The organism is Pseudoalteromonas sp. NZS127, from assembly GCF_015864805.1.
Taxonomy (GTDB): Bacteria; Pseudomonadota; Gammaproteobacteria; order Enterobacterales; family Alteromonadaceae; genus Pseudoalteromonas; species Pseudoalteromonas nigrifaciens.
The window spans coordinates 115,344-230,686 of the sequence record NZ_JADYWN010000004.1; the positions used below are offsets into that span (position 1 = coordinate 115,344).

Below are 115,343 nucleotides of genomic sequence, written 5' to 3' on the forward strand. Positions count from 1 at the left end.
TTTTATTACATGATATTAGCTCATACGATAATTCGGCTATTTCAGTAGATGTAGAAGATTTGGAGCCTGGGTATGATATTGGGGCGGGTTTAGTGGTGTTTTTCCCATCTTATCGCAGTGGGTATAGTGTAATGATTGGTACTGCTGCAAATATATCGGTTATTGCCACTTTACTAGATCAACAACAACAGCCGTTAGCATTACAAGTGGGTGTTGCTGTATGTTCAGATAATACTGAAAAACAACATAAGTTTTTTACCAATAAATCGGGTCGTTTTGCATTAACTGGGCTTACCCCTTGTAGCTATGAAGTGACATTAAATAATAGCGAAAAATCGCAATTTATTTTAGATGTAAAAGAAGGTGAGCAACTACAAAGAAAAGGAAAGATTTATGTACACTAAACAAACGGTTACCTTTATTAGCGGCTTAGCTTTATTACTTTTACCTTATATTAGCTACGCACAGTGTGATGCAAGGTTAAATAATATTGACCACTTATTTGATGACTTTGATCAGTACCATGCATTACAAAAAGTAGATGCAAAAAAGCAGCTGCGCATTAATGTAATAAATGACGAACAGTGCCAGCTACATATTATACTAACCAGTGAAAACCAAGCGCAGCTAAAAGGCGCTTTTCAAAGTATTGCTTATCAATTTCGCAGCGATACTCAGCAATTAGTCAGCTCATCAATTAGTCGTTTACAACTAGTAGAGTCAGCGGCTGAAGTTGAACTTTTGATCCCATCGGGTACACCGGTAAAGGCAGGGTTATACACAGATAGATTGCAAATAAAACTTTATGATCAAAATAATCAGCTGCTCGATGAGCGTCAACTTGACATTGAAACAGATATTGCCCCAAGAACCAGCCTGTCGGTGCTTGGTTATAATACTTTTGCAAATACCATTAACTTAGGAGAGTTAATACCTCTGCAAGAATACGCTATGTTACCTAGCCTGCAAGTAGTGACTAATTCAGATGTTCGGCTGCGCGTTAGCTCTGATAATAAAGGTAAGTTAGTGCACAGTATGTATCAGCAACAATATGCGATAGATTATAATTTAGATTTGGCGGGTAATTGGTTAGGATTGAGTCAAGATACAAATAAAACGTTTTCATACGCTGGGCAAACTGTGTTTTTATTGCCACTTAAAATACAGTTAGCTGACTTTAAAGAGCAAGCCGCTGGTGAGTATACAGATACTATAAGGTTTCAAATTAGCCCACTTAACTATTAACTTTGTTTAAGTTTTTTTGACACCATGCAAGTGCTTGCTGCTTATTTTTAACGGCGATTTTTTGATACACCTTATGTAAATGAACTCGCACAGTTGCTTCGCTGATAAACAGGCTATCGGCAATAGCACTGGAGTGCATTCCTGAAAACAGTAAGTTTAAAACTTTAATTTCTTTACAGGTAAGGTTATTCGACTGCAGTGTTGTTTGTTGCTCGCTAGCCAGCATTTGCCTCATCCAACAATCAGTAACTGCGCGAGGAAACCAAAGTTCTCCCTTATTAATCGCTTCTAACCCTTGGTGAAAAAGAGCTTCGTCTGTATTCGCATAAAATAAGCCTTTTAAATTAGGCCATTCTTTTAATGGAATAACATCACTGTCTTTAGGCACGTCAAAAATAACAAGCCCTTGGTGCTCATTTTTTAACATAAACTGATTAATTAGTTCATAGTTAGTGATAACGTTAAGTGCTTGATAATTTACCAGCAGTATATTGTATTGTGTCGCCACACAAAATAAAGAAGTATACCCGGAAGTATTTAAACACTTTATCTGTTTATTCGTTATATTTTCAATTGCCATAAATTTATTCCATATACTTAAGTATTAATACTATATTCCTAAGTTCAGTTAATATCAATGGTGGAATAATGTACAAATCGTTTGTTATTTAACTTAAATCGCTTGTTTAATTGTAGTATACGCAATAGGCTCTGTGGGTTTATTTACCTCTTCATTTTAATAATTTAAGGTGAATGGCGTTTTACTGAATAACTTTTAGCGAGGAGTTGCGGCGCAGCAGGGGTTTTTATTAATAAAATATTAGAAAATGATACATATCATCTTGTTTATATCATATAATTTACATCCAGAGGAAAGATGCTACAACGCATCTTTTTTTATGCCTACAATTTATATTTTATAAAAATATAACGCATAACAAAACCTATACCCTTTGGAGATTATTTTTGAAATTACGCAACCTCTCACCGTTAAGCTTAGCAATTATTGCTGCACTCACTACCTCAGTAAATGCAGAAGAAACCAAAACAACAGCAAAGCAAGACGCATTTGAAAAAATAGAAGTAACCGCTCGTAAACGTACAGAAAGCTTATTTGAGTCTCCAACCGCAATTACATCAATTGGTGCAAACCTCATTGATAAAGCCAATATGAGTAATTTAGAAGATATTGGTAAGTATGTACCTAATTTAAATATTACTCGTTATGGCGTGGGTAACTCTGCACATGCATCTGTGTTTATTCGCGGTATAGGCCTTCAAGATCATGTTATTACTACCGATCCTGGTGTTGGGGTTTACTTAGATGGTGTGTATTTAGGCCGTCAAATGGGGTCAAATTTATCGCTACCGAATGTTGAGCGTGTAGAAGTATTGCGTGGTCCTCAAGGTACTTTATATGGCCGTAATACTTTAGGTGGCGCGGTTAATGTAATAACCAAGCAACCAGGTGATGAAGGCATTTTAACAACGACTGCAAAAGTGGGTAGCCGCGGTCGTATAGCAGGCGATATTTACTTTAATAACGCATTAACTGATGACTTAAGTATGTCGGCAAGTGCGTCTTACAAGCAGCGTGATGGGGTGGGTACTGCAGTTAATTTAGCTAACCCAGAAAAAGAAATTGGTGAAGAGCAAGAGTTTAGTGGCCGTGTTGCATTTAAATACCAAGCAACTAGCGACCTTGCATTTACTTTTTCTTTAGATGGTGTTGATAACGAATCGGGCCAATCGCCTTATACAATTGAGCTTACCGCACCACTTGATCCAAATGATCAGAACAATGGCGATTTCCCATTATTAACACCAGACTTAATTCCGGCAAATCCAGATGATTTAGGCACAACCGTTGCGGGTATTGAATCAACTTCTTACTCAGGTTGGGGTACTTCATTTGCTGCTGATTGGGCAATTAACGACACTTATTCTAGTAAATTTATCTCAAGCTACCGTACCTCTGAATATGAAGGCGGCTTAGATGATGATGCATCAGCGCTTAATTTATCTGAGTTTCCAGAGCAAGGTGGTGCTGATCAATACTCATTTGAAGTTCAGTTAAACGCAACGTTTGACAACATGGACTTTGTATCTGGCTTATACTTCTTTAATGAAGATGGCTTTACCCGTTCAGAAGACTTTGTATTTAGCCCATACAATACGCCTGACAGTTTTGGCTTCTTCGAAATAAATCAAGAAACCAACTCTTATGCTGCTTACTTTAATGCCGGCTACGATTTAACCGACGATTTAAGCATTGGTGGTGGCCTGCGCTATTCAAAAGATAAAAAAGAAGCGAATGCAATTTTTCCATCTTTTGCCGAACGTAAATATGTATCTGCAGACTTTGATGCTGTGACGTGGGATATAAATGCTTCGTACCAGCTTAGTAATAATATGAATGTGTATGGTCAAGTTCAAAAAGGTTACCAAACAGGTGGCTTTCCACCGCGTCCATTTGGCGGGCCTGATCAGTTTTCATCATTTGATGAAACAAAAGCAATTAACTACGAAATTGGCTTAAAAGGCCAAGTACACGAAAATGTATCTATGATGTTGGCTGTATTTGTAACTGACTACACAGATTTAGCGCTGCCATTTTCAGACCCTACTTCGGGCGGTGGTTTTGTAACTATCGTTGAAAATGCTGGTCAATCAAAAGCGCAAGGTATTGAGCTTGAAACAACAGTAGCTATTACTGACGACTTTACTATTCGCAGTGCAGTGGGTTACTTAGATTCAGAAATTAGTGAAGTAGCAGCAGGCGTACAAGGAATTGGTAAAGGCGATTCGCCTGCATTAACACCACGCTGGACTGTGATGATTGCGCCTTCATATTTTATGGATTTAAATAACGGTGGCACTCTGGCTTTTAATGCAAACTACTCGTACCGCAGTGAAATGCAAGGTCAGTCAGTATTTAACTATAGCGAAACAATTGATTCTCGTGAGTTAGTTGGCTTTAATATTTCTTACACTAACCCGTACGGCGATATGGAAGTAACGCTATATGGTGAAAACGTATTAAACGAAGTGTACGATGTAGGACGCCTACAACAAACTGGTTTTGTTGGCGTTATGCGCAGTAATGACCGCAGTGAATTTGGTTTAAAGTTCAAAAAAGACTTCGAGCTGTAAACTAATTTAGCTAACGCATTTAAACAAAAAAGGTAAGCCGCGGCTTACCTTTTTTAATATTAGTAGGGCAAAATTAATCTTTGTTAAGATCTTTACGTGCTTGCTCAATTTCTTCGGCAATTTCACGTGCTTTTTGTTTGGTTTTTTCGGTTAGCTCGCCTGCCGTTTCTTTACTTTTTATCCACGCATCAACAGCAACTTCTTTGCCGTCATCGTACATATCTAAACCCATTGCTTTACTTTGCTGTAATAACTGATTTAGCGACTCGTCATGTTTAATTTCGTGAGTAGTTTCTTTTACTTTAGTCCACGCTTTATCTAGCTCTTGCTGTACTTGAGCACCGGTGTCTTTGGCGTCTTCTTTGATCTCTTTGGCATCTTCACACGCGGTTAATGTAAGTAAAGTACCTAATAATGCTAAACCTGCTAATTTATTCATGTGTAATTTTTCCATCGATATAAAATAATATTTAACACTATTATAAGTAACGAAAATGAACATACCCGTAACAAAACGATTAAATTTTAAATTAATGGATAAAAGTGATTGCCCTAAGCTGTTTAAATTGGCTCAATACTTGGGTGTAACTACGGTTTATTGAGCCCCGAGCATTAAGCTCGGGAGTTATTAGAATTAGCCTATTGCGGGTATTAATCCGGCCATTTGTAGGCCTTGGGCACTAATAATAGTTAAACCGCATAATGCTGCAATGGCTAAGCCAATATTACCGCTGCGTACTTTATAACCTGTGTTCTGTGTACTTTTACGTTGCTTATAAACCATAGCTACAGGTAAAAAAACGGCCAAAATCACTAAGGCAATCGCTGCGTAGCCAAGCGCCATAATAAACCCTTGCGGATAAAATATGGCAAAACCAAGAGGAGGTATAAAGGTAATTAATGCCGTTTTAATTCGATCCGCTTTTGTATCTGCTTTTTTGAAAGTGTCGGCAAAAAAGTCAAACAAGCCTAAACTTACACCCAAAAATGAAGTGGCCAATGCAAGATCAGCAAATAACTTAACGGCAGTGGCAACGTTTGGGTTGTGCGCTATGCTCGCCATGCTTTGTACAAAGCCACTTAAACCTTGGCTATTGAGCAAATCATTTTGATTCATAATACCCTGGCTTAATATTTGCCAAAAAATATAAATACCTAACGGTAGCGTTGCACCCGCTATCATTACTTTACGCAGTGTTTTTATTTCTAATCCTACGTATTTAACAATTGAAGGAATAGAGCCATGAAAACCAAATGAGGTAAATACCACCGGAATAGCCGAGAGTATTAAGCCTTGCTCTACTGGCATTTCAAGTAAATGTTGGCCATGTACATAAGGCGTTAACATATAAAACAGGCTGGCAAGTACCACTATTTTTATTGAAAACAGCACTCTATTAAATTTATCGACCTTACTGGTACCCAGAGTTACGACACCAGCAATTAAAACCGCCAGTAAAACAGAGGCCAATTGCGGTGCAATACTCACGTTAAACCCCGTGTTTATGCGATCTTGAAGTTGTGCGCCACCACCAGCAATATAAGCTGCACACAAAGCGTAAAATAAAAATATCACCGAAAAGTTAGCTACATATTGCCCACGTTTGCCAAGCCAAAGTTTAGCTAAGGTATTTAGCGTCGCATCGCGAGGAGCATATTGATGGAGCTCAAGCATTAGCAGTGCAGTGTAGGTCATTAATAACCAACAACCGACAATTAATGTCAGCGCAGTACTAAACCCTAGTCCGGCTGATGCAATTGGTAAGGCCAGCATACCTGCACCTATGGTAGTACCTGCAACAATTAACATGCTACCTATTGTTTTATTTTTAAGCACTTAATGATCCTGATCAATCTTGAGAGGTACGCAAGATATAACTAGTTAACCAAAACTTAAATAGTTTTGTTATAAAAGAAATAAAATAAAGTGTAATTATCTATTTACAACTGTAATTTAAATGCATCTTTTATTAATATTAACTATTTAAAAAGTGCTTTAAGCGTATAGTTTATTTGAAGTTTTTTGAGTTTTATTGTTAATGGCTAAGGAGCGGCATGTGCCAATTAAAGTATCGTACTTTATAATGGTTCTTATATGGTCAACCACACCATTAGGTATAGTGTGGAGCAGCGATACAGTATCGCCAACATTAGCGGTTTTATTACGTATGTTGGTAGGGCTTACTTTAGGTGCTGTAATTATAGCTATTACGCGTATTAGGGTGCCGTGGAATAAAAATGCCTGCTTACTTTATTTTTACTCTAGCATAGGTATTTTTGGTGGCATGTTACTTAGTTATATGGCGGCTAAAACAGTGCCCTCAGGCATTATTTCATTAATGTTTGGCTTAGCGCCTATTTTATCGGGCTTACTTGCCCAGCAACTCCTTAACGAGCCTAAGTTTAGTGTAATTAAGCTAATCGCACTTGCATGTGCCCTAATCGGATTATATTTTGTCAGCTATAACCAAATTAAGCACTCGCAAACTCAGGGGCTTGGTTTGTTATATGTGTTTATAGCGGTGTGTTTTTTTAGTTTAAGTGGAGTGATGATCAAGCGGGTTAAAATTGCTATTCATCCTATGGCAACTACATTTGGTGCTCTGGTGTTTGTAACACCTTTATTTTTTATTGCTTGGTTGCTGCTAGACGGTGAATTAAATATACAAAATTGGAGTGCTAAATCAATATGGGCTATTGGTTATTTAGGAGTATTTGGCTCATTGTTAGGAGCGCTGGCGTATTTTCATGTATTACAAAACTTAAATGCCAGTACTGTTGCACTTACCACGCTTATTACCCCAAGTTTTGCATTAGGGCTTGGCGCATGGCTTAATAATGAACCGCTTAGCAAGGAGCTTATTAGTGGTGCGGTTATTATTTTACTAAGCTTAGGTGTGTTTCAGTTTGGCGAGCAAATAGTTAATCGAAATAAGCAAAAAATATGATGTTAAAGCATCATATTTTCGCTATTTGAATTACTAATCTACGGTTTTTGTTGCGCCCTAAAATAGTATCGTTAGTGTCTACAAAACGTTTTTCACCTAACCCATCGGTATGCACTTTAGTTTCATCAACACCTAAACTAATCATATAATCTTTAATTGCTTTAGCGCGTGTTTTAGAAAGGTCTAGGTTATTCCATCGACCGCCATAGCTATCGGTATAAGACGCTATATTAATTGACTCAATACTTGGATCATTTTTTAAGTATTCAGCAATTTTATCTAAACGCTGCTGCGAAGATTTAGTTAATTTACTGCTGTTAGACTGATAGTTCATTACCGTAAACGAAATATCTTCAAAGCTATATGGCAATAATTCATCGCGGCATTGTAAAAAGGCCCAATAGGCTTGTTTAAAATTAACCCCCGACATGCCTACGGCAATTTTATCGGCACTATTTTGCCAGTCTTGATAATAAAAAGTAGGCTGATTACCTTTTTCAAGTTCGGTGAGCATTTCCCACGCGGTTTTATTACCCAGCTCGCCGTCAAACTTTTTAAGTAACTTCATGTCAGCTATATCGCGAACTGGCGTACCGGCTCGCCATGCTGGTGGCACTGCTTTTAAGCCCGCAATAGCATAATTATCAGGGCGAACAACCATATCTAAATTAAAAGTAAGGTCTTTGTTTTTACTTGCATTAACATTAAATATGGCTTCGCCATAATATGGAACTTCATGATTTAACTGGCATTGTAAACGAGTGGTTTTAACTACTTGCCAATTAGAGTTGTCTTGATCGGCAATGTATTGGCGCATAGCACCATAGCTGCTATAACTGCAAAGTGCGCTGGTAATACCAAGGCTAATAAATAACAACTTAAACTTCATCGGGAATTCTCCAGTAAATCAGTATTGCCAATAATTTGGCAAAATACCGTGTAATAGCACTTAATAGTAAACAATACTGAGTAAGCTCTAACTGTAAAGCAAATTGCATGCCTATAGTTTTAGCTGTAATTAATCAATAAATCCCCTAGCCGAAAGGCCCTCAATTTTGACATAATAGATGGCTTACACCTACAAACCAAGAAGACTATGGCAAATACTGAGCAAACACTTTTCGCAAAACGCTTTCGTGGCTTTTTTCCAGTGGTAATTGATGTTGAAACTGGCGGGTTTAATAAAGATACCGACGCTTTATTAGAAATTGCAGTATCTGTTTTAAAAATGGATGACGAAGGATTGCTTAGCATAGATCACACGGTGCACTTTCATGTAGAACCGTTTGCAGACGCTAACATTGAACAAGCGGCCATTGAGTTCAATGGTATTGATCCATTTTCAGCACTGCGCGGTGCCGTGCCTGAAGAGCATGCAATTAAAGAAATTTGCAAAGTTGTGCGCAAAGCGCAAAAAGCAGCCGGCTGCCAACGTTCAGTTGTGGTTGCGCATAATGCAGCATTCGATCATGGTTTTTTAAATGCAGCAATAGAGCGCAATAATATAAAGCGCACGCCGTTCCATCCATTTGTAAGTTTTGATACTACATCGTTAGCAGGGCTTGCTTTAGGGCAAACTGTACTTGCCAAAGCATGTAGAGCAGCGGGTATTGAATTTGATAATAGCCAAGCACACTCAGCACTTTACGATACAGAGCGTACCGCTGAGCTTTATTGTTTAATAGTGAATCGCTGGCAACAACTAGGCGGTTGGCCACTAGCGGCATTAGAAAACACCGATACTGAGTTACAAGTAGATGATAGTGATAGCGATGATGCTAAAACGTCTGAGTAATTTTACCTTCGCTTAGTTTGACTAAATGGGGCGGATAAATACGCGAAAACTGCTTAGTGTCTTTTGCTATTTTAAGCTCCACACCCGGATGCATTAAATCGTTAACTTTTAAGTGGCTGGTGGCCAATAGTTGCATTATTTTATGCTTAATAAGCTGTTTTTGACGTTGTAACTGGGCAGTACGTGTTTGTATATGCTGCTCGTTAAGTTTTATTTTATCTAAATATAGTTGACGTTGTGCCGGCGCTGGGATTTTGTTGGCCTTAATTCGCGCATTTTTTAGCACAGCAGATTTATCAGCAAGCAGCTTTTCAAAGTCAAAAATTTCAGTTTGCTTTTCTCTCAGTTCAAACCAATGTTGTGCTAAAAACACCTTGGTTTTAGTTCCTGCGGGCGCACCCAGCTCACCAGCTTCAAGACGCAGTGCATCTAATATATTACCGCCAATTATTTTACCGCGCGGATTGTTCGCTTTTCCTACTCTAATTAATCGCTTAGCGCGTAAATCACAATGTAAAGCCTGGCGTTCAATAAAGAGATCTTGCGCTGTTTCTATGTGGCAATACTGCGCATATCCAACGCAAATAGTCCGCTGAGCAATTATGTGGCAACTAAATGCTTCATCAACTTCGCGCTTTCGGCCAATGGCACCTAGCATAATGGTTACTGCACCTTTACTGTGTATTGTTCCTGATTCTACAAAGCCTAAAACAGTAATGTCGCCATTCGCTTTAACATGCATACCATCTTTAATATCACCACTAATAATTACGCTACCGGTAAAGTTAATATGGCCGGTGCTTACATCTACGTTATCAAAACATAACACGTCATCCACACGCATTCCACGGGGGAGGGCAACTGGTACGCCTTTGCAATCAGCTATTAATATATTTGGGTTATTAGGATCTATTTTGGTTCCCTCAAAGGGCTGCAATTGATGCTCTTTTCCGGGCTTTGCTAAAATAATATCGCCAAATACAGTATAACCATCTTCACCTAAAGTAGCCGCAACTCGCTGCATAAGTGGCGTGCCTGGTTTTACCGTAATAATTGCCCCTAAATTTTTCATATCAACTTTACCGCCTTCCTTAGCTTGCGGGCTAAGTACGCGATCTTGTGCGGTTGAACACAAACGTACAAATTTGGCGTCAAGGCCTTTTTTAGGGTTACGGCCATGCGCAATAATTGCAGAATATTCGCTTCCTGCTGGGTGCTCAAATTGCTGTCCTAAAAAGTTATCTAATGCTTGTGGGCTTATGCCCTTACTAATACCAGCATCAAAAAGTGCTTTTTGTGCGTCTTGCATTGATAGCAATACACCACCTTTTGCCGTTTTAATCGTTGCTTCGGCTACCATATTTTTGTCATCAATATTAATAGTAATAGCGGCATTAATTGCGTGTGCAACAATTAACGATTCGCTTTGGTAATTTTTACTTTGCGCAAATAACTTACTAATATTGACAGCTATAATCTCAAAGTCGCAATACTGAGATTGCTCTATCAATGTTATTAACTGTGTTGTTGTTGCTATAAAACCACTGTCTATAGGATGCTTTAATAAAGACAAGTACCCTGTTTGTTGATTAAATGAGAAAACCGACATTTATAAATTCCCTACGTAATATGCCTGTTATTATTTTATTTTTTATATAAAGATCAAAATTTGTTATTAAATAAATTTTAATCTCGTATTTGAGCACAAAGCAGAGAGAGTGTTAAGTAAATGTTATTGCTTACTCGGGTTGTTTGCATAGCTTTGCCTGTTTAATGCACAATAGTACTTAGTAAATAAAATAAAGCGTCGAAGGCCCTTGAGTATCAGCATGTTACTCGGTTATACTAGCCGTACGCTCTGAATGAGTTACTAATTCAGGGGCTGATTAGGATTCGACGGAATTCAAGAAGCCCAAGGTGCATGTCGAGGTGCGGTTTGCCTCGTTAAACAGCCGCAACCTAAAGTAATCGCAAACGACGATAACTACTCTCTAGCGGCTTAGGCCAGCTAGCGCTCCTTCTATGTATTCTTGTGGACTAGATTTTGGAGTGTCACCCTAACACCTGATCGCGATGGAAACCCTGGCCGGGGTTGAAGCGTTAAAACTAAGCGGCCTCGCCTTTATTTACCGTGTTTGTCCGGGACTTAAAGGTTAATTAAATGACAATACTAAGCATGTAGTACCGACGGTCGAGGCTTTTCGGACGGGGGTTCAAATCCCCCCAGCTCCACCAATATCGGTTTTTAGATTCGTTTGTCTAAAAACCCTAAAAAACCCGCAACGCTTGAGAAATCAAGCTTGCGGGTTTTTTTATGGCTAAAGGTTAATTAAGATCACAGACCCATTAAGCTATTCGCCAAAGTACCCACGAAGCAGGTAGCGCACTTCATTGAGTGATGATTTTTGATGCAGTAACCGAAGCTAAGCTTTTAAAAATGAAGGTTTAAATGAGGGGAGTAACTGAGAGTTTAAAACTGTCTGATGTAGATAAATTAATAATCAACCTTATTAGTAACTATCCTCATATTACAAACGCACAGTTAGTTGTCGCTAGCGAAACGTCGTTGAGCGCCATCTAAAGGCGAATAAAGGTTTTGAAAGAAGCAGAGTAATAGTAAGAATTGGGTATTGGCTCTAAAAAACCGGCAATTGTCAGATTAAATAAGTTATTTATACACAATTAATACGCTAATAATTTAGTGGCACTTCTATTCACGTAAAATAAATAAGTTCTTAAATTGAAAGTGTTTTAAATACTTGCCCGCTATTAATTTTCAAAGGCCAGTGCAGCCATGTTTTACGGCATACTTGCGCAAGTCACTTTATGATGAGCGGCGGAAATACTTTAGTACTGTAGCAGATACTTGGTCATGCAAAGATTGAGCAAACTATGGTTTACGCGCACTTTGCACCAAGTCATTTAGAAGATGCAATCAGATTAGGTCCAAGGTTTAATTGATAAATATATATTTTGAAACAAACCAATTACATTCTTCTTGACCACATATTTTTTGAGCACTATCTGCAGAATCTAACTGACTTTTAAAGGTTATGTAGTAAAGCTCATTTTTTTCAACAGTAACAAAATAGCTTAATATTCTTTCTGATGACTTTAAAGAAATAAACTTAGAAAGAGGACGTGACTTTTCTCCATCGCTTTTAGAACCTATAGATGAGTATACGATTGGTTTTATTTCTTTTTTCTTCATAACCATATGATCTTTAGCTTCAATATTATAAACCGTGAGTGGATACTCATCTAAATTAAAAATCAAACGCGACTTACCGCTATTTTTTATTTTTACTTCTATAATTAGACCTTGGGTGCCTTCTAAATTTGGCGAATGATAATCAATAACTTTATGGTCAATACTGATTATTGAGGCTTCAGTATTATCAATTGAAAGCTGCTTTTCAGTTATTTCTTGTTCTTTCAAATCAAGATTTCGATTTGCAGTTTCGACTTGCTGCAAAAGATTAAAACTAATTAAAACCCATAAGCCGCCCACTATAATTGCAAATGCGCTTATAATGTTATGGAATATTGTTGAAAAGTCAGATGGTTGGGTAGTGGCTAGGTCTCTTTTTTTATAAAAGTAAAAATAGCTAATACTAAGTAATAGTATAACTACAAGTATTAGCCCACCAAGACTCAGAGGAACTATATCAAAAAATGAAATTGGATCACTTTTACGCATAGTTAAACACCAATATCACCTTCATCAGATATTTCAGGGAAATCGTCATATCGATCATCGATTTCAGCAGAGGATACTTCATTATTTTCTATATTTTCTTCTTCATTTTCAATTATAGGAGAAAATGATGATTTTGTTAAAGGATTGGAAACTTCCACTCTATCAATGGAGAACTGACCTTTATTAGGTTTACTGATAAATGCTTCCAAATGGTCTTTATGTGATTCAAATGTTGTTGTTGTTTTAATGTGCTCGATGGCTTTCGTGAGTTCAGCCTGATTGCTAACTAGTATATAATTATCAGCTTGGTCTACGGGCGTAATAGCTTCCCCCATACAGCCTGTTATAAGAAAAGCAAAAGCGATTAGAGTAGCTCTATCACCTAGAATTTTACCCCATGAATGCCCAGGAGAAGTGAAAATACTTTTATTGGTAAGGGTAAACCTATCTTGACCACCAAACTGATAATAAAGATCGTGTAGTAGGTCTTCATCGAATGAGTTCTCATCAAGCTCTAGAATTGAAAAAAGTTCGAGCTTTTGAATTATTCGTTGAAATTCACTTAAATGAAACTGAGCAATATCACTAGTCTGATTTATTTCAGTAGTAAAGTGAAGCTCGTTATTTTCTATGTACAAACCATAAAGCCAATGTTTAAGAAGCTCTTTATGTACCTCTAAAGAAAATACTGTTTTTTGTGAACCTAAACTTTTTGAGATTGGTGTAGGTAAAGATGTTCTTAGTTTACGGCTTTCCCATTTAACCTTTCTTCTTAAAATTTGAGAACTGGAAGAATTTACTCTTTCACCAGTAGAAGGGTTTATAGAAAATAATGGTTCTGAATCTATATAAGCATCAGATATAATAGTACCTATAGATATTCTACTTTTAGATAATGTAAATACAGTATCACCAATTTTAAAGTCATTAATAAAGTGTCTTATTTGACCTAAGCGAGCTGATAATTGGCGAGGTTCTTCTGGGTTAGCACTTCTCGTATTTAGAAGAACAATTCGACGTTCCAATTCAGGAACATCATCTTCTGTAATTACGCCCTCTGAATCAAAGCCGATATTATCCATGTGACCCAAAGCGACACAACCAGAAGATATAAACTGGTGGTATGATATGGCTTTAGCCCCGGCTCTTACTACCCAGTATTGACAAGACGAGTCAATTTCAAAAAGGTTCATTCAAAATCCCTGTAATTATATTTTTAATATTTGGACAAAATCCTAATGTCCACATACTGCCCAATCTCAAAAGATTATACAAGACTTTAGAGGATACTATAAGAAACTAAGCTTATGATTTAAAAGTAAGTACTTGTTTTAATTAGTTACCTGTAGTAATCGAGGCTTTCGGACGCGAGCCCCCCAGTTCTGCCAATAATGACTTTTAATTTCGTTTTTTTATGGCTGTAATTTAAGGTGGCTTTTACAAGATTAATATTGTGATGGTGAACGAGTTGTCCATATTAGGTTTGCTAAAAACGATTGGAGGTACGGCAGGGTTAGTTATTAAATGTGAGCCAGCGTTTGGGCTGGCTCACGAGAGTGCAATAGCTTAAGTGCGGCTATTAACCGCTAACAAAAGGAAAGCTTAAATACAGCTGTATAATGAGTGCGTTGGTAATATCAATGAAGAATGCGCCCACTAAAGGTACTACTAAAAATGCCTGTGGTGAGGGGCCGTAACGAGATACTAAAGATTCCATATTTGCAACTGCGGTAGGCGTTGCGCCTAAACCAAAACCACAATGACCGCCCGCTATTATTGCGGCGTTGTAGTTTTTACCCATTACTCTAAAGGTAATAAAGTAAGCAAATAGCATTAGCATAACGGCTTGTACTAAAATCATAAATATCATTGGGCCGGCTAAGCTCAGCAGTTCCCATATTTTTAACGACATTAAAGCCATGGCTAAAAACATTGATAGCGCCATGGTGCCCCATAAGTCTATACAGGCGCGGCTTACCTTATAAATTTTAGAAAATTCAGTAAGGTTAGTAATAAAAACACCAAATAATAATGGGATTAAAAATGCTGGTAGAATAACGTCAATTGCTTTTAATGCGTCGTAGCCCATGCGGCCTAAGTACATACATAATAATATAACAAACAAGGTTTCCATCATTTTACGCGGTGTTACTAGGTCGTGATCATCTGGGTCGAAGGTAACTGTGTCATCGCGCTCTTCATGGTATGAAGTGTCTGCTTTTAAGTTGTATTTATTAATGAGGCGCCTGCTGACTGGGCCGCCAACTAAGCCACCAAGAATAAGCCCAAGCGTAGCGGCTGCCATTGCCAGTTCAAATACGCTGCTTTGCATACCATATTCATTAATAAACAAATCAGCGTACGTGGCACCACTACCATGGCCACCAGAGAGTGTTACAGAGCCGCCAATTAACCCCATTAAAGGCTCCATACCGGTTGCTACCGCAATAGATATACCTAAGGCATTTTGCACCAATAAATAAATTGTTGCGACGCCCAAAAACAGCGCGACTTTAGGGCCACCTTTAATTAATAAGCTAAAACTCGCACCCAAACCAACAGTGGTAAAAAACATGGTCATTAATGGGGTTTTAAAAGTCATATCGAATTGAAAGTTAATATCAAAGTAAACGTGCAGAATGGCCGCAATAATAGAAAAGGCAATACCACCCACAACGGGTTCAGGAATGTTGTTGTCTTTAAGAAAAGCAATTTTGCTATTGAGATAATAGCCTGCAAAAAGTATTAACAAAGAAACTAACAAGGTTTCTATAATAGAAATTTCAATATTCATAAGCGCATTTAACCTTTTTAATACGGTATATTTTTGTTTGCACATGAACCAAAGTTTGACCGTGAAGAGGTAATCAACAGATTAGCAGTTCAAAACTTTAGAGCGCCATAAGCAAAAGCAGTACCTTGCAACTTAGCAAATCATTAATAAAAAACAGGCAAAGTTTAATTTTGAGGGCAGGAGCTTAGCATATACCGGTTACCGATCAAGATGCATATTTTAAGTTTGTATACTATTTTGCAGCAAACACAGCCATAAAGTAATTCTTATTCATTAGTTTTAATGTGGTTGTATTTTTTTACAACAAACAAAGTTGGGTGTAATTGTTAAAAGTTGCACAGATAAAGGGACAGTTCATTTTTATTAGTTACGTGTTTGGGCTAATTTATAGCGGGTTATTAACTTTAAAATAGAATCTATAATTAATTGTTGTAAGCATATTTTTAACTTAATGCTGAGCTTTAATGTGCTGTGGCTTTACACAATGCTTATATTTTTTGAACGCAATTTAAACTATGCGTGTTATACCTAATGGTTATACAAAATCACTAAAATAAGCCTCAATATAAGGTGTTATTCACCCTAGAGCATAAATATGGATTTATTGGCTACAGAGTTTGTTACTCCCTGTATAGCGCTGTTACTTATTGTACTTGCAGGTTTTACATCTTTTGTATCTGCCGCGTTTGGTGCCGGTGGCGGGCTGATGTTATTAGTTGTTATGGCATCAATTATGCCAATGACGGTCGTGGTGCCAGTGCATGGCTTAGTACAATTAGGATCGAATGCAAATAGACTAGTGTTGAGCATTAAACATATAGATAAAAATATGTTTATTTACTTTACGCTTGGTGGGTTGGTTGGCGCTGGCATCTCTAGCACTGTAGTTAATGATATTCAGTTAGATGGTATGAAGTTGGCGGTTGCGGTATTTGTGGTTTATTTATTGTGGGGTAAAACGCCTAAATTTAAAAACGACTCAAAGCTGGGGCGTTTAGTTGCGGGTTTAATAACGGCATTTATTTCTATGTTTGTTGGCGCAAGTGGACCGCTAGTAGCGAGTTATTTGCATATTAATAATTATGACAAATTAAAGTTCACTGCAACGTTTTCTAGCATTATGACCCTACAGCATGTGTTAAAGGCGTTTGTTTATACTGTTATTGGGTTTAACTTTTGGCAATGGTTGCCATTGGTGATAGGTATGATAGCCAGTGGTGCGCTAGGCACTTGGTTAGGTATTTATTTACTTAAACGTATGCCTACAGCACGTTTTAAAACTATTTTTAAGGTTATATTAACACTTATGGCTTGCCAATTGGCTTGGCAAGGCATAAGTGAAATATTGCTATAAGCAGATTATTTTACCGCAGCTTTAATAGGGCTGTCGCCATCAAAAAGCTCAAAAATACAACTGCTATTACATTGGTTTTGCGCAATGTTAAATAAAACATGAGCAACGTTTTCTCGGCTTATTTTTGCATTTGAACGATCGCTTGGTCGTGTTGTGCTAATAAGCATTGATGCAGCTTCGTTGGTTAATGCACCCGGTCGTACAATGGTATAACTAAGGCCGCTATTTATTAGGTATCTGTCTGCCATGTGTTTAGCTACTAGGTAAGGTTTTAGATCACTTTGAATTGCATCAGGATCGTCAGCACCTAACGAGCTCACCATAATAAAGTGTTTAACACCGTGCTCTTTTGAAAAGTTAATTGCCTTAGTAGCAGCCCACAGATCAATTAATAAGGTTTTATCAGCACCTGTACCGCCGCCTGAGCCAGCAACAAATATAACTTGCTCACAGTCTTTTACTACGTCACTAAAATCGCTTTCTAAATCTTGTTCGATAATAGTTAAATGTACGCTATTTAAATCACTTAGTTTATTTTTATTGCGCACTAAAGCGATTACATTATGCTCATGCTGGAGTAATAACTCGGTAGTCATTTTACCAATTTGCCCGCTTGCGCCAATAATTAAGGTTTTACTCATCATTAACTCCTAAATTTGTTTGCTATTTCAGCTTACAGTAGATCGTGACTCGTTGGTATACCTTTCAAGTATAGCTAACTGATTAAATTTTATTACGAATTAAATCACGCACTATAAAACGAGCAGGGTGAATAGCTTGGCTTACACGCTCGCTGAGCGGGCGCGGCTCGTTGTTTAAACTGCTAATTAAGTGTTCACTGCAAAGTGGCGCACTGCATAAAGCACGTGCACCAAAGCCGGTGAAAATATGTAGCCCTTGTTGTTTTTTACTTAGGGCTTGGTACTGATAGCGTTTACCTAAACGTAAATTAGCAAAGGCAGTTAGGTAATCGCTTTGCTCTACCCACTCTCCTGCCATAGGTAAGTGATCAATAAAACTACAACGCACTGCGGCTTTTGCTGCGGTTATATTGCCTAAGCTAGTTGCAAAATTACAGTGGCCGTAAAAGTTGAGTAATTGCTCGCGATTACTAAGGTTGTCTTGCTCAGTTACTTGTCGGCTTTTGGTGTTTTTTTCAAACGTTGCACCCATACAATGATGATCTAAATAAGCGGGTGTAAAATAGCCTTTATGGCACAGCACCGTTTTTAGTTTAGTTGACTGCTCACTTGCCTGCACATGCGATACTTGCCCGCGTACACCAACGATTGGTAGTGCTTTAGTTTGTGCAAATGCATCGCTGTGCTCACCTGCACATATAATTACATCGCTAAAGGGGCCAAACTGTTTGCCGTTACTAAAAAGTAGCCAGCCGTTGCTGGTTTTTTTTAATTGTTCTATATGGCAGTTAAAAGTACTTTTATAAGGCGACAAACAATGGGCGGCGCTCAACATAGCATTAACTAGTTGTGGTGGGTTTACCCAGCCACCTTGTTCAAAATATACGCCAGAATAACCAGTAGTAACTCCGGCTATAGTATCTCCTTGCTCTGCGGTTACGTTACGCATTAATGTTTGTGGCCATAATTGCTGCTGGGCTAAATTTTCATGGCGATCAACGAGTGGCTGTTTTACTGCATGCTGCAATACACCGCACCAGCTATGATCAAAACTAAAGCCATCATTGAGTAACTGTTTATAAAGCCGTTTGGCATATAAAAAGCTATGCGCAAATAACTCGCTGTGTGGGGAGTTTTTTGCTTGTAAATGAGGGTATACCACCCCTTGCACGTTGTGCGATGCCCCCATAGCGGGTGCAGCATCTTGGCAAAATAATTGGCTGCTAATACCTCGCTTAGCTAGGCTGTATAAAATACAGCTGCTGGCAATACCACCACCAATTACCGCCACATTACTAAGCGGGCTTACATCGTGATTAAAATAACTTGGCGCCGATTGCGTATCGTTAGTGTGTTTTAATGTGCCAATTAGCATGCTACGTTTGTGCGCAAATCCTTTAACTTTTTGCATGGTAAAGCCTGCATCACTTAACCCACGACGAACAAAGCCGGCAGCGGTAAAGGTAGCAAGGGTGGCTCCTACTTTTGAAACGTTAACCATGGCATTAAACAGGCTTTGTTGCCACATGTCAGGGTTTTTACTCGGTGCAAAACCATCTAAAAACCAAGCATCTACTATACCTGAGCGCGGATAGCTCATTGTTTTAATCGATTCCAGTGCATCACCAAAATATAAATCGAGCACTATTGTCCCATTATTAAATTCAAGTCGATGGCAGCCTGCTAAATTAATGGGATACTGGCTGATAAGTTGCTCACTTAATAAATTAAGTTCAGGCCATGCTGTTAATATTTTGCTTAAGTCGCTTACACTTAATGGGTGTTTTTCAAAGGCAATAAAGTGTAGTCGCTTTACACCATAGTTTAGTTGCTTTTGAACTTGTTGGCGTGCAAGGTGGTCAGTAAAGTGCTGGCATGTATTTAAAAAGTTAAGGCCAGTACCAAAACCGGTTTCGGCTATAACGAAATGTGCTTGGTCATGGCTTTGTAACCGTGTATCTATATTGTTTTGCTGATAAAACACATAATAAGATTCAGCTAAGCCATTATCGTCAGAATAATAAATATCATCGAAGTCATTGGCAACAGGTGTGCCTTGGTGGTTAAAGTGAATGTTGGCGTTTTTTATCATGACCCATTTAATTTTAGAGATGAAATTTTTTAATTATTTTACGTGTTTTCTTTGAAATAGTCTGGCGTTATTTATAAGCTAGCAGTTCAGAGTACAAGTGTACGCTAGAAAGCTGACCACTTAGATGATTAAATTCGCGTAAAATAGAACGCAATTAAGTATTAAGCTAAGGGAATTACCCATGAGAAGAGCCGTAATTACAGGTATCGGTGTTGTATCAAGTATTGGTAACAACAAAGAAGAAGTATTAGAATCGTTAAAAACAGGCCGTAGTGGCATTGCGTTTAACCAAGAATTTGCCGATTACAAGCTACGTAGCAACGTGTCGGGCAAAATTGATATTGACGTTAAAGAACATGTTGACCGCAAAGCAATGCGTTTTATGGGTGATGCTGCTGCCTATTCTTATATTTCAATGACGCAAGCGATTGCAGACTCAGGTTTATCTGACGAGCAAGTGTCAAACGAGCGTACGGGTATTATAGTTGGTTCTGGTGGTGGTTCATCTAAATGGCAAGTAGAAGCGGCTGATATTTTACGCGAAAAAGGCGTAAAGCGTGTAGGTCCTTATATGGTGCCACGTACTATGGCAAGCACCACGTCTGCATGTTTAGCAACACCGTTTAAAATTAAAGGTGTTAACTACTCTATTAGTTCTGCATGTGCTACATCAGCGCACTGTATTGGTAATGCAGTAGAACAAATTCAACTTGGCAAGCAAGATGTTGTTTTTGCTGGTGGTGGTGAAGAGCTGCACTGGACTTTAGCAATGGAATTTGACGCTATGGGCGCACTTTCTACTAAGTACAACGAAACACCAGAAAAAGCATCGCGTACGTACGATGCAAACCGCGATGGTTTTGTTATATCTGGTGGTGGCGGTATTGTTGTGGTTGAAGAGCTTGAACATGCTCTTGCTCGTGGCGCACATATTTACGCAGAAATTGTTGGCTATGGTGCAACGTCTGATGGTTACGACATGGTTGCTCCTTCAGGCGAAGGTGCTGCACGCTGTATGCGCCAAGCTATGCAAGACGTAGAAAGTATTGATTATTTAAATACGCATGGCACATCTACTCCAGTGGGCGATGTTAAAGAGCTTGGCGCTATTCAAGACGTATTTGGTGGTAATTCACCAATGATCAGCGCAACTAAAGCAATGACAGGCCATGCCCTAGGTGCGGCGGGTGTTCACGAGGCTATTTTCTCTTTATTAATGCTAGAGCATGGCTTTGTTGCACCATCAATTAATATTGATGAATTAGACGAGCAAGCTGCAGGCCTTGATATTGTTACTGAACGTCGTGATGTTGAGTTAAATACTGTAATGTCGAACAGCTTTGGCTTTGGTGGTACAAATGCCACGTTAGTTATGAGTAAATATAAAGGTTAATTAGTTTCTTACTAAATACCCAAAGCCGAGCATTGCTCGGCTTTTTAGTTTGTGCAAAGCCTAGGTTGTTCGTTACAATAGCGACCCTTAATTGCCAAACGGACTCTGTATGAAAATTCTTGCCGATCAGAATATGCCTTTAGTTGAGCAGTACTTTGCAGACATTGGTGAAGTTGAGCGTTTTGATGGGCGACAATTAACAGCCGATCAACTAATAGACGTAGATGTGCTGCTTACTCGCTCAGTCACTCAGGTTAATAATGAGCTTTTAGCACACGCTAACAAACTAAGCTTTGTTGGCACCGCAACAATTGGTGTTGATCATATTGATACGCAATTATTAAATGATAAAAATATTGCCTTTAGTAGCGCGCCAGGCTGCAACGCAATTGCGGTAGCCGAGTATGTAATAAGCAGTTTATATGCCTTAAGCCAAGAAAACGCCCGCCCACTTAATAATCAAACAATAGGTATAGTTGGCGTAGGCAGTATTGGCAGTTGTTTGGCGCAAAAATTACAAGCGCTGAATTTAACTGTACTTTTATGTGATCCAATAAAACATGCGCAAGGCTTATTAAACGAGCACGTAGCACTTGATCAATTACTTGCGCAGTCAGATATTGTAACTTTTCATGTTCCGCTTATAAAAAGTGGCGAGCATAAAACGCTACATATGATGGATAAAGCCAGATTAAAAGCGCTCAAACCCGGGCTTACGTTAATTAATGCAAGCCGTGGTGATGTGATTGACAATCAAGCATTATTAGAAGTGATGCAAGCGGGTGCCGATTTAGATTTAGTGCTTGATGTATGGGAAAACGAACCCACTATTTTAACTGAGCTACTAGAGCATGTGCGCTATGCAAGCGTTCACATTGCAGGGCACACCCTTGAAGGGAAAGCCCGTGGTACACAAATATTGTATCAAAAGTTTTGTGAACTCAAAGGGATAGAAGCAACAAAGTCGCTCGACGAGTTTTTACCCGTGCCTGCAATTACGCAAGCTACATTAGGACAAAGTTTTAATGAAGCTGATATTGCGCGTTTGGTGCATTTAATTTACGACGTACGCCGTGATGACGGTATTTTACTGCGTGATTTAGCGAATAACGGTTTTGATAGTTTACGTAAAAACTACCCTGTAAGACGAGAATTTAGCACTTTAATAATACAAGGTGATAGCTCGCAGCTAGCCGCTTTAGCCCAGCTTGGGTTTACTGTTGCAAACTAATTTAACTAGCGATGTTGTTTTAATATCGCTTAAAGAGGAATAAATATGTCGCAAAAATATAACGTTGTGGTACTTGGTGCTACAGGTTTAGTTGGTCGTCAAATCATTGAAACATTAGCAGATCGTAAATTTCCAGTGGATCAACTTTTTTTACTTGCTAGCAGCCGCAGCGCAGGCGAAGACATTAAGTTTTGTGGTGAGACCATTGAAGTACTAGATGTTGAAGGCTTTGACTTTAGCCAAGCGCACATAGGCTTCTTCTCTGCTGGTGATAGTGTGTCAGAGCAGTACGCGCCAATTGCTGCAGATGCTGGTTGTGTAGTAATCGACAATACATCATTTTTTAGAAATGATTTTGAAGTCCCTCTAATCGTACCAGAAGTTAACGCAGCAAGCTTAGCCGATTTTAGAAATCGTAACATAATTGCCAACCCTAACTGTTCAACTATTCAGATGATGTTGGCACTAAAACCAATATACGATGCTTACGGAATTGACCGTATTAATGTATCAACATATCAAGCAGTGTCGGGCGCAGGTAAAAAAGCGGTTGATGAGTTAGCAAAGCAAACCGCTAACTTAATGAATGCCCGCCCAGTTGACAGCGATATATTTCCTAAGCAAATTGCGTTTAACGTGATCCCACAAATAGATGCATTTGAAGATAACGGCTACACCCGTGAAGAAATGAAAATGGTTAACGAAACGCATAAAATATTAGGCGATACTACCATTGCAGTAAACCCAACGTGTGTAAGAGTACCGGTGTTTTTTGGTCATTCAGAGTCAATCAATATAGAAACACGTATGCCATATGACCTTGAACACGTAAAACAGTTATTAAACGACGCGCCAGGTGTTGAGCTTATTGATGATGCGGGCGATTACCCAACAGCGGTATCTGATGCCAGCGGTAATGACACAGTTTATATTGGTCGTTTACGCGCCGATATTTCACATCCACATGGTTTAAATATGTGGGTTGTAAGCGATAATACCCGCAAAGGTGCAGCAACAAATAGCATACAAATTGCAGAAGAGCTTATTGCTAACTACATGTAATTACTTATAGCTTTAAAGCAAAAAAAGCGGTAAACATTATTTGTTTGCCGCTTTTTGTTTATATGGCTGTCAATTAATTGCCGCATATAATTTAAAAGCGTATAAAGATGTTGATGTAACAGATTTAAATACTTTTAATTATAAATTTAAGGTATTTATTTTCAAAGTGTTGCGATGGATATTAGTGGCTAACTGGTTTATAGTTTGTAACTGGAATAGAGCTTGCAATAAAAATAGATTGTAATAAAAAATGTGAGTCAGCCATTTGGTTGATAACGGCAAGAATAATCAATGTTTATGCGCCCACTTTGTGGCGCTACGTTAACATTTAAACATTAAAGGATCAGCATGCGCGGTTTAGCTTCACTTATTATATTGGCGTCTGCATTGATAGTCACTTCTGTTTACTCTCAAGACAGTACCCAACTAAAGGGGCCTAAAGGCGTTGACTATGGTGTGCAAGGACGAGCAATAGGGCCAATAAAACCGACCGATACACTCTGGCGTATTGCTGTTAAAGTTCGTCCTGATAACTCTGTAAGCATTTATCAAGTTATGCAGGCCTTGTATAACAAAAATCCAAATTCATTTTTAGAACAAAACCTTAACCACATGCAAAGTGGTGCCTATTTAAACATACCCACCTTAGCTGAAATTAAAAGTGTTAGCTCTGAGCTAGCAAGACAGCGCTCTGAACAAGACGACAAGTTATGGGAAAAAAAGAAAAACGGCACGCTAACGCAAAGCGAAATTAATACAGCTCAAACCAAAGTAACGCAAGCGCGTAAAGTTGACGTAGACGAAGCTAAAAAAGAATTACAAAAAGAATTAAATGACATAAAAACGGATCAAAGTAATAGATTAGTTGAGCTGCAACAGCAATTTAAAAGTTCGGTAAACAATGTTGAAGAAATATTAGTAGAGAATAACAAGCTTAAAAAACAACTCACAGGTATTTCACAAGAGCTAAAAAACTTACGCGAGCAACTAGGGCAAGACAGCGAAATACAGCTGCAACTTAAAGAATTAATAGTTAAACAAAATGAAATAATAGCGCAACAAAAAATCAAAGACGCCAAACAAGATGCCGAATTTGACTTAGGAGCCTTGCTATCTAATCCGCTGGTTTTAATTTTGTTAATGACTATACCTGCATTATTAATTATTTTTGCCGTTGTAATGTTGTTACGTAAACGCGCAAATAACACCGAACAAAATAACCAAGAAGATGAAGAGTTTTTACCGCAAACTCCCGTTTATAGCAGTGATGACAGCGATGATGTTGTAAGTGCAGCTAGCCACGACGATCCTATTATTCCTGATCCGTTGGATGATTTAAGTGTTCAATTAGATGACGGTATTGCGGATGACGTGCTGTTAGATGACGGTATTTCAGATGACATGCTGTTAGATGACGATGTAGCGTTTGACGACTCATTAGACGATAGCAATTTATTAGATCAAGATGAGTTAGAAAGCTTACTGAGCGATGACATCATTTTTGATGATGAAGACGGCCAAGACGATGATGAACTCGATATTTTTATGCAGCAAGGCTTTGATGAGCCTGTAGAGGACACTATTGATTTAGACTTAAACACATCACAAAACAGTGATGATATTTTAAGTGCTGATGATTTAGATAGCTTATTTGATGAAGACGATAGCTTACCAGAAATTGAATCGAGTGATAGCGACAAAGTAGCACCAGAGAGTGGGGATTCTCACGATGAAATATCTGCCTTTAGTGAAGAGTTAGCAAGTGAAGATGACGATTTTGATATTGATGATTTATTAGAATCAGAGCAATCATCAATACCAAGCAATACAGAAGAGTTGGTAGAGGAAAACGACGACTTTGACTTAGATGATATCGACAGCTTAATCGATGAAGTAAGTGAGCAGGACGATGCTCTGCCTGAAAAGCAAAGCAGCGCTACAGAGCTAGTTGAAGAAAGCGACGACTTTGATTTAGACGATATCGACAGCTTAATCGATGAAGCAAGCGAACAGGGCGATGATCTGCTTGAAGAGCAAAACAGCGCTACAGAGCTAGTTGAAGAAAATGACGACTTTGATTTAGATGATATCGACAGCTTAATTGGCGAAGCAAATGTTCAGGGCGATGATCTGCTTGAAGAGCAAAACAGCGCTACAGAGCTCGTAGAAGAAAACGACGACTTTGATTTAGATGATATCGATAGCTTAATTGACGAAGCAAGCGAACAGGGCGATGATCTGCTTGAAGGGCAAAACAGCGCTACAGAGCTCGTAGAAGAGAATGACGACTTTGATTTAGATGACATCGATAGCTTAATCGATGAAGTTAGCGAACAAAGCGATGAAAAGCAGCCAGAAACAGCGCTTGAAGAGCAAAATAATACAGCTGAGTTAGTAGAAGAAGCTGATGACTTTGACTTAGATGATATTGACGACATCGACAGCTTAATCGACGAGGTTAGTGAACAAGGCGAGGAAGAGCAGCCTGAAACAGCGCTTGAAGAGCAAAATAATACAGCTGAGTTAGTAGAAGAAGCCGATGACTTCGACTTAGATGATATTGACGATATCGACAGCTTAATCGATGAAGTAAGTGAGCAGGATGATGAAGAACAGCCTGAAGCACCGCTTGAAGAGCAAAACAATACAGCTGAGTTAGTAGAAGAAGCAGATGACTTTGACTTAGATGAAATTGACTACATCGACAGCTTAATCGACGAAGTTAGTGAACAAAGCGAGCAGGGCGAGGAAGAGCAGCCTGAAACAGCGCTTGAAGAGCAAAATAATACAGCTGAGTTAGTAGAAGAAGCCGATGACTTTGACTTAGATGAAATTGACGATATCGACAGCTTAATCGATAACTTAGACGACGACCTTGATGAACATGATGCACAAATAGATACAGCCCTTGCTGAATCAGTAGAGGATTTAGAAAAAGCGCAGCAAGAGTTAAATAGTGACGACGCTGAATCTGTTGACTCTTCATTCAGTGAAAATACAGAGTCAGCACTTGAGTCAGAACCAGAGCTTGCAGTAGAAGAGCAAGACGATTTTGGCGACTCAATTATAGAGGATTACTCAGATACATCGCAGACGTTACTCGATCCTGAAGATGCGCTTGAAGAATATAATGACGATAATTTAAAAAGTGTTGATGAGCTTTTAAATGAGCTACAACAAGCATCCGATGATGAAGAGTATGTAGAACCCCCTCAGTGGTCGGTTGATGATTTAAATGATGTAACAGAAGCCGAATTAGGTGACGACCCTCTAGGTATTGAAAATGATGAATCTGAATTATTAGCAGATGAGTCAGTGCCTGATGTAGCAGCGCCAAGCGAAGAGCTTGATGTAGACGAATACCCTGAGCTAGATCTGAATGACGATGCAATACTAACAGCAGATGAACAGCAAGCGTTTACTCCGCAAGAGCTGCAAGGCGATAACCTAGATGGTGATGCTAAAGGTATGGCCTCGAGTCAAGCTGAACAAGATCTTGCAAACTCGCTACTAGCCGGTGGTAATTTAGATAGTTTAAATGATGACTTTGACGATGAACTATTAATTGAAAATGATTTTTCAGAGCTCGATAGTGAACAACAAAATGAAGATGAATTATTAGTAATAACCTCACCACCAGAGGTTGATACAAGTAATTCGTCTGAGCAGCAATTAAATGATGACGTTAGTGATGATTTGCTTAACGAAGTAGACGATATTCAAATTGAGCAATTAAATGAAGAGTTAGATGAGAAGTTAATTGATGAGCAAACAAATGTAGACCGTGAAGCGGCATTAATGCCAACAGAGTTACCGCATAACGGTGAAGTTGCATCGGATGATGAGCTTGATGACGAGTTTATGGCCGATTTAACTCAGACCGACTTTGATGCATTACTAAATGAATTAGCCGATGCTGATGAGCTGGATATTGCAGACAGTAGTGAGTTTGACGTTGATTTTAATAACTTACTCAGTGATGAAATAGATACTGATGAATCAGCTTTAGCGCCACAGCCAACTGTTAACAGCAATACTATTGAGCAAACTAGCAAAGATGAGTTTGTAGATATTGATGCGTTATTAGAGCAAAGTGACGACGCAGATACAGAGCACGAACCTTACGATGATGTGAATATGGACGTAGGGCTAGGTGATTTTGACTCATTACTGGCCGGCGATAACCCAACAGATGTTGATGCTGAAAGTGGCGGTTATTCTGCTAAATTAGACTTAGCCCGCGCTTATATCGAAATAGATGATTTTGACTCAGCGCTTAAGGTTATCGAAGACGTTATTAATAAAGGCCCTGAAGAAGTTCAACAAGAAGCGCTTAGCTTAAAAGCTAAACTTAAATAAAATAAAGAGCATAAATTTAAAGCCCGTAATTTTATTAATTACGGGCTTTTTTAATCGGGATAGGTTTGATTATAGCGCAGCTGCTTTTATTGCATCGCTAGATAGCATAAAATGCCCCGTTCATTAGCACAGTAGGTAAAGCAGTAATTATGCGAGTAGCACTTGGAGTTGAATACAACGGCGCACGCTATAGTGGTTGGCAACGACAATCACACGTAAACAGCGTACAACAAGAAGTAGAAACAGCGTTATCGCGTATTTGTAATCATCCGGTTGCAATTGTATGCGCAGGGCGTACCGATGCCGGTGTGCATGGTACCGGGCAAGTTGTGCACTTTGATACAGATGCACCACGCGATATGGTGGCATTTACTTTAGGCATGAATACATTGTTGCCAAAAGATATTGCTATTCGTTTTGCTCAGCCAGTGGCTGATGATTTTCATGCTCGTTTTAGTGCTACAGCACGCCGTTATCGTTATGTTATTTATAATAACCCACTTCGTGGTGCGGTATTAAACGAAGGTGTTACGCACTTTCATCACACGCTTGATGAAACTAAAATGCAAGAAGCGTGTCAGTATTTAATAGGTAAATACGACTTTACGTCGTTCCGCGCTATTCACTGCCAAGCAAATACTGCTATTAGAACAATTCAGCATTTATCGGTACAGCGCCAAGGCACTTACGTTATTATAGATATTAAAGCCAATGCTTTTTTACATCATATGGTACGTAATATAACGGGTTGTTTAATGGATATAGGCTTACATAAACAACAACCTGTTTGGCTAAAAGAATTGCTAGATTTAAAAGAGCGAGCAAAGGCAAGTGCAACCGCTAAAGCTGCCGGTTTATACCTGGTAGATGTTGATTATCCTGAACAATTTAACATACCTAAAACGCCATTAGGACCTTTGTTTTTACCAGATATTAGTATTTAATTAGGTGGTTTTTAACTGTTTAATCTAAGCGCTGGCAACTACTAAGACCAGTTTTTGATACCGTGTTAGTGTAATTCATGTTTTAATTGAGAAAATTTGTTTGCATGATAAGCATGCAAGCTCGCGACACAGAACAGCATTAAGAGAGTTGCAAATGAGTTGGCTAGAAAAAATCTTACCTAAAACGACAAAAGCATCAGGTCGTAAAGAAATTCCAGAAGGTGTTTGGGCTAAGTGTACATCGTGTGATTCTATTTTGTATAAAGCCGAATTAGAAAAAGCATTGAATGTATGTCCTAAGTGCGATCATCATATGCGTATTAGTGGGCGTAAGCGCCTTGAGTATTTTTTAGATGAAGGTGACCGTGTAGAACTTGGTACACAGCACGAACCTAAAGATGTGCTTAAATTTAGAGACTCAAAAAAATACTCTGACCGTATTACAGCGGCGCAAAAATCAAGTGGTGAAAAAGACGCGCTTGTGGCAATGAAGGGACATTTAAAAGGTATTCCTGTAGCTGCTGTAGCATTTGAATTCTCATTTATGGGCGGTTCAATGGCTTCGGTAGTAGGTGCACGTTTTGTTGACGCTGTTGATCAATGCTTAGAGCATAATATGCCACTTATTTGTTTTTCGGCTTCTGGCGGCGCACGTATGCAAGAAGCACTTATTTCATTAATGCAAATGGCTAAAACCAGTGCCGCGCTTGCTAAAATGACAGAAAAAGGCTTACCATTTATTTCAGTTATGACTGATCCAACAATGGGCGGTGTTTCTGCATCGCTTGCTATGTTGGGCGACATTAACGTAGGCGAGCCAAAAGCATTAATTGGTTTTGCAGGGCCGCGTGTTATTGAGCAGACAGTGCGTGAAACACTCCCTGAAGGTTTTCAGCGTAGTGAATTCTTGCTTGAACACGGTGCAATAGACATGATTATTGACCGTCGTGAAATGCGCGATACATTGGCACGCATTTTGGCTAAGTTTATGAACTTGCCTTCTACTGAGCAAGAGCATAGAGTAGCGTAAATTTAAGCTTTATTGATCTAACGCTATGATAAAAACAATTCCTAGCCAATCATCAAGCCTTGATGATTGGCTTTTTTATTTAGAAAGTGTTCACCCTGCAAATATTGCAATGGGGCTAGAACGCGTTGCCAGTGTTGCTAATAACATTGGGCTATTAAACACCTCAAGTAAAATTATTTTGATTGCCGGTACCAATGGTAAAGGCACCACAGCACGCTGCCTAGAGTCGTTACTTTTAGCGCAAGGCCTTAGCGTAGGTACGTATGCTTCACCACATTTAACGCACTATAACGAACGTGTACGGGTAAATGGGCAAGAGCTTAGCGACCAGTATCATGTTGATGCCTTTCATTTACTAGAACAAGGGCGCAAAGATACCGCACTCACTTATTTTGAATATGGCACCTTGGCTGCGCTGGCAATTTTTAAGCGCTGTGAGGTTGACTACGTACTCTTAGAGGTAGGTTTAGGCGGGCGTTATGACGCCACTAATATTGTTACGCCTTTTGCGAGTGTTATTACCACTATCGATTTAGATCACAAAGAATACTTAGGTGATACGCGCGAACTCGTTGCTTATGACAAAGCGGGTATTTTTCGTGAAAATACGCCGGCTATTATTGGCGATTTAAATATTCCCCATACCATGACTGATTATGGCGATGAAATAAATGCCAAGATGGTTTTATCAGGGAGTGACTTTATATTTAAAGAACACGCAGATACCTTTAGCTGGCAATATCAACAGTACAACCTTGAATTAGCTAAACCAGCAATTCCTAGTCAAAATGCAGCAACAGCGTTAACCACGCTAAGTGTGTTAAATTTACTCCCGAGTGAGTCGGTGATCAAAGCCTGTTTAGCAAACCTGGTTGTGGAAGGGCGTTTTGAGCAGTTAAGCGACCAACCCTTGGTATATACCGATGTAGCGCATAATCCTGAATCGGCTCGATATTTAGCAAGTAAATTACTAAGCTACAAAGATAAAGGCTTTAAAATTCATGCATTAGTCGCTATGCTTGCTGATAAAGATAAAGCAGGTGTGCTTAAAGAAGTAAGCCATTTAGTTGATCAATGGTCGTTAGCGAGTTTAAATGGCCCTCGTGGTGATAGCGCTAGCAACTTACAAAATGCGCTACAAAGCATACCGCATAATGATATTAAGCATAGTTATAATAGCGTAGCAGCAGCACTCGATGTAATTTTGCCAACACAACAAAACGACACAGTTTTGATTGTTTTTGGTTCATTTTTTACCGTTGCTGGCGCTATTGATTACTTTAAAAAATAGAGAGAATATCGGTGAACTCAAGTTTTATAAATCGCTTAGTCGGAACAAGTATCGTGGTAATAGCAGCAATTGTGTTTATACCTAACATACTTGATGGTGAAAAAGTGCACTATAAAGAAGGCTTTAAAGCGATTCCAGAACGCTCTGAGTTCAAAACAATCGATCTGCAGCAAGAAATTGATGAAAACGTAGCCGGGGCAGACTCGTTGCAACAAGATGAGATAGAAGACATTCAAGCAGATGATATCGCTTTTGAACAACAAGCTAATATTGCTCAAAGTGACTATACATCAGAAGCTAAACTGGTAGAGGCGGTAATAGCACCTAAAGCTCAACCACAAGCAGCTGCGCCGGTACAATCAATCAAGTCACGCCAAAACAATGAGAACCTAACCAGCATGGCTTATGTCATTCAATTAGGTAGTTTTTCTCATGCCGCAAACGTAAAAGCGCTGCAAGCAAAGCTGCAAGCTAAAGGGTTCAAAACCTTTACTAAGCCAGTAAAAACGCCAAACGGTACATTAACTAAAGTATTTGTTGGCCCATCGCTTAATAAAAATGAGTTACAAAAGCAATTACCAGCACTTAAAGAGCTAACTAAGCTCAATGGTAAAATAACGCAATTTGAAGTAACCAAGTAACGTATTGCACCTAGCCTTGTGTGCAAGGTTAGGTGTTTTTATTAGTCGTATTACACTTCTCATATGTTGGTCAAAACTATTTTAATTAAGGTTAAAATTTACTGTTTTGGGCAACCAGTTATCTCCCGCTTAAACTTGCATATTAACGATGTTTAGGTATAGAATGCGCCCCAAATTAGCGACTAATTGGTTCTTATGATCTGGGTTGATTACGCCATTCTTGGCATTATTGCACTATCTACCGTCATCGGTTTAATACGCGGCTTTGTTAAAGAAGCTATGTCATTAGCTGTATGGGCTGGCGCTTTTATCATCTCTAGCTTGTTCTATCAATATTTAGCTTCCTTCCTAACTACCATTTCTGAACCCCTTTTAAGAAATGCAGCGGCCATAGCCATATTATTCTTTGTGACGCTATTGTTGGGCGGTTTACTAAACTACATTTTAGGTGAATTAGTACAGCGTACTGGTTTATCAGGCACCGACCGTGTTTTTGGCATAGTGTTTGGTGCTCTTCGAGGCGTGTTGGTCGTGAGCGCGTTACTCTTCTTTCTTGATGCTTTTACAGGTGCGCCTAGTACGCATTGGTGGGGCAACTCTATTTTGATTCCGGAATTTGGCTTTGTTGTTGAATGGTTTTTTTCATACCTTGAAAACAACTCAAGCTTTTTAAATTCAGTAAACCGTTAATCGGCGAGGATAAATTACATGTGTGGTATCGTTGGAATAGTCGGAACATCGCCAGTTAATCAGGCGATTTATGATGGCTTAACTGTTTTGCAGCACCGCGGCCAAGACGCCGCGGGTATTATTACCATTGACAACAATACGTTTAGCTTACGCAAAGCAAATGGTTTAGTGAGAGATGTATTTCACACTCGCCATATGAAACGATTGCAGGGAACAATTGGCATAGGCCATGTTCGTTACCCAACAGCAGGCTCGTCAAGCTCATCAGAAGCGCAGCCATTTTATGTAAACTCTCCTTTTGGTATTGCATTAGCACATAATGGCAACCTAACGAATGCAGAAGAGTTAAAAGAGCAATTGTTTTCAGAAGCACGACGCCATGTAAACACCACCTCTGACTCAGAAATATTGCTTAATATTCTTGCGCATGAGTTAAGTAAATCAAACAAGCTACAGCTTGGCGCAGAAGATATTTTTACCGCTATTACCGAAGTAAATAACAAAGTGAATGGCGGCTATGCTGCTATCGCGATGATTATTGGCCACGGTGTGGTGGCGTTTCGTGACCCTAACGGTATTCGTCCATTGGTATTTGGTAAACGCGAAAGCGCAAAAGGCACCGAATACATGTTTGCTTCAGAAAGTGTTGCACTAAAACAAGATGGTTTTGAATTTATTCGTGATGTAGCACCAGGTGAAGCTATTTATGTAACCGAAAACGGTGAATTTCACTCGTTAAGCTGTGCAGATAAAGTATCTTATTCACCATGTATTTTTGAGTTTGTTTATTTTGCTCGCCCCGATTCAACCATTGACCGTATGTCTGTTTATGCAGCACGGGTAAATATGGGAACTAAATTGGGTGAAAAAATAGCACGTGAGTGGGCTGATAAAGACATTGATGTGGTTATTCCTATTCCTGAAACATCGTGTGATATTGCTCTCGAAATAGCCCGTGTTCTTGATTTACCTTACCGCCAAGGTTTTGTTAAAAACCGTTACATTGGCCGCACATTTATTATGCCAGGCCAAGAGTTACGTAAAAAATCGGTGCGTCAAAAGTTAAATGCCATAGATCGTGAGTTTAAAGGTAAAAACGTATTACTGGTTGATGACTCAATTGTGCGTGGTACTACCTCAGCGCAAATAGTTGAAATGGCTAGAGAGTCGGGTGCTAAAAATGTTTATTTTGCATCAGCTGCTCCTGAAATACGTTTTCCTAATGTGTACGGTATTGATATGCCATCTGCAGCCGAGCTGATTGCTCATGGCCGTGAAGTGGAAGATATTAATGCAAGTATTGGTTCTGACGGTTTGATTTTTCAGTCATTAAAAGATTTGATTGCAGCGGTTGGCAAAGAAAACCCTGAAATCACTAAATTTGAAACATCAGTATTCGATGGCCAATATATAACTGGCGACATTGATCAAGATTACTTAAATCGTATTGATAAAATGCGTAATGACTCTGCAAAAAGTACTCGCGAAAATGCGATGTCTGCAGGGTTAGAGATTCATAATCAAGATGAAAACGAATCAGACTAATCGTTAAAAATATTTAAATAAAAAAGGAGCTAATTAGCTCCTTTTTTTTGTGCAAAAAAGCACAAATACTTTTACTCCAACGCGGTGCAGTGCTTATGTAAACATGGGGCTCACTATTCCATTAGTCCATAGCATAGCGGTAACCGCTAAAATAATAACCAGTAAAATTAAGCCACAAGTTACTACAGAGCTTGCGTAAATAAAGCCTCGTTCTTCTGGTATATGCATTAATATTGGCACACCGGTATAAAGTAAGTACACCGAGTAAGCCAAAGCAACCATGCCTACGCACACCACAAACCATAAATGTGGTAAAAAAGCAGCTAGTGCCGACATAAACACCGGGGTTGCAGTATAAGCTGCTAGTTCGAGAGCTTGAGTGAAAGTGGGCTGAGCACCAAAGGTTACTCCCATCCAGTGGGCTAAATAAGCCAAAGCAAATATACCCGCAATTAGCGCCACATACATTGCAATTGCAATAAGTAGTGCACTGTCATGGGTTAAAAATACGGGGTTTCCTGTACCTATACTCCATCCTAAATATACCGATGAATAGTACCCCATAACCGAGGGAAACAGCGCTATCAACACAATATGCGAGAGGCTATAAGTTAGGCTTTCATGGCGATTATCAATTGTTTGCCATTCTTCAAGTGGGTGAGCGTAAAGCCCCCATAGGTGGTTTAGTATCATAGTGTTTACTCCATAAAAGTAACTTATTAGTTTTTTACTGTTTTATTTTTATACAGTCACTATACAGTTATGGTTCACTTGCAATACAAAGTCAAGGCAACATTGTATTAACATTTTGAAGTTGTAAATGATACCCATGTAAAAGTAGGCCGTGGTGATCTTTTAAAAAGGTTTCATGGTAAAATCGTTATTAAGTTTAAAGTTATACTGAGATATGCAAAAAGTGTCTACGCAACAATTATTAGCGCCAATTTTAAGTTTTTTAAAATGCGAAACCCCACAGCAGTGGGTTGATGAAGCGATAAAAAAAGAAAATTTATCGATTATATTAATCGACCATTTGATATGTGAATTAAAAGCAGCGCAATCAGCGATGTTTTTAATTCGTAAGTATGCGGTGGATAAAGAAAGTAGCGACGCTCTGCTTGAGTGGCTAAAACCGTTTGAAACATTAATTTATAAACGTGAAGGCAATTGGCGTGACTTAGCGGCTAAAAACAAGCTTACCAAGGCTATTATTCCTAAATCTAACTCGCCGTATGGGCAAGAGTTAATCGATAAAATGGTGATGCTAATAAAAGAAGAGTTGCATCATTTTTATCAAGTATTAGAAATTATGGACGAGTACGGTGTTGAATATAGAAGTATTACCCCATGTCGTTATGCTAAAGGTATGCTGCGCAATGTAAAAACCTTTGAGCCAGATGCTCTGGTCGATAAGCTTATAGTGGGTGCTTACATTGAGGCGCGATCGTGTGAGCGTTTTGCTAAGCTTGCTCCGCATGTAGATAAACGTTTAGGTGACTTTTATATATCGCTATTGCGCTCAGAAGCGCGACATTATCAAGATTATTTAACGCTGGCGCAAGAAATTGCCGACTTTGATATTACCGAGCGAGTGCAGTTTTTTGCAGAAAAAGAACGTGAGCTCATTGCAACGCCCGATACCGACTTTAAATTTCATAGCGGTATTCCTGCATTAAAAAACTAACCTTTTGTAGCACTCATTTTACGCCTTAAAAGGAGTGCTAATTAACTTTTGAGCCTGTGGTGTAACCACTAAAGATGAGCCTTGGGTGTACCAGTCACCTAAAACCGTACGCGTTAAAGTTTCTTGGTTTACTGTGTAAGTATGCACATTAGGGCGATGAGTATGACCGTGGATCATATTAGTGACCTGGTACTTAGCAAAAGTAGCGAGTACGGCGTCATCAATCACATCGAGTATTTCAAGGGGTTTATTGGCTTGGCTAAGTTTACTTTTTTCACGTGCATTACGGGCTATTTTTTTACGATACCATAGTGGCATAGCCAACATTAGTTTTGGCCACCACCATCCGCGGCTTTTACGACGAAACTTTTGGTACTCTATATCTTGAGTACACATTTCATCGCCATGTAAAATAACCGTTGGTGTACCGTATAAATCTATTACGGTTTGCTCATCAAGTAAGGTCATGCCTGCCATTGCGGCATACTTGTCGCGCATAATAAAGTCGCGATTACCATGAATAAAATAAACCGGTGTACCGCCATCACTGACTGCTTTTAAATGCTTTGCTACATTAGCGCTCAGCGTTGTAATGTAATCGTCGCCAACCCATACTTCAAAAAAATCACCTAAAATGTACAGTGCATCTACATCTTGATTAAGTATGTGCGTATTTAAAAAGCTAAAAAATGCCGCGCTAATATCAGGGCGGTTTTCACTTAGATGTAAATCGGCAATAAAATAAGTTTTGCGAGTCATAGATGAGTCTTTTTAGATAAAATAAAAGCGGGCTTATATAAATTAAGTAAATATTTAAACTTAATTTATATTAATACCCGCTTATATACTCACATAATGTGAGTAAACGCTATTAGTTAACAGTAACGCTTTCGATAATTACATCTTCAAGTGGTACGTCTTGATGAAAGCCGTTGCTACCAGTTGCTACGCCTTTAATTTTATTAACTATGTCCATGCCTTCAACAACTTCAGCAAATACACAGTAACCCCAGCCTTGCGACGTTTCGCTGCTGTGGTTTAAAAAATCGTTGTCGTTAACGTTAATGAAAAATTGCGCTGTAGCTGAATGAGGATCAGGCGTACGTGCCATTGCTAAAGTACCTACTTTATTTGATAGGCCATTGTTAGCTTCATTTTTAATTGGATCATTTACTTCTTTTTGATCCATACCAGGGATAAAACCACCGCCTTGAACCATAAAACCATCGATTACACGATGAAAGATAGTGCCGTTGAAAAAGCCAGCATTTGCATACTCTAAAAAGTTTTTAACTGTGTTTGGAGCTTCTTGATCAAACATTTTAATGGTGATGTCACCAAAATTAGTGTGTAGAACAACCATGAGGTTTCCTGTATCTGGTTTAAATAGTCGCGCTATTTTATCTCAGTTAGCTAAGATTAACAAAGTAGATGTTTGCTTTGTTATAAAGCGCTAGAGCAGGGGCTTTTCAAGTGGTAACATAGCTGTTCAAGTTAATAGTCAAGGACTCAAAGTAAATGGTTAATATATACAACACACTAACGCGACAAAAAGAGCAATTTAAACCAATGGTCGAAGGCAAAATCGACATGTATGTGTGTGGTATCACCATTTATGATTACTGTCATATTGGGCATGCGCGTACCTTTGTTGGCTTCGATGTGATTGTTCGCTACCTTCGCCATATTGGTTATGATTTAAAATATGTGCGTAATATTACCGATGTTGATGACAAAATAATTAAACGCGCTAACGAAAATGGCGAGTCAATAAACGACTTAACTGTGCGCATGACGAAAGCCATGCATGAAGATTTTGATAGTTTAAACATGTTACGCCCCGATGTTGAACCAACAGTAACTGCGCACATGGATGAAATTATTGAAATGGTTGAGCGCTTAATCACCAAAGGCCATGCTTATGTTGCTGCCGATGGTGATGTATTGTTTGATGTTTCTACCTTTGAGCAGTACGGCGCATTATCGCAGCAAGATTTAACCATGCTGCAATCAGGATCGCGTGTTGAGGTTGCTCAAGATAAAGACGATCCGCTTGATTTTGTATTGTGGAAAAAAGCCAAAGCGGGTGAGCCATCATGGTCATCTCCATGGGGCGAAGGGCGTCCAGGTTGGCATATTGAATGTTCTGCTATGAGCTCAAAGCATTTGGGTGAGCATTTTGATATTCATGGTGGGGGTTCTGACTTACAGTTTCCGCATCACGAAAACGAAATTGCACAATCGTGCTGTGCAAATAATGGCAAGTATGTAAATACTTGGATCCACACGGGTATGGTGCAAGTAAATAAAGAAAAAATGTCTAAATCGTTAGATAACTTTTTTACTGTGCGTGAAGTGTTAAAACAGTACGATGCAGAATCAGTACGTTACTTTTTAATCTCGGGCCATTACCGCAGCCAGCTAAATTATTCGCAAGAAAATTTAGATCAAGCTCGCTCATCACTTGAGCGTATTTATACAGCACTTCGTGGGGTTGAACCGGTAGCGTGTGAGCTTGATGACAACGAGTATGTTATTAAGTTTAGAAAGGCGATGGATGATGACTTTAATACACCAGAAGCATTACCTGTGTTGTTTGAGCTAGCTAAAGAGCTAAACCGCGTAAAAGATATTGATAGCCAGCAAGCAGGGCAGTTAGCATTTATACTAGGTAGCATAAGCGAAGTGCTAGGTGTTGCTCAGCAGGACCCAGAAGCCTTTTTACAAGGTGGGCAAGACGATGATGAAGTAGCACAAATTGAAGCGCTAATAGTTAAGCGTAACGATGCGCGTGCTAGTAAAAACTGGGCTGCTGCTGATGAAGCGCGCGATGCACTTAGTGCGTTAGGCGTAATACTAGAAGATTCAGCCGGTAAAACCACTTGGCGTAAAGCGTAATTGGTTTATTTCAAAAATAATAACTAACTTTATTAGTTGCATTAAAAAGGGTTGCCACTTGGCAACCCTTTTTTGATTCTGTTAGCGTTTAGCTATGATATTTTTCACACGCTTCGAGGGTGTTTTCAATCAAGCTTGCCACTGTCATAGGGCCTACACCACCAGGTACAGGGGTAATAAAGTCAGCTTTTTGCTCAGCAACACTATATTCAACATCACCCACTAACTTACCGCTATCTAAGCGGTTAATACCTACATCAATAACAATCGCACCTTCTTTAACCCAGTCACCAGGAATAAATTCAGGTTTACCAACTGCAACCACTAATAAATCGGCCCGACGAACATGGGTTTCTAAGTCTTGTGTAAACTTATGACAAACAGTGGTAGTGCAACCAGCTAACAATAGCTCTAGTGCCATAGGACGCCCTACAATATTGGATGCACCTACAACCACAGCATGCAATCCTTTATAACGCACACCCGTTGAGTCAAGTAAGGTAATAATACCTTTTGGTGTACAAGGACGAAGGGCTGGCATACGTTGGGCTAGTCGGCCTATATTGTAAGGATGAAAACCATCTACATCTTTATGCGGGGTAATACGTTCAAGAATCTTTTCTACATCAAGACCTTCAGGTAAAGGGAGTTGTACTAAAATACCGTCTATTTCTTGATCGTTGTTTAATTCATCAATTAACTCTAATAGTGTTTGCTCAGTGGTATTTGCTGGTAAATCAAAAGATTTAGAGATAAAACCAACTTCTTCACAGGCTTTACGTTTTGAGCCAACATAAACCTGACTCGCAGGGTCGAGTCCTACAAGCACTACTGCAAGACCGGGCGCACGAAGGTTTTGTGCTACTCGCTCTGAAACGCGTTGTGCAACTGCGCTACGTACTTGTTTTGCTATTGCTTTACCATCAATGATGTTTGCCGTCATGGGTGACCTTTAATTAGGGTTAATTAACTTGATACAGATACTTAAAATGGATATACAAAAAATAGGGGTAATGTAATAAAGAAATACTTACTTTATTAAATCCATTTTTAATATGTTTACTATTTTCGCAGAAAAGCACTAAAGCGCCAAGTTGCTTTTAGCTAATAGCGTATTTGATTATACAAAATAGTCTAAATTTCAGCCGGCTATTAGGTTATTCTGGCTATTATGAACTAAAAGTGAGCAATTGAATTGTTTTCTTAAAAAAACGTTTGACCTAACCCAGCCAAATCACTATTATGCACCCCGTTGTCAACGAGGTCACTCGCTAACAATTATAAGCATCGGCGATTAGCGCAGTTTGGTAGCGCACTTGGTTTGGGTCCAAGGGGTCGCAGGTTCAAATCCTGCATCGCCGACCACTTTCTTAAGTAATTAAGCTAAGTGGATATTATTTGGGTATTAATGCAATAGTACATTTGCACAAAGCCATTGTACTTACGTAATTAGCTTATTGGTAAACTATGAAGTTTTCGATGCGCCCATAGCTCAGCTGGATAGAGCAACGCCCTTCTAAGGCGTGGGTCGAAGGTTCGAATCCTTCTGGGTGCACCATTTGAAAACAAGTAAATACCGTGGTGATTGTAGCTCAGTTGGTAGAGCCCCGGATTGTGATTCCGGTTGTCGTGGGTTCGAGCCCCATCAGTCACCCCAATTTACAAAGAGTATCGGCGATTAGCGCAGTTTGGTAGCGCACTTGGTTTGGGTCCAAGGGGTCGCAGGTTCAAATCCTGCATCGCCGACCATTTTCTTATAAATGGTCTTAAATACAAAGTTTAAGTATTCAAAAGTTAAGTATAAAAAATATATCGGCGATTAGCGCAGTTTGGTAGCGCACTTGGTTTGGGTCCAAGGGGTCGCAGGTTCAAATCCTGCATCGCCGACCATTTTCTTTTTAACAATAATAAATGAAAATGGTTTTGATATTACACGCACTACTCACTTCAAAATCAGTATTATCGAGCACTTTGTTAAAGCAGAGATTGTTAATATTCGAAAATAAATAATAAAAACTCACTAATAAACTATTTTAGAACTTATAAACTATAACTTTATACTTTTGATTAGCTGCTAAATTAGCCTGTTTTTTATTCGCTTGATTACTAATAACACAATTGTGCTTCAAAAAATTGTTTCCTACACTCGACTATCATCAATATTACGTTATAATGCCGCGTCTATTATTTTAATATAGTGCCCGCAGGGCAGAGCAGCAATGGTATCTGGTGGTAGCGACGAATGTTTTTAAGCCACAAAGGTTTAAATTTTATCAAGACTCCTAAAGATGACTTTGTGTGTAAAGAAGGCGAACAGTCGCCAAAATTGAAGATTGAGGTAAATCATGCAAGTTTCTGTTGAGACGACCCAAGGCCTTGAGCGCCGTCTGACCATCACCGTTCCTGCAGAGAACGTTGAGAATGAAGTAAAAAAACGCTTACAACAACTGTCAAAAACGCAGCGTATTGATGGCTTCCGTGCTGGTAAAGTTCCAGCATCAGTAATTAACAAGCGTTTTGGACCAGCAGTTCGTCAAGAAGTTGCTGGCGAAGTAATGCAACGTAATTTCTATGAAGCAATTGTTTCAGAAAAAATTAACCCAGCTGGCGCACCAACATTTGCTCCAAAAGCACTTGAAGCTGGTAAAGATTTAGAGTTTTCGGCTACGTTTGAAGTTTACCCTGAAGTTGAAGTTCAAGGTTTAGACAAAATTACAGTTGAAAAACCAGCCGTAACAGTAACTGACGAAGATTTAGCTAACATGCTAGAAACACTTCGTAAGCAACACGCAGACTGGGCTGAAGTTGATACAGCTGCTGGCGAAAACGACCGTGTAACGGTTGATTTTGTAGGTACTATCGACGGTGAAGTATTTGAAGGCGGCAAAGCTGAAGACTTCCCATTAGAACTTGGCCAAGGTCGTATGATCCCAGGTTTTGAAGATAATATCGTAGGTAAAAAAGCAGGCGAAGAAGCAATTGCTGACGTAACTTTCCCTGATGATTACCATGCTGAAAACTTAAAAGGTAAAGCGGCTCAATTCACTATCACAGTGAAAAAAGTTGAAGCGCAAGAGTTACCTGAATTAAGCGAAGAATTTGCAACTAAATTCGGTGTTACCGAAGGTGGTGTTGACGCGCTTAAAGTTGAAGTTAAAAAGAACATGACACGTGAGCTAGACCAAGCGGTTAAAGCTAACGTTAAAGATCAAGCTATTAAAGGTCTTTTAGCGAACAACGAAATTGAAGTGCCTAAAGCACTAGTTGATCAAGAAGTTGACGCATTACGTCAGCAAGCTGCTCAACGTTTTGGTGGTGATGCGCAAAACATGCCTGAGCTTCCTGCTGAATTGTTCCATGAGCAAGCAGTAACACGTGTTAAAACTGGCCTTTTATTAGGTGAAGTGATTAAAGCTAACGAGATTAAAGTTGACGACGCTAAAGTTGAAGCATTAATCGCAACGGTAGCTTCTGCATACGAGGATCCAACTGAAGTAGTAGAATACTACAAAGCGAATGATCAACTTATGCAGCAAATGCGTAATGTAGCAATGGAAGAGCAAGCTGTTGAGGCTATCTTAGCTAAAGCAACTGTGACTGACGTTGAAACAGCATTTGACGACATCATGAATCCACAGCAAGGTGCTTAATAAGTCATTGACTTAAGTGCTCGCTAACGATTAAATGGCTCGTGTTACTCTGTTTATGCAGTGTGCTCGGGCCATTTTAGTTTGTGGTTCTTAATTTGCGAAAAATGATAACTATGCTTTTCTTTAATAAGGACAAGTATAAGCGCATAAGGAATTAAATAAGTATGAATATTGGTATTACAGATCCCCTAAACGCATTGGTCCCTATGGTTGTTGAACAAACACCTAAAGGCGAGCGCTCGTATGACATTTATTCGAGATTATTAAAAGAGCGTATTATCTTTTTAACGGGTCCTGTTGAAGACAACATGGCAAACCTGATTTTAGCGCAAATGTTGTTCTTAGAATCAGAAAACCCAGATAAAGATATCTTTTTATATATAAACTCACCAGGTGGTTCGGTTACTGCGGGTATGGCAATTTACGACACAATGAACTTCATTAAACCAGATGTAAGTACAATTTGTGTAGGTCAAGCTGCTAGCATGGGTGCTTTTTTACTTACCGCTGGGGCAAAGGGCAAACGTTTTTGCCTACCGAACTCACGCGTAATGATCCACCAACCATTAGGTGGTTTCCAAGGTCAAGCATCTGACTTTGAAATACATGCCAAAGAAATCCTGTCTATTAAAGACAAGCTAAACCGCTTAATGGCTGAGCATACAGGCCAACCATTAGACGTGATTTCTAAAGACACTGATCGTGATAACTTTATGAGTGCTGATCAAGCTGTAGATTACGGCATTGTAGACTCAGTATTTAAAAATCGCGCTAGCAAGTAAGCGTTTGGCAAACAGCTAGGCTGTTTGCCACTTTGAGTTACTATGCGAAAAAATTAAATTTTGGTATAGTTAAAACGTATTGAAATAGCCATCGACCAATTTGGTGGCCAACGTATAAAATGAGGTAGCTGAATGTCTGACACTCCTACAGACGGCGACAAAAGTAGTAAATTGTTATACTGTTCTTTTTGCGGCAAAAGCCAACATGAAGTACGCAAATTAATTGCAGGCCCTTCAGTATATGTTTGTGATGAATGTGTAGAGTTGTGTAACGATATTATCAGAGAAGAAATAAAAGACATTGCGCCTAAGCACGATGCCTCTGACAAACTACCTGTACCAAAAGAAATTCGTAAACACTTAGACGACTATGTTATTGGCCAAGACCATGCTAAAAAAGTATTGTCTGTAGCGGTATACAACCATTACAAACGCCTACGTAATCAGTCGACTAAGCAAGATATTGAACTAAGTAAAAGTAATATCTTATTAATTGGTCCTACAGGTAGTGGTAAAACATTACTAGCAGAAACGTTAGCACGCTTATTAGATGTGCCGTTTACTATGGCCGATGCAACCACATTAACCGAAGCGGGTTATGTGGGTGAAGATGTTGAAAACATCATTCAAAAGCTGTTACAAAAATGCGATTACGATGTAGAAAAAGCACAACGTGGTATTGTTTACATAGATGAAATTGATAAAATTTCTCGTAAATCAGACAACCCGTCAATTACGCGTGATGTATCAGGCGAAGGCGTGCAACAAGCACTACTTAAACTGATAGAAGGCACCATAGCTTCGGTTCCACCACAAGGTGGCCGTAAGCACCCACAGCAAGAGTTTTTACAAGTAGATACGTCTAAAATCTTGTTTATTTGTGGTGGCGCATTCTCAGGTCTTGATAAAGTGATTGAGCAACGTAGCCATAAAAATACCGGTATTGGTTTTGGTGTTGATGTTAAAGAGTCTGCAGCGAGCCGCTCTTTAAGTGATACATTTAAAGACGTAGAGCCAGAGGATTTAGTTAAGTACGGCTTGATCCCTGAGTTTATCGGCCGTTTACCGGTAGTTGCTACATTAACTGAACTAGATGAAGCTGCACTAATACAAATTTTAAGTGAGCCTAAAAACGCCATTACTAAACAGTTTTCAGTATTGTTTGGTATGGAAGATGTTGAGCTTGAGTTTCGCGATGATGCCTTAGCTGCAATTGCCCACAAAGCAATGGAGCGTAAAACAGGTGCTCGTGGTTTGCGTTCAATCGTTGAAGGTGTATTACTTGATACTATGTATGAGCTACCTTCTATGGATAATGTAAGCAAAGTGGTTATAGATGAAACCGTAATTAAAGGTGAATCAGACCCAATTTTGATTTATGAAAATAATAATCAAGATAAAGCAGCATCTGAGTAGTTTTTAAGCTATTTGATTTAAAAAGGAGCCTAAGGCTCCTTTTTTTATAATTAATTTAATTGAGTACGGGAAAATCGTTGAACTTTAATTAGGTTATCCCCATATACTTGAGTAATCTTTAAAATAAATGAAGTGCAAAGAGAAATATAATGACGCTTGAGAGAACCGATCGAGTCGAAATCCCAGTATTAGCACTGCGCGATGTAGTGGTATATCCGCACATGGTGATCCCGCTTTTTGTAGGCCGTGAAAAATCAATAAAATGCCTTGAAGCGGCAATGGATAAAGACAAACAAATTTTCTTGGTTGCCCAAAAAGATGCAACCGTAGATGAGCCTGAGCAAGATGATATTTATCGTGTTGGTACTATTGCCACTGTACTTCAGTTATTAAAGTTACCAGACGGTACAGTAAAAGTTTTAGTAGAAGGTACGCAGCGCGCAAAAATTGAAGAGTTTATTGATAGCGAAGAATTTTTTGTAGCTAATGCGCAGTTTATTGAATCAGAATCAATAGATGAGCATGAGCAAGATGTGTTTATTCGCAGCGCAATTAGCCAATTTGAAGGCTATGTAAAACTCAATAAAAAAATCCCACCAGAAGTACTTACTTCGGTTTCGGGGATTGACGATCCGGCGCGCCTTGCCGATACCATGGCAGCTCATATGCCATTAAAAGTGCCTGAAAAACAAAAAGTATTAGAAACCTCAAGTGTTACCGAACGCTTAGAATACTTAATGGCGCTAATGGAAGGCGAAATAGATTTACTGCAAGTTGAGAAAAAAATACGTAGCCGCGTTAAAAAGCAAATGGAAAAATCACAGCGCGAGTATTACCTCAATGAGCAAATGAAAGCGATTCAAAAAGAGCTCGGTGAACTTGATGATGTGCCAGATGAGTTTGAAGCGCTGAAAAAGCGTATTGAAGAGTCGGGCATGCCAACCGAAGCAAAAGAAAAAGCGACGGCTGAGTTAAGTAAGCTAAAAATGATGTCGCCAATGTCGGCAGAAGCCAGTGTAGTACGCTCATACATAGATACATTAATTAGTGTACCGTGGAAAAAACGCTCAAAAGTTAAAAAAGATTTAGCTGGCGCGCAAAAAATACTTGATAGCGATCATTACGGCTTAGAAAAAGTTAAAGAACGTATTTTAGAGTACCTAGCGGTGCAACAACGTACTAACAAGCTTAAAGGGCCTATTTTGTGTCTAGTAGGGCCGCCTGGTGTGGGTAAAACCTCTTTAGGTCAATCTATTGCACGCTCTACCGGCCGTAAGTATATTCGTATGGCGCTTGGCGGTGTACGTGATGAAGCTGAAATTCGTGGCCATCGTCGTACTTACATTGGCTCAATGCCAGGTAAAATGATTCAGAATATGACAAAAGTGGGCGTTAAAAACCCATTGTTTTTACTTGATGAAATCGACAAAATGTCATCAGACATGCGTGGTGATCCCGCATCTGCATTACTTGAGGTGTTAGATCCTGAGCAAAATAGTCATTTTGCCGATCACTACCTAGAAGTTGACTACGATTTGTCGGATGTGATGTTTGTTGCTACATCAAACAGCTTTAACATTCCAGGGCCGTTACTAGATCGAATGGAAGTTATTCGTTTGTCGGGTTACACCGAAGATGAAAAACTAAATATTGCTAAACAGCACTTAATTACCAAGCAAGTTAAGCGTAATGGCTTAAAAGAGCATGAAATTGAGATAGCCGATAGTGCCATTACCGGTATTATTCGTTATTACACGCGTGAAGCGGGTGTACGTAATTTAGAGCGCGAAATATCTAAACTATGTCGTAAAGCGGTTAAAAATATTTTAATCGAAAAAGACACCACAACAGTCACTATCGATGAGCACAACCTAGAGGACTTTTTAGGGGTGCAACGCTTTGATTACGGTAAAGCAGAAGACGGCGACCGTATTGGCCAAGTTACAGGCCTTGCATGGACTGAAGTGGGCGGCGACTTGCTAACTATTGAATGCGCCGCAGTACCAGGTAAAGGTAAGCTTAGCTATACCGGCTCATTAGGTGATGTAATGCAAGAGTCGATACAAGCAGCCATGACAGTAGTACGAAACCGAGCGGAAGAGTTTCGTATTAACAGTGATTTTTATGAAAAGCGCGATATTCATGTACACGTACCAGAAGGCGCAACGCCTAAAGATGGTCCAAGTGCAGGTGCTGCTATGGTAACTGGTTTAGTGTCGAGCTTAACGGGTAATCCGGTACGTGCCGATGTTGCCATGACAGGCGAAATTACATTGCGTGGTGAAGTACTACCAATTGGTGGCTTAAAAGAGAAATTATTAGCAGCGCATCGCGGCGGTATTAAAACGGTTATTATTCCAAAAATTAACGAACGTGACCTAAAAGAGATCCCAGACAACGTATTGGCTGGCCTCGATATTCACCCAGTTACATGGATTGATGAAGTATTAAAACTTGCTTTAGTGCACCCAGTTGATAGTTTTTCAGTCGAAACGCCGAAAAACCGATAAAAAACGCTAAAAAAGTGCTTTTAGGGGCTTTTCAAATCTAAACGGTATGATAAGTTAAGCACTGGTTTTCAAGCCTAGCCCTTATGGTTACTAGGCTTAAGAAAAATATAATCGTATGAGCATAATAGTTTGCTCTAAATTTTCAAAACAGTGATGTTAGTAAAAAACAATCGCTCTTGATAACAACAATTAAAGAGGATGATATTGTGAATAAATCTCAATTAATCGATCAAATCGCAGCTGATGCTGACATTTCTAAAGCGGCTGCAGGTCGTGCACTAGATTCATTTATCGAATCAGTTACTGGCGCACTTAAAGAAGGCGACTCAGTTGCACTTGTTGGTTTTGGTACTTTTTCAGTTCGTGACCGTGCTGCACGTTCAGGCCGTAATCCACAAACTGGCGAAACAATTCAAATTGCTGCTGCAACTATCCCTGCATTTAAAGCAGGTAAAGCACTAAAAGACGCAGTAAACTAATCACTGTTTTAAACACATTAGTTGTGGCGAGTGTAAAAATACTTAATGACCACAGAAGATGAATTAAGTAACTTTACCGCCAGTTACTTCAAGTGAAAAAGCGTATCTGGTAAGATACGCTTTTTTTACATATGACAAGGTAAAAACCTTGCTCAGAAAAGAGATAAACAAATGCTTGAGAAAATCAGAGAAGGTTCGCAAGGACCTATAGCCAAAGTAATTTTAGGCGCCGTGATTTTATCTTTTGCTTTAGCAGGAATTGGTAGTTACCTAGGTCAAACCACAGAACAACCTGTTGCTGAAGTAAATGGTATTAAAATTAGTCAAACCGAATTTAATCGTGCGTTTCAAAATGAACGAGGCCGATTAGAGCAACAGTTTGGTGAATACTTTACCCAAATTGCAGCCGATCCAAATTACATGGCGCAAATACGCCAAGGTGTAATTGACCGTTTAGTACAACAAGAACTGCAAACTCAACTAGCGGCAGAGTTAGGCCTTCGTGTAAGCGATGAAAGTGTAAGACAAACCATTTTAGAATTACCTTATTTTAAAATTGGTGAAAGCTTTAACAACGACCGTTACTTGCAAGTTATTCGTCAAATGAACTTTCAACCAGACTCATTTCGCGAGTATTTACGTAAAGACATGACACGCAGCCAGCTTGTATCTGCTGTTGCGGGAAGTGATTTTGCGCTAAAAAATGAACTTGAGAGTGCCATTGCTCTACAACAACAAACGCGCAGCATTGACTACCTAGTAGTTAATAAAGAAGCAATGCAAGACAGTGTTGTAGTGAGTGAGCAAGAAATAGCTGATTACTATGAATTAAATAGCGGCCAGTTTTTATCTCCTGAGCGTTTATCGGTTAATTACATAGAGCTAAAAGCGCAAGACATTACAGTTGCTTCAGTAACTGAAGATGACGTAAAAGCCTATTACGAACAAAGTAAAGCGCAATACGTTGAGCCTGAAAAGCGTCGTGTTTCGCATATTTTAATTGATAACAGTGAAGACGATGATGCAGCTAAAGCAAAAGCAGAGTCTTTATTAGCGCAATTAAATCAAGGTGCTGATTTTGCCGAGCTAGCAGAATCATCGTCTGATGATATTGTAAGTGGCGAAATGGGTGGCGATTTAGAGTGGATAGAACGTGATGTAATGGATCCTGTTTTTGAAGACGCAGCATTTGCGCTCGAAAATAAAGGTGACTACTCAGACGTTATAGCATCAGAATTTGGTTACCACATTATTAAACTAACCGACCTACAGGCGCAGCAAGTAAAAGCCTACGATGATGTAAAAGCAGATTTACGTGCAGAACTAGAAAAAGCTGAAAAAGTAGATGCATTTTACGAAAAGCAAACAGAAATGGCCGCGCTTGCGTTTGAAATTTCAGACCGCTTAGTTGATGCAGCAGAAGCCGCGGGTGTAGAGATTAAGTCTACTCCACTTGTAGCGCTAAATGAGCTACCAGAGCCGTTAAACAGCCCAGCAGTTATTACAGCATTAACATCAGTTGATTTACTTGAAGATAAAGTAAACTCAGAGCTGATTGAGTTAGGTAATGAGCATGTTATTGTGGTACGTGTTAATGAACATGAGCCAGCTGCCACTAAAGCACTAAGCGATGTAAGCGAGCAAATTAAAGCCAGCTTAGTTAACGAGAAAACATCAGCGCTTGCTAAAGAAAAAGCCCGTACACTCTTTGCAGAAGTACAAGCAGGCAAGAGTTTAAATGACGTTGCCGCTGAGCAAAACCTAACAGTTCGCCAAGAAGCGCAGTTAACGCGTCAGAGCTATACTGTTTCGCCAGCTATTGTGACGCAAACATTTAAAATGGCTCACCCAACTGATTCAGCAATCGTTGAGCTAGTTAATTTAAATAATGGTGATGCTGCGATTGTTGCGCTTAAATCGGTAATGAACGCTGAAGTTGCAGATAATATTGACCCACAAATTCAGCAAAACATTACCATGGCACAAGCAAACAAAAACTACATGGTGTTTATTGAGTCATTAAAAGCTCAAGCGAAAATTAACTTACCAAATGTAGCGCAAGCCGCAGAGTAAAATTCGTAATAAAATAATTAAAAGGCGCTTTTTAAAGCGCCTTTTTTGTTTGTAAAAAAGCAGCTATTAGGAAAAGTAGTTATGAGTAAGAGCAGTTATTACTAAAAGAAGGTGCCAGATATCAGTAAGTGATTAACCGAATTTGGTATTTAGGTTTACAGTTGAAATATTTTTAATGCAGACACCCACCCTAATATTTGTAATATCAGTGTAATTAACTATGCTCTGATTAGTTCAATAATCAAGCAGGGTGCAACATGGCTATCGCAAGAAAACGTCAGGTTAGTTTGGTCGATACAAAATACTACCACTGTATTTCGCGCTGTGTACGCCGTGCATTGTTATGCGGCGTAGACAACTTTACTAATCAATCGTATGAACATTATTTTTAATGCAGACACCCATCTTAATATTTGTAATATCAGTGTAATTAACTATGCTCTTTTTAGTGCAATAATTAAGCAGGGTGTCACATGGCTATCGCAAGAAAACGTCAGGTTAGTTTGGTCGATACAAAATACTATCACTGTATTTCGCGCTGTGTACGCCGTGCATTTTTATGCGGCGGAGACAACTTTACTAATCAATCGTATGAACATCGCAGAGGGGGGGTTGAAAGCAAATTACTTGCCCTCGCTAACGTATTTTGTATCGATGTGTGTGCGTATGCAGTAATGAGTAATCACACCCACTTAGTACTCTATGTTGATGATAAAAAAGCCAAGCGACTAACCGATAAAGCCATTATTCAGCGGTGGCACAGGCTTTGTAAAGGCACTGTACTCACTAACAAATACCTGCAAGGCGAAGAGCTAAGCAAAATTGAATGGCTCTTTCTAAATGAAACAATCAATGAATACCGAGAACGCTTAGCTAATATCAGTTGGTTTATGCGGCTATTAAATGAAGACATTGCGCGCAGAGCTAATAAAGAAGATAACTGTACCGGCCGCTTTTGGGAGGGACGCTTTAAATCACAAGCCCTCTTAGATGAAGCCGCATTAATCGCCTGTATGGCATATGTTGACTTAAACCCAATAAGAGCAAAGGCAGCAACAACACCAGAAACATCAGAGCATACCAGCGTAAAAATACGCATTGAAAGTGCCACTGCAGGTAAGCAACCGAAGCAACTCCTGCGCTTTTCAGGTAAACCCAAAAAGCACATGGCGAAAGGATTACCGTTTGCGCTTAAATCTTACCTTGAACTAGTAGAATTAACCGGGCGTTGTATACGCGAAGGTAAAGCAGGCTATATCGAAAGCAGCACTTTACCCCTGTTACAAAGAGTAAACATTACCCCCGAAAACTGGCTAAAACTCACCACACAATTTAGTCGCGTATTTCATGGTGCAGTAGGTCGCCCAGCGTCACACGAAGGATACTGCGAACACCTAAACAGAAAGCGGCGCGCCAACGTTAGTAACTGCGAAAAGCTACTGGCTTAAAGCGTTACTTCAAAAACTCTCCGTAATTCCCTCTCACTGTGAAAGCACAGTATTTCGCATGCCTAAAAAATGAGTGAAAAGTAGATAAATACAGCGTTATTTGAATAAGCAAAGGGATTTTAAAAATTAAGGATGCTTTTAAGCCTAGCAATGTTTGTTTAGATAAACACCAAAGGAATTAATTATTAGAGTGGGTGTCATTTTAATTTTTCTGTTACAAAGAGTAAACATTACCCCCGAAAACTGGTTAAAACTCACCACACAATTTAGTCGCGTATTTCATGGTGCAGTAGGTCGCCCAGCGTCGCACGAAGGATACTGCGAACACCTAAACAGAAAGCGGCGCGCCAACGTTCGTAATTGCGAAAAGCTACTGGCTTAAAGCGTTACTTCAAAAACTCTCCGTAATTCCCTCTCACTGTGAAAGCACAGTATTTTGCATGCCTAAAAATGAATAAAAAGCAGTTAAATACAGCGTTATTTGAATAAGCAGAGGTGTTTTAAAAATTAAGGATGCTTTTAAGCCTAGCAATGTTTGTTTAGATAAACACCAAAGGGATTAATTATTAGGGTGGGTGTCATTTTAATTTTTTAACATTTTAGTTTTTCAGACGTTCAGGTTTAATTATGTTCTAAATCAAACCTAAACGCGTACTCTTTTACGTATTGAAGTTAGTTTTTTCTTGGACTTTCTCATCAACAACTCAATAATTTTTGCGTTATTTTCGATTGGGGATTTTGGAATATTGCTTCGGTGGGGCCGTATTCAACAATTTCGCCTCGTTCTAGTACTACCAGTTGGTCGCTAATATGGCGGACTAAACTAAGGTGGTGGGTTATTAATATATAGGTTAATCCGGTTTCTAGTTGTAGCTTTAGTAATAAATTAACTATTTGTGCGCGTACAGAGGGGTCTAGAGATGAAAGTGCTTCATCGAGTACAACAACCTTAGGATCTAATATAAGTGCGCGAGCAAGCGCTACACGCTGTAATTGCCCTATGCTGAACATGTGCGGATAATATTGTTGATGATCTACTAATAACCCCACTTTTAACATAGTGCTGTCTATTTTTTCGGCGCGTTGTTGTTTGTCAAAATCGGTATTAAATTGCAGGCAATCATCGAGCATGTCGGCAATAGTCAGTGCCGGGTTTAGCGAGGTTGCTGAGTCTTGAAAAATCATTCTGATATGGCGACATTGTGGATCGCGAATGCCGTTATTTTCGATTATGTTGTTTTCGAGTAAAATTTGCCCGCTATCAGCGCTATCGGCTCCGGCAAGTAATTTTGCTAGGGTACTTTTTCCGGCACCCGTTTCACCAATTATGGCTATGGTTTCGCCTTTGCCAACACTAAACGAAATATTTTTAAGTACTGCAAATTTTTTACGGCTAAATAATCCAGCCCGTAAATTAAAGCTTTTTGATAATGCTTGTACTTTTAGTAAGGGTTGCACTATTTCATCTCCTTGATCAGCGGAAAATGACACGCATAACTATGCCCTTGGTGTTTAGTTAGCTTTGGCGCAATAACACATTCTCTTTGTGCTTGCGGGCAACGCGGCCCTAACCGACAACCAATTGGTAAATGTTGCAGCGTAGGAATGGTGCCTTTAAGCGCGTAAAAAGGCTCTTTATGCGCCAAACCATGTTCGTAATCGGGTAGGCTTTTTAGTAGTGCTTGCGTATAAGGGTGGCGTGGCTGGCTAAAAATACGATGCGTTGGGCCTGCTTCAACCATTTGTCCACAATATAAAACATGAATAGTATGCGACCAGTTAACAATTTCTTCTAGCTCATGAGAAATCATTAAAATAGACATGTTTTTTAACTGATTTAAGCTTTTTAACAATCTAAATACTTGTGCACGGGTGGTGCTTTCAAGTGCGGTGGTGGGCTCATCTGCAATTAATAATTTTGGCGTACGCGCAATTGCCATAGCAATCATCACTTTTTGGCACACCCCTTCTGAAAGCTCGTGGGGGTAGCTGCTAAGTATTTCTTCGTGGTTTTTAATACCGACTTTATGAATAAGTGCTTTTACTCTGTCTTTGCGCTCGCGATTACGCTTTAAGAAAAACCCTTTACTTGCTACCTCAGGTAAGGTTTCGGCTATTTGATCAAATATTTTAGCGGTAGGGTCAAGGCAGCGACTCGGATCTTGATAGATCATTGCTATGTCTTGGCTCACTACTTTACGGCGTTGCTCTGGGGTTAAACGCATTAAGTCTACCCCGCGCCAATGCACTCTATCAGCTGTTATTACCCAGCGTTCATTAAGCACTCCTACAATTGCTTTGGCGATTAAGCTCTTCCCAGAACCAGATTCACCTACTAAAGCATGTACTTCGCCTTCTTTTAAACTAAAGCTCACTCTGTCTACGGCTCTAATAACGGTTTCAGAGGTGTGTAATTCAATGGTTAAGTTTCGAACATCAAGTAATTGCATTTAATCAGCCTTACGCGCTTGTAAAACTTGGCGAAGTCCATCGCCTACTAAGTTTGTTGACAGTACCGCTAAAAACAACAGTACGCCTGGTAGGGCTACAGTCCAGGGGGCTAAATATATAAGCCCGAGGTTTTCGGCTAAAATTGCACCCCATTCGGTTGTAGGTGGTTGCGCGCCTAATTTTAAAAAACCTAAAGCGGCTATATCTAAAATAGCAGTAGAGAGCGCCATGGTAAAAATAACCACTATATATTCATATATATTAGGGTAAATCCCTCGCGACAATATATGCCAATTAGAGGCGCCATCGAGCCGATAAGCGGTGATGTAATCTTTACTCAGCTCATCTACAATTAAGTTGCGAATAGAGTGAATAAATTGCGGCAGCAGTGCCAAAATAATTGCCCATACGGTATTCATTAAACCTGGGCCTAATATCGCTATAATAATAATTGCCAGCAACAACGACGGAATAGAAAGCGTTATATCCAGTAAGTGATTTAAAAAGCTGGAGCGAAGCCCACGACTAATACCAGCAAAAGTGCCTACGAGTAAGCCAATGACAGTGGTTAAAAACGCTGCAATAATTGATAAGCCAAATGTATACGTTGCGCCGTTCATTAATCTAGAAAGCACATCGCGGCCTAAATCGTCGGTGCCTAAAAGAAAACGTACGTCACCCATTTCGCGCCACGAGGGCGGAATAAGTAAGGCATCACTATGTTGCTGATTAACCCCATAAGGGGCTAAAAAAGGCGCACTGGCAGCCAGTAAAGCAAAAGCAATAAACACCCATAAACCAACAAGTGCAGGGTGGTTGGTTTTAAATTTTCGCCACAGCCGTGCTAGGGGCGATTTATTCGACTCTTCAGAAAATAAGTTAAACTTTGCCATGAGCTTGGTTCCGTGAGAGTGGGTCGAATAGAGTATAAATTAGCTCTGCGATTATGGTGGCAAAAATAATAAATAAAGAAACCGCCATTAAGCCACCTTGTATAGCGGGGTAATCACGCTGATAAATACTATCAATTAACCAGCGGCCAATCCCAGGCCACGAAAAAATAATTTCAGTGATCATTGCCAGCGTAATAAGCGTGCTAAATTGTAAACCAATTTGCTTAATTACCGGTAACAATGCATTACGCAGCGCATGGTGCATTATAAGTTGCCTGCGATTAAGGCCTTTTGCGCGCGCTGTTTTAATAAAGTTTTGATCCATTACTTTAAGCATAGATTCGCGAGTAAAGCGTATTAATACCGTAGTGGGGTACATAGCCAGTACTATGGTAGGCAAGGTAAGGTGGTGTAAGGCGTCAATAAAAGCCATGCCCTGGTACGGAAAGCTTGCCAAGCTAATATCAATTAAAATAAAGCCAGTAGTGGGTGGTATTTCATAGAGTAAACTCATTCTTCCTGACATTGGAAACCAACCCAGTTGCAATGAAAATAGCATAATGAGTAATAATGCTAACCAAAAAATAGGCATGGAATAGCCTATCATAGTGGTAGAGGAAATAAGCTTATCGGGCCATTGTTTATAATAAGCAGAGGCTAATATGCCTGTAGGAACACCAATAACAACCGAAACAAACAGCGCGTATATACTAAGCTCGAGTGTGGCAGGAATTAAGTCGAGTATTTGCGAAAACACGCTATCTCCAGAGGCAAACGACAGTCCCCAATCACCTTGCAATATGCGCCCTAAAAAAGCGATATATTGCATAAAATAATTACTATTATATAAATACTTATCTTCTAACTGGGTGTGTTGCGCAAAGTTATTACTGGGAATACCGCTTAAATTACTTAATGCATCGCCAGGAAATAAAAAGCTCAGTAAAAAAGTAAAAACGCTAAGCATTAATACCATAAAAACAAATAAACCAATGCGGCGTAAAATATAATCTAAGCGCATTATTTTTTCCTCGCATTAGCAAGCGAAATAGCACCAAATGGGCCGAGCGTTATGCCCTCTACATCAGCACTGCTTGCCTGAAAACGCATGCCGTGGGCTATTGGTATTAAAGGTAGCTCATTAATAATCATGCTTTGTGCAGCGTCATAATATTGTTTACGCAGTGCTATATCGGTTGTACTAAGCGCTTGGTTAAGTAAAGAGTCAAATTGTGGGTTACACCAATTTGCGGCATTTTTACCACTAAAGGTGGCCGTGCAACTTAGCAAAGGGCTAAAAAAGTTATCAGGGTCGGGCGTATCGGCAGCCCAGCCAAGCAGTACGCTGTCGTGTCGGTGCTCGCCAACACGCTGAATAAAGGTATTCCATTCGTATTCTATAATACTCACTTTAACCCCTATTTTACGTAAATCACTTTGCATTAGCTCGGCCATTTTACGGGCATTAGGGTTATAAATACGACTCACTGGCATGGCCCAAATGTTCATGTTAAAGCCATTAGGTAAGCCAGCTTCAATAAGTAATTTTTTGGCTAAAGCAGGGTCAAAATTTGGAATGTTAGCTTGTGGTTCAAACGCCCACGAGGTGGGTGGTAAAATTGATTGAGCGCGAATACCATTGCCGTAATACACAGCCTGCATTATTTTATCTACGTCAATTGCATGAGCGAGTGCTTGTCGTACTCGTATATCGTCAAAAGGGGGGCGCTCAGTATTAAATGCCCAGTAGCCAATATTTAAGTTAGTTTCTTTTTCTACATTAATGTCGTCGCGCTGGGCTAAAATACTCAATTGCGCGCTACTTGGATGAGCGGTGACATCACATTCTTTGGTGAGCATTTTAGCTATACGCGTGGTGCCGTTAGGGGTAATGTCGTAAACCAATTGATCCAGTACCACGTCGTGTTTCCAATAAACTGGGTTTTTATAAAAGCGCACTAAATGGTCGCGCCTATACTCTTTATAAATATACGGGCCTGTGCCTACTGGGTAGTGATCAAACAAATTGGTTTGTTCGCTGGCTTTTAGTTGCATGGCATATTCTTGTGACAATACAACCGCAAAATCGGTGGCCATATTGGCTAAAAAGCTACTTTCGGCATTAAACAACTCAAACCGTACTTGATAGTCAGACACACGTACAATTTTACGAATAAGCTGATCAATTCCTACACTCTGAAAGTAAGGATAATTAGCATCGCCAACAAAGTGATACGGATTATAAACATCAAATAAGCGGCTAAAAGTAAAAATAACATCGTCGGCGTTAAAATCCCGCGACGGCGTAAAGTACGCCGTGGTATGAAATTTTACGTCTTTACGTAAGGTAAAAGTAATCGATTTACCGTCTTTACTCGTTTTCCAATCGGTGGCTAATTCACTTTGAAATTCAGCAGTAACAGGGTCAATGCTAATTAGGCGGTCGTATAATTGATTGGCAATAATATCTATAGTTGAGCCTGTCGTTGTTACCTGCGGATTAAACGACACAGGGTTTGCTTCAGCGCAATAAACTAAGCCTTGGTTTTTTTCTTTTAAGATTTCTTCTTTACTATCTATACACCCTATAAGGCTGGTTGATAGCAAAGCAAGTAATAATTTATGCACCTGCGTAACCTCTAACTATTATTGAACTATAACTAAGTAAACTGAAACTCACCCCTTGGTGTCGCTTGGGTATAGCAAGTTATATTTTTTCAGATAGCCACGTAATTGATGATACGTCAAACCCAGTACTTCTGCAGTTTTCTTTTGATTAAATTGGCTATGCTCTAAAGCTTTGTTAATCATTAAAATTTCAAAGTCGTTAGAGAGTTTTTTTAAGTTACATGGAAACTCAGTATTAATAGGCGCTACACTTGGTAGTGCTTGAGCAACCGGCGCTGCGGCAACCGCTGGCTCAGGAGTATTAATGTTATTATTAACAAAAGCAGTGGGCTTTACTCGTGGTTTTGGCCTAAAACGGCTTTCAAATGGGTCTAAAATAATCTGATGAACGGGGATCTGTTCACTCCCATGGCGATACAAACTGCGCTCAACCACATTTTTTAGCTCTCGAATATTACCAGGCCAATCATAACTAAGCAGTGTTTCTGTGGCACTACGGGTAAAACCGCTAAACAATTGCCACTCTAAATCGCGCGCCATATTCATTGCAAACTGCTCTGCAAGCAGCATTATATCGCCTTGGCGTTCACGCAGTGGGGGAAGGGTTATTACATCAAAAGCCAGGCGGTCGAGCAAATCGCTTCTAAACTCACCTTGCTGTGCTAAATAAGGTAAATCTTCGTTAGTAGCGCACACTAAACGCGTATCTACTTTTATTGTTTGTTTACCGCCTACACGCTCAAATTCACCGTACTCTATTACGCGTAGCAATTTTTCTTGTACCATTTCTGAGGTGTTTGCTAGCTCATCTAAAAATAAAGTACCACTGTTTGCACGTTCAAAGCGGCCTTCGTGGCGTTTGCTAGCGCCAGTAAAAGCACCACTTTCATGGCCAAATAGTTCACTTTCGAGCAGGTTTTCGTTAAGCGCCGCACAGTTGAGTTTTACATAGCTTTGATCCCAACGTTTAGATAAAAAGTGTAAACGCGCTGCAATTAACTCTTTACCTGTGCCACGCTCACCAATAATAAGCACTGGTTTATCTAGGTTAGCTAACTGCGATACCTGATCAAGTACCGATAAAAAGCTATCAGATTGGCCGAGTAAGTTATCTTGTTGGCGATATTGGCTCATATTTCCTAACTCTTAGTCATTTTTACTAACAGTTAGTGTATTTCATAATGGGAGATAACTAAAGTAATTTGTAATTTGAGTTTAACTCTATGAATAAATTATGTATTTTAACTTTTATAAAGTTGGCAAGCATATTGATACAGTTATAGCAGACAAACTAAGTTTAAATTATAGAGGTAAATGTTATGGGAATTTTTTCACGTTTTGCAGACATTGTTAATTCTAATATCAATGCCATTTTAGATAAAGCAGAAGACCCAGAAAAAATGGTTCGTCTGATTATTCAAGAAATGGAAGACACCTTGGTAGAGGTTCGCTCTACGTCAGCTAAAACACTCGCTGAGCGAAAAGAATTAGTACGTCGCGTTGATACACTTAAAGCGCAAATGAATGATTGGCAAGACAAAGCTGAACTAGCGCTAAGCAAAGATCGTGACGATTTAGCACGTGCCGCTTTACTCGAAAAGCAAAAGTCAGCTGAAGCTGTAGCCTCAGTCGAGGGTGAACTTGAGCATGTAGGCTCACACATCGAAAAGTTACAACAAGAAGTAACCACGCTACAAGAAAAGCTAGCAGATGCTAAAGCTCGTCAAAAAGCGATTATATTACGTCAGCGTTCGGCTGAGTCGCGCCTTGAAGTTAAAAAAGCACTTGATAGCTCAAAGGTAGAAGATGCACTTAATCGTTTTGAGCGTTACGAAACTAAAATAGATGGACTAGAATCTCAAATAGAGTCGTACGATTTAGGCAAAAAAACCTTAGCAGATGAAATTGCCGAACTGCAAAAAAACGAAAAAGTAGACGATGAGTTAGCTGAGCTTAAAAAGAAGCTAGCAGATAAGTAACGTATAGCTAACGCATACCAATAATAATATAAGGGGCCCATGTGCCCCTACTTAAAACACTAATACGGATAGTCAGGAGAGGGTTATGTTTGATCCAGAAATACTCGTAGCACCATTTATTTTATTTATGATTTTTGTAGCGCCATTGTGGTTAATATTGCACTACCGTAGCAAAAAACAAGTAAGCCAAGGGTTAAGTGAACACGAGCATCGCCAGTTATTAGAGCTTGCTCAAAAAGCCGAAAAAATGGCAGACCGAGTCGAAACACTCGAAGCATTACTTGATCAAGAGTCGCCACAGTGGAGGCGTAAAGTATGAGTACCAAACGTGAATTATTAAGAGATCCGCAGCGCGGAAAAATAGCCGGCGTATGCGCTGGGCTAAGCGATTATTTTAATATGGAATTATGGTTAGTTCGTATTATATTTGTTAGTGCGGTATTACTAACTGGCGGCCCTTTATTTGTGGTAGCGTATATTGCAGCCTGGTTTATTTTAGATAAAAAAGAACCCACTAGCGCCTATAAAACAAATTCAACTAACTATGGCGATCCGCTAGAAGTGAAATTTAAAGTATGGCAAAAAGGCGAGCCACCGCGCCGCGCATTGCAAGACTTAAAAGAGCGTTTAACACGCGTAGATACGCGCCTACAAAATATAGAACGCTATGTTACTTCTACTGAATTTACGGTGAGCCGTGAAATTAACAAACTTTAAAGGATTTAATAGCACGGCAACTACACATTAAACAGTAAGTGAAGTGCTAAGTGCTAAACCATTATGAGTCGTACTTCATTTGCAAAAAAGACCTTTACCAGTATTAAAGGCAAAGCACAAAAAGCATTGCATCGCAGCTTAGATCAGCATGTAAAACTGGCTGTAACAGGTTTGAGTGGCAGCGGCAAAACAGCGTTTATTACCGCATTAGTTAAACACTTAACAAGCCAAGCGAGTGATAAAAACCTGCCTTTTTTTGATGTAATGCGCGAGCGCCGTCACATTGCCACTAAAGTAGTGCCGCAAGAGGCGCTTAAAGTGCCCACATTTAATTATACTCGAGCATTAAATGCGTTACTCCCCAGTGACGGCGAGCCAACATGGCCGCCTTCAACCGAGCGCATAAATACGCTGCGTTTAGCTATTAAGTATCAAAGTAACGCTGGGTTGCGTGGCCATTTTTCACCGCAATCAACACTTTATTTAGATATTATTGACTACCCCGGCGAGTGGTTGCTTGATTTACCTATGCTGGAGCAAAGTTATGCACAGTGGTGCGAGCTGCAATATCCGCTATTAACGCAGCATTTGCGGGTGCATACCTCAAGTGAGTTTTTAACAGCCGTTGAGCAACTCGACCTAAATGCGCCGGTAGATGAAAGCGCACTTGCGCATATTGCACAGCTTTATCAAAGCATGTTGGTAGGGCTTAAAAAAGACACTAAATTAGCTATGCTGCAACCTGGGCGCATGTTAATGCCAGGCGATTTACAAGGCGCGCCATTGCTATTGTTTTTTCCAGTATCGGGTGAGATAAATAGTAATAACCTAGTTGCAGGCTCTAACTTAGCGCATTTAATTAAACGCTTTAACGCCTACGTTAAAGAGGTTGTAAAGCCCTTTTATAACGAACACTTTCGCCATTTTGATCGCCAAATAGTGTTAGTGGATGTGCTTAGTGCCTTAAACGAAGGGCATGCAACCTTGCAAGAGCAAAGTAGTGTTATTAATCAGTTATTGGCGCACTTTAGTTATGGTGAATCGGGCTTTTTTAAACGCTTATTTAAACCTAATATAGATAAAATATTATTTGCCGCTAATAAATCTGATCATATAACCGCTAAGCATCATAAAGATTTAGCACTATTACTCGACTCATTAGTGCACGAGCAAAGTAATCATTTAAAGTTTGATGGTGTGCAAATAGAAACCATGGCTATGTCGTCAATTACCGCAACACAGCCGCGCCAAGTAACCGACAAAGGCCAAACGCTAGACTGCATTTATGGCAAGCCACTTAACGAGCCTGATTGGCTAACCTACTTACCGCCACAGCCGCCTAATAGAATGCTTAATAAAAGTGAATGGCCAGCGCAAGGGTTCGAGTTTTTATCGTTTTCGCCAATGCCAAGCCCAGATAAGCAGTTAAAACATATTCGATTAGATCATGTGATGCAGTACCTGTTAGGAGACAAGTTAGCATGAGTGAATCAAACCAAGAGTTTCAAGCAGGACGTCGTATAAATACCCAGAGTATGGAGCAAAACGAACCTGAATTGGCGCCTGCAAAAATAATTGAACATGGACAAAGTGATTACCAAGAAGATAATGACGAAGCGCTAGAGCCAGAAATTGACCTAGCGCCAGTATATAAAAAGTCAAAATGGCAAACGCTCAAAGGCATTTTTGTTGTTAGTTTTATAGTGCTGGTATTGCTAGAGTTTGCTTTTTCATTGGTACTGGCTTTTCAACAGTCGATTATTTTAGGCAGTATATATTTAACCGCTGTAGTGAGTGGGGTGTTGCTAATAGGGCGCTTATTATGGCGCGAATACCGAATGCTGCGCAGTTTAAAACGTAACCAGTTACATCGCCATGAAGCCGACAGGCTGTTAAATAGCGAGCAAGTAGGCGGCGCATTACCTTGGCTTGAAAAACTAAATAAACATCAGCAACTTGATAACTTTGAAACTTTTAAAAATCAAGTGGCAACGCATCACAGCGATAAAGAAATAATGACGCTGTACGCCAATAGTTTATTAATAACGCAAGATACCCAAGCTAAAAAGCTAATTAATCGCTTTGCAACTGAATCGGCGTTACTAGTTGCGCTTAGCCCGCTGGCGCTGGTGGATATGATGGCTGTGCTGTGGCGTGGTACTAAGTTAATAGAGCAAATAGGAAAAATTTACGGGATTGGTTTTGGTTACGCAAGTCGCATAAAACTGTATCGCATGCTAATAAAGCAAGTAATGTTTGTGGGCAGTGCCGAGCTTATTTCTGATTTAGCTGCAACCGCGCTAAGCGCCGAGTTATTAGGTAAGCTTTCAGGGCGAGCAGCACAGGGCTTAAGTGCCGGTATATTTACCGCGCGTATTGGCTACAAAGCAATGGAACTAAGCCGCCCATTACCTCGGCTTGAAAATAAACGCAATTTATTAAAAAGTACGGTACAAAACATTGCTAGTAAAATTATTAGCCGTAAAAAGCCCGAGACAACGGAATAAGCAGTATTAAGAAATACTTGGCAATATTTATGTACAGCTAAAAGTATAAATATTGCACAAGTAGCCATCTGAGCATCCGGGATGCTTGTGCTTTGAATGCCCATACGTTTTGATTGAAGGCTAATACCCAATAACAATCAAAATAAGAGAGTATTCAATGAGCAAGCATCATATAAACACCCAATGTATTCACGGCCCGCAAAAAGCAAACGACCCTCACGGCGCACTCACTTCTCCTTTGTATCAAACCTCAACTTTTCATTTTGAAAATGCAGCGCAAGGTGCAGCACGTTTTGCTGGCGATGAGCCGGGCTATATTTATACCCGCCTAGGCAACCCAACAACTACTGAGCTTGAACAAAAAGTAGCGCAATTAGAGGGCTGTGAAGCGGCTGCAGCAACGGCAACTGGTATGGGGGCGGTATCGGCCTCAGTACTTAGCTTTTTATCGCAAGGGGATCATTTAATTGCATCGAGTGCTTTATATGGGTGTACCTTTGCGTTTTTCTCGCACATGTTGCCGCGCTGGGGAATAGAAGTCACCTTTGTTGATATGACCAACGAGGATGAACTACGCGCTGCAATTAAACCCAATTCAAAAATGATATTTGTAGAAACGCCCATTAACCCCACTATGGCGGTTATCGATTTAGCATTAATTGGCGCCGTTGCAAAGCAGCACAACTTAATTAGCGTGGTCGACAACACCTTTTTAACGCCATTACTACAATCACCTAAGCAGTACGGTATCGATATTATAGTACACAGTGCTACCAAATATTTAAACGGCCATGGCGATGTGGTAGCGGGCATTGTATGTGGATCTATGGAGCATATAACGCTAATAAAAATGACGGTGCTTAAAGACATTGGTGCCACTATAAGCCCGCACGATGCTTGGCTTATTAATAGAGGTTTAAAAACCCTCGCCATAAGAATTGAGCGCCACTGTATCAGCGCACAAACAATTGCCGAATACTTAGAAGCGCACCCACAAGTAAGTAAGGTTTACTATCCTGGGCTTAAATCGCACCCTGGATATAAATTTATTGGCAAACAAATGAAAGCGGCAGGCGGTGTTATTGCTTTTGAGCTAAAAGGTAGTTTGCAGCAGGGGGCGCAATTTATTGATAGTATGCGGCTTTGTACAATTGCCGTAAGTTTAGGCGACGCTGAAACACTTATTCAACATCCAGCCTCTATGACCCATTCACCTTACACACCAGAGGAAAGACTCGCTGCAGGTATTAGCGATGGATTAATTAGGCTTTCGGTTGGACTTGAAGATGTTAACGATATTATTGCTGATCTTCATCAGGCATTTACTCAAATAAATTAGAGTGTATTTAATTGTGTACGATATTTTGCATCTTTAAAGCTTGTAATTGCTAGGTTGTTTTAAATTATTTACTTGCGTGTAATTTTAAGTGTACAAGATGGCTGATCGTGGCTAATACAGATGTAGCCCAAGCTATTAAACTTTTGTTCACTTTTGCATAGTATGGCTGCAATCGGTATCCAAGTTACTTGGGTATCACCCTGACACCGGTTTCGGGTTAATCCCAAAGAAGGTACTAATGGCTAAAGCAAGTAAATACACCTCCAAAACACCAGATGAAAATGGCGTTATACATTGGAGCGATGAAGAAAATAAAATTTGGTCTGAGCTCGTAGCGCGCCAACTTGCGTGCATTGAAGGCAAAGCCTGTAACGAATATATGGAAGGTTTAAAAAAAATAAACCTGCCACACGATCGTATTCCGCAACTTAGTGAGCTAAACGAAGTACTGCTAGCCACTACCGGTTGGCAAGTAGCGCCAGTGCCGGCACTTATCGACTTTGATGAGTTTTTTCGGTTACTGGCCAATAAGCAATTTCCGGTGGCGACTTTTATTCGTAGCCGGGATGAGTTTGATTACCTACAAGAACCCGATGTGTTTCATGAAATATTTGGTCACTGCGCTATGCTTACTAACCCTGATTTTGCAGAGTTTACGCATAAATACGGAAAACTTGGCTACGCGGCAGAGAAAAAAGATCGTGTATACCTAGCGCGCATGTACTGGTTTACCGTTGAATTTGGTTTAATGCAAACCGATAATGGTTTGCGTATATACGGCGGTGGTATTTTATCAAGCCCAGGAGAAACCCAGTACGTATACTCAAGCACGCCAGAAATTACGCCAATGAGTGTATTAGATGTGCTGCGTACCCCGTACCGAATTGATATTATGCAACCGCAGTACTACACCATAAATTCGATTCATGATCTGTTTGATATATCGCAAATGGATATAATGGCTTTGGTTGAACAAGCAAAAGAACTTGGCTTGCACGACCCAAAATTTTCACCAAAAGAAAAATTAGCTAGTTAACTTTAATATAAAAAGTAACGCTAAAGATAAGGATTTAAAATGTCTTCATTAAGTGCACAAAAATGCGAAGCCTGTCATGCCGATGCGCCAAAAGTATCAGACGAAGAGCTAGCGCAATTAATTACCAAAATCCCTGATTGGGTACCTGAAGTACGCGATGGCATTATGCAGCTTGAGCGTGTTTACAAATTTAAAAACTTTAAACAAGCTATTGCGTTTACTAACAAAGTAGGCGACATGGCTGAAGACGAAGGCCATCACCCAGGTTTATTAACCGAGTGGGGCAAAGTAACAGTTACTTGGTGGAGCCATTCAATTAAGGGACTACACAAAAACGATTTTATTTGCGCCGCTAAAACAGATGATGTATTTAACGCGCTGTAATACCAAACTAATTGAGCAAACCAACAAAGGCACTTATTTTTAAGTGCCTTTTTGCCTTTTAGGGAAAATAAAAGACCAAACACAGGGAGCTTAGGCTAGCAGGTGGATGTGGGTAGTGAGCAAATTAGGGTTGTTTTTAAGGCATAGAGCAAACGATAAACCTGGTTAGTGATAAAGCCAGCCTGGCTACGATCGCTTTGGATTATTTAGCCCTTAACTATGTGATGCAGATAAGGGCTAAATTGGGTTAGCGCAAATTATTTGTCGGTGTTTAGCATTTCATCATGCTCAGTCATATCCCAAGGAAGCTCGCCTGGGCTGTTATCTAAAAAGTGCAAATAGTTTTCAAATTGGTCGAGAATATCTTTCACAATATCATCTTCGCTATAGCCAAAAATATCATACGACAAACCACCACGGCGCAAGTATACCTCTGCACGACAATACGTTTCAGTGTTATCTGTTTCAGGTTTTAGCTCAGAGTGAACAAAACTAGGCATTGCATGCTCTGTTAACCTTATGTCGTATACAAAGTCCATATGTTCATGGCGTAAAACAGTTAAGTGCGCGCGACATAAGTCGGCATCAAATACTACTTCAGCATGCCATTGTCGAGATTTTAATTCGGCTTGCACTTCTTTCATCGCTTTAGTCACTACTTGGTCAATAAAGTTATGTACTTTGCTTTTGTTTGGGTAGTCGATCATGGCTGCTAAACGGCGTTTCCAATGCGATAAATTTAAGTTTCTGCCGTTTAAAGTATGTGCTTGTAAACTGGTATCGCGATGCCCTTCAATTACAAGCGCACGCCATAGGCCAACAGTGGCAATTAGCATAATAATAGCAAAGGGTAATGCACTGGCTATTGTCATAGTTTGCAGTGCGCTGAGCCCGCCTGCTAGTAATAAAGCTGCAGCAACCGCACCTTCAAGAACCGCCCAAAATACCCGCTGCCATGCAGGAGTGTTTGCATTACCACCTGAAGCTAATGAATCAATAACGAGTGAGCCAGAGTCAGACGAGGTAACAAAGAAGGTGATAATTAAGAATACCGTTAATAGCGAAATAAAGAATGACCAAGGTAATACTTCAAATAATTGAAATAGCGCTACGGCATGGTTCGCTTGCACATCAGTAATTAAAGTGTCTAAGCCTTCATTCATGATTAAATTGAGAGCCGTATCACCAAATATCGAAAACCATAAAAATGTGAATATGGTGGGCACTAACATTACCCCAACAACAAATTGCCTGATGGTGCGACCACGGCTAATTTTTGCGATAAACATACCCACAAAAGGTGCCCAGGCAATTGTCCAGCCAAATATAAATAAGGTCCAGTTACCTATCCAGTCGCTGCGACTATAAGCTTGCAAGTTAAAGGTACGCTCAACAATACCGCTTAAGTAACTGCCAGTATTTTGTAAAAAAGATTCTAAAATATGAATGCTAGGACCAATAAAAAATACAAACATCATTAAAGATATTGCCAAGGTCATATTCAAAATAGATAAGCGCTTAACGCCTTTATCCATACCTGCTACCACAGAGAGGGTTGCTGCTGCGGTTATAATAGCAATGGCTGATATTTGCACTGTGGTATTTATAGGAATGCTTGGCCATAAATAATGTAGGCCCGCATTTATTTGCGTTACCGATAACCCCAAGGTCGTGGCTATACCAAATAGAGTACCTAAAATAGCAAATATATCGACCGCGTGACCAATTGGGCCATAAATTCTATCGCCAATTAAAGGATATAACGCTGAGCGAATTGATAGGGGCAAACCATGACGAAAAGCAAAGTAGGCAAGTACTAAACCTACAATTCCGTATATTGCCCATATATGAAATCCCCAATGGAAAAATGCAATTTGCATTGCTTGTTTAGCAGCGTTAACTGTTTCTGCCGCACCCGAAGGTGGAGATGCATAATGCAATACAGGCTCAGCAACACCAAAGTAGAGCAGTGCAACACCGTAGCCTGCAGAAAATAACATAGCAAACCACTCTGCAAAGCTATATTGCGGCTCTGAGTGATCGGGCCCTAGTTTTATGTTTCCCCAACTAGAGGCGGCAACAGAGACTATAAATACTAAAAATATAGCGACAGATAACATATAAAACCAGCCAAAGGTTTCTGTTATCCAAGTAAGGGCGATACTGAATGCTTTACCAGCAAGTTCAGGGTTACTGCTCGTACCTATCACTAAAAGGAGAATGATGAATACGGCAGGCAAAAATACGGGGAGTAAAATAGTTGAGCGTAAAGCTTTTGTTGTCATATTAGTCCTTAATATTTATTGCTAACTTTAATGTATGCTTAACTACCTTATTATATTCTGGGTGTGCTTGGCTAATTTAATTACTTTTAGCTACTTCAAGTAAAGTAAACTGGTCTAAGCATTATTTATTCAAAGTACCTTTTTGCTTTTTTATTACATATTTAATAGCATGGTTAAAACAATTAAAAAAACAGCCTTAATGACCCTATCTCGTTATCACCTTGCAGCGCTAATTATTACAGTGACCTTTATAGACTCGATGTTTATTCCGCCTGTATTTGGCATACAGTGGCACAGCCAAAAATTTACCTATGAGTTGTCTACTTACCTAGTTTGGATAAAGCTGATATTGGTAAGTATTGCTACTTATGTATTGATAAAAAGCATCAGTAAAACAAGCAAACATACTGTTCAAGCAAAATTAGTTAGCTTGCTATTGTTTATAATGGCAGGGTTACAAATTGTAGCACTTGGGCTTACATGTATTTGGTATGCCATTGTTGGCAGTCAAGCGCAATTTTATCAGCAGCAGGAAAATATAGTAGCGTATACCAGCGATGTAGGTGCATTTGGCAGTGCGTATCATCACTTTGGTTATCAGTGTGTGGGTGAATATGGTTTTTATACATACATGCCAATAGCCACTATCGATTGGTTACGGGACATGTCATTTTATGAGAAAAACAATCAGCTAATTATTCGTTATTATGATTTTAAAACGAAAAATCAGCAGGTAAAACAAATAGACTTACATGGCTTGAGTTGTGGTTCACAAGAGTAAAGCGTACTAAGTTGTGCAGCTATTATATTTATTTTTTAGGACTTAAGTTATGGAAGAATGGAAAATAAGGACTTTGATTGGTATTGCATGTGCAGCTACAGGTTGGCTCGTGGGGCATAAACTTGCTTTAGGAAGAGAAAAAAGAAAAGAATACAATGCTGCAGTTGAACCTATTAGGTGCTTACTAATAAATGATGAAGAAGTTTCTGGTTCAGTAATAAAAACGCTTGAAACAGTGCTTGGTCGAGATAGCGGGAAAATCATAAAAGAATATAATGTAAGCTATAAGCCATCTATATTAAGAGCTCACGAGTTATTAAATACTAATGAGTATGGTGAGCCGCAAGGGGATGAAGATGAATGTAAGAAGATATTCAAAGAAGCTACAAAAAGACTATTAAAAAAGTGCGAGTTAAAATAGTTTTTATAAATGAAATTATTATCAGCGATCTTAAAAAAGCGCTAAACCCACAAGGGCTTAGCGCTTTTAAATATACAATTAAAGTTCAGCTAAAACACTTAACTTTAAAGTGTCGTTGGGTTTCGCTGCGCTCTACCCAACCTACTTAACTATTCATCATCAATTGAGCGAAGCAGGGCGTTTATGCCTACTTTTTCGCGTGTTTGCTGATCTACTTTTTTCACTATAATTGCAGCGTACAGGCTGTGGCTACCGTCTTTTGATGGTAGTGCGCCAGGGACTACTACTGCGCCTGCTGGTACGCGGCCGTAGTGAATTTCACCGGTTTCACGGTCATAAATACGGGTACTTTGGCTGATGTAAACGCCCATTGAAATTACCGCGCCTTCTTCAACAATTACACCTTCTACTATTTCAGAGCGTGCGCCAATAAAACAGTTGTCTTCGATGATGGTTGGGTTGGCTTGTAATGGCTCTAAAACGCCGCCTATGCCTACGCCACCCGATAAGTGTACGTTCTTACCAATTTGTGCACACGAGCCTACAGTAGCCCATGTATCAACCATGGTGCCGTCGTCAACGTATGCGCCAATGTTTACATACGATGGCATAAGTACCACGTTTTTACCTACAAAGCTGCCTTTACGCGCAACAGCATTAGGCACTACGCGCATGCCGCCTTGTTTAAATTGCTCCGGCGTGTAGTCGCTAAATTTAAGTGGTACTTTGTCGTAAAACTGATTTACGCCATCGTCCATTGCTTGGTTTTCGCGAATACGGAACGACAGTAAAACCGCTTTTTTAAGCCATTGATGTACTACCCATTCACCCGATATTTTTTCAGCAACGCGTGCTGCGCCACTGTCTAGCAGGTCAAGCGCGTCAATAATGGCTTGCTTTACTTCAACAGATACTGTGCTTGGGCTAATGCTATCGCGGTTATCCCAGGCGTTTTCGATCATCGTTTTTAAATCTGACATAGTGTCCTCTTATTCGGTTTCTGCGTTGAGTTTTTTACGCAATGCTTGATGAATTTTGGCTTGTTCTTCGTCTGTAAGTGCTTGGTACTCGTTATTAGAGACCACGAAGAAATCTTCTGCGCGCTGCCCCACTGTGGTAATACGTGCAGCGTGTATGTGTAATAAGTGTGCTTGAAAAACTTCGGCTATTTTAGTCAATAAACCGGGTATATCAATTGCTTGGATTTCAATTAGGCTGCGATCTTTACGCGGATGCGGGCGCAGCACAATTTTAGGTTTTATATTAAAGTCTTTAAAGCGTTGCGAGCGATTCTTTTTAAAGCGAATTTTTTTACGCGGCTCAAACAAGGCTTGCTCTAGGGCGCGTTTAATTGATTGTGCTCTGCCACTGGCAATTGGCTCGCCATTTACTTCTAAAATAACAAAGTTAAATAGTACGTAGCCATCTTTGGTGGTAAGTACTTGCGCGTGCTGTATTTGCGCCTTTTTAGAACCAATAACACTCACTAAACGGGCAAATAAAGGCCCAGAGTAAGGGCTGTATACAAATACTTGGGTGCCACCGTGCATCGCTTTATTTGATACGATAACACTCGGTTGACTTAAATCTTCGCTATTAACTAAATGCTGGCTGTGCCATGAAATTTGCTGTTCGCTAAAAGCGGTAAAGTAATTGGCTTTAAAGCGGCTCCAAATTAAATCAATTTGGTCTTCCATGTAGCCTAAGTTGAGTAATCGCTGTTTAGCTTGATGCTTTTTGTCGCGAATTTGGTCGCGTTGATCCATTGGATTTTCAAGCCCTAAACGCAGTGCGTGTTGCGTATGTAAGTAAAGCTCACGCAGCAGGGTGTTTTTCCAATCGTTCCATAAATTGTCGTTGGTGGCACGTATATCGGCAACGGTTAAGCAATATAAATAATCAAGTTGGCGCTCTGTTTTTACTCGTGTGGCAAAGTCTTTAATAACTCCAGGGTCGTTTATATCTTTACGTTGTGCGGTAACCGACATAAGTAAATGATTACTAACCAGCCATGCGATTAGTTTACCATCGGCGACAGAAAAGGCATGTAACTTTGCAAAGGCTAGTGCGTCAACAGCGCCCAGCTCTGAGTGGTCGCCACCACGGCCTTTGGCTATGTCATGAAATATACCCGCTAAATAAAGTAGCTCAGGTTTATCCATACGAGTGACTATTTCACTACAAATAGGAAATTCGCTGACACCGGTTTTATCAAAGTACTGATAAATATTATTTATTAATCTGTGGGTGTGCTCATCTACTGTGTAGGCATGAAATAAGTCAAATTGCATTTGCCCAAATATGTTTCGCCACTGCGGTAAATAAGCAGCCAGCATGCCGTGTTTATGCATTAAGGTAAACGCACGGCCCATACCATTGGGGTGCTTTATAAGACGTAAAAAAGCTTCGCGACAGGCAGCGTAATCTTGTAAGTCGCCCAGTAAACGGCGGCGCACTTGGCGAATAGTGCGAATAGTGCTGGGATAAATGTGCGTTATTTCTGGGTTGTCGGCAATATGCTCAAATAACATAAAAAGCTGATCGCGCCTAAAAAATACCGATGGACTTTTTACTTTAATTTGATTGCCAATACGCTCAAAATTGCGATCAAGCTCTTGAATAATAGGTTGATGGTGTTTTGGCGAAATACTTTGTTCAAAGTACGCCAGCAGCATCAGGTTTAGTTCGCGTACGCGGCTCATTATTCTAAACAAACGCTTCATCATGCGCTCAACTGACGATTTACCATCGCTACCAAACCCCAGAATTTCGGCGGCTTGCGGTTGATGATCAAACAGTAAGCGGTTTTCTGAGCGCCCTGCAGCCAAATGCAGCGCAAAACGAATATTCCATAAGTTTTCTAGGCACTCTGAAAGCTCTTGAAACTCTTCGTGAGTAAGGTAGCCATGGCTAATAAGCTCTTGTAGGGTTTCTGCTCTAAAGTGTTTTTTAGCAACCCAAATAATGGTTTGCAGATCGCGCAGGCCACCGGGGTTTTCTTTTATGTTAGGTTCGAGATTATACGCTGTGCCGTGGCATTTTCGGTGGCGTAAATGTTGCTCTTGTACTTTGGCTAAAAAAAACTCATTTGAGCGCCACACTGGCGTGTCAATTATGTGGTTTTTTAGCTTTTCAAATTCTATATGATTACCAAAAATAAGCCGGCTTTCTAATAAGCTGGTGGCAAAGGTAACGTCTTCACGTTTTTGCTCTATGGCTTGCGCTATAGTGCGAACACTGTGCCCAATCTCTAAATTGAGATCCCAAAGCATGGTAACAAACTGACCTATTTTTTCGCTGATTTCAGCGTTTGGTTGTTGTGTTACTAGTAGCAAAAAGTCGATGTCGGAATAGGGGTGTAACTCACCTCGTCCATAACCACCTACGGCTATAAGTGCTAGGTCGGGTTCGTGCGCTAAATCATAAACATGAAACAGTTTGATCAGCAAACGATCTATGAATTCAGCCCTGGCATTAATTAAATTACCAACCGGTTGTTTAGAAAACTCATTAAAAAGCCATTTATAAAAATAGCTAGAACAATCGCGATAATCACTAAGTTGCTCTGCGTCGCTAAGCAACTTTTTTACTTTGTTGGGTAATGCCACCGGGGCTGATTCCTTATTTATACGAGTTCATTTTGATAAATAAATAGCTATCAAGTTGAACGGGTATTTTAATGCTCAATGATCCTGTCGATTGTATCATCTGATCGTAGCGTTAAAATTTCAACACCATTTTCAGTTACTAACAAAGTATGTTCCCACTGGGCTGACAAGCTACGGTCACGTGTAACCACAGTCCAATCATCTTTAAGTAGTTTACATTGGCGTTTGCCCGCATTGACCATAGGCTCAATAGTTAAACACATGCCGGCTTTTAATACTTCGCCAGTACCTGCTTTGCCATAGTGCATTACTTGTGGCTCTTCGTGAAACCCTGCGCCAATACCATGGCCACAGTATTCACGAACAATTGAGTAGTTGAAGCTTTCAGCATATTTTTGAATTGCTTCGCCAATATCGCCTAAACGCACACCTGGTTTTACCATTTTAATGGCAATGTAGAGGCTTTCTTGTGTTACTTCTGCAAGGCGTTTACCTTGAATGTTAGGGGTACCAACATGGAACATTTTAGAAGTGTCGCCGTGGTAGCCATCTTTAATTATGGTAACGTCAATATTAATACTGTCGCCATCTTTTAATGGCTTTTCGTTTGGAATACCATGGCAAATAACATGGTTTACAGAGGTACAAACTGATTTTGGAAAACCATGATAATTTAATGGAGCAGGGATTGCTTGTTGCACATTAACAATATAATCATGACAAATTGTATTTAGCTCATCGGTGGTCACGCCCGGCACTACATATGGGCCGATCATTTCAAGTACATCTGCCGCTAAGCGCCCAGCTACGCGCATTTTCTCTATTTCTTCAGGGGTCTTAATAATAGCGCTCATTGAAGCTCCAAAGTTGAGTTTTTAACATTTATCGTCGCACAATTTTTGCACGCGATGTTGAGTATTTAATTTTAATATGGTATAAAGCGCGCCGTCTTTTTACAAATAAATTCTTTAATGATTTTTTGTATTTAAGGCAAACACAATTTTATTTTAACACACACACGTATCGTCACATACACTTGGGTGCATTAGAAGTTTAAATACTTCGGTGTTGGTGCTATGGGATATGTGGAGGCCTAACCCTAAACAACTATAGAGGATCTATAAAATGGCAAACGTTTCAATGCGCGATATGCTTCAAGCTGGTGTTCACTTTGGTCACCAAGCACGTTACTGGAACCCTAAGATGAAGCCTTTCATCTTCGGCACACGTAACCGTGTACATATCATCAACCTTGAGCAAACTGTACCAATGTTCAACACTGCACTTAAGTTTTTATCTGGTGCTGCTGCAAACAAAGGTAAAGTTCTTTTCGTTGGTACTAAGCGTGCAGCAAGCGAAGCAGTGAAAGAATCTGCAATCGCAAGCGACCAGTACTATGTAAACCACCGTTGGTTAGGTGGCATGTTGACTAACTGGAAAACAGTTCGTCAATCAATCAAGCGTCTTAAAGACCTTGAAATACAAAGCCAAGACGGTACTTTCGAGAAGTTAACTAAGAAAGAAACGTTAATGCTTAACCGCGAAATGGAAAAGCTTGAGAAGAGCCTTGGCGGAATCAAGAACATGGGCGGTCTTCCAGACGCGCTTTTCGTTATTGATGCTGACCACGAGCACATTGCTATCCGTGAAGCTAACAACCTAGGCATTCCGGTTGTTGCAATTGTTGATACTAACTCGAACCCAGATGGCGTTGATTTCATCGTACCTGGTAACGATGATGCTATCCGTGCGGTAAGTCTTTACACTAACGCTGTTGCAACTGCGATCACTGAAGGCCGTGAGAACACACTTGTTGCTCAAGCTGAAAAAGACGATTTCGTAGAAGCTGAGTAATTAGCTGTCTTCAAGTCTTCATCTTTTAAAGGTGAAGACTTGCTATTCTTGTAGAGCGGGTAACCCGCTTATCTAAACCTGATTCAGATTTGAGGAATTACTAATGGCTGTAACTACTGCCCTAGTTAAAGAATTACGCGAGCGTACTGGCGCTGGCATGATGGATTGTAAAAAAGCGTTAACTGAAACTGATGGCGACATCGAGTTAGCGATTGAAAACATGCGTAAAAGTGGCGCGGCTAAAGCAGCTAAAAAAGCAGGCAATATCGCTGCTGAAGGCGCTATCATTATCAAGAAAAATGGTAATGTTGCAGTGCTAGTTGAAGTTAACTGTCAAACAGACTTCGTAGCTAAAGACGTAAGCTTTTTAGCGTTTGCTGATAAAGTAGCAGAAGCTGCAATTGCAGACACTGTGACTATCGAAGACTTACAAGCTAAGTTTGAAGAAGCACGCGTTGAGCTAGTAACTAAAATTGGTGAAAACATTAACGTACGTCGTCTACAGTACATCACGGGTGAAAACCTAGTTGAGTACCGTCATGGTGATCGTATTGGTGTTGTTGTTGCTGGTGTTGCTGATGAAGAAACACTTAAGCACGTTGCAATGCACGTTGCTGCATCAAGCCCTGAGTACTTAACTCCTTCAGACGTTCCTGCTGATGTTGTAGCTAAAGAACAACAAGTACAAATCGAAATCGCGATGAATGAAGGCAAATCTGCTGAAATCGCTGAGAAGATGGTTGTTGGCCGCATGAAAAAATTCACTGGTGAGGTTTCTCTTACTGGTCAAGCTTTCATCATGGAACCTAAGAAAACTGTTGGCGAAATTCTTAAAGAGAAAAACGCAACAGTTACTAGCTTCGTACGTGTAGAAGTTGGTGAAGGTATCGAAAGAAAAGAAGAAGATTTTGCTGCTGAAGTTGCTGCACAAATCGCTGCTGCTAAAGCTAAATAAGATTAACTATTTGTGTAGGGAGTAAAAAAGACATGCAATTAATGTGTTATTTGCTTTTGCTTCACAGCTAGAAATTCTTTAAAATAACCGCGCTTTTATGTTTAACATAAGCGCGGTTATTTTTTATCCATTTTTTATAAAAGTTGGCCCCAATACTATGACTATCAATCGTAAACCTATTTTTAGACGCGTTCTTCTCAAATTAAGCGGTGAAGCTTTAATGGGAGATGAAGGCTTTGGCATCGACCCTAAAGTGTTAGACCGCATGGCTCAAGAAATTAAAGAGCTCGTAGAGCTCGACGTAGAAGTGGGTTTAGTTATTGGCGGTGGAAATTTTTTACGCGGTGGCTCGTTAGCAGAAGCAGGCATGAATCGTGTTGTTGGCGATCACATGGGTATGCTTGCAACCGTAATGAATGGTTTGGCAATGCGTGATGCGCTGCATCGTGCATTTGTAAACTGTCGTTTAATGTCGGCTATTCCACTTCATGGTATGTGTGATGCGTACAATTGGGCTGAAGCAATTAGTTTATTAAAAACGGGCCGCGTAGTTATTTTTGCAGCCGGTACGGGTAACCCATTTTTCACTACCGACTCAGCAGCCTGTTTACGTGGTATCGAAATTGAAGCCGATACGGTAATTAAAGCGACTAAAGTAGATGGCGTTTACAGTGATGACCCAGTTAAAAATCCAGATGCGACACTTTATCGTCATTTAAGTTACAATGAGATAATTGAGAAAGAATTGAAAGTAATGGATTTAGCGGCATTTACATTAGCACGCGATCATAATATGCCATTGAGCGTATTTAATATGAATAAATCAGGCGCATTAAAACGTGTTATTATGGGTGAAGAAGAGGGAACCCTTATTTCTTCACAAGCCTCAGATGAAGTAATTAAATAGATTAGGATTAAACTGTGATTAACGATATTCAAAAAGATGCGCAAGAGCGCATGCAAAAGAGTGTAGCAGCACTGGGCAGCCAGTTATCTAAGATTCGTACTGGTCGTGCTCATCCTGCATTGCTAGATGGTATTATGGTGTCGTATTATGGCTCGCCAACACCGTTAAACCAAGTTGCTAACGTAACAATTGAAGATTCACGTACACTGGCTATTGGTGTATTTGATAAGTCACTTGCGCAAGCGGTAGAAAAAGCAATAATGGCATCTGACTTAGGTTTAAACCCTATGTCAGCAGGTTCAGTTATTCGTGTACCATTGCCAGCATTGACTGAAGAACGTCGTAAAAACTTAATTAAAATTGTTCGTGGTGAAGTTGAAGGCGGTCGTGTTGCAGTACGTAACATTCGTCGTGACGCGAATGGCGATTTTAAAAACTTATTGAAAGATAAAGATATTTCTGAAGATGAAGCGCGTCAAGCTGAAGAAGCAATTCAAAAGATGACCGATAAATTCATTAAAGAAATGGATACTCAATTAGCAGCTAAAGAAGCTGAGTTGATGGAAATCTAAGAAACTAATACGCTGCACTTGGGGTAATAGATTGAACCTATTGCAAGTAAATTCAACGCAGTTAGCGTTAAAAATAGCCACTTGAAATAGATTTATTATCCCGAGTACAGGTTAAATTTATTAGTTTTGAAACGCCGGCTGGGGTATACTAGGCGGCGTTTTTTTATGGAATACTCAATATTTATGGTTCTAGATGCTGACACAATTTCACAGCAATGTTTACCTAAACATGTAGCTATCATCATGGATGGTAACGGGCGTTGGGCGCAAGCCAGAAATAGACCGCGTGTGTTTGGGCATAAAAAAGGTGTGGACGCAGTTCGTCAATCTGTACAGTTTTGTACTAAATTAGGGATACAATCGTTAACCTTATTTGCTTTTAGTAGTGAGAACTGGCGTCGACCTGAAGACGAAGTAAAAACGTTAATGGAGCTTTTTTTATTTGTACTTAGTAAAGAAGTTAAAAAGCTGCATAAAAACAATGTAAAACTGACCATTATTGGAGACTTATCGCGGTTTTCTGAAAGCTTACGCAGTAAAGTAGATACTGCTCAAAAGCTTACAGCAAATAATACCGGGCTGCATTTAAATGTTGCTGCAAATTACGGTGGACGTTGGGATATGGCTAATGCTGCTAAACAACTTGCAGAGCAAGTTGCACAGGGGCAATTAGACCCAGCCGATATTACAGAAGAGCGTATAGCACAGTACATGAGTATGGCAGATCAGGCCGAGCCTGATTTACTAATTCGTACTGGTGGCGATGTCAGAATTAGTAACTTTTTACTCTGGCAAGCAGCTTACGCTGAACTTTACTTTACCGACACACTGTGGCCTGATTTTAATGAAGCAGCATTTGCTGAGGCCATAGCGTGTTACGTTGCCAGAGAGCGACGATTTGGTTGTACGGGCGAACAAATAAAACAATTACTCGCTCAAACCTAAATAGAATAAGGGTCATAATTTTGTTAAAACAACGCATTCTAACCTCACTCGTGCTAGCACCATTAGCGCTTGCTTTGGTTTTTTACACCCCACTGACATTATTTAGTTATTTTGCGGGTGCAATTGTATTAATGGGCGCATGGGAATGGTCTGCTTTTATGGGGCTGTGCAATAAACTTAAGCGCAGCGCTTTTGTACTTTTAGTTGCCGCTTTGCTAGCGTTACTAAACCTGCACTGGCCAATCGAATCACTTTGGCAAGATGGCAAATTGGTAGGTGATGCAAATTACTTATTTACGCTGTCGTTTGCATGGTGGATTGTTGCTAGTTATTTAGTATGGCGCTACCCAGAAATGGCTAAAGCATGGAACGAAGGCATAGTAATGCGCGGTATTGCCGGATTACTAACGTTAGTGCCTTTATGGTTAGCCCTAAATACGCTGCGCAGTGCGCAATATACCGAATCTAGTCATTTTGGCTCTATGCTTATTTTAGTGGTTTTAGGAATCGTATGGAGCGCCGATATTGGTGCCTACTTTACAGGTAAAAGCTTTGGTAAGCGTAAGCTCATGCCAAAAGTAAGCCCAAATAAAACTATTGAAGGTTTAGCCGGCGGCGTTGTCGCTGCAGTTATATTTGTGCTTACATTTTGTCATTTTACCGACGTAGATTTAATTGTATGGCCAATTTACGCCATTATGACTGTGTTTATTGCCTTGTTTTCAGCGGTGGGTGATTTGCTTGAAAGCATGTTTAAACGCGAAGCAGGACTTAAAGACAGCGGTAATTGCTTGCCAGGACATGGCGGGATTTTAGATCGTATTGATAGCCTAACCGCAGCCGCACCTATGTTTGTAATGTGTTATGCGTGGACTTTGAGTTTATGAGTGAAAAGCAGCAACTGGTAATTCTAGGGGCTACAGGCTCTATTGGCCTTAATACCTTAGATGTTGTGGCAAGAAATACTCAGCAGTTTAGTGTTTTTGCATTAGCTGCTGGGAAAAATGCTAAAAAAATGGCTGAGCTATGCATTGCGCATCAGCCACGCTATGGCGTTATGGCAACACAAAGCGCTGCTAAGCAATTGTCGTTATATTTAAGTAATACGCCATGTAAAACGCAGATAATGCATGGTGAGCAGGCTATGAGCGAGCTGTGTGGGCATCCAGAGGTTGATGCTGTCATGTCGGCAATTGTCGGCGCTGCAGGGTTATTGCCGACGTTAAGCGCAGTAGAAGCCGGAAAAAAAGTACTGCTCGCCAATAAAGAATCTTTGGTAATGTCGGGTCAGTTGTTTATTGATAAAGTAAAACAACACAAAGCGACATTGCTACCAATAGACAGTGAACATAACGCTATTTTTCAATGTTTACCGTACTCTCTACAAAATGCGCAAGGCGATCAACACCTGCAATCTCATGGCGTAAGTAAAATATTACTTACCGGCTCAGGCGGCCCATTTTTAACCCGTGATATAAATACCCTTAAAGATGTAACCATAGCAGAAGCCGTGGCGCACCCTAATTGGTCTATGGGACAAAAAATATCGGTAGATTCAGCCACCATGATGAACAAAGGGCTTGAGTTTATTGAAGCTAAATGGCTGTTTAACTGCGACCCGAGTGATATTGATGTGGTTATTCATCCTCAGAGTATAATTCATTCTATGGTGCAATATCACGACGGCTCAATTTTAGCGCAAATGGGTAACCCTGATATGCGTACCCCAATTGCCCATGCATTAGCTTACCCTGAGCGCATAAATGCAGGGGTTAAGCCGTTAAACTTTTCAGATATTAGTGACTTTTCGTTCACTAAACCTGACTTTTCTCGTTACCCTAATTTACAACTAGCGATTGATGCGTGTAGCGCAGGGCAAGGCGCAACAACGACAGTGAATGCCGCAAACGAGATCGCGGTAAGTGCATTTTTAAATGGTGAAATTGGTTTTACCGATATATACACAATAAATGCACAGACTCTCGAAGCGGCCACGTACACCAATGTGCAAAGCTTAGATGAAATTTTAGAGTGCGATAGATTAGCGCGTTTAAGCGCATCGCAGTTTATAACAAAAGTGACGCATTAATATGTTCGATTTTTTTTGGAATCTCGGCTCATTTATTTTAGCGCTGGGCATTTTAGTTACAGTACATGAATACGGCCACTTTTGGGTGGCGCGTAAAGCCGGCGTTAAAGTGCTGCGCTTTTCTATCGGCTTTGGTAAACCATTGCTAAAATGGCGTGATAAATACGATACCGAGTACGTTATAGCAGCCATACCTTTGGGTGGTTATGTAAAAATGCTCGATGAGCGGGTTGATGAAGTACCTGCAAATCAGCGTCATTTATCGTTTAATGCTAAGTCGGTACAAGCGCGTATAGCGATTGTTGCTGCGGGGCCCGTTGCTAACTTTATATTTGCTATATTTGCACTTGCCGTTATGTATATGGTGGGTGTGCAATCAGTAAAACCTGTTGTTGGCAGTGTGGTTGAAGGCAGTCGTGCAGCGCAAGCGGGATTAATGCCTAGCCAACAAATTATTAAAATTGGTGATGATGAAATTACCACCTGGCAAGACGCAACCTTTGCGCTTATGTCGAGTTTAGGTGATAAAAGCGTTGCAGTAACTGTACGTAACGAAAACTATCAGCAGCAAACAAAAATGCTCAATTTAGACGGCTGGAAACTTGATCAGCAAGACGTGCCACCATTGAGCTCTCTAGGCATAGTACCATTTAGGCCACAAGCAACACTTAGTATTGCTGCGGTTACTAAAAGCTCTGCTGCAGAGCTGGCAGGGTTAAAAATAAATGATACTATTGTGGCTGTAAATGGCGAAACAATAAGCAATTGGCAGCAATTAGTTAATCTTATTACCCAATCGGCTAACAAATCATTACAATTTAGTGTAAAAAGACAAGACACTATAAAAATAATATCGGTAATACCTCAAGCTAGGGTTAACGCTCAGGGCATAGAGCAAGGCTTTTTAGGGGTTGCACCAATAGTAGAAAAATGGCCGCAAGGTTATATAGAAACTAGACATTATGGCCCGCTCGATAGTATTGTGCGAGGTAGTAAAGAAACGTGGCGATTAATTACCCTTAGCTTTGATATGATAGGTAATTTAATTACAGGCCAGATTTCGGTTAAAAATTTAAGTGGCCCAGTAGGCATTGCCGTAGGCGCGGGGACTAGCGTAAGCTACGGTTTCGTTGCGTTTTTAAGCTTTTTAGCACTGATCAGTGTTAACTTGGGTGTATTTAATTTATTGCCCTTGCCAGTGCTTGATGGCGGACACTTAATGTATTACATAATTGAACTTTTTCGTAAAAAGCCAGTCTCTGAAAAGACACAAGAGTTTGGTTTTAAAGTGGGTGCGTTACTACTCATTTTTTTAACATGTTTCGCTTTGTTCAATGATGTATCGCGTTTGTCGTTTTAACGTGACAATGACTAATTAGAACCACGATTGTACAGCTCGTAAATTTACTTTTCGATGCTAAGCGGTAATACAGTTGTAAAGGATAAATATAATAAAATGGCTATAAAAAAACATTTGGTAGTTTCAAGTTTATTGGGTGCAAGCTTTGCAGCCCTAGGCCAAAACTCCTTTATTGTTGAAGATCTCAAAGTTGAGGGTTTACAGCGTGTAGCACTGGGTGCTGCATTAACGCATATTCCTATTAACGTGGGCGATAATGTTGATGAGTACACGATTTCAAAAACAATCAAGTCTCTCTACCGCTCAGGTCACTTTGACAATATAAAAGCGCTACGCGACGGTAATAACGTTGTTTTTAAAGTAACTGAACGCCCAACAATTAGCTTTATTGAGTTTGATGGCAATAAAGATATTAAAGATGAGCAGCTTAATCAGTCACTTGATCAGCAAAATATTCGCCAAGGCGAGCCACTAGATAAAACCGTTATTGATAATATAGAAAAAGGCTTAACTGAATTTTTCCACAGTATTGGTAAATACAACGCTAAAGTTGATATTAGTATCACTAAACTGCCGCGTAACCGGGTTAAACTTAAATTAAAATTTGATGAAGGTGATGCTGCATCAATTCGTCAAATTAACTTGGTAGGTAATGAACTTTTTTCTAATGAAGAGCTATTACAACTGGCTGAGTCGCAACAAGACTTACCTTGGTGGCAGTTTATGGGCAGCGACCGCTACCAAAAACAAACCATTGAAGGCGATTTAGAAAAAATTCGTAGCTTTTATTTAGACCGTGGTTACCTACGTTTTAACATAGACTCTACCCAAGTGTCGGTTAGCCCAGAGCGTGAGTCTGTATACGTTACAGCTAACTTAACAGAAGGGGTTAAATATAAAGTTAAAGGTTTTGACTTTATTGGTGACTTACTTGGTCGCGAAGACTTAATTAAAAGTGTTATTCCACTACGAGCGGGTGAGTTATATAACGGCTCAGTGGTTACCTCTTCAGAAGAATTTATAAAAAGCTACTTAGCGCGTTTTGGTTATGCCAATGCAGAAGTACGCACAATTCCGCAAATTGATGACGAAAATCAAGAAGTACAACTAACCTTATCGGTTAACCCTGGTAAGCGTGTTTATGTGCGCCGGATTATTGTTGGTGGTAACCAAAGTACTGCAGATGAAGTGCTACGCCGCGAAATGACACAGCTTGAAGGCGCATGGTTATCTAACCAAAGCTTAGAGCGTTCAAAATTACAAATTCAGCGTTTACCTTATATGGAAAAAGTTGATTTTAACGTTGTGCCAGTCCCAGGTGTTGATGACCAAGTAGATGTTGATTTTACTGTAAAAGAGCAGTCGGCTGGTAGCTTTAATGCCGGCTTAGCGTACGGCTCATACCTAGGTTTACAGTTTAATATTGGTGTAACAGAATCTAACTTTTTAGGTACTGGTAATCAAATAGGCTTTAATATTAATACCTCGCGTGGTTCTGAGCGTGTGAGCGTGTCTTATACCGACCCATACTTCACGCCAGATGGCGTATCGCAAGGTAGCAGTATTTTTTACAGTAACTACGATGCAAGTAAGTTTAGTTTGATCGACTATAAGTCGAAAAGCTATGGATTGGGGACTAATATAGGCTTCCCAATTGATGCGGTTAACCGCATTAACTTTGGTGTTCGTTGGATTCAAGAAGAGCTTTCAAATATTGCAGAGTACGAGCAAACGCGTGTACTGCGTGAAACCTTCTTAGACCAAGACAACCCAGATGCTGGTTTTGACTTTACTAACTATGAGTTAAGTGCTGGCTGGTCTCGCGTTACGGTAAACCGTGGTTTATTCCCAACAGCGGGCTCACGTCAAACGCTAAACTTAACAGCAACAACGCCGAATTCTGACTTAAAATACTTTAAGTTAAACTATGATTCGCGTTTTTACTGGCCAATATCGAACGACCATCGCTGGGTGTTCTCAACCCGTGCGGCGTTAGGTTACGGTAATGGTTATGGCTCAACTAACGGCTACGACCAAGTACTGCCATTCCAAGAATACTTCCGTATTACTGAAATGGAACTACGTGGTTTTGACCGAAATACAATTTTACCACGCGCAATTGCACGTATACCGCAATCAATTCCGGGTACACCTTTACCAGATGGCTCAACCACAGGTAATATAGGCGGCTCATCTGAATTTGATGTGCTAGTACCACAAGGTCGAATTGGTGGTAATGCTAAAGCGGTAGCAGGTATGGAATTAATTGTACCTACACCGTTTTTAGATGAAGAAAATACCAGTTCAGTACGTACCAGTTTCTTTGTTGATGCTGCTAACGTATGGGATACCGAGTTTAACGTAGACCGTTACCAAAATTTAGCAGCCGATGAGCGAGCTAAATTAGATGATTACTCTGATCCAATGCGTTTTAGGGTTTCAACCGGTTTATCATTACAGTGGATCTCTCCAATGGGTCCAATGCTGATTAGTTTTGCGTATCCATTGCAAAAAGAAGAAGATGACGATACGAAGACCATCAGTTTTAATATTAGTAACAGCTTTTAAAGGAGTTTTTTGTGAATAAATTATTTAAATCAACGGCAGTAGCTGTTTTAGCAACACTTATGATGGGCACCTCGGTAAGTGCATTTGCACATAAAGTAGGTATTGTAGACATGCAAGAAATCTACAAGCAAATACCACAAATGGCTAAAATTGAGCAATCTCTACAAACTGAGTTTGCAGAGCGCCGTCAAGAGTTAGAAAAGCTACAAGGCGATATTCGCTTTGAAGCTGAAAAGTTCAAGCGTGAAAGTACCACTATGAGCCAAGCGCAAAAAGATAAACTGCGTGACAAAATTCAGGGTATGCAAAAAAACCTTGCTGAAGTAGGTCGTCCTCTTGAGCAAGAAATTAAAGCACGCCAAAACCAAGAGCTTGCAAAAGTGCAGGGTTTAATTATCAAAACAATTGAAGACATTGCTAAAGATGGCGACTTTGATGAAGTTAAAGTTAAAGATACAACTATTTACTTTAACCCTAAAAAAGTAACTGATCTTTCTAATAAAGTAGTTGCTGCAGTGAGTAAGAAATAATTAAGTTATGCAAAATTATACGCTTTCGCAAATAGCGGAACTTCTAAGCGCCGAGCTGCAAGGTGATGGCGCTTTAGAAATAACAAAAATAGCAACACTTGCACATGCCCGCTCAGGGCATATTGCATTTTTAGCGAATAAGAAATATCGCTCGCAACTTGAAGCGACTCAAGCCAGTGCTGTCATTGTTAGTGAAGCAGATGCTCCTTACTTTAACGGCAATAAACTAATAGTTTCAAATCCGTATGTAAGTTACGCCAAGCTTGCGCAATTAATGGATACGACGCCACGCTCTGCCGCAACAGGCATTCATCCAAGCGCGGTTGTTCACCCAAATGCGACAGTAAGTAAAAGTGCCGCTATTGGCGCTAATACGGTAATTGAAAGCAATGCGATAATTAACGATAACGTACAAATTGGTCCGAACAGTTTTATTGGTGAAGGTGTTAAAATAGGCTCAGGCACTAAGCTTTGGTCGAATGTAACTATTTATCATAATGTTGAAATTGGCTCAGATTGTTTGTTGCAAGCCAATAGCGTTATAGGTAGTGATGGTTTTGGTTATGCTAATGAGCGTGGGCAATGGATTAAAATTCCTCAGCTTGGCTCTGTTATTATTGGTGATAAAGTTGAAATTGGCGCAAGTACTACAATTGATCGTGGTGCACTTGACGATACTATTATCCATAGTAATGTAATTATTGATAACCAATGCCAAATAGCACATAACGTTGAAGTTAACTCAGGCACAGCTATTGCTGGTTGTACTGTACTTGCTGGTAGCGTCACCATAGGTAAAAACTGCCAAATTGGCGGCATGACAGCAATTAATGGTCACATGAGCGTCTGTGATGGTGTTATAATTACGGGTATGAGTATGGTGACAAAATCAATCACCGAGCCAGGTATCTATTCATCTGGTATACCTCATACTACAAACAAAGAATGGCGTAAATCAATCGCTCACTTGCGTAACCTTTCTGAAATGAAAAGGCGTATTAAAGCACTTGAGCAATTAAATAAGCCATAAACGTTGAACACTAATGAGGATGCTATTTTGGCAAACGAATTAAATAGCCTTGATATTCAAGAAATTTTAAGTTTATTACCGCATCGCTACCCGATGTTATTAGTTGATAGAGTAATTGACTTTACACCTGGCAAATCTTTGCATGCTATTAAAAATGTGACTATAAACGAACCCATTTTTACCGGGCATTTCCCAAATCAGCCAATTTTTCCGGGTGTATTAATATTAGAAGCCATGGCTCAAGCAACTGGGTTACTTGGCTTTAAAACGGTTGAAAACCGTAGCGAAAATGAATTGTATTTGTTTGCAGCTGTAGATAATGCACGTTTTAAAAAACCAGTACTTCCTGGTGATACTATGCATTTACATGTTGAGTTTTTAAAAGAACGTCGTAATTTATGGAAGTTTGCAGCAGAAGCAAAAGTCGATGGCAAGCTAGTATGTAGCGCCGAAATTATGTGTGCGAGAAGAGAGTTTTAATTGTGATTCATCCAACGGCAATAATCGAACCAGGCGCGACACTAGGCAGCAATGTTTCAGTGGGACCATATAGTTATATTGGCAATGATGTTGTCATTGGTGATAACTGTATTATTGAGTCTCATGTTGTAGTTAAAGGCCCATCAACTATCGGTTCTGGAAATCATATTTTTCAGTTTGCGTCGGTTGGTGAAGCATGCCAAGACAAAAAGTACAACAACGAACCAACATCGCTCACTATTGGTGACAATAATATTATTCGTGAATGCGTTACAATTCACCGTGGCACAATTCAAGATCAGGGCGTAACCATTATAGGTAGTAATAACCTGTTTATGGCCTATACCCATGTTGCTCATGATGCAGTGATTGGCGATAATGTTATATTTGCTAATAACGCCAGTGTAGCAGGGCATGTACATATTGGTGACTGGGTTATTCTTGCGGGCAACTCAGGTATACATCAGTTTTGTAAGGTAGGCGCACATGCATTTGTAGGCATGTATTCAGCTATTAATAAAGATGTACCACCATTTGTTACCACTATAGGTATACCTGCAGGTCCAGTTGCAATTAATACTGAGGGCATGAAACGCCGTGGTTTTCAAAGCGATGAGATAATGGCTGTACGCCGTGCTTATAAAGTATTTTATCGTAAAAGCCTAGGTGTAGATGAAGCAATTGAGTCACTTAGCGAAGATGCGCAAAAGTATCCAGCAGTACAGTTAATGATAGATTTTGTTAAAAGCTCAGAGCGCGGTATCGTACGATAAACGCTTTTAGCTTATATAAAAAACCACCTAAGAGTAATCGATGGTGGTTTTTTATTGCTTATTATTTATAATTATTAGTGAGTAATTCAGGATCAGCTCAGGCAAGCAGCTGTAGGCTAGTTGCTAATTATATCAATTACATAAGCTATTAAATGATACTTAAAAAACTCACTGTTACTTTTATTGCTATTATCCTTGCAGGTTGTAGTAGTCAACCACTTGTAAAATCAAGCTCAGGGGAGCTGACACAGCTTGGCAAAGCATCATTTTATGCCGATAAATACCAAGGAAGAACCACCGCAAATGGCGAACGCTTTGATCAGCAAGCAGCAACGGCAGCACACCTTAAGTTGGCCTTTGGTACTAAAGTGAAAGTAACAAACCTAGCAAATAATAAGTCGGTAATAGTGAGAATTAACGACCGAGGTCCTTATATACGCGGGCGTATTATAGATTTATCAAGCAGTATGTTTAAAAAGATAGCCGACCCTAAAGTCGGCGTTATTGATGTACAAGTTACCGTAATAGATAAAGCGAATTAAAAACGGATAGTAAGTGACGTGTAAGCAGGATCGCTAAGTAATTGCTGATGGGTGCCTTGTGCTATTACGCGCCCATCCTCTAACCAAATAATATTATCCATATGCTCAAGCAGGGCTGGATCATGGGTAATAGTAAGTACACTGGCGTTACTCATAACTTGCATAATGGCATGCATTACACTTTGTTTAGATTGATTATCTAGCCCTTCTGTTGGCTCATCAAGCACTAAAATAGCGGGTTTTTGCAATAAAGCCTGCGCAATCGCAATCCGCCTCGACTGACCTTGTGACACATTACGCCCGCCGGTACCTAAGCGAGTATTTAACCCCGATTTTAACTCAGTAAACCACGGGCTAAGTTGTGCATGCGCTAGTGCATCTAGCATTTGCGCTTTAGTTGCATTAGACGCTGCATAGCATAGGTTTTCTTTTAAAGTGCCATCAAAAATATGATGCTGTTGAGCCAAAATATTAATTAACCTTGCTCGGTTATCATTACTTAATAAATGCAAATCAACGCAGTTGCCTTGCTCACTCAAGGTAATATTGCCTTGTTGCAGTGGCCATAAACCGGTGAGTAAGTTAACTAAGGTGGTTTTACCGCTGCCGCTTCTACCAACAATGGCCACTTTTTGCTGCGGCTTTAGCTCAAAACTCACGTCATTTAATGCTGGGTGTTTATCGTAACAATAACTAATGTTCTTAAGTGTTAGTGAGGGATTTTGCAAAGCCAAATTATTATTTATAGCGGCATCATATTGCGTATTAGCATTTGCGGCTTTATCTGCAAGCGTAAATAAACGTTCAGCTGCTTTTAACACATTTGGTAATTCAATAAACGCATTTGGCAGGAGTAACACACTCTCAAAGCTGGCGAGCACAAATAGGCTTAGCATTGCCAGCTCAACATTAACCATGGCATTACTGTAAACCAGGGGCGCTATGGTCACAATACTTGCGATCATGGCCAGTTGTACAACTAATAAGCTTAAACCATCGGTATTAGCCAGCGCCTTGTGGCGAATAAACAGTTGCTGATTATACTGCTCGCTTAAATCATCGCACTTAGCAATTTGCTGCTCCCGAGCTTGGTAAATACTTAGTTCTCTAAGGCCGGATAAAGTGTCGGAAAGCTCAGAGCGCAGCTGTGCACTTAACTGTGTTTCTTTGTGGCTGTTTTTATTTAATTTAGCGCTAAGAAAAGCGGGTAAAACGACGCCAATCAGAACAATGCCAGTAAAACAAATAAGTGCGACATCGGCGTTGTATGCCGACATAAACAGCATAATAATAGGCACGCTTAATAGCGCAACTAACATAGGTAATAATACGTTTAAGTAAAACTTATCTAGCGCGTCTACATCGTTTTGGAGCCGATTAACTAAATCGGCGCTGCGGCTCATTGCTAAGTCAACATTATTGAGTTTACTGAGGGTAGAGAACACACTAACGCGAATTTCACTTAGCATTAAAAACGTAGCATTGTGAGTTACTAAGCGTTCCCCATACCGTGATGCGGTGCGTACAATCGCTAAAAAGCGAATAGTACCCGCTGGAGTAAAGTAATTCATTTGTGTACCGGCAATACCGGCTGCCGCCATTGAGGCTAAAAACCAGCCCGATATAGCCAGTAACCCCACATTAGCAAGTACTGTAATTGTGGCTAAAAAGGTACCCAACAACATAGCTTTGTAGTGAGGACGGCACAGTTTTAGTAAGCGAATAAAATTATGCATGAACTGCTCCTTGCTGTGCTGTTTGCAGTAAAGTGGCAAACTCACCATCTTCAGCCGCTAAGCTATTAAAGCAACCTTGCTGAGCTATTTTGCCATTGTGCATTACAATAAGTTGCTCAGCATTTTTGACTGTATTGAGCCGATGGGCAATAACTAGCACTAAATTATTTTTTGCATAATCAGCTATAGCATGTTGAATAACTTGTTCGGTTTCGCTATCAAGGTGCGCAGTAGGTTCGTCAAGTACCAATATAGGTGCTTGTTTTATAAAAGCACGCGCAAGGGCAATGCGTTGCTTTTGACCACCAGAAAGTCCCTCACCTTGCTCGCCAATTAAAGTATTAAAACCATCAGGCAGTGCCTTTATAAAGCCCAAAGCGCCTGCTTGCTTTGCTGCATGCTCAAGCTCTTGTTGCGTTGCATTAGGCTTTGCTAATTTAATATTGGCAGCAATAGTGTCGTAAAATAACGTGGCTGATTGCGGTATCCACGCAATGTGGCTTTGTAATTGCCCAATATGTGCAGTACTTAAAATTTGCTGATTAATACTTATATGCTTAATGACCTCGGGGTGAAACCCCAATAAACAATCAAACAGGGTACTTTTACCCGAGCCACTGGCACCAACAACGGCAATTAACCCTTTGTTGGGTAGAGATAAGTTTATATTTTTTATTCCTTCGTCACTATTTGGGTAGGTAAAGCTAAGGTTATTAACTGTAATTGAGCTAATAGTAGCGCTAATTTTGTCAGTAGTATGTTCGCTTTGTTGCTCAGGCAATGGGGCATTTAAAATTATTAGCATGTCGGCGGCGGCACTTATACCTTGCAAGCGCGCATGATAGTGGCTGCCTAATTGACGCAGCGGCAAATAAAATTCAGGCGCTAACAGTAAAACCACAAAACCAGTGGCAAAATCAAGTGTGCCAAAAAACAATCTAAAACCAATAATAACCGCCACTAAGGCCACACTAATGGTTGCTAAAAACTCCAATGCAAATGATGATAAAAAAGCAATTTTTAATACGCTAAGTGTTGCGTGTCTAAAGTCATCAGATATTTTAGCAATTTGTTTTAGCTCTAAGCGAGTGGCGTTAAATAGTTTAAGTTGGGTAAGCCCTTGTACGCGATCAAAAAAGTAATTCCCTAATACCGCCAGTTGTTGCCAACGTTGTTGATTAAGCGCTTCGGCTTTTGAGCCAACTAAAATCATAAAAAAAGGAATAAGCGGCGCAGTTAATAAAAATATTAGCCCAGCTTTGTAATCTGTCGGAAAAATAACGATTAATATAGCCAGCGGAATAAGCGCACTGTAGGCAACGCCAGGTAGGTACTTAGCATAATAATCGTGTAGCGCTTCTACACCATTGTGCAATGTATTGAGGGTAGCACCTTGGCCATGTTGCTCTACATAGCTTGGCCCAAGCAGGCTGAGCTTATTAAGTAGGGTTTGGCGTATTGCCGACTTTATTTTAAGTGCAGCATAAGCGCTAAAGCGTTCGCTTAGTGTTAAAAATACCGCGCGCAGTAAAATAATACCGGCCAAAGGCCATAATAAGTAGGTGATTTCAGCCAAACTATACTGTTCAAAAATTACATTATGAATAGCTTGAGCAAGTAAATAAGCACCTGCAATCATGAGTAATGCGTTAACAGTACCCAGTGCAATGCTTAGCTTTAATAGCATTGCAGCGGGTTTACTTTGACGCTTTAAAAAAGCGCGCAAAGACTGCTGTTGCGCGCGATCAGGGCGGGTGTTAGTCGTCATTTTTAGTTGTGTTAGTCTCTTTTAATAAATCATGCATTACTTGCTCGTCATCAGCAATACTGTCTTTATTTTGCTGAAACTCATACCACATTACATTTATTACACCTAAGGTACAGGCTAAAAGTACACCTAAAATCCAAGCGAAATACCACATAGTTTAGTCTCCTTAGTAGCTACCGTGAGGGTTGTTTTCTATTTCTTCTACCGTAACGCGGCGCCACATTTTTACGTAACACCAGGTGGTGTAAGATAAAATAATTGGCACAAAAATAACTACGGCAACAAACATAACGTTAAGCGTCATATGGCTCGACACCGCATCCCAAATAGTTAAACTAATATTTGGGTTATTACTCGATGGCATAATAAAGGGGAACAGTGATACGCCTGCCGTCATAATAATGCCTATTAACATTAAGCTAGTTGAAGCAAGCCCTAATGCGGGTTTATTTAATTTAGAGAACAACAATGCACTGAGTGCCATTGCAAACGCTAAAATAGGGAAGGTCATAGTCCAAGGGCGCTCACTGTAATTAGTTAGCCAAGCACCTTGCGCAGTTGTAACTACTTTTGCCAGTGGGTCGGCATGGCTTTGTGTATCCGGCATAGATACAATTTGATAACCCGTTAAATTAGCAACCCAAAAACCAGCTGCTGCAAATAGCACAATAAATAGAATAAGTGCATAACGACCATATTGCCCTGAGCGCTCTGCAACTAAGCTCGCAGTACGCAATTGTAGCCACATACCTGCATGAGCTATTAACATAGTAATACTAATTACACCTACTAACAGTGCAAAAGGGTTAAGTAGTGCAAAAAACGAACCTTGGTAACTTACTCGTAAAAAATTATCAATGCTAAAAGGCACACCTAAAAAGAGGTTACCAAAGGCCACACCAAATACTAATGCAGGAATGGCACTGCCAGCAAATAGGCCCCAGTCCCAGTTATTACGCCAGCGTTTTGAATCTACTTTACTGCGGTAATCAAACCCAAGTGGTCTAAAAAATAATGCAAACAATACCAGCATCATTGCAAAATAAAAGCCCGAAAAAGCCGCGGCATATACCATAGGCCACGCGGCAAATAGTGCACCACCGGCGGTAATAAACCATACTTGGTTGCCATCCCAATGCGGGCCAATAGTATTAATAACGGTGCGGCGCTCTGAATCAGTTTTACCCACTAGGCGCAGCAGCATAGCAACGCCCATATCCATGCCGTCGGTAATTGCAAAGCCAATTAGCAGTATGCCTATGATCAACCACCACAGCATTTTTAATGTTTCATAATCAAAAATCATGATTGCTCTCCTCTACCTTCAGTGGTGTTATTAGGTAGTTCAAAGTGATACTTACCGGTATGTAGTGAGCTTGGGCCTTGCTTAATAAAGCGTAGCATTAACCAACCTTCAACAATGGCTAAGCCGGTATAAAATACAATAAACCCAGTTAAGCTAATTAAAATATCGTTTACCGTTAGCGTAGAAGTTGCTAAAAAGGTTGGTAATATTTCAGAAATAGCCCAAGGCTGGCGACCATATTCAGCCACAATCCAACCAAATTCAATGGCTATCCACGGCAGTGGAATACTTAAAACAGTAGCCCATAATAGCCAACGTTTTTGCTCAATAACTCGCTGCGCGTTATAGTAAAAAGCAAGAATAAACACACCCAGCATTAATACGCCACAGCCAACCATAATACGAAAAGACCAAAACATTGGGCCCACTTTAGGAAAAGAGTCTTTAACTGCTTTTTGAATTTGCTCTTCTGTGGCATCTACTACATCAGATGTATAACGCTTTAGTAATAGGCCGTAGCCTAAATCGTCTTTTAGGGTGTTAAATTTAGCGACGTTTTCAGGCGTGTCATCACCAGCGCGCAGTTTTACTAGGTATTCGTACGCAATCATACCGTTACGAATTCGCACTTCGTGTTGTTTTTCTAGATCGTTAATACCGGTCACTTGCTCATCGAGCGAGCGAGTTGCAATAAGCCCTAATGCATACGGGATTTTTACAGCGCCGTGAGTTACCTGCTTTTCTGAATCTGGGAAACCTATAAGTGTAAACGCTGCTGGAGCTTCTTCGGTATGCCATTCTGCTTCAATGGTGGCCAGTTTTACTTTTTGCACTTCGCCTACTTCATAACCCGATTCATCGCCGAGCAAAATAACACAAAAAATAGAGGCTAAACCAAAGCCAGAGGCGACTGAAAACGAGCGTTTAGCAAAGGCTAAGTCGCGTCCTTTTAAAATATAATAACCACTAATACCGAGCACAAACATAGATGCAGCAACATAACCTGCAGATACGGTATGAATAAATTTAACCTGTGCTACAGGGTTAAATACCAGCTCTGCAAAGCTGGTCATTTCCATGCGCATGGTTTGGTAATTAAACTCGGCACCTACTGGGTTTTGCATCCAGCCGTTGGCAATTAAAATCCATAACGCCGACATGTTAGTACCAATTGCCATTAAAAAGGTAGCACCTAAGTGCTGGCGTTTAGAGAGTCTATCCCAACCTAAAAAGAACATACCCACAAAGGTCGATTCTAAAAAGAATGCCATTAACCCTTCAATTGCTAGGGGAGCCCCAAAAACATCACCTACGTAATGGGAATAATAAGACCAGTTGGTACCAAACTCAAACTCCATGGTAAGACCCGTAGCCACACCAATTGCAAAGTTAATACCAAACAATTTCCCCCAAAACTTAGTCATATCGCGATAAATTTCACGACCGGTCATAACATAAACCGATTCCATAATAACTAAGATCCAAGTCATACCTATAGTTAAAGGTACAAATAAGAAGTGAAAGAGGGCGGTAACAGCGAACTGCAATCGCGATAGATCCACAAAGGTTTCATCTATCATGTTTAGCTCCTAAATATGTGATGTAGTTACAGCACAAAGCAATAATTTGACGGGTGCGTTGGTTTTATAAGGTTTCAGTAATTACTGAAAGTTGCGTTAGTATTTACTTTTGACCATTTGAAGTCAATATTTATATTAGTAAAACTCAATATAAGCGGTTAGTGCTTAATCAGTATCAAAAGCATACAGTACCTGGGCTATTTTTAGCAAATTTAAGCACTTAGTTTTAAGCATTTAATCCAATACGAAAACGCGGTAAACTAGGTTCAATTAACGCCCAGAGCCTGTTAACCCATAAAGGCAAACAGGCCCTAGTTTACGTGTGAAAAAATCAAATGAATAAAGATCAAAAACAACTACGAATTGGTATTGTGGCAGGTGAACTGTCGGGCGATATTTTAGGTGAAGGCTTAATTAAAGCACTTAAAAAGCATTTTCCCGATGCGATTTTTGAAGGTATAGCGGGCCCTAAAATGCAGGCGCAAGGCTGTAACACGCTTTACGACATGGATGAATTGTCGGTAATGGGGTTGGTTGAAGTATTAGGGCGCCTACCGCGCTTGCTTAAAATACGTAAACAATTGGTGCAACATTTTATTGATAACCCACCCGATGTATTTATTGGCATAGATGCGCCCGATTTTAACTTGCGCGTAGAAAAACCCCTTAAAGACGCCGGAATTAAAACAGTACAATACGTAAGCCCCTCGGTTTGGGCATGGCGAGAAAAGCGCATTCATACCATAAGTGCTGCTACTAACTTAGTGCTTGCATTATTACCGTTTGAAAAAGAATTTTACGATAAGCACCAAGTACCTTGTACATTTGTAGGGCACACATTAGCAGACGATATAGCGCTTGAGCACGACGATAGCAAAGCCCGCAAAGAGCTAGGTTTAAGCCCAGATGATAAAGTACTTGCCCTGCTACCTGGTAGTCGTGGCTCAGAAGTAGGCTTATTAAGCGAAACCTATATTAAAACAGCCGTGCAGTTACAAGCGCAAAACCCAGCACTTAAAATTGTGGTGCCATTGGTTAACGCCAAACGCAAAGCGCAGTTTACTGAAATTTTAAATGCTACTGCGCCAACGCTTAAAATTAGTTTGCTGGATGGACAATCAAAACAAGCTATGCAAGCAGCCGATGCTATTTTATTAGCGTCGGGTACTGCCACGCTTGAGGGCATGCTGTATAAAAAGCCCATGGTAGTGGGTTATAAAATTAAACCACTGAGCTATTGGATTTTTAAAACCTTATTTACCTTTAATATAAAGTATTTTTCATTGCCGAATTTATTGGCCGATGAAGAACTCGTACCCGAGTTTTTGCAAAGTGAGTGCAATGTAGCTAATTTAACGCAAGCACTTACGCCTATGCTAAATACCGATAACCAAGCATTAAAAGCACGCTTTTTAGCGATCCACAAAAAAATTAGGTTAAATGCCAGCGAACAAGCAGCCAATGCTGTAGCGGAGTTAATAAATGCAAATTGAACGACCCAATGTAGCCCTTATTGCCGGTGTTGACGAAGTAGGGCGTGGCCCCCTTGTTGGCGACGTAGTTACTGCTGCCGTTATTTTAGATCCCTCAAAGCCTATTGCAGGTTTAGCAGATTCAAAAAAATTAACGGATAAAAAACGCCAAGCGCTTGCCATTGAAATTCAAGAAAAAGCATTGTGTTACGCGTATGGTCGTTGCAGCCCAACAGAGATTGATGAGCTAAATATTCTGCACGCCACTATGCTTGCCATGACTCGCGCAGTAGAGGGGCTAAGCACGCAACCTGAATTTGTATTTATAGATGGCAACCGCCTACCTAAGTTAACCATGCCAGCGCAAGCAATAGTAAAAGGCGACAGCTTAGTAGCCGAAATTTCAGCCGCTTCTATTTTAGCTAAAGTAGCGCGCGACAACGAAATGGTAGAGCTAGATAAACGCCACCCAGAATATGGTTTTGCAGGGCATAAAGGCTATCCAACCAAAGCGCATTTTTCAGCACTTGAGCAATATGGCGCAATAAAGGAGCATCGTAAAAGCTTTAAACCAGTGCAACGTGTATTAGCGCAAGCCAAGGGTGAGGCGTAAACATGGCAGCTCCAGATTTTGTTCACTTAAGAGTTCACTCTGATTTTTCGATGGTTGATGGCCTTGCCAAAACCAAGCCAATTGTAGCCAAAGCACAAGAACTACAAATGCCGGCAATTGCTATTACCGACCAAATGAACTTATGTGGCTTAGTGCGCTTTTACGAAACAGCCCACAGCACAGGTATAAAACCTATAGTGGGTGCTGACTTTTGGCTACGCAGCCCTGAGTTTGAAAACGAGCCAAGCCGCATTACTATTTTAGCAAAAGACAATCAAGGTTATAAAAACCTCACTTTATTAATATCTAAAGCATATCAGCGCGGGCATGTATTTCATCGCCCGGTGATTGATCGTGATTGGCTAATAGAACTTAAAGCCGGGTTAATAATACTCTCTGGTGCAAAAGACGGTGATTTAGGTAAAGCGTTATTAAAAAATAATCCGAGTGTTATTGAATCGGTTGTTAGTTTTTATAAACAGCATTTTAGTGATAACTACTACCTTGAGCTGGTTCGAACTAATCGACCGCTTGAAGAAGATTACTTGCACATGGCGGTAGAGCTTGCTGCTAAAGAGCAATTACCCGTTGTGGCCACTAACGAAGTGGTGTTTTTAAAACCAGAAAACTTTGAAGCACACGAAATTCGCGTGGCTATTTTTGATGGTTATACACTGGATGATAAACGCCGCCCTAAACGATTTTCAGAAGAGCAATACTTAAAAACGCCAGAGCAAATGGCTGAGTTATTTAGCGACATTCCAGAGGCATTACAAAACACCATAGAAATAGCCAAACGCTGTAATGTAACGGTGCAGCTTGGCACTTACTTTTTGCCAGATTATCCGACCGGCTCACTTAAAATTGAAGACTTTTTAGTTAAGGTGTCACAAGACGGTCTTGAAGAGCGATTGCAGTTTTTATTTCCTGATGAACAAGAGCGTAAAGAAAAACGCGTTGAATACGATGAGCGTCTAGATATAGAGCTTGGTGTAATTAACGAAATGGGATTCCCAGGTTATTTCTTAATCGTAATGGAATTTATTCAGTGGAGCAAAGATAACAATATTCCAGTTGGCCCTGGGCGTGGGTCAGGTGCAGGATCACTGGTAGCCTACGCGCTTAAAATTACCGACCTTGATCCATTGGAATTTGACTTGCTGTTTGAGCGGTTTTTGAACCCAGAACGTATTTCAATGCCCGATTTCGACGTCGATTTTTGTATGGATAGGCGCGATGAGGTGATTGATCATGTATCGGCCTTGTATGGGCGTAACGCGGTATCGCAAATTATTACCTTTGGAACCATGGCGGCAAAAGCGGTAATACGCGATGTTGGCCGAGTATTAGGTCACCCGTACGGTTTTGTTGATCGTATTTCAAAAATGATCCCAGGCGATCCTGGGATGACACTTGCCAAGGCATTTGATATAGAGCCACGCTTGCAAGAAGCCTACGATGGCGACAATGAAGTAAAAGATTTAATCGACATGTGTCGTATTCTCGAAGGGTGTACACGTAACGCCGGTAAACATGCGGGTGGGGTAGTAATATCGCCCACCACAATTACCGACTTTGCTGCTCTTTATTGCGATGACGAAGGTAAGTTTCCGGTTACTCAGTTTGATAAAAACGATGTAGAAACTGCCGGTTTAGTTAAGTTTGACTTTTTAGGCTTACGAACGCTGACTATATTGCAGTGGGCGCTCGACATGACCAACGAGCGCTTAGCGCGCACCGGTAAAGAACCAGTAGATATTAATACTATTCCGTTGGATGATAAAAAGAGTATTGACTTACTACTGCGCGCCGAAACGACTGCGGTGTTTCAGCTAGAATCAAGGGGCATGAAAGACTTAGTAAGGCGCTTAAAGCCCGACAGCTTTGAAGATATGATTGCTTTAGTAGCCTTGTTTCGACCCGGTCCGCTGCAATCGGGCATGGTAGATAACTTTATCGACCGAAAATTAGGTCGCGAAGAAATCTCATACCCCGATGCGCAGTATCAGCACGAAAGCTTAAAACCTATTTTAGAGCCAACCTACGGCATTATTTTGTATCAAGAACAAGTAATGCAAATAGCCCAAGTATTAGCAGGCTATACACTAGGCGGCGCCGATATGCTGCGCCGTGCTATGGGTAAGAAAAAGCCCGAAGAAATGGCAAAACAGCGTTCAACATTTGAAGATGGTGCGCGAAATAACGGCATTGACGGCGAACTAGCAATTAAGATCTTCGATCTGGTAGAAAAGTTCGCAGGTTATGGTTTTAATAAATCGCACTCCGCTGCGTATGCATTAGTGTCGTATCAAACACTGTGGATGAAAACCCATCATCCAGCAGAGTTTATGGCTGCGGTAATGTCGGCCGATATGGATAATACCGACAAAATAGTTATTTTGGTGGATGAATGTGAAAACATGAAACTCACCTTGCTCCCGCCTGATGTGAATGCAGGCGAGTTCAAATTTACAGTAAACCTGCAAGGCGAAATTGTTTACGGTATTGGCGCTATTAAAGGAGTAGGTGAAGCACCTGTAGATGCAATTTTAGAAGCACGCGCTAAGGGCGGACCATTTAAAGATTTATTTGATTTTTGTGCCCGTGTTGATTTAAAACGCTTAAATAAACGTGTAACCGAAAAACTTATTTATTCAGGGGCACTTGATCAGCTAGGCCCTGAAAAAACTCAATCAGGGCGCGCCACGTTATTGGCAAGCTTAAAAAGTGCCATGCGCGCCGCCGATCAGCACAATAAAGCAGAGTTATTAGGGCAAAGTGATTTATTTGGCTTATTAGCCACTGAACCCGATGAAGTAGAGCAAGCCTTTATTAAAGCCACAGGACTCACCGATAACGAATGGCTCGATGGCGAAAAAGAAACCCTTGGTCTTTATTTAACCGGTCATCCAATAAATCAATATCGCCGCGAGCTAAAATATTATACCAGTGGTAAATTGGTCGATTTACAGCCTACTAATCGCGATGTAGTATCTACAGCTGCAGGGCTTGTAATTTCGGCCAGAGTGCTTATTAATAAAAAAGGAAATAGGTGGGCATTAATAACTTTAGATGACAAGAGCGCCCGCATTGATGTACGCTTATATTCAGATGAGTTTGAAAAATACCAAGATATGCTCCAAGTTAATAATATTTTGGTGATATCTGGACAGGTCAGCTTTGATAACTTCTCTGGTGGTATTACAATGACCGCCAGAGAAATAAACACCATTGCTCAAGCGCGTGAAAAACGTATTAAAGCGATTAAAATGACGCTGAACATGGTGCAAGTCGAGGCAGGTTTCTTCGATAAATTACAAAAAGTACTCGAACCATATAAAATGGGAACGTGTCCGATCAAGGTTTATTACCAACGCCCAGATGCATTGGCGCAATTAACCCTAGGGATCGAATGGTGTGTTACGCCAAGTGACGACTTAATTCATAAGTTATCGCTAATGGCAGCGCAAGATGTAGAACTAGAATTTAACTAATTAGGTAGTTTAGAGCATGAGCCTCAATTATCTTGATTTTGAGCTTCCGATTGCAGAATTAGAAGTGAAAATTGAAGAATTACAAAATGTAAGCCGCGCTGGCGAATTAGACCTTGAATTAGAAGAGGAAGTCAGCAAGCTAAAAGAGAAAAGCGACCGATTAAAAGAGAAAATATTCTCTGAACTTGGCGCTTGGCAAGTATCACAGCTGGCACGTCATCCGTTGCGTCCTTATACTCGAGATTATATCGAGCGTATTTTTACGGAGTTTGACGAGTTTGCAGGTGATCGTACTTTTGCTAATGATCCGGCAATTTTAGGTGGTATAGCGCGTTTAGATGGCGAACCAGTAATGGTTATTGGCCAACAAAAAGGCCGTGGTACCGCTGAAAAAATTAAACGTAACTTTGGTATGCCAAAGCCTGAAGGATACCGTAAAGCATTGCGCTTAATGGAAATGGCTGAGCGTTTTAAAATGCCAATTATGACCTTTATCGACACCCCTGGAGCTTATCCTGGTGTGGGTGCTGAAGAGCGTGGCCAGTCAGAAGCTATCGCCCGTAACCTTAAAGTAATGGCCTCTTTAAAAGTGCCAACTATTTGTACGGTTATTGGTGAAGGTGGATCGGGTGGTGCGTTAGCAATTGGTGTTGGCGATCGTGTTAACATGTTGCAATACAGTACTTACTCAGTAATTTCTCCTGAAGGGTGTGCGTCTATTTTATGGAAAAGCGCCGATAAAGCCCCACTTGCTGCTGAAGCTATGGGTGTAACTGCTAAGCGAGTTAAAGAGTTAGACCTAATTAACAACTTAGTAGATGAGCCATTAGGTGGAGCGCACCGTAATTATGATGCTATGGCACGTAATTTAAAAGTGCGATTAAAGCGTGACTTAGCCGACCTACAAGCACTTTCGCTTGAAGAGATGCTTGATCAGCGCTACAAACGCTTAATGTCGTTTGGTTATTGCTCTTAAATTCTTTTAATAATTAGCAATAAATATTTAAAAAAGCCGCTTATGCGGTTTTTTTGTTTTAAAATGGCTAAAATCAAGTACCTAAAACTTAGGGTCTGTTTATCTTTCAAGGTTAAATTTACAGCAGTGTGTTTGGTATTTAGGCAAGGCAGAGCCTATGTGGTGTGGTTATTCCCCATAAATAGGCGATAACGTAGGATCAATGCCAAACATGCGCTGCCCGAAGGGTTCTACCTAGGGGCGATTGACTCTTTGTTGCTCGGTTTTTACTTAGCCCACTAGGTTACAAACCTCGCGCCGTGATTAAATCGCCCCTAGTTTGAATAAATTTTAATCCGCAAAGGTCAACAGACCCTAGTATTTTAAAATTATTGGCTAAATTATCTGGAGCTCAGGTTAAATTAATGCACACATCGCTTATTTATCAACAAGTAAAACAATCATTGGGTCAATATATTGAGCAAGGTCATAGGGTGTTTACTGTGGCACTTTCTGGTGGCGTTGATTCTGTGGTGTTACTGCATTTAATGCATGCTTTACGAGTGCAGGATCCTGCACTGCAAGTTTCTGCTATTTATATACACCATGGTTTGAGCCAGTATGCCGACGACTGGCAGGTTTTTTGTCAAACCCTGTGCAATGAGCTAAATGTGCCATTTCAAACGGCTAAAGTAAATATAGAGCAGCAGTCACGCACGAGCCTAGAGGCGCAAGCGCGCGATGCTCGTTACCAAGCATTAGATGAGCTAAGTCCACATGGCAGCATTATTTTACTTGGGCAACATTTAAACGACCAAATAGAAACCTTTTTACTGCGCTTAAAACGTGGCTCGGGTTTAAAAGGTTTAGGTGCAATGCAGCGCGAGCGCACTTTAACCAGCGGGCGATTATGTTTCAGGCCGCTGTTAGCGGTAAAACGCAGTGATATAGAAGCCTTTGCGGCGCAATATGCACTTAACCATGTTACCGATGATTCTAATACTGATGAGCGCTTTGAGCGTAACTTTATGCGCCAGCAAGTTGTGCCAATATTAGCAGCGCGCTTTAATGGTTTTGAACAATGTACCGCTCGCAGTATTAGTTTACTGCAGCAGCAACACGCTTTACTCAACGAATATACTCACATTGATTTAACGCAATGCGTTAATTCTCAGCAGGCGTTAAATATAAGTGCTATTGCCAAATTTACTCCTATTAGAACAGCCAATGTAGTACGTGCATGGCTAGAGCTATTTACTCATGTATTACCATCGCAAAAGCAGCTGGAGCAAATAATTAATCAGGCTATTGCAGCTAAAAGCGATGCACAAATGCTTATTGAGCTTAGTGATGGACAAATACGCCGCCATCAAGGGCATTTATATTTTGTTGTACCAAGAACGCAAATATTAAACAACATACTAATTACTCGCAGTGAGCTAAAGCTTGCCGATGGTCGCTTACTAAAAAAACACAGTGGCGTAGGAGTCAGAGCGCCAACTGCAGATGAGCAAGTAAGCGTGCGTTTTAATTGTAATAGTGCGCGCATCAAACCTTTAAAAAAACCAGGAAGTAATACGCTCAAGCATTGGTTTAAAGATGCAAAAGTGGCTCCTTGGCTGCGTGCTAATGTGCCGTTAATTTTTTATAATGATGACCTAGTACAAGTGGTAGGCTATTTTATAAGTGCTAACCATAGTGATGAAAACGGTATTTATTGGGAGTGTAAATAATGAGTAAGGAGCCGCATGTAGGCTTATCGTTAGTAAATAAAGCACCACAAGGTATGCTAATTACAGCGGTTATTGCTGTGCTTGCTAATTATTTTTTAACGCTTGATGTAGTGACATTAGGCTGCGCTATAGCGGGTGGAATAGTGTGCGCTAGTATTTTACTGGCTTATTGGTTAGGTAAAGGTGGGCTGTTTTTTATTTTAGGAGTGAGTGTACCGCTGTTGTTAGTGTTATTTACGCCACTTGCTAGTATTGCTGCATTACTTAATTTACTCAGTGGTTTCTTTTTTGGTTTTTGCATTGCGTTGGTTATGTATAAATTTTTATCGGCAAAGTTGCTCCCTAAGTAGGTAGACTTATTAAAACTACTTAGGCAGCAATAAAAAGCCTAGCGGGGGAAGCTAGGCTTTTTATTTACAACAATATTAACCGCTGTACTTAATATGCTTTGGCGCAATTTCGTCCCGCTGCTTTGGCTTTATATAAACCCTTATCGGCTCGCGAAAAAACATCGTTTTCGGTGTCTTGGCTACTCGCTAAAGTAAAGCCAATACTGGTAGTAACTAAGTACTGCGCCATTATTTTTGAGTTTTTAACGCGTTGCATAATGCGCTCAGCTATTACTTTATTAGTAGTAAACTCAGGATCTTCAATGAGTATTGCAAATTCATCGCCACCAAATCTAAATACAGAGTCAGTGCCTCGAATAGAGCTATTAAGTACTAAGGCAAATTCTTTAAGTACATCGTCACCTACTTTATGACCAAAATTATCGTTTACTTGCTTAAAACTGTCTAAATCAAGCAACATTAAACTAAATGGGCGCTGGTAACGGCGGCAGTTTTCAAGCTTTTGCAGTAAGGTGTCATTAAATTGACTTCTATTGCTTAGCCCAGTTAATGCATCTTTTGTGGCAAGTTTTAATACCCGGTTATACATTATCGCATTACGTAAAGGGTAGAGCAGCGCACTATGAAAATATTGTAGTTTTTTTTCTATGGCCACACTCAGTGGGTATTTACTAAAGTATATTAATTGCCCTAAATTACTGTTCTCTACATTTAAATCAAAGGTATAAGAAAGCGTATCAATATCGCAATCAGGCGTTTGCACTGTACCTAGCGCAGACTTGAACTGTATACCTGAAAAATTTAGCAGTTGTTTTGCAAATTTTGCATAAATAGCTAATATATCTTCGAGTATTAAACTGGTTTGTAATTTTGCAGCTAGCTCTTGCGTTGCTGCCGGTTCATTTTTACGATAATGCTCAGCCGAAAACGGCAAAAACTCTCCGCGTCCAGCAATACGTTGTGTCAATATATGCACATTTTCCATTGATTTATTTCCCCCGAGTATATGATCTTATAATACTAAGCGAATTTTATGCCACATTTAAAAACTGGCCGATAAATTGGTGATTGCTATAGTTAAGCATGGCTGTTTTTATAAGTAACGAGGTAATATTTGCAAAATATTAATACTCAAATTTTTACTTTATTAGTCGCTGCTGTCTTATTTGTATGGATTTTTAAGCGCGTAGGGCTACCTCCTATATTGGCTTATTTAGCAACAGGGGTTTTAGCGGGTAGTCACAGTGTTGGCTGGATGACGCAAACTCACGAAATGGATTTAGTAGCTGAACTAGGTATAGTATTTTTATTATTTAGTTTGGGGCTCGAGTTTTCTATTTCGCGCCTAATGGCAATGCGCAATATAGTATTTGGCTTAGGATCATTGCAGGTTGTAGTAACCAGCACAGTGCTTATTGTGATTTTATATTGCTTAAACTTTAGTTTGCTCACCAGTTTTACAATTGGCGTTATTATGATGCTGTCCTCAACTGCTGTGGTTGTTAAGCTATTAAAAGAAAACGGAGAGTTAAATAAACGCCGTGGGCAGCTCGCCATTGGAGTGCTTTTATTGCAAGACATTGCGGTTGTGCCTTTACTGATTATTTTACCTTTATTAGCCGCTACCGGATCGCAAAGTATTAGCTGGGCGTTAGCAGTAGCACTCACGAAAGGGGCGTTTGTTTGTTTACTACTTTGGGCTATAGGTAAATGGATTTTGCCTAAAGTATTTAATGAAATTGCGTTAGTACGTACCGACGAGCTATTTATGCTTACCACTTTGCTGGTGGCTTTATTTGCTGCCTTACTCACCTACTCATTTGGTTTATCTATGGCACTGGGCGCTTTTTTAGCAGGCATGATGCTAGGAGAAAGCCATTATCGGCATCAGCTTGAGGCAGATATTAGGCCATTTAGAGATATTTTAATGGGGTTGTTTTTTGTCACTGTCGGCATGCAGCTCAATGTAATGTATGTGCTTAATAATAGCTTACTTATTATTGGCGCATTAGTTGGGTTATTAGTATTAAAAATAGCGGTAATGGCAATAAGTGCTCAGCTAATGGGCGAGCGAAAACAAGACGCGCTAGCATGTGCATTTATGCTATGGCAAATGGGGGAGTTTGGTTTTGTACTTATAGCGCTAGGCGCTCAGCATCAGTTACTAACTAATCAGCAAGTATCGTTTTTAATTGCTTTAGGGGTGCTTTCTATGGCGCTTACGCCCTTTTTAATTGATAAAACACCTTTTATTTTAAAGCGTATTGGCGTGCTAGATCGTGCAAGCCAAGCGTGGGAAAGTGAACCTAAAAGCAGCACACTGTATAGTGATCATGTCATTATTTGTGGCTTTTCACGGGTGGGGCAAACGGTTGCACGTTTTTTAAAACCAGAAGCCATTGATTATATAGCAATAGAAAGTAATCCAATTTTAGTTCAAGAAGGTAAAGCGGCTGGTGAGCCTATATTATTTGGCCATGTTAAACAAAAAGATATTTTAAAATGTGCGGGAGTAGAGCGAGCACGTTTAGTCATTATTACCTTTACTGAGTTTGAGCAAACGCAAATAGTAATAGATGCAATCAAGCAAGTTGCCCCAGAGGTAAAAATACTAATAAGAACCAAAGACGACAGTCAGCTGGAGCGTTTAAAAGAACTGGGGGTTACCGAAGTTGTGCCAGAAACCCTTGAAGCTAGCTTAATGTTGGTTTCGCATGTTTTGTCTATGTCAGGGGTACCAATGAGCCGTATTATTCGCCGTGTTAGCACCGAAAGGCATAACCGTTATCAATTATTGCAACGCTTTTTTACCGGTGAGTACCTTGATGTAGACGAAGGCGCGCATGAACGCCTTGAATACTTGCATGTAATAGCGCTACCCGATAAAGCTTTTGCGGTTAATAAAAGTATTGCGGCGCTTAATTTAGCAAAACGAAAAGTGTCTATAAAAGCACTGCGCCGACAAAATAATGAAATAGAGAACCCATCAGAACACACTATATTACTAGCCAACGATATTTTAATACTGCAAGGTAAACCAAGGCGCGTAGAGCGAGTAGAGCATTATTTATTTGATGGTATTGAGTAAGTTACTTAGATGATGCAGGGCGAGCATGCATCAGCGCCCTAATCTAGCTCTAAAAACTTACGTATTTCAGGCAGCTTTTTCATGCCATCCTCATAACCAATTTGTATTAAATGTTGGGTATAACGTTTTTCAAATAATAAATAGCTGGTTAAACTCGATTGCGAATGTTTTTTAACCCCTATGATCCTAAGCAACACTTTAATTGCCCATGGCATATCGTCGTAGTACTGCGCGGCAATAGCATTAAAGTTTTGTGATGGGTTGATCACGCAAGTTTCTATGCGCTTAAGTTCTTGGTGTTTATCGCGAGCTGGCAGCAAGCCTAAGGTGCGGTTAATTCGCTCTAGCCGTTCTAAGTCAGATTGCATAGTGTCGGTAAACACGCTGTCGAGTAAATGCCCTGCAACCGAAGACAGCCCAGGGTAATGAGCTGAGTAACCCACAGGATGTAACTCTTTAGGCTGCTCAACACCAATAATGAATATTTTTTCAGCGCCTAAATGTATTGATGGGCTTAGAGGCGATAACTGATGTATAGAGCCATCACCAAAGTAATGGTTATAAATATTTACACTAGGAAACACCATAGGAATGGCGCTCGAAGCCATTAAATGCTCAACATTAATACGCGTAGCGCGGCCCTCACGTTTAGCGCGTTGCCATGGTAGGCGTGTATTAGATTGATAAAACGCCACCGAATCACCAGTAGTATAACTAGAGGCGGTAATCGAAAGCGCTTCTAAGTAATTGTGATGTAAATTGCGTTCAATGCGATGTAAATCTAATATTTCGTTTAATAATTTACGCAGTGGCCGATTGTTTAATAAACTCGCAGGCGGATGATTTATATGTTCTGACTGAAAACTGGTTAAAATATTACGAGTAATATGACCAAATACACTTAAAAAATCACTTTTATACACCATAGAAGTAGAAAAGTTCTTCCATACAGACTCGAGCTTTCTAACTGCTAAGTGCGCGCAGGAGGCATAGCAAGCTAGCGCCGCAGAGTTTATAGCCCCAGCAGATGTACCATTTATTACTCTAAATGGCAGAGGCGCTGTTCTAGGCATGCTATGAGCTAATGCTTTAAGTACGCCTACTTGATAAGCAGCGCGTGCGCCACCCCCTGTTAATAGAAGGGCAACTTTGGGTTTGTTAGGATCAACTTGCTTGATTTTCATATAAGGGACTAAACTGTTCTACGTCTTTACTTTATTTATTTACTTTAAGTCTTTAAGCTAGAAGAATCAAAGGATACCTTAGCTGCTTTTAATATTATTTACTGTAAGCTATGAATTAAACTCATTTAGAATACTCTAAGTGATATTGCATTTTAATTTTAATGGAGTTCGTATGTCAGATAAACCATCAGCGTCAGATGTTCAAAAACGTCCACCTAATAACAATCTACTTTTTGCCATTATTATTTTAGTGGTACTCGTATGCGCCGCTGCATTTGTATTGCTTAAGCCAAGCAACGAGGCAGAAGTGCTTACTGAGGTTGAGCCAGCACCAGTAGAGCAGCCTATGATGGAGTTAAAGCCAGAGAATGATCCTGTTTTAGATGTTCCATCAGTATTGCCAGATAAACCACAAGATTATGAAATGCCAGCGCAGCGTGATGCCGAGCCAGCAGCCGTGCAATTACCACCACTTGATGAAAGTGATGCAGTCGTTGTGGCAAAAATGGATGAATACTTAAGTGATTCGGTAATGGAGCTAATGATTACCGATGATGTTATTCGCCGTGGTGTCGTGTTTGTTGATAATTTAGCAAAGGGCAAAGTTGCTACAAAACATACACCAGTAATAAAGCCAGAAGAAAAATTTAGTGTCACAGAAGGTGATATTTTAACTATCGATCCTAATAGTTATGAACGTTACACCCCGTATGTAAAAATATTTACTAGCATGAGCGCCGCCCAAGCCGTGCGTTTATTTGAAGAATATAAACCGCTTATTAATAATGCCTATACAGAAATTGGTTACGGCGATAATGAGTTTACGCAAACGCTTGAAGATGCAATCGACTTATTACTCGATACACCAGAGCCAGAAGGTAACTTACCATTACTGCGCGATTCGGTAACCTACCAATATGCATTTGCAGAGTGGGAGCAATTACCCGCTGCACAAAAACAGCTTTTACGTATGGGCCCAGAGAACATGAAAAAAGTAAAAGCGGCACTGCGAAATATTAAAGCGCAGTTAGAGAGCAAATAGTAAACATAAAACAGTTTAAAAGGCCGCGATTGTATATGAAGTATGCAATCGCACTTTCTTTTTCGATTATCCCTTGAATAACGTAGCAAAAGTAGAGATAATCCTTCCCGCGCCAACCAAGGCCCTCAATGGTAGTCTTATTGGTCCTCTCGCAACACTAGCAGGCGAACCTGGTCAGGCCCGGAAGGGAGCAGCCACAGTTTGTGACGTGTGTGCCGAGATGTGGCTGGTAAGACTGCCACCCAAATTCCTCATTTGGGTGTTACAAATTTAATTTAATATACTTCATAAACATATCCTTTTTAAATAAAGCTATTAAAGCTTGCTTAACCATATTCTGATTTTTAAATTAGCTGTCTTAAGTATGATCATTTAAATGGAATTAAAAGCTTAATTTATGTCTACAGTTTCCAAAGTGTTTTTACCTGATGAGGGAAAACTACACCTCTAATAAAATTCTATCTTTAGATGAAGCAAAACTATTCAAGCTTAGACGTTTTTTGAGAGAGCCTGAAGGGTTAGGTAGTATTTTATGTATTACATGTTTTGAGCCTTTGAATTCTGTAAGTTTGACATTTTACTACGGGTGATCAAGTTAATCCCGAGTAACAGTTTGAATTGCTATACATAGTAAGCTTTATTAAAGACGGTTTTATTGTTTGCTTAAGAATAATTGAAATTACTTAGCAACAGTACTATACATTTATGAATTTTTTAGTGGTATGTTAGTAGTAGATGGAGTTTTAAATAACAAAATGGTGCCAACCATTTTTAAAGGGATGTTGCATGGAATTCGTTTTTATAATTGCAGTTGTTATATTGATAATTTGGTTAATTACAAGTTCACGCTCAGATTCAAAAAAAACAAAGCCTAGAGTGCTAGGTAACCCGAGTCAAAATATAAAAGAAACTCGTGATGCGGCTGCTTCTAAACATTCTTTATCTAAGCCTTCTTTATCTAGACCTTCGAGTGACGTAACTAGCTCGATAGCTCCTATTACAACTACAAAAGCATCAGTTAGTGTTGAGTTACACGAACAAGCTACTGAATTAACCACAGCAAAGCAGACTAATCCAAAAACTCACACCACTGCTGTTAATAAACCTACGCCAATTATAGAGAGTGCCCATAGTGCAACACATTCTGAGGACGATTTTGCTACATTTAATATTTTTGAGAGCACAGAACCTCAAAATGCAAACATTAAAAGTACAAGAAAAGCCCAATGGCTTGATAAGAAGAAAGAAACTATTATACACAAGCGCAGGCTAAGAGGATTTATTTACTTAGGTGAAAAAATGGAGTCTCTTCGAGGTTATGACTCTGAGCCTGCATTATTAAACCCAATTTTACCCGCATCAACCCCTTTGGGGCATCAGCTAGGTTATTATACAGATGATTCACTTGGTTACTGGCCGAGTTATAACAGGCTTTCTAGACAGTGTAGAGGAGCCTACCTTGACTGGTTAGCAACCGACAGAAGCGCGGCCAATACCCCAGTAGGATTCGTGTTTTTGTACTTTTATGGACTTGAAAGATTTGTTATTGAAAATGGTCAAGTTGATAAAGTTGGAGATGAACAATTTGAAGACATTTTTTATGAAGTACTGCGTTTGCACAAGGTGTTTATTTCAAATCGTTCTTTTGCTGGTTACTCAGCAAACTTTTTGGAATTTATGTATTTACTTAAACCTGAATTATTTAAAAGTAAAAAACATATATTACCGAAGACGCGTCATTCACTACTTTTTAAATTACGTCTTTCAGAGCAAGTTGTTGCCACAGAAAGAGTGAGTGATGAACTAGCACTTGAGTGGATTAAAAATACAGACCAATACAATCTAAAAACAGCAGCTAGACGCTGCGATGTAGAGTTTGATTCACTTTTCAAACTTTACTACAAGCAAAAATTCCCAGAAGGAATGCAAGTAAAAGTAAATAAAACTAAATTAAACGCTGAGTACTTTGCTGCCAGTGGTGGCATCCCTAGCGTTAAAATTTTACTCGACGGTTTGCCTGACCCGAGCATATTAAAAGCACCTATAAAAAAGCTTATTCCAATAGCAGATATGGTCACTGAGGAACTAGCTAGCTATAGCCGTTATTTAGCTAAGACTAATACAAGCAAAGATGATTTAGCTGCATTAATACTGTTGCCTCGTGCCATCGCTAATAGCCAACCATCACCATTAATCGAAAAGTTTAAAACGTGGGCCCAAACTATCATTTTAGAACATGATGGGGTAACAAATGTAGCTGATTTTTGGTTGCAAACAGACTTACCAGCACCAAAAGCGATAAATAAGAAAGAAGGTGAGCTCATTTATAACTTAGCTAGCTTTGCTGATATTGGTATTGCGCCTGACTTACGTTATCACCATACAAAACCTAAATTAGATGGCAAACTTGTATTATTTTATCCAGGTCATGGGGAAGAGTTCGTCCCTAGCTATGCGTTTAATCAAGTCGGTGTCGCACTGCGCTTAGGTGCTATGGTTGCAAATATAGATGGAATTGTAGATGAGTCAGAAAGTTCAGAGTTAGAAAAGCTAATTGCTCATGATGAAAAATTAACGGATACAGAAAAGCGATCTCTAAAGGCTTATCTTACATGGCGATTAGTTACACCATCAGATAATACGGGGTTAAAAAATAGACTTAATAATTTAGGTGTAAAAGAAATAGAATTTGTGAAACGGTTTATTCTGTCTATTGCGCTCGCTGATGGCAATGTTGATAACAAAGAAGTAAAGCAAATCGAAAAACTCTACACAAATTTAGGGTTGAATAAAGAGTCTGTTACGAGTGATATTCATCAGCTTACTACAAGTAGTCACCAACCAGCACTAAGTAATCAAAACTCATCAGAATTTAGCTTAGATGAAACAATATTAGCCCTTCATGAAAGCCAAACAACAGAAGCAAAAAATATGTTGGAACAGATCTTTATCTCAGGTGAAGATGAAAGCGATTATATTGAAGTCTCAGAGCTGACAAACGAAGTTGATGGATTAGATCTGGCTCATAGCCAGTTGTTTGAAAAGCTATGTGCTAAAGCGCAATGGGGTCGCGAAGAGGTAGCCCAAATGTGTAGTGAGCTAAAATTAATGGTCGATGGTGCTATAGAAACCATCAATGACTGGTCATTTGATTTAGTGGATGCACCAGTAATCGAAGACGATGGTGATATATACATTGATGAAGAAATAGTCGAAGAGATAAGGGAGTTATAACAATGGCAGCAAAAAAAATTAGAGCAAAAGAGCGCGATGCAATTATACAGTCTCTTAAATCGGGTGTTACCCCAAAAGTCGGCATACAGCATATACAAGTAGGCCGTGGTAATGAACTTAAGGCGCTCATTAAAGATATCGACAGAGTGACAGAGGGCGGCTCTGCTTTTCGGTTAATTATTGGTGAATATGGATCAGGTAAAACATTCTTTTTAAGTGTTGTAAGAGCGATAGCATTAGAGCGAAAGCTAGTTACTGTTAATGCGGATTTATCTCCCGACCGTCGTATTCATGCATCATCAGGACAAGCCAGAAACTTGTATTCTGAGTTAATGAGAAACATGTCTACTCGTAATAAGCCTGATGGTAATGCATTGACCAGTGTGGTTGAAAAGTTTATTACCGAAGCACGAAAAGAAGCTGATAATACAAGCAAGGAAATAACCACAGTGATCCACGAAAGGCTCGCGTCACTCTCTGAGCTTGTAGGTGGTTACGACTTTGCAAAAGTTATCGAAGCATACTGGACAGGCCATGAAACAGATAACGAGCAACTTAAAAACAACGCTGTAAAATGGTTAAGAGCAGAATATGCTACAAAAACAGATGCTCGCAAAGATCTTGGTATCAGAAGTATTATTTCAGATGCATCGTTTTATGACTCTCTAAAGCTTATGAGCTTATTTGTAAGGCAAGCTGGCTACGAAGGGTTATTAGTTAACCTCGATGAAATGGTAAATTTATACAAACTCAATAGCACCCAAGCACGATTATCAAATTACGAGCAAATTCTAAGAATACTCAACGACTGCTTACAAGGATCGGCTGAGTACTTAGGGTTTTTACTGGGTGGTACACCTGAGTTTTTACTTGATCCAAGAAAAGGCTTATATAGTTATGAAGCGCTGCAATCTCGCTTAGCTGGCAATACATTTGCAAAACAAGCTGGTGTTATTGATTACTCATCTCCAGCATTACATTTGGCAAGTTTAACGCCAGAAGAGTTATTCATATTACTTAAAAACCTTAGACATGTTTTCGCATCAGGGGATGAATCGTTATATTTAGTGCCTGACGAGTCCCTAAAAGCATTTTTAGTCCATTGCAGTAAAACAATTGGAGACGCTTACTTCAGAACACCAAGAAATACGATCAAAGCGTTTTTAGATATGCTTGCCGTGATTGATCAAAATCCAAACATTTCGTGGGACAGCTTAATAGAAAATGTTAATATAGCACAGGAAAAACCTTCCGATGTAGAGTTAGATATTGAATCTGAAGACGATGAGCTAGCTGACTTTAAATTATGATCAACGCACACGAAAAGCTCGATTTTCGCATTCAGCAGTGGATTTTTAAACAAGGTTGGGATCGACTTAGAGAGATACAATGTTTAGCAATTGATCCTATCCTCTCAGGCAATACTGATGTGCTTATTAGTGCCTCTACTGCCGCAGGTAAAACGGAAGCATTTTTTTTACCTGCAATAAGTAGTATCGCAGATGAAGTAAGCGGTGTGGGCATTTTATATATCAGCCCGCTAAAGGCGTTAATAAACGATCAAGACCGAAGACTCGAAAGCTTGTCAGATTTATTAGGCATACAAGTTACACCTTGGCATGGTGATAGCTCGCAAGGTCGAAAAAATAAGCTGAAACGAAATCCATCCGGCATGGTGTTAATAACGCCTGAGTCCCTAGAGTCATTATTAATAAGAGACAGTGGTTGGGTAAAATCTGCTTTTCAGAATTTAAAGCATATAGTTATAGACGAATTTCACGCATTTATTGGTACTGAGCGTGGCCATCACTTGTTGAGTTTACTGCACCGCTTAGAGCATCTGCTTGGCCGCGTAAACTCGCCAATACCCAGAACGGCTTTAAGTGCCACTTTAGGTGACCTAGAAAGTGTCCCAGCATCTTTAAGACCAAATAAATCACTACCTTGTAAAATAATAAAGCAAACGCAGTCTTCATCATCGTTAAAAATGCAAGTGAAAGGATACATTGAAAGCGCTGTAGTAACAGATGAGACGCTTACTGCGGAGCAAAGAGTATGTAACGATTTATATGGCCTTTGCCGTGGTGGAAACCACCTAGTATTTGCCAACAGCAGAAGCCGCACCGAAAGCATTGCAACTACTCTTGCAGAGATGTGTGAGAGCAACATTGTGCCTAACGAGTTTTTTCCACATCACGGCTCGTTAGCCAAAGAAATGCGAGAAACACTTGAAGCTCGGCTTCAGCAAGATCAAATTCCAACAACAGCAATATGTACTATGACTTTGGAGTTAGGCATTGATATAGGTAAAGTTAACTCTGTTGTGCAAGTTACTGCGCCACATTCTATTGCAAGCTTACGGCAGCGAATGGGTCGTTCAGGCAGGCGTGGTGGCGCTAGTGTTTTGCGAATGCTGATAACAGAGGCCGACCTTACAGAGCAATCAAATATTGCAGATAAACTTCGGCTTGAATTAGTTCAATCGCTGGCGATGATACGGTTACTGGTTGCAAGCAAGTGGTACGAACCCGCAGACACTTCGCTTTATCACTTTTCGACATTACTACATCAAGTCTTAGCGCTCATCGCGCAATGGGGTGGTATAAGAGCAGATCAAATCTACGTATTACTGTGCAAAGATGGGCCGTTTCAGCAGGTTAGTATTACCCACTTTAAAGGTTTGCTGTCTCACATGGGAAAAGTAGAGCTTATTACTCAGTTAGGGAGTGGTGAACTTGTTTTAGGCCACATGGGTGAAAAAGTAACAAATCATTATACGTTTTATGCGGTGTTTAAAACCCCTGAAGAATTTAGAATAGTGACTGGTAGTAAAACACTAGGGACATTGCCCATAGACAGCCTAATTTTAGAAGGGCAACATATTATATTTGCTGGCAAGCGTTGGGTTGTTGAGTTGGTTGATGCTGACAAAAAAGTGATTTCAGTACGGCATGCAAAAGGCGGGAAACCACCTAAGTTCGGTGGTACAGGGATGGCTGTACATGATGTAGTAAGGCAAGAGATGCTGACAATATTGAGAGAAGGAGATTACAGAATTCAAGTTGGCGAACAAAAAATTGAGTTTGGTGATGAGGTTGCTCAATCACTTTTCAAAGAAGCAGCAGGTTTTTTTCAAACAGCAAAACTTGATAGTACGCATTTTATACAGCATGGCAATATAGTAGTTATTCTGCCTTGGGCCGGAGATAAAGTTTTAAATACACTTGTTGCTGTACTTATTAACAAAGGTTTTGGTGCTGGCGCATTTGCAGGGGTGATAGAGGTTGAAAATGCTTTAGTAGAAGATGTTATTGATGCGCTTAAAAGCTTTGAAAATAACGAAACAATATCAGCAATTGATTTAGCTGAAGTTATCTCAGAAAAGGCCATTGATAAGTTTGATGAATATTTATCACAAAATTTACTCACACAAGGATATGCCGCTAGAGCATTTGACGTTGAGAAGACAAGGATATTAGTAAAAAAATTACTCTAAAGAAATCTCGCATCATAAAGCTAGTATTCGGTCACTTTATGTCACCTTATGCTTCAAACAACATTGGGTGTATAAACTAATTACTTATAACTAAGCCACTTTATAAACTACATTTTATTCAATTTATTTTTCTCTCATTATTCTACTTTTTTCTAATTTTAATCCCATACTTTAAATACTCACTTAAAACTTACGCTATATCAGCATATTAAATTTATATAAATGTTCGTACATTAAAGTAGATTGCTACCACCAAGGCACTTTATTCTGTGTTTGCGTAACTTAATTTAGTAAATGCGACCTAAGTCTAGATTGCGAAGTGCGCTGTAATACTTAAAATAACGCCAAATTAAAAAGGGGCTCAGTAGTATGCAGTTAGAACGTATCCGCAATAGCAATCTGCACCAAAAAGTAATGTCAGCAGAACAAGCTAGCCAATTTATTAAAGATGGAATGACAGTAGGCATGAGTGGCTTTACTCGTGCCGGTGAAGCTAAAGCCGTGCCAAGAGCACTGGTTGAGCGTGTTAAAAATAATCCAATGAAAATAAACCTAATGACCGGTGCGTCGTTAGGTAATGATTTAGATAAACTACTTACAGAAGCGGGTGTGCTAGCCCGCCGTATGCCTTTTCAAGTAGATAGTACATTACGTAAAGCGATTAATAACGGCGAAGTAATGTTTATTGACCAGCATTTATCAGAAACCGTTGAGCAGTTGCGTAATCATCAATTAACTATGCCTGATGTGGCGGTTATTGAAGCGGTAGCAATTACTGAAGAAGGCCATATTGTGCCTACTACTTCGGTAGGAAACTCTGCAAGCTTTGCTATTTTTGCTAAAGAAGTGATTATTGAAATAAATATGTTGCACAGCCCTGAACTTGAAGGCTTGCATGACATATATATTCCTTCGTATCGCCCTGTGCGCCAACCAATTCCTTTAACTAAAGTAGATGATCGTATTGGTAGCACGGCTATTCCAATTGATCCTGCTAAAATTGTTGGCATTGTTTTTACTAATCAGAGCGATTCGTTTTCAACAGTTACCGACCCTGACGTAGATACAGCGGCTATTGCCAGCCACTTAGTGAGCTTTTTTAAAGAAGAAGTAGCACAAAAGCGTATGGCAGAAAACCTAGGGCCATTACAAGCAGGTATTGGTAATATTGCTAACGCGGTAATGATGGGATTGTTAGATTCTGATTTTGAAGATTTAACAATGTACTCAGAAGTATTACAAGATTCGACCTTTGATTTAATTGATGCCGGTAAACTTAAATTTGCTTCAGGCAGTTCAATTGTTTTATCAGAGCGTTGTAATGCAAAAGTATTTAATAACCTATCAGAATATAAAGATAAGTTAGTGTTACGTCCGCAAGAAGTGTCGAATCACCCTGAAATAGTACGCCGTTTAGGGATCATTGCCATTAATACTGCGCTTGAGTTTGATATGTACGGTAACGTAAACTCAACCCATGTTTGTGGTACTCGCATGATGAATGGTATTGGCGGCTCGGGTGACTTTGCACGTAATGCGCATTTAGCGATATTTGTTACTAAGTCGATTGCTAAAGATGGCGCTATTTCGAGTGTAGTACCTATGGTAAGCCACGTTGACCATAACGAACATGACGTTGATATATTAGTAACCGAGCAAGGCTTAGCCGATTTACGCGGCTTAGCGCCACGTGAACGTGCTGTACAAGTTATTAAGCACTGTGTGCACCCAGATTACCGTGACGCCATGCTAGATTACTATGAGCGCGCTTGTAAGCGAGGCGGACACACACCTCATTTATTAGAAGAAG

At 40.0% G+C, this 115,343-nt stretch carries 91 protein-coding genes, 5 tRNA genes, 2 other RNA genes and 4 pseudogenes (2 of these 102 cut by a window edge); 71 read left to right on the forward strand and 31 right to left on the reverse strand.

Features of this window, described 5'->3' with window-relative positions; genetic code table 11:
- Both I6E78_RS05480 and I6E78_RS05485 read left to right on the forward strand, forming a co-directional pair.
- Window positions 1–404, forward strand: the 3' portion of a protein-coding gene (locus I6E78_RS05480) for a fimbria/pilus outer membrane usher protein (protein WP_197182125.1). Its footprint begins 2,002 nt before the window's first position; 404 of the gene's 2,406 nt are visible here — the last part of the coding sequence; the start codon falls outside the window, past its left edge; it ends in the stop codon at window positions 402–404.
- Entirely contained in the window at window positions 394–1,245 is an 852-nt protein-coding gene (locus I6E78_RS05485) for a hypothetical protein (protein ID WP_089368580.1), read from the forward strand. Before I6E78_RS05480 ends, I6E78_RS05485 begins: the two co-directional genes overlap by 11 nt.
- Here I6E78_RS05485 and I6E78_RS05490 read toward each other — a convergent pair.
- Window positions 1,235–1,825 carry a LuxR C-terminal-related transcriptional regulator gene (locus tag I6E78_RS05490; RefSeq protein WP_011328777.1) on the reverse strand — a complete coding sequence of 197 codons (591 nt, stop codon included), beginning with the start codon at window positions 1,823–1,825 and terminating at the stop codon, window positions 1,235–1,237. The two genes, I6E78_RS05485 and I6E78_RS05490, sit on opposite strands and share 11 nt — an antisense overlap.
- A gap of 386 nt (window positions 1,826–2,211) precedes the next feature.
- Between I6E78_RS05490 and I6E78_RS05495 the strand changes: the two genes are divergently transcribed.
- Complete coding sequence (locus I6E78_RS05495) at window positions 2,212–4,398, forward strand: TonB-dependent receptor (protein ID WP_197182126.1); 2,187 nt, start codon at window positions 2,212–2,214, stop codon at window positions 4,396–4,398.
- A 73-nt stretch (window positions 4,399–4,471) separates the two neighbouring features.
- On the opposite strand, the gene I6E78_RS05500 is transcribed toward I6E78_RS05495, so the two are convergent.
- Together I6E78_RS05500 and I6E78_RS05505 are read right to left on the reverse strand one after the other, a co-directional pair.
- Window positions 4,472–4,837 carry a hypothetical protein gene (locus I6E78_RS05500; RefSeq protein ID WP_041454510.1) on the reverse strand — a complete coding sequence of 122 codons (366 nt, stop codon included), beginning with the start codon at window positions 4,835–4,837 and terminating at the stop codon, window positions 4,472–4,474.
- 195 nt (window positions 4,838–5,032) lie between these two features.
- Complete coding sequence (locus I6E78_RS05505; RefSeq protein WP_182684173.1) at window positions 5,033–6,235, reverse strand: aromatic amino acid transport family protein; 1,203 nt, start codon at window positions 6,233–6,235, stop codon at window positions 5,033–5,035.
- A gap of 220 nt (window positions 6,236–6,455) precedes the next feature.
- Here I6E78_RS05505 and I6E78_RS05510 point away from each other — a divergent pair, with 220 nt between their 5' ends.
- The gene (locus I6E78_RS05510; RefSeq protein ID WP_197182127.1) at window positions 6,456–7,346 is read left to right on the forward strand and encodes a DMT family transporter; all 891 of its coding nucleotides are present in this window, start codon (window positions 6,456–6,458) and stop codon (window positions 7,344–7,346) included.
- Between the two features lie 10 nt (window positions 7,347–7,356).
- Here the strand turns inward: I6E78_RS05510 and I6E78_RS05515 are convergent, their stop codons facing one another.
- Window positions 7,357–8,235 (reverse strand): flagellar protein MotY, encoded by an 879-nt coding sequence (locus I6E78_RS05515; RefSeq protein ID WP_086998494.1) that lies wholly within the window; start codon window positions 8,233–8,235, stop codon window positions 7,357–7,359.
- Window positions 8,236–8,442: 207 nt separating this feature from the next.
- Here I6E78_RS05515 and rnt point away from each other — a divergent pair, with 207 nt between their 5' ends.
- The gene (gene rnt / locus I6E78_RS05520) at window positions 8,443–9,141 is read left to right on the forward strand and encodes a ribonuclease T (RefSeq protein WP_182684171.1); all 699 of its coding nucleotides are present in this window, start codon (window positions 8,443–8,445) and stop codon (window positions 9,139–9,141) included.
- Here rnt and I6E78_RS05525 read toward each other — a convergent pair.
- Window positions 9,125–10,750 carry a DUF342 domain-containing protein gene (locus I6E78_RS05525; RefSeq protein WP_197182128.1) on the reverse strand — a complete coding sequence of 542 codons (1,626 nt, stop codon included), beginning with the start codon at window positions 10,748–10,750 and terminating at the stop codon, window positions 9,125–9,127. The two genes, rnt and I6E78_RS05525, sit on opposite strands and share 17 nt — an antisense overlap.
- A gap of 269 nt (window positions 10,751–11,019) precedes the next feature.
- On the opposite strand from I6E78_RS05525, the gene ssrA reads away from it, so the two are divergent.
- Window positions 11,020–11,376: a transfer-messenger RNA gene (gene ssrA / locus I6E78_RS05530) on the forward strand.
- A 543-nt stretch (window positions 11,377–11,919) separates the two neighbouring features.
- A pseudogene (locus tag I6E78_RS18635) lies at window positions 11,920–12,102 on the forward strand (tyrosine-type recombinase/integrase); the annotation flags it as partial.
- On the opposite strand, the gene I6E78_RS05535 reads toward I6E78_RS18635, so the two are convergent.
- From I6E78_RS05535 to gltS, 3 genes are all read right to left on the reverse strand, one after another.
- Window positions 12,095–12,841, reverse strand: coding sequence for a hypothetical protein (locus tag I6E78_RS05535; RefSeq protein ID WP_197182129.1), 747 nt, complete (start codon window positions 12,839–12,841; stop codon window positions 12,095–12,097). The pseudogene I6E78_RS18635 and the gene I6E78_RS05535 sit on opposite strands and share 8 nt — an antisense overlap.
- A 2-nt stretch (window positions 12,842–12,843) precedes the next feature.
- Window positions 12,844–14,034, reverse strand: coding sequence for a hypothetical protein (locus I6E78_RS05540; protein ID WP_197182130.1), 1,191 nt, complete (start codon window positions 14,032–14,034; stop codon window positions 12,844–12,846).
- Window positions 14,035–14,420: 386 nt separating this feature from the next.
- Complete coding sequence (gltS, locus tag I6E78_RS05545) at window positions 14,421–15,635, reverse strand: sodium/glutamate symporter (protein WP_011328742.1); 1,215 nt, start codon at window positions 15,633–15,635, stop codon at window positions 14,421–14,423.
- A gap of 595 nt (window positions 15,636–16,230) precedes the next feature.
- Here gltS and I6E78_RS05550 point away from each other — a divergent pair.
- A complete protein-coding gene (locus tag I6E78_RS05550) occupies window positions 16,231–16,989 on the forward strand; it encodes a sulfite exporter TauE/SafE family protein (protein ID WP_197182131.1) in 759 nt (252 codons plus the stop codon).
- 5 nt (window positions 16,990–16,994) lie between these two features.
- On the opposite strand, the gene I6E78_RS05555 is transcribed toward I6E78_RS05550, so the two are convergent.
- On the reverse strand, window positions 16,995–17,630 hold the full coding sequence (locus I6E78_RS05555) for an NAD(P)-binding oxidoreductase (protein ID WP_011328740.1): 636 nt from the start codon (window positions 17,628–17,630) through the stop codon (window positions 16,995–16,997).
- Window positions 17,631–17,712: 82 nt separating this feature from the next.
- Window positions 17,713–19,722, reverse strand: coding sequence for a bifunctional tRNA (5-methylaminomethyl-2-thiouridine)(34)-methyltransferase MnmD/FAD-dependent 5-carboxymethylaminomethyl-2-thiouridine(34) oxidoreductase MnmC (gene mnmC, locus I6E78_RS05560; protein ID WP_197182132.1), 2,010 nt, complete (start codon window positions 19,720–19,722; stop codon window positions 17,713–17,715).
- 181 nt (window positions 19,723–19,903) lie between these two features.
- Here mnmC and fabB point away from each other — a divergent pair, with 181 nt between their 5' ends.
- The 10 genes from fabB (at window position 19,904) to purF (ending at window position 33,908) form a co-directional block, all read left to right on the forward strand.
- Window positions 19,904–21,115 (forward strand): beta-ketoacyl-ACP synthase I, encoded by a 1,212-nt coding sequence (gene fabB / locus I6E78_RS05565; protein ID WP_011328738.1) that lies wholly within the window; start codon window positions 19,904–19,906, stop codon window positions 21,113–21,115.
- A gap of 109 nt (window positions 21,116–21,224) precedes the next feature.
- On the forward strand, window positions 21,225–22,346 hold the full coding sequence (locus I6E78_RS05570; RefSeq protein WP_197182133.1) for a 4-phosphoerythronate dehydrogenase: 1,122 nt from the start codon (window positions 21,225–21,227) through the stop codon (window positions 22,344–22,346).
- A 45-nt stretch (window positions 22,347–22,391) separates the two neighbouring features.
- The gene (locus I6E78_RS05575; RefSeq protein ID WP_197182134.1) at window positions 22,392–23,408 is read left to right on the forward strand and encodes an aspartate-semialdehyde dehydrogenase; all 1,017 of its coding nucleotides are present in this window, start codon (window positions 22,392–22,394) and stop codon (window positions 23,406–23,408) included.
- A 348-nt stretch (window positions 23,409–23,756) separates the two neighbouring features.
- Complete coding sequence (locus I6E78_RS05580) at window positions 23,757–27,767, forward strand: FimV/HubP family polar landmark protein (protein ID WP_197182135.1); 4,011 nt, start codon at window positions 23,757–23,759, stop codon at window positions 27,765–27,767.
- Between the two features lie 149 nt (window positions 27,768–27,916).
- A complete protein-coding gene (gene truA / locus I6E78_RS05585; RefSeq protein ID WP_086998470.1) occupies window positions 27,917–28,711 on the forward strand; it encodes a tRNA pseudouridine(38-40) synthase TruA in 795 nt (264 codons plus the stop codon).
- Window positions 28,712–28,865: 154 nt separating this feature from the next.
- Window positions 28,866–29,741: an acetyl-CoA carboxylase, carboxyltransferase subunit beta gene (gene accD, locus I6E78_RS05590; RefSeq protein WP_011328732.1), complete on the forward strand. Its 876-nt coding sequence runs from the start codon at window positions 28,866–28,868 to the stop codon at window positions 29,739–29,741.
- A gap of 25 nt (window positions 29,742–29,766) precedes the next feature.
- Window positions 29,767–31,032: a bifunctional tetrahydrofolate synthase/dihydrofolate synthase gene (folC, locus tag I6E78_RS05595; RefSeq protein WP_197182136.1), complete on the forward strand. Its 1,266-nt coding sequence runs from the start codon at window positions 29,767–29,769 to the stop codon at window positions 31,030–31,032.
- Between the two features lie 11 nt (window positions 31,033–31,043).
- Window positions 31,044–31,673 carry an SPOR domain-containing protein gene (locus I6E78_RS05600; RefSeq protein WP_197182137.1) on the forward strand — a complete coding sequence of 210 codons (630 nt, stop codon included), beginning with the start codon at window positions 31,044–31,046 and terminating at the stop codon, window positions 31,671–31,673.
- A 195-nt stretch (window positions 31,674–31,868) separates the two neighbouring features.
- Window positions 31,869–32,363 carry a CvpA family protein gene (locus tag I6E78_RS05605; RefSeq protein ID WP_058373811.1) on the forward strand — a complete coding sequence of 165 codons (495 nt, stop codon included), beginning with the start codon at window positions 31,869–31,871 and terminating at the stop codon, window positions 32,361–32,363.
- Between the two features lie 18 nt (window positions 32,364–32,381).
- Window positions 32,382–33,908, forward strand: a complete 1,527-nt coding sequence (gene purF / locus I6E78_RS05610; protein WP_089368566.1) for an amidophosphoribosyltransferase — start codon at window positions 32,382–32,384, stop codon at window positions 33,906–33,908.
- A gap of 93 nt (window positions 33,909–34,001) precedes the next feature.
- On the opposite strand, the gene I6E78_RS05615 is transcribed toward purF, so the two are convergent.
- Window positions 34,002–34,601 carry a Yip1 family protein gene (locus tag I6E78_RS05615; protein WP_011328727.1) on the reverse strand — a complete coding sequence of 200 codons (600 nt, stop codon included), beginning with the start codon at window positions 34,599–34,601 and terminating at the stop codon, window positions 34,002–34,004.
- A gap of 223 nt (window positions 34,602–34,824) precedes the next feature.
- Here I6E78_RS05615 and miaE point away from each other — a divergent pair, with 223 nt between their 5' ends.
- Window positions 34,825–35,592, forward strand: a complete 768-nt coding sequence (gene miaE, locus I6E78_RS05620) for a tRNA isopentenyl-2-thiomethyl-A-37 hydroxylase MiaE (RefSeq protein WP_011328726.1) — start codon at window positions 34,825–34,827, stop codon at window positions 35,590–35,592.
- A gap of 18 nt (window positions 35,593–35,610) precedes the next feature.
- Here the strand turns inward: miaE and I6E78_RS05625 are convergent, their stop codons facing one another.
- Together I6E78_RS05625 and I6E78_RS05630 are read right to left on the reverse strand one after the other, a co-directional pair.
- Window positions 35,611–36,351, reverse strand: a complete 741-nt coding sequence (locus tag I6E78_RS05625) for a UDP-2,3-diacylglucosamine diphosphatase (protein ID WP_197182138.1) — start codon at window positions 36,349–36,351, stop codon at window positions 35,611–35,613.
- Window positions 36,352–36,463: 112 nt separating this feature from the next.
- Entirely contained in the window at window positions 36,464–36,955 is a 492-nt protein-coding gene (locus I6E78_RS05630; protein ID WP_011328724.1) for a peptidylprolyl isomerase, read from the reverse strand.
- Window positions 36,956–37,110: 155 nt separating this feature from the next.
- Between I6E78_RS05630 and cysS the strand changes: the two genes are divergently transcribed.
- Window positions 37,111–38,490, forward strand: coding sequence for a cysteine--tRNA ligase (cysS, locus tag I6E78_RS05635; protein ID WP_086993300.1), 1,380 nt, complete (start codon window positions 37,111–37,113; stop codon window positions 38,488–38,490).
- An 88-nt stretch (window positions 38,491–38,578) separates the two neighbouring features.
- On the opposite strand, the gene folD is transcribed toward cysS, so the two are convergent.
- Window positions 38,579–39,433 (reverse strand): bifunctional methylenetetrahydrofolate dehydrogenase/methenyltetrahydrofolate cyclohydrolase FolD, encoded by an 855-nt coding sequence (folD, locus tag I6E78_RS05640; RefSeq protein WP_011328722.1) that lies wholly within the window; start codon window positions 39,431–39,433, stop codon window positions 38,579–38,581.
- 345 nt (window positions 39,434–39,778) lie between these two features.
- Here folD and I6E78_RS05645 point away from each other — a divergent pair.
- From I6E78_RS05645 to I6E78_RS18640, 14 genes and pseudogenes are all read left to right on the forward strand, one after another.
- Window positions 39,779–39,855 (forward strand) — tRNA-Pro (locus I6E78_RS05645).
- Window positions 39,856–39,971: 116 nt separating this feature from the next.
- Window positions 39,972–40,048: transfer RNA gene (locus I6E78_RS05650), tRNA-Arg, on the forward strand.
- Between the two features lie 23 nt (window positions 40,049–40,071).
- Window positions 40,072–40,147: transfer RNA gene (locus tag I6E78_RS05655), tRNA-His, on the forward strand.
- Between the two features lie 15 nt (window positions 40,148–40,162).
- Window positions 40,163–40,239: transfer RNA gene (locus tag I6E78_RS05660), tRNA-Pro, on the forward strand.
- Window positions 40,240–40,303: 64 nt separating this feature from the next.
- Window positions 40,304–40,380: transfer RNA gene (locus I6E78_RS05665), tRNA-Pro, on the forward strand.
- Between the two features lie 455 nt (window positions 40,381–40,835).
- Complete coding sequence (gene tig, locus I6E78_RS05670; protein WP_011328721.1) at window positions 40,836–42,140, forward strand: trigger factor; 1,305 nt, start codon at window positions 40,836–40,838, stop codon at window positions 42,138–42,140.
- Between the two features lie 164 nt (window positions 42,141–42,304).
- Window positions 42,305–42,922, forward strand: coding sequence for an ATP-dependent Clp endopeptidase proteolytic subunit ClpP (gene clpP, locus I6E78_RS05675; RefSeq protein WP_011328720.1), 618 nt, complete (start codon window positions 42,305–42,307; stop codon window positions 42,920–42,922).
- A 132-nt stretch (window positions 42,923–43,054) separates the two neighbouring features.
- Window positions 43,055–44,338: an ATP-dependent protease ATP-binding subunit ClpX gene (clpX, locus tag I6E78_RS05680; RefSeq protein ID WP_011328719.1), complete on the forward strand. Its 1,284-nt coding sequence runs from the start codon at window positions 43,055–43,057 to the stop codon at window positions 44,336–44,338.
- A 149-nt stretch (window positions 44,339–44,487) separates the two neighbouring features.
- A complete protein-coding gene (gene lon / locus I6E78_RS05685) occupies window positions 44,488–46,848 on the forward strand; it encodes an endopeptidase La (RefSeq protein WP_011328718.1) in 2,361 nt (786 codons plus the stop codon).
- Between the two features lie 170 nt (window positions 46,849–47,018).
- Window positions 47,019–47,327 (forward strand): annotated as a pseudogene (locus I6E78_RS05690) (HU family DNA-binding protein); the annotation flags it as partial.
- 171 nt (window positions 47,328–47,498) lie between these two features.
- A complete protein-coding gene (locus I6E78_RS05695; protein WP_197108876.1) occupies window positions 47,499–49,400 on the forward strand; it encodes a SurA N-terminal domain-containing protein in 1,902 nt (633 codons plus the stop codon).
- Window positions 49,401–49,657: 257 nt separating this feature from the next.
- Window positions 49,658–49,783 (forward strand): annotated as a pseudogene (locus tag I6E78_RS05700) (transposase); the annotation flags it as partial.
- Between the two features lie 90 nt (window positions 49,784–49,873).
- Window positions 49,874–50,848: a transposase gene (locus I6E78_RS05705; RefSeq protein ID WP_197182139.1), complete on the forward strand. Its 975-nt coding sequence runs from the start codon at window positions 49,874–49,876 to the stop codon at window positions 50,846–50,848.
- Window positions 50,849–51,059: 211 nt separating this feature from the next.
- A pseudogene (locus I6E78_RS18640) lies at window positions 51,060–51,230 on the forward strand (transposase); the annotation flags it as partial.
- Window positions 51,231–51,544: 314 nt separating this feature from the next.
- Here the strand turns inward: I6E78_RS18640 and I6E78_RS05710 are convergent.
- The 6 genes from I6E78_RS05710 to pspF are packed head-to-tail and all read right to left on the reverse strand — an operon-like array spanning window position 51,545 to window position 57,954.
- Complete coding sequence (locus tag I6E78_RS05710) at window positions 51,545–52,306, reverse strand: ATP-binding cassette domain-containing protein (RefSeq protein WP_011328713.1); 762 nt, start codon at window positions 52,304–52,306, stop codon at window positions 51,545–51,547.
- The gene (locus I6E78_RS05715) at window positions 52,306–53,298 is read right to left on the reverse strand and encodes a peptide ABC transporter ATP-binding protein (RefSeq protein ID WP_011328712.1); all 993 of its coding nucleotides are present in this window, start codon (window positions 53,296–53,298) and stop codon (window positions 52,306–52,308) included. The genes I6E78_RS05710 and I6E78_RS05715 overlap by 1 nt, the downstream gene beginning before the upstream one ends.
- Window positions 53,299–54,192: an ABC transporter permease subunit gene (locus I6E78_RS05720; RefSeq protein ID WP_011328711.1), complete on the reverse strand. Its 894-nt coding sequence runs from the start codon at window positions 54,190–54,192 to the stop codon at window positions 53,299–53,301.
- Complete coding sequence (locus I6E78_RS05725) at window positions 54,179–55,213, reverse strand: ABC transporter permease (RefSeq protein ID WP_089368562.1); 1,035 nt, start codon at window positions 55,211–55,213, stop codon at window positions 54,179–54,181. The genes I6E78_RS05720 and I6E78_RS05725 overlap by 14 nt, the downstream gene beginning before the upstream one ends.
- Entirely contained in the window at window positions 55,213–56,820 is a 1,608-nt protein-coding gene (locus tag I6E78_RS05730) for an ABC transporter substrate-binding protein (RefSeq protein ID WP_011328709.1), read from the reverse strand. Before I6E78_RS05730 ends, I6E78_RS05725 begins: the two co-directional genes overlap by 1 nt.
- 48 nt (window positions 56,821–56,868) lie before the next feature.
- Window positions 56,869–57,954 carry a phage shock protein operon transcriptional activator gene (gene pspF, locus I6E78_RS05735; protein ID WP_182684250.1) on the reverse strand — a complete coding sequence of 362 codons (1,086 nt, stop codon included), beginning with the start codon at window positions 57,952–57,954 and terminating at the stop codon, window positions 56,869–56,871.
- Between the two features lie 185 nt (window positions 57,955–58,139).
- Here pspF and pspA point away from each other — a divergent pair, with 185 nt between their 5' ends.
- The 8 genes from pspA (at window position 58,140) to I6E78_RS05775 (ending at window position 64,782) form a co-directional block, all read left to right on the forward strand.
- Window positions 58,140–58,799 carry a phage shock protein PspA gene (gene pspA, locus I6E78_RS05740; RefSeq protein WP_041454499.1) on the forward strand — a complete coding sequence of 220 codons (660 nt, stop codon included), beginning with the start codon at window positions 58,140–58,142 and terminating at the stop codon, window positions 58,797–58,799.
- Between the two features lie 85 nt (window positions 58,800–58,884).
- Entirely contained in the window at window positions 58,885–59,118 is a 234-nt protein-coding gene (gene pspB / locus I6E78_RS05745; RefSeq protein ID WP_011328706.1) for an envelope stress response membrane protein PspB, read from the forward strand.
- Complete coding sequence (pspC, locus tag I6E78_RS05750; RefSeq protein ID WP_011328705.1) at window positions 59,115–59,516, forward strand: envelope stress response membrane protein PspC; 402 nt, start codon at window positions 59,115–59,117, stop codon at window positions 59,514–59,516. The genes pspB and pspC overlap by 4 nt, the downstream gene beginning before the upstream one ends.
- 63 nt (window positions 59,517–59,579) lie before the next feature.
- Window positions 59,580–61,001 carry a YcjX family protein gene (locus I6E78_RS05755; protein ID WP_086997937.1) on the forward strand — a complete coding sequence of 474 codons (1,422 nt, stop codon included), beginning with the start codon at window positions 59,580–59,582 and terminating at the stop codon, window positions 60,999–61,001.
- Window positions 60,998–62,023, forward strand: a complete 1,026-nt coding sequence (locus tag I6E78_RS05760; protein WP_011328703.1) for a YcjF family protein — start codon at window positions 60,998–61,000, stop codon at window positions 62,021–62,023. Before I6E78_RS05755 ends, I6E78_RS05760 begins: the two co-directional genes overlap by 4 nt.
- A gap of 157 nt (window positions 62,024–62,180) precedes the next feature.
- The gene (gene megL, locus I6E78_RS05765; protein ID WP_011328702.1) at window positions 62,181–63,362 is read left to right on the forward strand and encodes a methionine gamma-lyase; all 1,182 of its coding nucleotides are present in this window, start codon (window positions 62,181–62,183) and stop codon (window positions 63,360–63,362) included.
- A 238-nt stretch (window positions 63,363–63,600) separates the two neighbouring features.
- On the forward strand, window positions 63,601–64,398 hold the full coding sequence (gene phhA, locus I6E78_RS05770; RefSeq protein WP_011328701.1) for a phenylalanine 4-monooxygenase: 798 nt from the start codon (window positions 63,601–63,603) through the stop codon (window positions 64,396–64,398).
- A 39-nt stretch (window positions 64,399–64,437) separates the two neighbouring features.
- The gene (locus I6E78_RS05775; protein WP_011328700.1) at window positions 64,438–64,782 is read left to right on the forward strand and encodes a 4a-hydroxytetrahydrobiopterin dehydratase; all 345 of its coding nucleotides are present in this window, start codon (window positions 64,438–64,440) and stop codon (window positions 64,780–64,782) included.
- A 257-nt stretch (window positions 64,783–65,039) separates the two neighbouring features.
- Here the strand turns inward: I6E78_RS05775 and I6E78_RS05780 are convergent, their stop codons facing one another.
- Window positions 65,040–67,067, reverse strand: a complete 2,028-nt coding sequence (locus I6E78_RS05780) for a BCCT family transporter (protein WP_086997940.1) — start codon at window positions 67,065–67,067, stop codon at window positions 65,040–65,042.
- Window positions 67,068–67,266: 199 nt separating this feature from the next.
- Here I6E78_RS05780 and I6E78_RS05785 point away from each other — a divergent pair, with 199 nt between their 5' ends.
- Window positions 67,267–67,848, forward strand: a complete 582-nt coding sequence (locus I6E78_RS05785) for a hypothetical protein (RefSeq protein WP_182684247.1) — start codon at window positions 67,267–67,269, stop codon at window positions 67,846–67,848.
- A gap of 49 nt (window positions 67,849–67,897) precedes the next feature.
- Window positions 67,898–68,269, forward strand: coding sequence for a hypothetical protein (locus I6E78_RS05790; protein WP_182684246.1), 372 nt, complete (start codon window positions 67,898–67,900; stop codon window positions 68,267–68,269).
- 149 nt (window positions 68,270–68,418) lie between these two features.
- Here I6E78_RS05790 and dapD read toward each other — a convergent pair whose 3' ends face one another.
- From dapD to map, 3 genes are all read right to left on the reverse strand, one after another.
- Entirely contained in the window at window positions 68,419–69,249 is an 831-nt protein-coding gene (gene dapD, locus I6E78_RS05795; protein ID WP_011328697.1) for a 2,3,4,5-tetrahydropyridine-2,6-dicarboxylate N-succinyltransferase, read from the reverse strand.
- Between the two features lie 9 nt (window positions 69,250–69,258).
- Window positions 69,259–71,877 carry a [protein-PII] uridylyltransferase gene (glnD, locus tag I6E78_RS05800; RefSeq protein ID WP_011328696.1) on the reverse strand — a complete coding sequence of 873 codons (2,619 nt, stop codon included), beginning with the start codon at window positions 71,875–71,877 and terminating at the stop codon, window positions 69,259–69,261.
- A gap of 68 nt (window positions 71,878–71,945) precedes the next feature.
- Entirely contained in the window at window positions 71,946–72,731 is a 786-nt protein-coding gene (gene map / locus I6E78_RS05805) for a type I methionyl aminopeptidase (protein ID WP_011328695.1), read from the reverse strand.
- A gap of 271 nt (window positions 72,732–73,002) precedes the next feature.
- Between map and rpsB the strand changes: the two genes are divergently transcribed.
- The 14 genes from rpsB (at window position 73,003) to I6E78_RS05875 (ending at window position 86,482) form a co-directional block, all read left to right on the forward strand.
- Window positions 73,003–73,731 (forward strand): 30S ribosomal protein S2, encoded by a 729-nt coding sequence (rpsB, locus tag I6E78_RS05810; RefSeq protein WP_011328694.1) that lies wholly within the window; start codon window positions 73,003–73,005, stop codon window positions 73,729–73,731.
- Window positions 73,732–73,834: 103 nt separating this feature from the next.
- Window positions 73,835–74,686: a translation elongation factor Ts gene (gene tsf / locus I6E78_RS05815; protein ID WP_011328693.1), complete on the forward strand. Its 852-nt coding sequence runs from the start codon at window positions 73,835–73,837 to the stop codon at window positions 74,684–74,686.
- A gap of 157 nt (window positions 74,687–74,843) precedes the next feature.
- The gene (gene pyrH / locus I6E78_RS05820) at window positions 74,844–75,593 is read left to right on the forward strand and encodes a UMP kinase (RefSeq protein ID WP_011328692.1); all 750 of its coding nucleotides are present in this window, start codon (window positions 74,844–74,846) and stop codon (window positions 75,591–75,593) included.
- A 50-nt stretch (window positions 75,594–75,643) separates the two neighbouring features.
- The gene (gene frr / locus I6E78_RS05825; RefSeq protein WP_011328691.1) at window positions 75,644–76,165 is read left to right on the forward strand and encodes a ribosome recycling factor; all 522 of its coding nucleotides are present in this window, start codon (window positions 75,644–75,646) and stop codon (window positions 76,163–76,165) included.
- A gap of 165 nt (window positions 76,166–76,330) precedes the next feature.
- Window positions 76,331–77,110 (forward strand): isoprenyl transferase, encoded by a 780-nt coding sequence (locus I6E78_RS05830; RefSeq protein WP_011328690.1) that lies wholly within the window; start codon window positions 76,331–76,333, stop codon window positions 77,108–77,110.
- 20 nt (window positions 77,111–77,130) lie between these two features.
- A complete protein-coding gene (locus I6E78_RS05835; RefSeq protein ID WP_011328689.1) occupies window positions 77,131–77,997 on the forward strand; it encodes a phosphatidate cytidylyltransferase in 867 nt (288 codons plus the stop codon).
- Window positions 77,994–79,199: a 1-deoxy-D-xylulose-5-phosphate reductoisomerase gene (gene ispC / locus I6E78_RS05840; RefSeq protein WP_011328688.1), complete on the forward strand. Its 1,206-nt coding sequence runs from the start codon at window positions 77,994–77,996 to the stop codon at window positions 79,197–79,199. The genes I6E78_RS05835 and ispC overlap by 4 nt, the downstream gene beginning before the upstream one ends.
- Before the next feature lies 1 nt (window position 79,200).
- Entirely contained in the window at window positions 79,201–80,559 is a 1,359-nt protein-coding gene (gene rseP / locus I6E78_RS05845; protein WP_011328687.1) for a sigma E protease regulator RseP, read from the forward strand.
- 96 nt (window positions 80,560–80,655) lie between these two features.
- Window positions 80,656–83,127 (forward strand): outer membrane protein assembly factor BamA, encoded by a 2,472-nt coding sequence (gene bamA / locus I6E78_RS05850; protein ID WP_197182140.1) that lies wholly within the window; start codon window positions 80,656–80,658, stop codon window positions 83,125–83,127.
- 11 nt (window positions 83,128–83,138) lie between these two features.
- Entirely contained in the window at window positions 83,139–83,657 is a 519-nt protein-coding gene (locus I6E78_RS05855; RefSeq protein ID WP_041454497.1) for an OmpH family outer membrane protein, read from the forward strand.
- Window positions 83,658–83,664: 7 nt separating this feature from the next.
- Entirely contained in the window at window positions 83,665–84,687 is a 1,023-nt protein-coding gene (lpxD, locus tag I6E78_RS05860; protein ID WP_197182141.1) for a UDP-3-O-(3-hydroxymyristoyl)glucosamine N-acyltransferase, read from the forward strand.
- A gap of 27 nt (window positions 84,688–84,714) precedes the next feature.
- Entirely contained in the window at window positions 84,715–85,167 is a 453-nt protein-coding gene (gene fabZ, locus I6E78_RS05865; RefSeq protein ID WP_011328683.1) for a 3-hydroxyacyl-ACP dehydratase FabZ, read from the forward strand.
- A gap of 2 nt (window positions 85,168–85,169) precedes the next feature.
- On the forward strand, window positions 85,170–85,940 hold the full coding sequence (lpxA, locus tag I6E78_RS05870) for an acyl-ACP--UDP-N-acetylglucosamine O-acyltransferase (protein WP_011328682.1): 771 nt from the start codon (window positions 85,170–85,172) through the stop codon (window positions 85,938–85,940).
- A 152-nt stretch (window positions 85,941–86,092) separates the two neighbouring features.
- Window positions 86,093–86,482, forward strand: a complete 390-nt coding sequence (locus tag I6E78_RS05875) for a septal ring lytic transglycosylase RlpA family protein (protein WP_089368555.1) — start codon at window positions 86,093–86,095, stop codon at window positions 86,480–86,482.
- Here the strand turns inward: I6E78_RS05875 and cydC are convergent.
- Genes cydC through I6E78_RS05900 form a run of 5 tightly spaced genes read right to left on the reverse strand, consistent with a single transcriptional unit; the run spans window position 86,479 to window position 92,872 of the window.
- A complete protein-coding gene (cydC, locus tag I6E78_RS05880; protein WP_197182142.1) occupies window positions 86,479–88,218 on the reverse strand; it encodes a thiol reductant ABC exporter subunit CydC in 1,740 nt (579 codons plus the stop codon). The genes I6E78_RS05875 and cydC overlap by 4 nt on opposite strands.
- On the reverse strand, window positions 88,211–89,986 hold the full coding sequence (gene cydD / locus I6E78_RS05885) for a thiol reductant ABC exporter subunit CydD (RefSeq protein WP_197182143.1): 1,776 nt from the start codon (window positions 89,984–89,986) through the stop codon (window positions 88,211–88,213). Before cydD ends, cydC begins: the two co-directional genes overlap by 8 nt.
- The gene (gene cydX, locus I6E78_RS05890) at window positions 89,976–90,140 is read right to left on the reverse strand and encodes a cytochrome bd-I oxidase subunit CydX (RefSeq protein ID WP_011328678.1); all 165 of its coding nucleotides are present in this window, start codon (window positions 90,138–90,140) and stop codon (window positions 89,976–89,978) included. The genes cydD and cydX overlap by 11 nt, the downstream gene beginning before the upstream one ends.
- Window positions 90,141–90,152: 12 nt before the next feature.
- On the reverse strand, window positions 90,153–91,292 hold the full coding sequence (cydB, locus tag I6E78_RS05895) for a cytochrome d ubiquinol oxidase subunit II (protein WP_011328677.1): 1,140 nt from the start codon (window positions 91,290–91,292) through the stop codon (window positions 90,153–90,155).
- A complete protein-coding gene (locus I6E78_RS05900; protein WP_011328676.1) occupies window positions 91,289–92,872 on the reverse strand; it encodes a cytochrome ubiquinol oxidase subunit I in 1,584 nt (527 codons plus the stop codon). Before I6E78_RS05900 ends, cydB begins: the two co-directional genes overlap by 4 nt.
- Before the next feature lie 335 nt (window positions 92,873–93,207).
- On the opposite strand from I6E78_RS05900, the gene lpxB reads away from it, so the two are divergent.
- The 6 genes from lpxB to I6E78_RS05930 all read left to right on the forward strand — a co-directional run bounded on the left by lpxB (window position 93,208) and on the right by I6E78_RS05930 (window position 101,489).
- On the forward strand, window positions 93,208–94,365 hold the full coding sequence (gene lpxB, locus I6E78_RS05905) for a lipid-A-disaccharide synthase (protein WP_011328675.1): 1,158 nt from the start codon (window positions 93,208–93,210) through the stop codon (window positions 94,363–94,365).
- Window positions 94,355–94,957 (forward strand): ribonuclease HII, encoded by a 603-nt coding sequence (gene rnhB, locus I6E78_RS05910; protein WP_197182144.1) that lies wholly within the window; start codon window positions 94,355–94,357, stop codon window positions 94,955–94,957. Before lpxB ends, rnhB begins: the two co-directional genes overlap by 11 nt.
- A gap of 2 nt (window positions 94,958–94,959) precedes the next feature.
- Window positions 94,960–98,451: a DNA polymerase III subunit alpha gene (dnaE, locus tag I6E78_RS05915; protein ID WP_197182145.1), complete on the forward strand. Its 3,492-nt coding sequence runs from the start codon at window positions 94,960–94,962 to the stop codon at window positions 98,449–98,451.
- A gap of 16 nt (window positions 98,452–98,467) precedes the next feature.
- Window positions 98,468–99,427: an acetyl-CoA carboxylase carboxyl transferase subunit alpha gene (accA, locus tag I6E78_RS05920; RefSeq protein ID WP_011328672.1), complete on the forward strand. Its 960-nt coding sequence runs from the start codon at window positions 98,468–98,470 to the stop codon at window positions 99,425–99,427.
- A gap of 404 nt (window positions 99,428–99,831) precedes the next feature.
- Window positions 99,832–101,139 (forward strand): tRNA lysidine(34) synthetase TilS, encoded by a 1,308-nt coding sequence (gene tilS, locus I6E78_RS05925; RefSeq protein ID WP_197182146.1) that lies wholly within the window; start codon window positions 99,832–99,834, stop codon window positions 101,137–101,139.
- Window positions 101,139–101,489 (forward strand): hypothetical protein, encoded by a 351-nt coding sequence (locus I6E78_RS05930; protein WP_182677449.1) that lies wholly within the window; start codon window positions 101,139–101,141, stop codon window positions 101,487–101,489. Before tilS ends, I6E78_RS05930 begins: the two co-directional genes overlap by 1 nt.
- Before the next feature lie 88 nt (window positions 101,490–101,577).
- Here I6E78_RS05930 and I6E78_RS05935 read toward each other — a convergent pair whose 3' ends face one another.
- A complete protein-coding gene (locus I6E78_RS05935) occupies window positions 101,578–102,474 on the reverse strand; it encodes a GGDEF domain-containing protein (protein WP_197182147.1) in 897 nt (298 codons plus the stop codon).
- 129 nt (window positions 102,475–102,603) lie between these two features.
- On the opposite strand from I6E78_RS05935, the gene I6E78_RS05940 reads away from it, so the two are divergent.
- Window positions 102,604–104,577 carry a cation:proton antiporter domain-containing protein gene (locus I6E78_RS05940; RefSeq protein ID WP_011328668.1) on the forward strand — a complete coding sequence of 658 codons (1,974 nt, stop codon included), beginning with the start codon at window positions 102,604–102,606 and terminating at the stop codon, window positions 104,575–104,577.
- A 38-nt stretch (window positions 104,578–104,615) separates the two neighbouring features.
- Here I6E78_RS05940 and I6E78_RS05945 read toward each other — a convergent pair whose 3' ends face one another.
- Window positions 104,616–105,761 (reverse strand): patatin-like phospholipase family protein, encoded by a 1,146-nt coding sequence (locus tag I6E78_RS05945; RefSeq protein ID WP_011328667.1) that lies wholly within the window; start codon window positions 105,759–105,761, stop codon window positions 104,616–104,618.
- 172 nt (window positions 105,762–105,933) lie between these two features.
- Here I6E78_RS05945 and I6E78_RS05950 point away from each other — a divergent pair, with 172 nt between their 5' ends.
- The 6 genes from I6E78_RS05950 to I6E78_RS05975 form a co-directional block, all read left to right on the forward strand.
- Window positions 105,934–106,803: a DUF3014 domain-containing protein gene (locus I6E78_RS05950; RefSeq protein WP_086999367.1), complete on the forward strand. Its 870-nt coding sequence runs from the start codon at window positions 105,934–105,936 to the stop codon at window positions 106,801–106,803.
- A gap of 138 nt (window positions 106,804–106,941) precedes the next feature.
- An RNA gene (ffs, locus tag I6E78_RS05955) (signal recognition particle sRNA small type) lies at window positions 106,942–107,038 on the forward strand.
- A gap of 551 nt (window positions 107,039–107,589) precedes the next feature.
- The gene (locus I6E78_RS05960) at window positions 107,590–110,037 is read left to right on the forward strand and encodes a tellurite resistance TerB family protein (RefSeq protein WP_197182148.1); all 2,448 of its coding nucleotides are present in this window, start codon (window positions 107,590–107,592) and stop codon (window positions 110,035–110,037) included.
- A gap of 2 nt (window positions 110,038–110,039) precedes the next feature.
- Window positions 110,040–111,347, forward strand: coding sequence for an ATP-binding protein (locus tag I6E78_RS05965; protein WP_086999318.1), 1,308 nt, complete (start codon window positions 110,040–110,042; stop codon window positions 111,345–111,347).
- Entirely contained in the window at window positions 111,344–113,533 is a 2,190-nt protein-coding gene (locus I6E78_RS05970) for a DEAD/DEAH box helicase (protein WP_197182149.1), read from the forward strand. The genes I6E78_RS05965 and I6E78_RS05970 overlap by 4 nt, the downstream gene beginning before the upstream one ends.
- A 369-nt stretch (window positions 113,534–113,902) precedes the next feature.
- A protein-coding gene (locus tag I6E78_RS05975; RefSeq protein WP_011328660.1) for an acetyl-CoA hydrolase/transferase family protein crosses the window boundary here: on the forward strand, window positions 113,903–115,343 show its 5' portion. The gene runs 53 nt beyond the window's last position; 1,441 of the gene's 1,494 nt are visible here — the first part of the coding sequence; the start codon lies at window positions 113,903–113,905; its stop codon lies beyond the right edge, outside the window.

Coding starts and splice junctions, on each gene's coding strand:
- map (WP_011328695.1), bottom strand. CDS start 72,731: ATGAGCGCTATTATTAAGACCCCTGAAGAAATAGAGAAAATGCGCGTA.
- folD (WP_011328722.1), bottom strand. CDS start 39,433: ATGACGGCAAACATCATTGATGGTAAAGCAATAGCAAAACAAGTACGT.
- truA (WP_086998470.1), top strand. CDS start 27,917: ATGCGAGTAGCACTTGGAGTTGAATACAACGGCGCACGCTATAGTGGT.
- lpxB (WP_011328675.1), top strand. CDS start 93,208: ATGAATAAAGATCAAAAACAACTACGAATTGGTATTGTGGCAGGTGAA.
- ispC (WP_011328688.1), top strand. CDS start 77,994: ATGAGTGAAAAGCAGCAACTGGTAATTCTAGGGGCTACAGGCTCTATT.
- I6E78_RS05625 (WP_197182138.1), bottom strand. CDS start 36,351: ATGACTCGCAAAACTTATTTTATTGCCGATTTACATCTAAGTGAAAAC.
- I6E78_RS05515 (WP_086998494.1), bottom strand. CDS start 8,235: ATGAAGTTTAAGTTGTTATTTATTAGCCTTGGTATTACCAGCGCACTT.
- accA (WP_011328672.1), top strand. CDS start 98,468: ATGAGCCTCAATTATCTTGATTTTGAGCTTCCGATTGCAGAATTAGAA.
- megL (WP_011328702.1), top strand. CDS start 62,181: ATGAGCAAGCATCATATAAACACCCAATGTATTCACGGCCCGCAAAAA.
- clpP (WP_011328720.1), top strand. CDS start 42,305: ATGAATATTGGTATTACAGATCCCCTAAACGCATTGGTCCCTATGGTT.
- I6E78_RS05715 (WP_011328712.1), bottom strand. CDS start 53,298: ATGCAATTACTTGATGTTCGAAACTTAACCATTGAATTACACACCTCT.
- cydB (WP_011328677.1), bottom strand. CDS start 91,292: ATGATTTTTGATTATGAAACATTAAAAATGCTGTGGTGGTTGATCATA.
- accD (WP_011328732.1), top strand. CDS start 28,866: ATGAGTTGGCTAGAAAAAATCTTACCTAAAACGACAAAAGCATCAGGT.
- I6E78_RS05555 (WP_011328740.1), bottom strand. CDS start 17,630: ATGAGTAAAACCTTAATTATTGGCGCAAGCGGGCAAATTGGTAAAATG.
- dnaE (WP_197182145.1), top strand. CDS start 94,960: ATGGCAGCTCCAGATTTTGTTCACTTAAGAGTTCACTCTGATTTTTCG.
- folC (WP_197182136.1), top strand. CDS start 29,767: ATGATAAAAACAATTCCTAGCCAATCATCAAGCCTTGATGATTGGCTT.
- I6E78_RS05970 (WP_197182149.1), top strand. CDS start 111,344: ATGATCAACGCACACGAAAAGCTCGATTTTCGCATTCAGCAGTGGATT.
- I6E78_RS05605 (WP_058373811.1), top strand. CDS start 31,869: ATGATCTGGGTTGATTACGCCATTCTTGGCATTATTGCACTATCTACC.
- pspB (WP_011328706.1), top strand. CDS start 58,885: ATGTTTGATCCAGAAATACTCGTAGCACCATTTATTTTATTTATGATT.
- cysS (WP_086993300.1), top strand. CDS start 37,111: ATGGTTAATATATACAACACACTAACGCGACAAAAAGAGCAATTTAAA.
- I6E78_RS05725 (WP_089368562.1), bottom strand. CDS start 55,213: ATGCGCTTAGATTATATTTTACGCCGCATTGGTTTATTTGTTTTTATG.
- pspA (WP_041454499.1), top strand. CDS start 58,140: ATGGGAATTTTTTCACGTTTTGCAGACATTGTTAATTCTAATATCAAT.
- dapD (WP_011328697.1), bottom strand. CDS start 69,249: ATGTCAGATTTAAAAACGATGATCGAAAACGCCTGGGATAACCGCGAT.
- I6E78_RS05580 (WP_197182135.1), top strand. CDS start 23,757: ATGCGCGGTTTAGCTTCACTTATTATATTGGCGTCTGCATTGATAGTC.
- I6E78_RS05785 (WP_182684247.1), top strand. CDS start 67,267: ATGACCCTATCTCGTTATCACCTTGCAGCGCTAATTATTACAGTGACC.
- I6E78_RS05575 (WP_197182134.1), top strand. CDS start 22,392: ATGTCGCAAAAATATAACGTTGTGGTACTTGGTGCTACAGGTTTAGTT.
- rseP (WP_011328687.1), top strand. CDS start 79,201: ATGTTCGATTTTTTTTGGAATCTCGGCTCATTTATTTTAGCGCTGGGC.
- I6E78_RS05720 (WP_011328711.1), bottom strand. CDS start 54,192: ATGGCAAAGTTTAACTTATTTTCTGAAGAGTCGAATAAATCGCCCCTA.
- tilS (WP_197182146.1), top strand. CDS start 99,832: ATGCACACATCGCTTATTTATCAACAAGTAAAACAATCATTGGGTCAA.
- I6E78_RS05705 (WP_197182139.1), top strand. CDS start 49,874: ATGGCTATCGCAAGAAAACGTCAGGTTAGTTTGGTCGATACAAAATAC.
- I6E78_RS05780 (WP_086997940.1), bottom strand. CDS start 67,067: ATGACAACAAAAGCTTTACGCTCAACTATTTTACTCCCCGTATTTTTG.
- I6E78_RS05535 (WP_197182129.1), bottom strand. CDS start 12,841: ATGCGTAAAAGTGATCCAATTTCATTTTTTGATATAGTTCCTCTGAGT.
- I6E78_RS05935 (WP_197182147.1), bottom strand. CDS start 102,474: ATGGAAAATGTGCATATATTGACACAACGTATTGCTGGACGCGGAGAG.
- I6E78_RS05900 (WP_011328676.1), bottom strand. CDS start 92,872: ATGATAGATGAAACCTTTGTGGATCTATCGCGATTGCAGTTCGCTGTT.
- I6E78_RS05945 (WP_011328667.1), bottom strand. CDS start 105,761: ATGAAAATCAAGCAAGTTGATCCTAACAAACCCAAAGTTGCCCTTCTA.
- I6E78_RS05570 (WP_197182133.1), top strand. CDS start 21,225: ATGAAAATTCTTGCCGATCAGAATATGCCTTTAGTTGAGCAGTACTTT.
- bamA (WP_197182140.1), top strand. CDS start 80,656: ATGGCTATAAAAAAACATTTGGTAGTTTCAAGTTTATTGGGTGCAAGC.
- fabB (WP_011328738.1), top strand. CDS start 19,904: ATGAGAAGAGCCGTAATTACAGGTATCGGTGTTGTATCAAGTATTGGT.
- I6E78_RS05485 (WP_089368580.1), top strand. CDS start 394: ATGTACACTAAACAAACGGTTACCTTTATTAGCGGCTTAGCTTTATTA.
- I6E78_RS05615 (WP_011328727.1), bottom strand. CDS start 34,601: ATGATACTAAACCACCTATGGGGGCTTTACGCTCACCCACTTGAAGAA.
- clpX (WP_011328719.1), top strand. CDS start 43,055: ATGTCTGACACTCCTACAGACGGCGACAAAAGTAGTAAATTGTTATAC.
- rpsB (WP_011328694.1), top strand. CDS start 73,003: ATGGCAAACGTTTCAATGCGCGATATGCTTCAAGCTGGTGTTCACTTT.
- I6E78_RS05500 (WP_041454510.1), bottom strand. CDS start 4,837: ATGAATAAATTAGCAGGTTTAGCATTATTAGGTACTTTACTTACATTA.
- gltS (WP_011328742.1), bottom strand. CDS start 15,635: ATGAATATTGAAATTTCTATTATAGAAACCTTGTTAGTTTCTTTGTTA.
- mnmC (WP_197182132.1), bottom strand. CDS start 19,722: ATGATAAAAAACGCCAACATTCACTTTAACCACCAAGGCACACCTGTT.
- I6E78_RS05760 (WP_011328703.1), top strand. CDS start 60,998: ATGAGTGAATCAAACCAAGAGTTTCAAGCAGGACGTCGTATAAATACC.
- I6E78_RS05875 (WP_089368555.1), top strand. CDS start 86,093: ATGATACTTAAAAAACTCACTGTTACTTTTATTGCTATTATCCTTGCA.
- lon (WP_011328718.1), top strand. CDS start 44,488: ATGACGCTTGAGAGAACCGATCGAGTCGAAATCCCAGTATTAGCACTG.
- I6E78_RS05490 (WP_011328777.1), bottom strand. CDS start 1,825: ATGGCAATTGAAAATATAACGAATAAACAGATAAAGTGTTTAAATACT.
- I6E78_RS05830 (WP_011328690.1), top strand. CDS start 76,331: ATGGAATACTCAATATTTATGGTTCTAGATGCTGACACAATTTCACAG.
- I6E78_RS05965 (WP_086999318.1), top strand. CDS start 110,040: ATGGCAGCAAAAAAAATTAGAGCAAAAGAGCGCGATGCAATTATACAG.
- rnt (WP_182684171.1), top strand. CDS start 8,443: ATGGCAAATACTGAGCAAACACTTTTCGCAAAACGCTTTCGTGGCTTT.
- I6E78_RS05960 (WP_197182148.1), top strand. CDS start 107,590: ATGGAATTCGTTTTTATAATTGCAGTTGTTATATTGATAATTTGGTTA.
- pspF (WP_182684250.1), bottom strand. CDS start 57,954: ATGAGCCAATATCGCCAACAAGATAACTTACTCGGCCAATCTGATAGC.
- lpxD (WP_197182141.1), top strand. CDS start 83,665: ATGCAAAATTATACGCTTTCGCAAATAGCGGAACTTCTAAGCGCCGAG.
- I6E78_RS05755 (WP_086997937.1), top strand. CDS start 59,580: ATGAGTCGTACTTCATTTGCAAAAAAGACCTTTACCAGTATTAAAGGC.
- phhA (WP_011328701.1), top strand. CDS start 63,601: ATGGCTAAAGCAAGTAAATACACCTCCAAAACACCAGATGAAAATGGC.
- I6E78_RS05775 (WP_011328700.1), top strand. CDS start 64,438: ATGTCTTCATTAAGTGCACAAAAATGCGAAGCCTGTCATGCCGATGCG.
- pspC (WP_011328705.1), top strand. CDS start 59,115: ATGAGTACCAAACGTGAATTATTAAGAGATCCGCAGCGCGGAAAAATA.
- I6E78_RS05525 (WP_197182128.1), bottom strand. CDS start 10,750: ATGTCGGTTTTCTCATTTAATCAACAAACAGGGTACTTGTCTTTATTA.
- I6E78_RS05930 (WP_182677449.1), top strand. CDS start 101,139: ATGAGTAAGGAGCCGCATGTAGGCTTATCGTTAGTAAATAAAGCACCA.
- I6E78_RS05540 (WP_197182130.1), bottom strand. CDS start 14,034: ATGAACCTTTTTGAAATTGACTCGTCTTGTCAATACTGGGTAGTAAGA.
- cydC (WP_197182142.1), bottom strand. CDS start 88,218: ATGCATAATTTTATTCGCTTACTAAAACTGTGCCGTCCTCACTACAAA.
- I6E78_RS05695 (WP_197108876.1), top strand. CDS start 47,499: ATGCTTGAGAAAATCAGAGAAGGTTCGCAAGGACCTATAGCCAAAGTA.
- purF (WP_089368566.1), top strand. CDS start 32,382: ATGTGTGGTATCGTTGGAATAGTCGGAACATCGCCAGTTAATCAGGCG.
- frr (WP_011328691.1), top strand. CDS start 75,644: ATGCAAAAGAGTGTAGCAGCACTGGGCAGCCAGTTATCTAAGATTCGT.
- cydX (WP_011328678.1), bottom strand. CDS start 90,140: ATGTGGTATTTCGCTTGGATTTTAGGTGTACTTTTAGCCTGTACCTTA.
- tsf (WP_011328693.1), top strand. CDS start 73,835: ATGGCTGTAACTACTGCCCTAGTTAAAGAATTACGCGAGCGTACTGGC.
- cydD (WP_197182143.1), bottom strand. CDS start 89,986: ATGACGACTAACACCCGCCCTGATCGCGCGCAACAGCAGTCTTTGCGC.
- I6E78_RS05550 (WP_197182131.1), top strand. CDS start 16,231: ATGGATTTATTGGCTACAGAGTTTGTTACTCCCTGTATAGCGCTGTTA.
- I6E78_RS05630 (WP_011328724.1), bottom strand. CDS start 36,955: ATGGTTGTTCTACACACTAATTTTGGTGACATCACCATTAAAATGTTT.
- I6E78_RS05790 (WP_182684246.1), top strand. CDS start 67,898: ATGGAAGAATGGAAAATAAGGACTTTGATTGGTATTGCATGTGCAGCT.
- rnhB (WP_197182144.1), top strand. CDS start 94,355: ATGCAAATTGAACGACCCAATGTAGCCCTTATTGCCGGTGTTGACGAA.
- pyrH (WP_011328692.1), top strand. CDS start 74,844: ATGACTATCAATCGTAAACCTATTTTTAGACGCGTTCTTCTCAAATTA.
- tig (WP_011328721.1), top strand. CDS start 40,836: ATGCAAGTTTCTGTTGAGACGACCCAAGGCCTTGAGCGCCGTCTGACC.
- I6E78_RS05950 (WP_086999367.1), top strand. CDS start 105,934: ATGTCAGATAAACCATCAGCGTCAGATGTTCAAAAACGTCCACCTAAT.